101 protein-coding genes and 2 riboswitches (2 of these 103 only partly in view) are annotated in these 115,343 nt (G+C 43.9%); of the genes, 70 read left to right on the forward strand and 31 right to left on the reverse strand.

What is annotated here, in order from left to right:
- Window positions 1-154 carry the final stretch of an alpha/beta fold hydrolase gene (locus MKX35_RS04140; protein WP_076298035.1) on the forward strand. Its footprint begins 641 nt before the window's first position, so the window shows 154 of its 795 coding nt (coding positions 642-795); its start codon lies beyond the left edge, outside the window; it ends in the stop codon at window positions 152-154.
- Between the two features lie 40 nt (window positions 155-194).
- Complete coding sequence (locus MKX35_RS04145; protein ID WP_076284969.1) at window positions 195-1,184, forward strand: sensor domain-containing diguanylate cyclase; 990 nt, start codon at window positions 195-197, stop codon at window positions 1,182-1,184.
- A gap of 15 nt (window positions 1,185-1,199) precedes the next feature.
- Here MKX35_RS04145 and MKX35_RS04150 read toward each other — a convergent pair whose 3' ends face one another.
- Complete coding sequence (locus MKX35_RS04150; protein ID WP_076284968.1) at window positions 1,200-2,051, reverse strand: leucine-rich repeat domain-containing protein; 852 nt, start codon at window positions 2,049-2,051, stop codon at window positions 1,200-1,202.
- Between the two features lie 119 nt (window positions 2,052-2,170).
- Between MKX35_RS04150 and MKX35_RS04155 the strand changes: the two genes are divergently transcribed.
- The 6 genes from MKX35_RS04155 (at window position 2,171) to MKX35_RS04180 (ending at window position 11,978) form a co-directional block, all read left to right on the forward strand.
- Window positions 2,171-2,854, forward strand: coding sequence for a Crp/Fnr family transcriptional regulator (locus tag MKX35_RS04155; RefSeq protein WP_076298034.1), 684 nt, complete (start codon window positions 2,171-2,173; stop codon window positions 2,852-2,854).
- A 151-nt stretch (window positions 2,855-3,005) separates the two neighbouring features.
- On the forward strand, window positions 3,006-3,893 hold the full coding sequence (locus MKX35_RS04160; protein WP_341043829.1) for an EAL domain-containing protein: 888 nt from the start codon (window positions 3,006-3,008) through the stop codon (window positions 3,891-3,893).
- Window positions 3,894-4,002: 109 nt separating this feature from the next.
- The gene (locus MKX35_RS04165; protein ID WP_231573362.1) at window positions 4,003-4,575 is read left to right on the forward strand and encodes a hypothetical protein; all 573 of its coding nucleotides are present in this window, start codon (window positions 4,003-4,005) and stop codon (window positions 4,573-4,575) included.
- 157 nt (window positions 4,576-4,732) lie between these two features.
- Window positions 4,733-4,819: riboswitch (cyclic di-GMP riboswitch) on the forward strand.
- A gap of 154 nt (window positions 4,820-4,973) precedes the next feature.
- Window positions 4,974-10,787: an NPCBM/NEW2 domain-containing protein gene (locus tag MKX35_RS04170; RefSeq protein ID WP_076298032.1), complete on the forward strand. Its 5,814-nt coding sequence runs from the start codon at window positions 4,974-4,976 to the stop codon at window positions 10,785-10,787.
- 215 nt (window positions 10,788-11,002) lie between these two features.
- Entirely contained in the window at window positions 11,003-11,284 is a 282-nt protein-coding gene (locus tag MKX35_RS04175) for a LemA family protein (RefSeq protein WP_179086623.1), read from the forward strand.
- Window positions 11,285-11,339: 55 nt separating this feature from the next.
- Complete coding sequence (locus tag MKX35_RS04180) at window positions 11,340-11,978, forward strand: response regulator (protein ID WP_076298030.1); 639 nt, start codon at window positions 11,340-11,342, stop codon at window positions 11,976-11,978.
- 102 nt (window positions 11,979-12,080) lie between these two features.
- Here MKX35_RS04180 and MKX35_RS04185 read toward each other — a convergent pair whose 3' ends face one another.
- A complete protein-coding gene (locus MKX35_RS04185) occupies window positions 12,081-13,940 on the reverse strand; it encodes a patatin-like phospholipase family protein (protein ID WP_081382676.1) in 1,860 nt (619 codons plus the stop codon).
- A gap of 203 nt (window positions 13,941-14,143) precedes the next feature.
- On the opposite strand from MKX35_RS04185, the gene MKX35_RS04190 reads away from it, so the two are divergent.
- Together MKX35_RS04190 and MKX35_RS04195 are read left to right on the forward strand one after the other, a co-directional pair.
- Window positions 14,144-19,222, forward strand: a complete 5,079-nt coding sequence (locus MKX35_RS04190) for an AAA family ATPase (RefSeq protein WP_076298029.1) — start codon at window positions 14,144-14,146, stop codon at window positions 19,220-19,222.
- A complete protein-coding gene (locus MKX35_RS04195) occupies window positions 19,219-19,872 on the forward strand; it encodes a response regulator (RefSeq protein WP_076298028.1) in 654 nt (217 codons plus the stop codon). The genes MKX35_RS04190 and MKX35_RS04195 overlap by 4 nt, the downstream gene beginning before the upstream one ends.
- Window positions 19,873-19,884: 12 nt before the next feature.
- Here the strand turns inward: MKX35_RS04195 and MKX35_RS04200 are convergent, their stop codons facing one another.
- Together MKX35_RS04200 and MKX35_RS04205 are read right to left on the reverse strand one after the other, a co-directional pair.
- Complete coding sequence (locus MKX35_RS04200) at window positions 19,885-20,295, reverse strand: DUF2752 domain-containing protein (protein WP_076284961.1); 411 nt, start codon at window positions 20,293-20,295, stop codon at window positions 19,885-19,887.
- Complete coding sequence (locus tag MKX35_RS04205; protein WP_052404459.1) at window positions 20,276-20,614, reverse strand: DUF4234 domain-containing protein; 339 nt, start codon at window positions 20,612-20,614, stop codon at window positions 20,276-20,278. The genes MKX35_RS04200 and MKX35_RS04205 overlap by 20 nt, the downstream gene beginning before the upstream one ends.
- Window positions 20,615-20,833: 219 nt before the next feature.
- On the opposite strand from MKX35_RS04205, the gene MKX35_RS04210 reads away from it, so the two are divergent.
- Window positions 20,834-21,175: a zinc ribbon domain-containing protein YjdM gene (locus tag MKX35_RS04210; protein WP_042131582.1), complete on the forward strand. Its 342-nt coding sequence runs from the start codon at window positions 20,834-20,836 to the stop codon at window positions 21,173-21,175.
- Between the two features lie 73 nt (window positions 21,176-21,248).
- Here the strand turns inward: MKX35_RS04210 and MKX35_RS04215 are convergent, their stop codons facing one another.
- A complete protein-coding gene (locus MKX35_RS04215; protein ID WP_081382695.1) occupies window positions 21,249-22,904 on the reverse strand; it encodes a histidine kinase N-terminal 7TM domain-containing diguanylate cyclase in 1,656 nt (551 codons plus the stop codon).
- Between the two features lie 48 nt (window positions 22,905-22,952).
- A complete protein-coding gene (locus tag MKX35_RS04220) occupies window positions 22,953-24,674 on the reverse strand; it encodes a putative bifunctional diguanylate cyclase/phosphodiesterase (RefSeq protein WP_052404458.1) in 1,722 nt (573 codons plus the stop codon).
- A gap of 228 nt (window positions 24,675-24,902) precedes the next feature.
- Here MKX35_RS04220 and MKX35_RS04225 point away from each other — a divergent pair, with 228 nt between their 5' ends.
- From MKX35_RS04225 to hmpA, 10 genes are all read left to right on the forward strand, one after another.
- Window positions 24,903-25,961, forward strand: coding sequence for an LLM class flavin-dependent oxidoreductase (locus MKX35_RS04225; RefSeq protein WP_076298026.1), 1,059 nt, complete (start codon window positions 24,903-24,905; stop codon window positions 25,959-25,961).
- Between the two features lie 76 nt (window positions 25,962-26,037).
- On the forward strand, window positions 26,038-26,493 hold the full coding sequence (locus MKX35_RS04230; RefSeq protein WP_256716184.1) for a RidA family protein: 456 nt from the start codon (window positions 26,038-26,040) through the stop codon (window positions 26,491-26,493).
- A gap of 153 nt (window positions 26,494-26,646) precedes the next feature.
- Window positions 26,647-27,681 carry a C40 family peptidase gene (locus MKX35_RS04235; RefSeq protein WP_076298025.1) on the forward strand — a complete coding sequence of 345 codons (1,035 nt, stop codon included), beginning with the start codon at window positions 26,647-26,649 and terminating at the stop codon, window positions 27,679-27,681.
- Between the two features lie 124 nt (window positions 27,682-27,805).
- Window positions 27,806-28,429: a YdeI/OmpD-associated family protein gene (locus MKX35_RS04240; protein WP_256716192.1), complete on the forward strand. Its 624-nt coding sequence runs from the start codon at window positions 27,806-27,808 to the stop codon at window positions 28,427-28,429.
- A 101-nt stretch (window positions 28,430-28,530) separates the two neighbouring features.
- Window positions 28,531-29,538 carry a sigma-70 family RNA polymerase sigma factor gene (locus MKX35_RS04245; RefSeq protein ID WP_076298024.1) on the forward strand — a complete coding sequence of 336 codons (1,008 nt, stop codon included), beginning with the start codon at window positions 28,531-28,533 and terminating at the stop codon, window positions 29,536-29,538.
- A gap of 126 nt (window positions 29,539-29,664) precedes the next feature.
- The gene (locus MKX35_RS04250) at window positions 29,665-30,360 is read left to right on the forward strand and encodes a response regulator transcription factor (protein WP_042192843.1); all 696 of its coding nucleotides are present in this window, start codon (window positions 29,665-29,667) and stop codon (window positions 30,358-30,360) included.
- 123 nt (window positions 30,361-30,483) lie between these two features.
- A complete protein-coding gene (locus tag MKX35_RS04255; RefSeq protein WP_076298023.1) occupies window positions 30,484-31,338 on the forward strand; it encodes a M15 family metallopeptidase in 855 nt (284 codons plus the stop codon).
- Window positions 31,339-31,367: 29 nt separating this feature from the next.
- A complete protein-coding gene (locus tag MKX35_RS04260) occupies window positions 31,368-31,859 on the forward strand; it encodes a VanZ family protein (protein WP_179085788.1) in 492 nt (163 codons plus the stop codon).
- A 45-nt stretch (window positions 31,860-31,904) separates the two neighbouring features.
- On the forward strand, window positions 31,905-32,741 hold the full coding sequence (locus MKX35_RS04265) for a YitT family protein (RefSeq protein ID WP_076298022.1): 837 nt from the start codon (window positions 31,905-31,907) through the stop codon (window positions 32,739-32,741).
- A 207-nt stretch (window positions 32,742-32,948) separates the two neighbouring features.
- Entirely contained in the window at window positions 32,949-34,154 is a 1,206-nt protein-coding gene (gene hmpA, locus MKX35_RS04270; RefSeq protein WP_076298021.1) for an NO-inducible flavohemoprotein, read from the forward strand.
- A gap of 61 nt (window positions 34,155-34,215) precedes the next feature.
- Here the strand turns inward: hmpA and MKX35_RS04275 are convergent, their stop codons facing one another.
- Together MKX35_RS04275 and MKX35_RS04280 are read right to left on the reverse strand one after the other, a co-directional pair.
- Complete coding sequence (locus tag MKX35_RS04275; protein WP_076284954.1) at window positions 34,216-35,322, reverse strand: PdaC/SigV domain-containing protein; 1,107 nt, start codon at window positions 35,320-35,322, stop codon at window positions 34,216-34,218.
- A gap of 182 nt (window positions 35,323-35,504) precedes the next feature.
- On the reverse strand, window positions 35,505-36,356 hold the full coding sequence (locus MKX35_RS04280) for a metallophosphoesterase (RefSeq protein ID WP_076298020.1): 852 nt from the start codon (window positions 36,354-36,356) through the stop codon (window positions 35,505-35,507).
- A 484-nt stretch (window positions 36,357-36,840) separates the two neighbouring features.
- Between MKX35_RS04280 and MKX35_RS31835 the strand changes: the two genes are divergently transcribed.
- The 3 genes from MKX35_RS31835 (at window position 36,841) to MKX35_RS04295 (ending at window position 38,902) form a co-directional block, all read left to right on the forward strand.
- Window positions 36,841-37,284 carry a methyl-accepting chemotaxis protein gene (locus MKX35_RS31835; RefSeq protein WP_256716191.1) on the forward strand — a complete coding sequence of 148 codons (444 nt, stop codon included), beginning with the start codon at window positions 36,841-36,843 and terminating at the stop codon, window positions 37,282-37,284.
- Window positions 37,285-37,362: 78 nt separating this feature from the next.
- The gene (locus MKX35_RS04290) at window positions 37,363-37,641 is read left to right on the forward strand and encodes a hypothetical protein (RefSeq protein ID WP_076284951.1); all 279 of its coding nucleotides are present in this window, start codon (window positions 37,363-37,365) and stop codon (window positions 37,639-37,641) included.
- Window positions 37,642-37,789: 148 nt separating this feature from the next.
- The gene (locus MKX35_RS04295) at window positions 37,790-38,902 is read left to right on the forward strand and encodes a nitric oxide synthase oxygenase (RefSeq protein WP_076285075.1); all 1,113 of its coding nucleotides are present in this window, start codon (window positions 37,790-37,792) and stop codon (window positions 38,900-38,902) included.
- 58 nt (window positions 38,903-38,960) lie between these two features.
- Here the strand turns inward: MKX35_RS04295 and MKX35_RS04300 are convergent, their stop codons facing one another.
- A complete protein-coding gene (locus MKX35_RS04300) occupies window positions 38,961-39,602 on the reverse strand; it encodes a TetR/AcrR family transcriptional regulator (protein ID WP_081382675.1) in 642 nt (213 codons plus the stop codon).
- 188 nt (window positions 39,603-39,790) lie between these two features.
- On the opposite strand from MKX35_RS04300, the gene MKX35_RS04305 reads away from it, so the two are divergent.
- From MKX35_RS04305 to MKX35_RS04315, 3 genes are all read left to right on the forward strand, one after another.
- Window positions 39,791-40,543 (forward strand): SDR family NAD(P)-dependent oxidoreductase, encoded by a 753-nt coding sequence (locus MKX35_RS04305; RefSeq protein ID WP_076298019.1) that lies wholly within the window; start codon window positions 39,791-39,793, stop codon window positions 40,541-40,543.
- Between the two features lie 181 nt (window positions 40,544-40,724).
- Window positions 40,725-41,411, forward strand: coding sequence for a helix-turn-helix domain-containing protein (locus tag MKX35_RS04310; protein ID WP_256716190.1), 687 nt, complete (start codon window positions 40,725-40,727; stop codon window positions 41,409-41,411).
- A 96-nt stretch (window positions 41,412-41,507) separates the two neighbouring features.
- Window positions 41,508-42,923 (forward strand): hypothetical protein, encoded by a 1,416-nt coding sequence (locus MKX35_RS04315; protein WP_076298017.1) that lies wholly within the window; start codon window positions 41,508-41,510, stop codon window positions 42,921-42,923.
- A gap of 63 nt (window positions 42,924-42,986) precedes the next feature.
- Here MKX35_RS04315 and MKX35_RS04320 read toward each other — a convergent pair whose 3' ends face one another.
- Window positions 42,987-44,477: a peptide MFS transporter gene (locus tag MKX35_RS04320; protein WP_076298016.1), complete on the reverse strand. Its 1,491-nt coding sequence runs from the start codon at window positions 44,475-44,477 to the stop codon at window positions 42,987-42,989.
- 361 nt (window positions 44,478-44,838) lie between these two features.
- On the opposite strand from MKX35_RS04320, the gene MKX35_RS04325 reads away from it, so the two are divergent.
- From MKX35_RS04325 to MKX35_RS04340, 4 genes are all read left to right on the forward strand, one after another.
- Window positions 44,839-45,195 (forward strand): nucleotide excision repair endonuclease, encoded by a 357-nt coding sequence (locus tag MKX35_RS04325; RefSeq protein ID WP_042192814.1) that lies wholly within the window; start codon window positions 44,839-44,841, stop codon window positions 45,193-45,195.
- Window positions 45,196-45,322: 127 nt separating this feature from the next.
- Entirely contained in the window at window positions 45,323-45,985 is a 663-nt protein-coding gene (locus MKX35_RS04330) for a glycosyltransferase (protein WP_143759242.1), read from the forward strand.
- Between the two features lie 177 nt (window positions 45,986-46,162).
- Window positions 46,163-46,885 (forward strand): hypothetical protein, encoded by a 723-nt coding sequence (locus MKX35_RS04335; protein ID WP_042192810.1) that lies wholly within the window; start codon window positions 46,163-46,165, stop codon window positions 46,883-46,885.
- A 5-nt stretch (window positions 46,886-46,890) separates the two neighbouring features.
- A complete protein-coding gene (locus MKX35_RS04340; protein WP_076298015.1) occupies window positions 46,891-48,186 on the forward strand; it encodes a polysaccharide deacetylase family protein in 1,296 nt (431 codons plus the stop codon).
- Window positions 48,187-48,209: 23 nt separating this feature from the next.
- On the opposite strand, the gene MKX35_RS04345 is transcribed toward MKX35_RS04340, so the two are convergent.
- The gene (locus MKX35_RS04345) at window positions 48,210-49,271 is read right to left on the reverse strand and encodes an endonuclease/exonuclease/phosphatase family protein (RefSeq protein WP_076298014.1); all 1,062 of its coding nucleotides are present in this window, start codon (window positions 49,269-49,271) and stop codon (window positions 48,210-48,212) included.
- A 156-nt stretch (window positions 49,272-49,427) separates the two neighbouring features.
- Between MKX35_RS04345 and rlmN the strand changes: the two genes are divergently transcribed.
- The 4 genes from rlmN (at window position 49,428) to MKX35_RS04365 (ending at window position 52,641) form a co-directional block, all read left to right on the forward strand.
- Window positions 49,428-50,498, forward strand: a complete 1,071-nt coding sequence (rlmN, locus tag MKX35_RS04350) for a 23S rRNA (adenine(2503)-C(2))-methyltransferase RlmN (protein WP_076298013.1) — start codon at window positions 49,428-49,430, stop codon at window positions 50,496-50,498.
- A gap of 77 nt (window positions 50,499-50,575) precedes the next feature.
- Window positions 50,576-50,863 carry a DUF6509 family protein gene (locus tag MKX35_RS04355; RefSeq protein WP_042192802.1) on the forward strand — a complete coding sequence of 96 codons (288 nt, stop codon included), beginning with the start codon at window positions 50,576-50,578 and terminating at the stop codon, window positions 50,861-50,863.
- A 217-nt stretch (window positions 50,864-51,080) separates the two neighbouring features.
- Window positions 51,081-51,560, forward strand: a complete 480-nt coding sequence (gene greA / locus MKX35_RS04360; RefSeq protein ID WP_042131553.1) for a transcription elongation factor GreA — start codon at window positions 51,081-51,083, stop codon at window positions 51,558-51,560.
- Window positions 51,561-51,711: 151 nt separating this feature from the next.
- Window positions 51,712-52,641 carry an AEC family transporter gene (locus MKX35_RS04365; RefSeq protein WP_076298012.1) on the forward strand — a complete coding sequence of 310 codons (930 nt, stop codon included), beginning with the start codon at window positions 51,712-51,714 and terminating at the stop codon, window positions 52,639-52,641.
- Between the two features lie 76 nt (window positions 52,642-52,717).
- On the opposite strand, the gene MKX35_RS04370 is transcribed toward MKX35_RS04365, so the two are convergent.
- From MKX35_RS04370 to rpiA, 4 genes are all read right to left on the reverse strand, one after another.
- A complete protein-coding gene (locus MKX35_RS04370; RefSeq protein ID WP_076298011.1) occupies window positions 52,718-53,560 on the reverse strand; it encodes an aldo/keto reductase in 843 nt (280 codons plus the stop codon).
- A gap of 58 nt (window positions 53,561-53,618) precedes the next feature.
- Window positions 53,619-54,827, reverse strand: coding sequence for an MFS transporter (locus MKX35_RS04375; protein ID WP_076284942.1), 1,209 nt, complete (start codon window positions 54,825-54,827; stop codon window positions 53,619-53,621).
- 236 nt (window positions 54,828-55,063) lie between these two features.
- Window positions 55,064-56,032 (reverse strand): Gfo/Idh/MocA family protein, encoded by a 969-nt coding sequence (locus tag MKX35_RS04380; RefSeq protein ID WP_076298010.1) that lies wholly within the window; start codon window positions 56,030-56,032, stop codon window positions 55,064-55,066.
- Window positions 56,033-56,076: 44 nt separating this feature from the next.
- The gene (rpiA, locus tag MKX35_RS04385; RefSeq protein WP_076298130.1) at window positions 56,077-56,745 is read right to left on the reverse strand and encodes a ribose 5-phosphate isomerase A; all 669 of its coding nucleotides are present in this window, start codon (window positions 56,743-56,745) and stop codon (window positions 56,077-56,079) included.
- Window positions 56,746-56,887: 142 nt separating this feature from the next.
- Between rpiA and MKX35_RS04390 the strand changes: the two genes are divergently transcribed.
- The 3 genes from MKX35_RS04390 to MKX35_RS04400 all read left to right on the forward strand — a co-directional run bounded on the left by MKX35_RS04390 (window position 56,888) and on the right by MKX35_RS04400 (window position 60,153).
- Window positions 56,888-57,835 carry a sugar-binding transcriptional regulator gene (locus tag MKX35_RS04390; RefSeq protein WP_076298009.1) on the forward strand — a complete coding sequence of 316 codons (948 nt, stop codon included), beginning with the start codon at window positions 56,888-56,890 and terminating at the stop codon, window positions 57,833-57,835.
- 116 nt (window positions 57,836-57,951) lie between these two features.
- Window positions 57,952-58,055: riboswitch (purine riboswitch) on the forward strand.
- A 170-nt stretch (window positions 58,056-58,225) separates the two neighbouring features.
- Complete coding sequence (locus MKX35_RS04395) at window positions 58,226-58,840, forward strand: xanthine phosphoribosyltransferase (protein ID WP_076284939.1); 615 nt, start codon at window positions 58,226-58,228, stop codon at window positions 58,838-58,840.
- Complete coding sequence (locus tag MKX35_RS04400) at window positions 58,834-60,153, forward strand: nucleobase:cation symporter-2 family protein (RefSeq protein WP_042192787.1); 1,320 nt, start codon at window positions 58,834-58,836, stop codon at window positions 60,151-60,153. The genes MKX35_RS04395 and MKX35_RS04400 overlap by 7 nt, the downstream gene beginning before the upstream one ends.
- A gap of 126 nt (window positions 60,154-60,279) precedes the next feature.
- Here MKX35_RS04400 and MKX35_RS04405 read toward each other — a convergent pair whose 3' ends face one another.
- The 4 genes from MKX35_RS04405 to MKX35_RS04420 all read right to left on the reverse strand — a co-directional run bounded on the left by MKX35_RS04405 (window position 60,280) and on the right by MKX35_RS04420 (window position 64,243).
- Window positions 60,280-61,416 (reverse strand): glycerate kinase, encoded by a 1,137-nt coding sequence (locus MKX35_RS04405; protein WP_076298008.1) that lies wholly within the window; start codon window positions 61,414-61,416, stop codon window positions 60,280-60,282.
- 41 nt (window positions 61,417-61,457) lie between these two features.
- The gene (locus MKX35_RS04410) at window positions 61,458-62,726 is read right to left on the reverse strand and encodes a GntP family permease (RefSeq protein WP_076298007.1); all 1,269 of its coding nucleotides are present in this window, start codon (window positions 62,724-62,726) and stop codon (window positions 61,458-61,460) included.
- Window positions 62,727-62,887: 161 nt separating this feature from the next.
- On the reverse strand, window positions 62,888-64,054 hold the full coding sequence (locus MKX35_RS04415; protein WP_076298006.1) for a sugar diacid recognition domain-containing protein: 1,167 nt from the start codon (window positions 64,052-64,054) through the stop codon (window positions 62,888-62,890).
- Between the two features lie 27 nt (window positions 64,055-64,081).
- Window positions 64,082-64,243, reverse strand: a complete 162-nt coding sequence (locus tag MKX35_RS04420; RefSeq protein ID WP_179086622.1) for a hypothetical protein — start codon at window positions 64,241-64,243, stop codon at window positions 64,082-64,084.
- A gap of 93 nt (window positions 64,244-64,336) precedes the next feature.
- Here MKX35_RS04420 and MKX35_RS04425 point away from each other — a divergent pair, with 93 nt between their 5' ends.
- The 19 genes from MKX35_RS04425 to MKX35_RS04515 all read left to right on the forward strand — a co-directional run bounded on the left by MKX35_RS04425 (window position 64,337) and on the right by MKX35_RS04515 (window position 87,431).
- Complete coding sequence (locus MKX35_RS04425) at window positions 64,337-65,692, forward strand: MFS transporter (protein ID WP_256716183.1); 1,356 nt, start codon at window positions 64,337-64,339, stop codon at window positions 65,690-65,692.
- 67 nt (window positions 65,693-65,759) lie between these two features.
- Entirely contained in the window at window positions 65,760-65,975 is a 216-nt protein-coding gene (locus MKX35_RS04430; RefSeq protein ID WP_042192779.1) for a hypothetical protein, read from the forward strand.
- Window positions 65,976-66,002: 27 nt separating this feature from the next.
- Window positions 66,003-66,689, forward strand: a complete 687-nt coding sequence (locus MKX35_RS04435; protein WP_076298005.1) for a hypothetical protein — start codon at window positions 66,003-66,005, stop codon at window positions 66,687-66,689.
- Window positions 66,686-67,888 carry a glutathionylspermidine synthase family protein gene (locus MKX35_RS04440; protein WP_076284934.1) on the forward strand — a complete coding sequence of 401 codons (1,203 nt, stop codon included), beginning with the start codon at window positions 66,686-66,688 and terminating at the stop codon, window positions 67,886-67,888. The genes MKX35_RS04435 and MKX35_RS04440 overlap by 4 nt, the downstream gene beginning before the upstream one ends.
- Before the next feature lie 39 nt (window positions 67,889-67,927).
- Window positions 67,928-68,521 (forward strand): hypothetical protein, encoded by a 594-nt coding sequence (locus tag MKX35_RS04445; protein ID WP_179085796.1) that lies wholly within the window; start codon window positions 67,928-67,930, stop codon window positions 68,519-68,521.
- Entirely contained in the window at window positions 68,518-68,910 is a 393-nt protein-coding gene (locus MKX35_RS04450; protein ID WP_042192771.1) for a DUF350 domain-containing protein, read from the forward strand. The genes MKX35_RS04445 and MKX35_RS04450 overlap by 4 nt, the downstream gene beginning before the upstream one ends.
- A 123-nt stretch (window positions 68,911-69,033) precedes the next feature.
- Window positions 69,034-70,047, forward strand: coding sequence for a potassium channel family protein (locus tag MKX35_RS04455; RefSeq protein WP_076298004.1), 1,014 nt, complete (start codon window positions 69,034-69,036; stop codon window positions 70,045-70,047).
- Window positions 70,048-70,185: 138 nt separating this feature from the next.
- A complete protein-coding gene (locus MKX35_RS04460; RefSeq protein ID WP_076298003.1) occupies window positions 70,186-72,234 on the forward strand; it encodes a catalase in 2,049 nt (682 codons plus the stop codon).
- Between the two features lie 173 nt (window positions 72,235-72,407).
- Window positions 72,408-73,547, forward strand: coding sequence for a glycosyl hydrolase family 8 (locus MKX35_RS04465; RefSeq protein ID WP_076298002.1), 1,140 nt, complete (start codon window positions 72,408-72,410; stop codon window positions 73,545-73,547).
- A 31-nt stretch (window positions 73,548-73,578) separates the two neighbouring features.
- Entirely contained in the window at window positions 73,579-75,129 is a 1,551-nt protein-coding gene (wsfD, locus tag MKX35_RS04470; protein ID WP_076298001.1) for a glycan biosynthesis hexose transferase WsfD, read from the forward strand.
- On the forward strand, window positions 75,126-76,682 hold the full coding sequence (locus MKX35_RS04475) for a hypothetical protein (protein WP_076298000.1): 1,557 nt from the start codon (window positions 75,126-75,128) through the stop codon (window positions 76,680-76,682). The genes wsfD and MKX35_RS04475 overlap by 4 nt, the downstream gene beginning before the upstream one ends.
- 28 nt (window positions 76,683-76,710) lie before the next feature.
- Window positions 76,711-77,961, forward strand: coding sequence for a glycosyltransferase family 2 protein (locus MKX35_RS04480; RefSeq protein ID WP_076297999.1), 1,251 nt, complete (start codon window positions 76,711-76,713; stop codon window positions 77,959-77,961).
- Window positions 77,962-78,013: 52 nt separating this feature from the next.
- Entirely contained in the window at window positions 78,014-80,110 is a 2,097-nt protein-coding gene (locus MKX35_RS04485) for a cellulose biosynthesis cyclic di-GMP-binding regulatory protein BcsB (protein WP_081382674.1), read from the forward strand.
- Window positions 80,100-80,954, forward strand: a complete 855-nt coding sequence (locus tag MKX35_RS04490; RefSeq protein WP_042192759.1) for a diguanylate cyclase domain-containing protein — start codon at window positions 80,100-80,102, stop codon at window positions 80,952-80,954. Before MKX35_RS04485 ends, MKX35_RS04490 begins: the two co-directional genes overlap by 11 nt.
- 207 nt (window positions 80,955-81,161) lie before the next feature.
- Entirely contained in the window at window positions 81,162-81,410 is a 249-nt protein-coding gene (locus MKX35_RS04495; protein ID WP_042131530.1) for a type B 50S ribosomal protein L31, read from the forward strand.
- Between the two features lie 132 nt (window positions 81,411-81,542).
- Window positions 81,543-82,064, forward strand: coding sequence for a YcxB family protein (locus MKX35_RS04500; protein ID WP_076284927.1), 522 nt, complete (start codon window positions 81,543-81,545; stop codon window positions 82,062-82,064).
- Between the two features lie 100 nt (window positions 82,065-82,164).
- Window positions 82,165-83,739, forward strand: a complete 1,575-nt coding sequence (locus tag MKX35_RS04505; RefSeq protein ID WP_076297998.1) for a sensor domain-containing diguanylate cyclase — start codon at window positions 82,165-82,167, stop codon at window positions 83,737-83,739.
- Window positions 83,740-83,757: 18 nt separating this feature from the next.
- Window positions 83,758-84,465, forward strand: coding sequence for a DNA alkylation repair protein (locus MKX35_RS04510; protein ID WP_081382694.1), 708 nt, complete (start codon window positions 83,758-83,760; stop codon window positions 84,463-84,465).
- A gap of 245 nt (window positions 84,466-84,710) precedes the next feature.
- Window positions 84,711-87,431 carry a CHASE3 domain-containing protein gene (locus MKX35_RS04515; protein ID WP_179086621.1) on the forward strand — a complete coding sequence of 907 codons (2,721 nt, stop codon included), beginning with the start codon at window positions 84,711-84,713 and terminating at the stop codon, window positions 87,429-87,431.
- A 100-nt stretch (window positions 87,432-87,531) separates the two neighbouring features.
- Here the strand turns inward: MKX35_RS04515 and MKX35_RS04520 are convergent, their stop codons facing one another.
- Window positions 87,532-88,572 carry a copper amine oxidase N-terminal domain-containing protein gene (locus tag MKX35_RS04520; protein WP_076297995.1) on the reverse strand — a complete coding sequence of 347 codons (1,041 nt, stop codon included), beginning with the start codon at window positions 88,570-88,572 and terminating at the stop codon, window positions 87,532-87,534.
- A gap of 158 nt (window positions 88,573-88,730) precedes the next feature.
- Between MKX35_RS04520 and MKX35_RS04525 the strand changes: the two genes are divergently transcribed.
- Window positions 88,731-91,298: a DUF2339 domain-containing protein gene (locus tag MKX35_RS04525; protein ID WP_076297994.1), complete on the forward strand. Its 2,568-nt coding sequence runs from the start codon at window positions 88,731-88,733 to the stop codon at window positions 91,296-91,298.
- A gap of 15 nt (window positions 91,299-91,313) precedes the next feature.
- A complete protein-coding gene (locus tag MKX35_RS04530; RefSeq protein WP_341043845.1) occupies window positions 91,314-92,045 on the forward strand; it encodes an HAD family hydrolase in 732 nt (243 codons plus the stop codon).
- An 86-nt stretch (window positions 92,046-92,131) separates the two neighbouring features.
- Here the strand turns inward: MKX35_RS04530 and gdhA are convergent, their stop codons facing one another.
- Window positions 92,132-93,517 carry an NADP-specific glutamate dehydrogenase gene (gene gdhA / locus MKX35_RS04535; protein WP_042192743.1) on the reverse strand — a complete coding sequence of 462 codons (1,386 nt, stop codon included), beginning with the start codon at window positions 93,515-93,517 and terminating at the stop codon, window positions 92,132-92,134.
- Between the two features lie 239 nt (window positions 93,518-93,756).
- Here gdhA and MKX35_RS04540 point away from each other — a divergent pair, with 239 nt between their 5' ends.
- From MKX35_RS04540 to MKX35_RS04550, 3 genes are all read left to right on the forward strand, one after another.
- Window positions 93,757-94,035, forward strand: coding sequence for a hypothetical protein (locus MKX35_RS04540; RefSeq protein WP_076297993.1), 279 nt, complete (start codon window positions 93,757-93,759; stop codon window positions 94,033-94,035).
- A 257-nt stretch (window positions 94,036-94,292) separates the two neighbouring features.
- A complete protein-coding gene (locus tag MKX35_RS04545; RefSeq protein WP_019914790.1) occupies window positions 94,293-94,493 on the forward strand; it encodes a cold-shock protein in 201 nt (66 codons plus the stop codon).
- 118 nt (window positions 94,494-94,611) lie between these two features.
- A complete protein-coding gene (locus tag MKX35_RS04550; protein WP_042131520.1) occupies window positions 94,612-94,842 on the forward strand; it encodes a cold-shock protein in 231 nt (76 codons plus the stop codon).
- 104 nt (window positions 94,843-94,946) lie between these two features.
- Here MKX35_RS04550 and MKX35_RS04555 read toward each other — a convergent pair whose 3' ends face one another.
- The 6 genes from MKX35_RS04555 to MKX35_RS04580 all read right to left on the reverse strand — a co-directional run bounded on the left by MKX35_RS04555 (window position 94,947) and on the right by MKX35_RS04580 (window position 100,555).
- Window positions 94,947-95,408: a VOC family protein gene (locus MKX35_RS04555; RefSeq protein WP_076297992.1), complete on the reverse strand. Its 462-nt coding sequence runs from the start codon at window positions 95,406-95,408 to the stop codon at window positions 94,947-94,949.
- Window positions 95,409-95,452: 44 nt separating this feature from the next.
- Window positions 95,453-95,920 (reverse strand): VOC family protein, encoded by a 468-nt coding sequence (locus tag MKX35_RS04560; protein ID WP_076297991.1) that lies wholly within the window; start codon window positions 95,918-95,920, stop codon window positions 95,453-95,455.
- Window positions 95,917-96,480 carry an NADPH-dependent FMN reductase gene (locus MKX35_RS04565; protein ID WP_076297990.1) on the reverse strand — a complete coding sequence of 188 codons (564 nt, stop codon included), beginning with the start codon at window positions 96,478-96,480 and terminating at the stop codon, window positions 95,917-95,919. The genes MKX35_RS04560 and MKX35_RS04565 overlap by 4 nt, the downstream gene beginning before the upstream one ends.
- Window positions 96,481-96,631: 151 nt before the next feature.
- The gene (locus tag MKX35_RS04570; RefSeq protein WP_076297989.1) at window positions 96,632-97,324 is read right to left on the reverse strand and encodes a response regulator; all 693 of its coding nucleotides are present in this window, start codon (window positions 97,322-97,324) and stop codon (window positions 96,632-96,634) included.
- Between the two features lie 16 nt (window positions 97,325-97,340).
- Complete coding sequence (locus tag MKX35_RS04575) at window positions 97,341-99,017, reverse strand: GAF domain-containing sensor histidine kinase (protein ID WP_076297988.1); 1,677 nt, start codon at window positions 99,015-99,017, stop codon at window positions 97,341-97,343.
- A 146-nt stretch (window positions 99,018-99,163) separates the two neighbouring features.
- Window positions 99,164-100,555, reverse strand: coding sequence for an MATE family efflux transporter (locus MKX35_RS04580; RefSeq protein ID WP_076284917.1), 1,392 nt, complete (start codon window positions 100,553-100,555; stop codon window positions 99,164-99,166).
- Between the two features lie 263 nt (window positions 100,556-100,818).
- On the opposite strand from MKX35_RS04580, the gene hxlA reads away from it, so the two are divergent.
- The 3 genes from hxlA (at window position 100,819) to MKX35_RS04595 (ending at window position 102,479) form a co-directional block, all read left to right on the forward strand.
- A complete protein-coding gene (hxlA, locus tag MKX35_RS04585) occupies window positions 100,819-101,451 on the forward strand; it encodes a 3-hexulose-6-phosphate synthase (RefSeq protein ID WP_076284916.1) in 633 nt (210 codons plus the stop codon).
- Window positions 101,452-101,458: 7 nt separating this feature from the next.
- Window positions 101,459-102,016 carry a 6-phospho-3-hexuloisomerase gene (gene hxlB / locus MKX35_RS04590; protein WP_076297987.1) on the forward strand — a complete coding sequence of 186 codons (558 nt, stop codon included), beginning with the start codon at window positions 101,459-101,461 and terminating at the stop codon, window positions 102,014-102,016.
- A gap of 85 nt (window positions 102,017-102,101) precedes the next feature.
- Window positions 102,102-102,479, forward strand: a complete 378-nt coding sequence (locus MKX35_RS04595) for a winged helix-turn-helix transcriptional regulator (protein WP_076297986.1) — start codon at window positions 102,102-102,104, stop codon at window positions 102,477-102,479.
- A 95-nt stretch (window positions 102,480-102,574) separates the two neighbouring features.
- On the opposite strand, the gene pepT is transcribed toward MKX35_RS04595, so the two are convergent.
- The 4 genes from pepT to MKX35_RS04615 all read right to left on the reverse strand — a co-directional run bounded on the left by pepT (window position 102,575) and on the right by MKX35_RS04615 (window position 107,079).
- Complete coding sequence (pepT, locus tag MKX35_RS04600) at window positions 102,575-103,807, reverse strand: peptidase T (RefSeq protein ID WP_076297985.1); 1,233 nt, start codon at window positions 103,805-103,807, stop codon at window positions 102,575-102,577.
- A gap of 96 nt (window positions 103,808-103,903) precedes the next feature.
- Entirely contained in the window at window positions 103,904-104,557 is a 654-nt protein-coding gene (locus MKX35_RS04605; RefSeq protein WP_076297984.1) for a sortase, read from the reverse strand.
- Window positions 104,558-104,588: 31 nt separating this feature from the next.
- Entirely contained in the window at window positions 104,589-105,590 is a 1,002-nt protein-coding gene (locus MKX35_RS04610; protein WP_076297983.1) for a hypothetical protein, read from the reverse strand.
- Window positions 105,591-106,065: 475 nt separating this feature from the next.
- Entirely contained in the window at window positions 106,066-107,079 is a 1,014-nt protein-coding gene (locus tag MKX35_RS04615) for an LLM class flavin-dependent oxidoreductase (protein ID WP_081382673.1), read from the reverse strand.
- Between the two features lie 254 nt (window positions 107,080-107,333).
- Between MKX35_RS04615 and MKX35_RS04620 the strand changes: the two genes are divergently transcribed.
- The 5 genes from MKX35_RS04620 to pgmB form a co-directional block, all read left to right on the forward strand.
- Entirely contained in the window at window positions 107,334-108,338 is a 1,005-nt protein-coding gene (locus MKX35_RS04620) for a LacI family DNA-binding transcriptional regulator (RefSeq protein WP_076297981.1), read from the forward strand.
- 332 nt (window positions 108,339-108,670) lie between these two features.
- Window positions 108,671-110,095, forward strand: a complete 1,425-nt coding sequence (locus MKX35_RS04625; RefSeq protein ID WP_076298127.1) for an ABC transporter substrate-binding protein — start codon at window positions 108,671-108,673, stop codon at window positions 110,093-110,095.
- Window positions 110,096-110,237: 142 nt separating this feature from the next.
- Window positions 110,238-111,326: a carbohydrate ABC transporter permease gene (locus tag MKX35_RS04630; protein ID WP_042194677.1), complete on the forward strand. Its 1,089-nt coding sequence runs from the start codon at window positions 110,238-110,240 to the stop codon at window positions 111,324-111,326.
- Window positions 111,326-112,417 (forward strand): carbohydrate ABC transporter permease, encoded by a 1,092-nt coding sequence (locus tag MKX35_RS04635; RefSeq protein ID WP_042131499.1) that lies wholly within the window; start codon window positions 111,326-111,328, stop codon window positions 112,415-112,417. Before MKX35_RS04630 ends, MKX35_RS04635 begins: the two co-directional genes overlap by 1 nt.
- Before the next feature lie 74 nt (window positions 112,418-112,491).
- Window positions 112,492-115,343, forward strand: partial view of a beta-phosphoglucomutase gene (pgmB, locus tag MKX35_RS04640; RefSeq protein ID WP_081382672.1) — the 5' portion only. 154 nt of this gene lie beyond the right edge of the window; the window shows 2,852 of its 3,006 coding nt (coding positions 1-2,852); its start codon is at window positions 112,492-112,494; its stop codon lies off the right edge, out of view.

The raw sequence follows: 115,343 nt of genomic DNA on the forward strand, positions 1-115,343 counted from the left end.
CTCGGATGACAGTATCGTACCTATAGCGGCTGGAGAATATCTACATAAACACTTGAATAATAGCACCTTCCGGTTAATGGAGGCTAAAGGGCATTACCCGCATATAAGCCATCCTGAGGAGACCATCACTTTAATTAATGAATATCTTACGTAAGCTAGATGAGATTATGCTGTGTTGAAAGGATATTTAGATCATGGATGACCGATTAAGATATGCGCCTTGTGGCTATGTTTCTATTACCCATGAAGGAATAATCAAGGATGTAAATCAGACGTTCTTGGACCGTATGGGGTATAAGCAGGTTGATTTGGTGCATAAGCATTTTGAATCTATCATGTCTACGGCAAACAAGCTTATTTTTCATTCATACTTCTATCCTTTTATTAATCTAAATGGACATGTAGAAGAGCTATTTATCAATTTGAAGGACAGCAAGGGACAAGCCGTCCCTTACTTGTTAAATGGCAGACGCCTTGAGTGTGAAGGTGTAGAGGTCATTGATTGTATTTTAGTACAGATGGGCAAACGTATTGATTATGAGCTAGAGTTACGATCTGCGAAGAAGCAAATAGAAGAGGCTTATTGGGAAAAAGATCAGGCGCTGGCAAAGCTCAAACAAATTCACCTGGAAATCGAGCAAAAGCAAGCTGAATTGCTGGAGATGAATGCCGTTTTAGTAGAATTATCTAATACAGATAAGCTGACTGGGCTGAAGAATAGAAGGTTTCTTCAAGAGAAGCTGGAAGAGCAGATTGCAGGGTATGGCCAAGTTCAAGCAGCATTTTCGCTGTGTATTATAGATATTGATCATTTTAAAAAAGTGAACGACACCTATGGGCATCAGACAGGTGACTATGTGCTGGAGAAAATTGCGAGTATCTTGAAACTGCAATCTCGTAAAGAGGATATGGCGGTTAGATATGGCGGTGAGGAATTCATACTTCTTTTACCTAATACAGACATCTCGGAGTCAAAGACTATAGCTGAGAATTTACGGCAATCTATCGCGTATTCAACTTGGGAAATGGGCCGGATTACGGTGAGTATTGGTATAGCTACATTTATTCCAGCTGATTCAGAAACCACCCTTCTGCAAAAAGCTGATCAAGCGCTCTATGCCTCTAAAGAACAGGGGAGAAACCGCGTCACGCATAGCATAGATTTGAATGAAAAGCTTCTTTAACAGGGGGCTTTTTTGTTATTTATAAACGATACATCCTCTTTGCTCTAATTCCTCTAAAATGTCTATTTTTTTTAAGTTGTGATTCCATCTTAGATCCAGTTTCTCTAATCGTTCAAGCTGTAAAAGGGAATTCGGGATTTCTTGCAGGTTATTATCTCTTAAATCAAGCTCAACAAGGCTGCTCAATTGACCTATCTCCTCAGGCAGCTTATTCAGTTTATTTTTTCGAAGGTTAAGTCTTCTTAACTTGCTTAGTTTACCGATGGATGAGGGCAGTTCAGTGATTCGATTATCACTCATATCGAGTATCCGCAGTTCTTCTAAAGCACCCAAATGCTCTGGCAATACGACCAGTTGATTACCGTAAAGATGAATCTCTCTTAACCCTTTAATTTGTGTGATCGAATCAGGTAGACGTTCTAGCTGATTATAATACAGCCGCAATTCAATTAGACTGCTCATTTCGCCTATACGGGTAGGTAATTGCTTGAGATGATTATCTGTTACGTTCAGATACTTGAGTTTCTGGAGATTACAAAGCTGCTCCGGCAGCTGTTCGAACTGATTATTACTTAGGTATAGAAAAGAATCCAACCCCCGTAGTCCTCCTATGCTTTCCGGCAACACCTTTAGTCGATTATGGCCTAAATCCAACATTCTTAAGTGAACTAAACGACCGATATTCTCGGATAACCGCTCGATGTCATTACCTGCATAATTTAGTACCTCTAATTCATCATGAAGGAAGAGTTGATCGGGAATCTCTTTAATATGGTTGTTGTACATGCTCAGTTCTAGTAGAGGATTGCTCTCAAACACGATCTCTGGCGTTTCTGTAAGTCCTTTTCCGTCAAAATTATATCTCATGGAAGGTTCTCCTTTGTTATTGGTTTTGGCATCGTTACGATAGAATATAACAGGATGATGATTTATTATCTGTATGTTGGCATACAAAACTATGGTGTGTTTTAGAAAGGAATAATGAGATGGAAGCTTCTTTTTGGACTGGCATTCGCTTCTTTCAGGGTTTACCCTCGAAGGAGATCGAGGCGGTCTCAAGACTGTTCACTTATAGGGCCTATTCCAAAGGTACTCTGGTGTTTGCAGAATCAGATCCGGGAGATCACGCCTATGTTATCTATTCGGGAATTATTAGGGTGTACGCTACTACGAAGGGGAAAGAGCATACCGTAGATCTTTTTGGAAAAGGGGATTTCTTTGGTGATCTGGAAGTGATTCATCCCTCTAATGTAAGAGTGTTATCCGCGGTGGCTATGAACGATACAGTATTATTTGAGATTAATCGTGAGCCTTTTGAGCAGATGCTTGCCGATTATCCATTGATTAAGGAACAATTGATGCTGCTGCAAATGGACCGTTTATTTTTATCGAATCGGTTATTACATGAAATGAAATTTCATGATGCGAGAGCGCGTGCGATATTTACACTAAGAAGACTACACCAAAGATTCGGAGTAGAGGAGCAAGGCAAACAGAGGATTGATCTTCGACTGACCCATCAGCAGTTCGCGGATATGATCGGAACGCTCAGGGAGACGGCTACCCTTGTGCTTAAAGATCTGCAAGAGCAAAAGATTATTGATATTCAACATCAGCAGATCACCGTGTTAGACCCGACGTATTTACTAGAGTATACGGATTTCGATTGAGAAGAGCAGTTCCGGGATCTTTTTCAGAGAATTGATTATTAAAGGGGTTATGAATGTGGCATGTAATCATTGTGTAGTAAGAGAGCTGAATTTTGAAATCAAGGCTCATGGTGAGCTTAATCTAAGGATTTTACCGGAGGTTATTCATCACTTGAGTAGAAGTAATACGATACATAAGGTAGAAGAAAATGTGATTACGATTAAGGAGGCTGGGGTGCGGGATTTTCTAGATTTCTGTAATGACCATATGGAGTCGGAGCAGTTTGAATTCCGTATAGATGACCAAACATGGAGACCTCTATCCGAATTACCCACTGTGCTTGATATGGAGTGGATTGATGAGGTTATAACTAAGGGCTTAGTTACTTGTCACTTCCAACCGATTGTGAACGTACGGGAAGAGATTTTTGCATACGAGCTCCTATCCAGATTTAAAAAAGAAGATGGGTCCCTTATCTATCCTAATGAGGTTTTTGCGGCGGCACGGAATCGTGGGCGTTTATATGCTTTAGACCGGTTATGTAGAATGACTGCTGTAAAATATGCTGCACCCTTAAATAAAAAAACGTTTATTAATTTTATCCCAACGTCGATCTACGCGCCAGAGTTCTGCTTAAGATCAACCGTTGAACTGGCCAATCAATTAGGCGTCGATCCCTCTCTTTTTGTCTTTGAAGTTGTTGAGACGGAGAAAGTGGATGATCTCGCTCATTTGAAAGCTATTTTGACATATTACAAGGATCGGGGATTTGAATACGCTTTAGATGATGTTGGCGAGGGCTTCAGCACGATCGAGATGTTATTGGAGCTTAAACCCCATTACATGAAGCTGGATATGAAATATGTTCAGGGTGTGTCCAGCGATCTGAACAAACAGGAAATAGCTAAACAATTTTTAGAAAAAGCTTTAGAAATCCAATCCGTTCCTTTAGCAGAAGGTGTGGAGTTTAGAGAGGACTTTGAATGGCTTAAGCAGAGTGGTGATCAGTTGTTTCAGGGATATTTATTTGGAAAGCCTGATCCGATTCCCAAACAGTGATCCTAATGAGTATAACTCCGTCTAGAGGATGAGATGAATTTCAGGTCAGAGTCTGAGTACAGCCAACCCCCGGGGTTGTATAATTAAGGTAATTGAGAAGGGGGACGGGATGGATATGAAATGGCATAAGTACATCACACACTGGGCGGATTCTAGAGGGTTAGGTGGACGAGAAATTGATTATCAATGGCCGTCTCCATCATTTCCGGTGGTAAGTATTCGCAGCAATTTGGGTCGATACTCAGGTCAGGGGTATGGTCACGGAAGCAAGCCACAAGTGAAGACAGCTGTTGGATTAATTGCTATTGGAGATGTAGCTGTAGGCTTGATTTCCATAGGTGCGATAAGCGTAGGGGTTCTATCCGTGGGTGCAATATCACTAGGAATGTGGTTAGCCCTTGGAGCGATAGCAATTAGCTGGCTTGGCTTCGCAGCTGGAGCGATTGCCATTGCAGGAGTGGCTGTAGGCGCGATCGCGATAGCCGAAAAAGCGTTGGGAGCTGTCGCCATAGGTGATACGGCATTTGGGGCGGTAGCCATAGGACGGATTGCTGGGGGAGCAGTAGCTATTGGCCAATGGGCATATGGTCTAATCGCAGTTGGCGAGCATGGCTTCGGGTTAATTCCCATCACGGGCGATGTGTGGAATTGGTTCCGGCGTTTGTTTGGTGCGGGGAGTTAAGTAGACCTCCAGTCCTAAAGGTTCCTCTCTCTTCCGGGATAGTCGATAAAGAATATCTATCACGATAGAAAAAGTAATTGCAATTACCTATTCGGATTTCATACCAATTAATCATGCGATCAGATGTAGCGTTATGTTACTCTTTGTAATGTATTCGAAACTTCATAGGCAAACCTATGGAAATGTAGGGACGCAAAGCTATAGGGACTAAGGTTATCATAACTATTGTCAGCCAGCTGCCAAAGAGTGTATTACGCTTTTTGTTAAAGTTTAATAAAAATTAAGTCTTAGTTTTTATGCGACTTTATACGCAATCAAGCTACTCTTTTGGGGTAGTTTTTTTTGTGCCTATTTTTAGACACGGAAGAGATTCATATTACATCTGGGGGGTAGAAAAGATGAAAAAAATGATTGCGATCGCTACATCGGCAGCCATGTTAGCTAGTTTTTCGAGTGAGGCAGGTTATGTTTTAGCAAGTGATGTAAGCAAGGTAAGTGTAGTGAACACTGTAGTACAAAGCAAGGCTGACCTATTCAGCAATGCGTCAGTTATTCCGTTTGATCTGTACGGCAAGGCTATCCTAAGCGCTTATAATGATGTTTTTAGAATGAATCCTGCGAATATTAAATCCATTACCAATAACGGTGGCAACTACTCAGGTTCACCTATAGCTAAGGCTATGGATGGCGATATGAGTACGCATTGGGAAACGGGCAAACCGAACAGTTCAACGTTTACGAATGAGGTTGTCTTTGTTTTCAATGAGTCCACTGAATTAAATAGAATCGTATACGCTGCAAGACAATCCAGTGCAAAGGGGAAGGGGTTTGCTCAGGAATTTGATATTTATGGCTCAACTACGGATGCAGGCGATTATACGCTAGTATCCTCTGGAGAATATAAAGGCGGAGCAGGTGACGTAGTAGAGATCCAGTTTGCACCCACAGCCTTCAAGAGACTTAAATTTGTCTTCAAAAAAGCTAACCAAGATTGGGCGAGTGCAGCTGAGTTTTCTTTTTACAAAGAAGATACCGTATCCGCTAAAATGAAAAATTTATTTACAGATGATACCTTGAGTCAAGTTAGCACAGCATTTAATACGGTGGAGAAATTAACGGCTTTAGAACAAGAAGTACAGACACATCCACTGTACGCGCAGTTTCAAGCAGATATAGAGAATGCAAAAGTACTTCTGGAGAATCATCAAATAGAGGCAACAGCGGCTAAGGTTTCGAAGCTAAAAGGCTATGGTACAGCATACGAAAATGCCTATAGCGAAGCTTATAGAATGCCCAACTCTAATGTATCAAAAGTAACGGTGAACGGTGGGAGCTATCCAGGTACGAAACCGGAATACATGCTCGATGACCAGCCGAATACACACTGGGAAACGAACAAAAACAATGATGACAGCTTCACGAATGAAGTTGTGTTTGAGTTAGCGCAAGCGAAAATACTAGATAGAGTGGCTTTCCTGGCTAGAGATAACCGCAAAGGCTTCCCAGAGGCTTTTGAAATTTATGCATCAGAAACAAGTAAGGGAGAGACCTTCCAGCTCGTATCTAGCGGAACCGCGACTAGTACGAATGACTTTCTGGAGTTTAAATTCGAACCTACGAAGTTTAAAAGATTGAAATTCAAGTTCACAAAGGCCAATATCAACAGACCTTTTGCGGCTGAATTTAGATTTTATACAGAGGATAAAGTAAGCGAAGCTGTAAATGGTATTTTCACAGATGGCACGATGAGTGCGGTTGTTCCTGCTTATAATAGCGTCGAATCAATCAACGAATTAGAAGAAGCGGCAAAAGTACATCCGCTCTATCCAATCCTGAAAGATTCTTTGGATTTAGCTAAGAAGCTAGTGAATGGTGAAGTTCAAACCGAAGGCACCATCATTGAGGCGGAACAACGTGGAGATATGAAAAAGCATGCGCAGGAAAACCTGAGAATTGGTTTCGGTACGAACAACCAGCCTACAGGTCTCGTTGCAATGCCTGGAGATACAATCAACGTTTATGTGGACGCAGCTTCGAGCGATAAACTACCTTCTTTAGTCTTTTCTCAACAAGAGGCGGCTTGGAATGTTTGGGCTAGAGGTGTGCAATTGCGTCCAGGTAAGAATATTATAACCGTTCCTGAATTTGCTACGAATAGTTATTATGCACATGAAGTGACTAAAGGCGGTACAGTGTATATCGTCAATCCATATACAGCAGAGGAACAAGGTAAAGCACCTATGATCCGGTTCGAGGGGCTTACCAAGATCCCTATGATGACCAAGACTACAGATCCTGAACAATTTAAAGCCTTCTTAACCACCTATAAACAAAAATTAGATGAAGATAAGGCAGCGCATCCGAATGTTCAAGATCGCGAGCTCATCGATGTGGTGGAAATGGTCAGCGATCATGTTATTTTCACAGGAACTGCGACAGAAGCTTATAACAAGTTTATTACGCAAGGAAATGATCCGCTGGGTACCGTCACCGGCTATGATACTTGGATGAAGACGATCTTTGACTTCTATGGCTTGGATGGCAGTAGTGTGATTCATGATGCGAAGCTAATTCGTGAGAACATCCGATTGATGCAGCCTTATGGTGCGATGTATGCAGCGGGAGATCATACCGGGATACAAATTGGGACCGTAGGGACGATGTTAGGTGATTTTAACAAAGTCTATCCAGGCTGGGGATTGAATCATGAAATAGGGCATCGCTTGGCGATGGGTGAACGAGAATATGGTGAAGTAACCAATAATATGGTGTCTATGCTGATGTCAGTCTATGCGGACTCGATGGATAATCGTATTCCTTTTGAAAGTGATATTTATAAATATGTAATCGAAGAAAATAAAGTGGTTATGAATCAGCAGGGCTTATTTGCACAGCTCGGTGCCTATTGGCAGTTAGAATTGGCGCATCCGGGTTACTGGACAGAACTGACCAAGCTGTACCGCGAGCGGAAGGTCTCCCTTCCGAACGGCGACAATTCCAAGCAGCAGTATTTGGTGGAGTTCTCCTCTGAAGTGCTGGGGTTAGACTTAAGTAGCTATTTTGCCAGACATGGCTTCACTGTGAATCCTGAAACGAAAGAGAAGTTAGCTAAATACCCAGCACCGAAAAAGCTCTGGTATTTAAACAACTCAGTGGTTCATTATGAGGGAACAGGAATAGCAGATAAGAATGTTGCGATAAAGGTTAATATCACGCCTAACACTACTGCTAAATCGAACACCTTAAGCTTCAGTATGGATAAGGATCTTAAGAAAGATTTCTTAGGTTATGAGGTGTATAGAGACGATAAGTTAGTAGGGTTTACTGGGACTGACCAGTTCGTGGACACGAATGTAGATAGCAGCATCAATTATACGTACAAGATCATTGGTTATGATAAGAAGCTGAGCCCACTGAAGCCGGTACAGGTTAAAGCCTTCAAGCCAGCGTTATCTGTTGAAGATCAAATCACGTTAAAGCTTAATCAAGCTTTTGATCCGATGAGCTATGTAAAAGCGACTAACTATCAAGGAAACGATATTACTGCTAATGTCACCCTGAAAGCAAATACCGTTAATGTAACGCAAAAAGGCGACTACGAAGTGGTATATGAAGTGAAGAACGAAGGGGTTACAGAAACCAAAACTACACTGGTTACGGTAACGAGTGACTATACTTATCTTTCGGATCTTAATGCCAAGTCAGTCGTTGTTGGTTGGGGTGAATTAAAGAAAGACAAAGCCGTTTCTGGTGGAATCATCACCCTTGTTCGACAAGGGTTAGCTGCGACCTATACCAAGGGAATCGGTGTACATGCGAACTCTGAAGTTGTTTATGATATTGAGGGTAAAGGTTATGACTTCTTTGAAAGCTACATCGGGATCGATCAAGCGATGAAAGGAAAGCCATCCTCTGCAACCTTTGAAGTGTATGTAGATGGAGAGAAGAAATTCGGGAGCGATGTTTTCCGGGCAGGGACAGAGCATGAATTTGTGAAAATACCTGTGACAGGCGCGCGCGAAGTGAAGCTGGTTACCACAGATGCTACAGACAGCAATGCTTCAGATCATACGGTATGGGCGGATGCGAAGTTTACGAATACTTCAAGCAAGCCTACTATCACAGTGCCTGAAGAGACAACGTTTATTAAGCTGAACAGTGAATTTGATGTTTTGACTGATGTTACAGCCGTTGATAAGGAAGATGGTAACTTGATTGGTGCCGTTGAGGTAAGTCCGAATGGTTTTACTTCAAGCAAAACGGGCACTTACAACGTCGAACTGTCAGTTACAGACCGGGATGGGAATACAGCTGTGCAGACCAGAACAATCGTTGTGTATAGCGCTAGTAAATACTTGAGTGATACAGCTTGGCAGTCGGCAAGAACGGATTATAATGTTGTTCGTAAGGATAAGGCAAGTTCTAACAATCCGATTAAACTACTTGTAAATGGCGTAACCAAAGAGTTCGCTAAGGGCTTAGGAACGCATGCTAACTCTGAGATTATATATAATCTAGCGGGCGCAAACTATGAATATTTTGAAACGTTTGTAGGGGTTGATAGAAATATCCCGGAGCAAAACAACTCTAGTGTGATCTTCAAAATTTTCGCCGATGGGGTAGAAGTGTATAACAGCGGACTGATGAAATTTGGCACGGAAGCCAAACTAGCTCGAATCCCTGTGAAGGGTGTAAGTGAATTGAAATTGGTATTAGACAATGCAGGCAACGGAAATGCATCAGATCACGGTGATTTCGCTGATGCGAAGTTTATAATTCTGAACAGTACCCCGGAGCTTACCATAGCTAAATCAGTATCTACCAAAGTGGGCCAAGCGATAGCAGTAGGTGCAGACTATTCGGCAACAGATTCAGAAGATGGTGACTTGACGGGACAAGTAAGGGTTACGGGTGAAGATCAAGTTAAATTTAACAGAGCTGGAAAGTATCCGATCACGTACACTGTAACCGATAGTGATGGGAATACGACGACAAAGACTAGAACCATTGCCGTGGTCGATATGACAGACTTTACGTATCTAACGGATTACGACTGGAATTCTACTCAGAACAGCTATACGGCACCTTTGAAGGATAAATCTATTAGTGCCAATACGCTGAGATTAACAGATAAGAGCAATCAAGTAGTGTCCTACGAGAGAGGGATTGGAGCACACTCTAACTCGACGATTGTATACGATCTAAGCGATAAGAACGCGGACTACTTCACTTCCTATGTGGGTGTAGATCGACAAATGTATGGTACGGTCGGTTCGGTGAGCTTTGAAGTGTTTGTTGATGGAGAGAAGAAATTCGATAGTGGGGTTATGGGCTCCAGAGATCCGCAGAAGTTCATCGAATTGGATATTAACGGAGCTAAAGAGCTGAAATTAGTCGTTACAGACGGCGGAAATGGCAACGGATCTGACCATGCTACATGGGGAGGAACCAAACTACATTTTGCGAATGGAGATCACCTATTCACTGGAGATCTGGAGCAAGCCATTGCAGCGGCAAAAGCAATTTCTCTAGAAGGCTTCACGGCTGAGAGTATTGCGGCATTTACGGCAAGCCTTTCGAGTGCAGAAGCGGCTTTGACTAATCCTTCTGTCACACAAAGTGAAATAGATGCAGCCTCGGCAGCGTTACAACAAGCAACAGAAGGTCTGACCGAAATAGACCTTACGCAAGTCATTACCATTGCGGACAAATATTTAAGTGCTTCGATCAAGACTACGTTAGGCGTAACTGGAGAACTAACGCTAGGGGATATGTATAACCTTACAACGTTAACGAGCGAGACCGGAAGAGCTAGATCCTTGGAAGGTCTACAGTATGCTAAGAACCTAGAGACACTTGATATTACTGGAAATGAAATCACTGATTTCTCCCCACTACAAGGGTTAACTAAACTAACGAGCTTATTGGCTGACCCTCAAGTGGTAGAGGTGGGAGGATTAAAGGGACCTGTGATTGAATTGACCAATCCGGTGAAAGGGCTCGATGGCAGTAAAGTGATCCCTAATTCAGCAGGGATCAGAAACACTGGAACATCTAAAGAAATCATGTTTGATATGAATGAATGGGCTGCTAATCCGGATGTGTTCACCATAGACCTTTCGAACGAGGAGAAGGGAACTTACATGCTGGGGTTAACTTACCAAGTCGCAGGTAATCTCGTGCAATTAATTTCTTTTATTGATAACAATTAAATCCCATAGGCAGAAGAAAACAGGCGAATTGTGGTGTATTCAACCATGATTCGCCTGTTTTTATATTGGGCTTACGTCATATGAGACTCGTATTATGTAAAAAACATCCATTTTGTAATATGACAGAAGTGATGACAACGCTCACTATAACCAGACAAGTCTATTAATTATAATGAATCAGATGGTTCAACTCTTCCAGCGTACGAATGTTCAGCATGAGTAATCGTGTGAGAGAATTTTTTGCTAATGTTCAGGCAGACTATTATCCAGAGCTTAAGGCCAGCGATCCATATATCAAATTGCAACAAAGGATTAATATTTTAGAGGAAAATCTATCTGCTAGTAGACGTATCTATAACGAAAATGTGACAAGCTGTAATTCGATGATAAGTACTTTTCCTAATTTTTTATTTGCAGGGGCTATTGGATTTAAGTCGGAATTCCTGCTCAAGATGGAAGGGGCCAAACGGGCAGAAATTAATTGGACGGTAACCTAAGTGGACTTGATATAGAGAATTAAGATTGTCATGAGATTTAGAGGGAGGCGTTTCTATGAAAATCGTTATTGTGGATGATCATCCTTTAGTTAGAAGAGGGCTGGCATCTGTCATTTCAATGCAGCCAGGTGTGCAATTCGCTGGTGAAGCTACGAATGGTCAAGAAGCATTTGAAGTGATTGAAGCGACAAAGCCAGATATTGTTCTCATTGATCTTAAGCTTGTTGATGAATCGGGCTTGGATATCATTAAGACAGCACGTGCTCGCGGCATGGTTAGTAAGTTCATTCTGTTGACTTCCTCTGCGAGCAGAGAGGATTTTTTGAGGGCTGAAGAAGTACTAGTAGATGGATATGTCCTAAAAGAGGCACTGCCGGAGGAGTTACTCTTTGCTATCCAGTTGGTGCATAAAGGGAGAAAGTACTATGATCCTGGTCTAATGGAAGAAAAGATGCGTATTAGCGGTAGCAGTCCGACGGATGAATTAACACCGAAAGAGAAGGAAGTACTGATTGAACTTGGACAAGGTGCTTGTAACAGAACGATTGCTACACGTCTATATATCAGTGAATTTACGGTGAAGAAGCATGTCAGCCAGATTTTAGCGAAGCTGCAGGTTAATGATCGGACACAGGCAGCATTGTACGCAAACGCGATAGGGCTAACGAAATATGAAATGTGTTATGAGTTATGAGTAGAAATATAACATTAGCATTAAATACGAGGAGGTGTCTCAGTAGCAGTTCATAGCTCTTGGGACACCTCCTGAATTTTTCTTTTTTTGTATGCAATGTATTTAGGAAGCGGCTATTTTTTGGCGGATTTGGGCAATCGCTTCTCTTGTTACCACTTCTCCGGCGGCTATGTAGTCGTCCGCATCCTTAAAGCTGATTTGATTGAAGCCAAGATCGGGACGCAAGATTACATCCGCTAATTGCAGCTCTTCCTTTATCAACTTTGCGCTCATGATGTCAATCGTATTCATTAAGGAATCTATTAGATGTCTGGCTGCTCCCTTCGTGAAGGATTCAGGGCAAACGTTAACTGCTATCACAATATCAGCTCCCATGCTCCTTACTAGCGCAGCTGGCACAGGATGAACAATGGCTCCATCGGCTAAGTGCTTTCCTTGATAGTTAACAGGTCGCATGGCTACGGGAACGGCTGTACTTGCGGCAATGGCATGTGCAAGCGAACCCGTCCTCATGATATGAGCCTCACCGGTGGAGACGTCTGAGGCTATCGCGCCAAAGGGTATCGGCAGCTCCTCAATTAGACGCTTACCGACATGCTTTTCGATAAAGCTGATAATGGGCGCGTTATGAACAAGGGACCGCATAGGGAAGGTTGGACGCACCAGTTGTCCCCAACTGATCGTAGAAAGAACCTTCATACATTCTTTTACAGACATTCCGGCTGCATAGGCTCCTCCGACCATAGATCCGACGCTTGTTCCTGCGATCATGTCTATGGGAATGCCCTCCTGCTCCAGAATGTTTAACACCCCAAGGTGAGCCATGCCTCTGGCTGCACCGCTTCCTAACGCCAGACCAATAACGGGGCGGTCTCCTACTTTACGGACTCGGCCGAAGCGGAGATGGTGACTGTAGATCATACGTCCTTCGCTCCGAATATAGGCTTCCCTCACGATATTTCTTAATTCCTCTACATTATTGTCGAGGTAAGGGAACAGGGACAGCATGCTCAGGGCATCTTGAGAGAGGATTTCTTGCGCATTGCCCGCTCCTTCTTTCTCTAGAAAGTATTGCGCAAGCAGCGGTATATCTTCAGTTCGCTCACGAAGAGGAGGCACAGGCAAGACCGCTAAGTGGGAAACAATCTTCAAGGGACAAGTGCTAGTCAGGATGATTCGAATCTGTGCAGCTGCCTCCAGCAGCTGTAGTAGCTTCTCAGAAGGACAGCATTCTGCTTCCTCGATGACAATGGTTCCTCCTTTTGCCGCAATAACCTTGGTCTCCCAATCAACGAGGCTCATGTCTGCTACATTTAACACCAGTAGCGGGTATTGTCCGTTCGTTGCTCGGTAATGAAGTGCTCTTGCTGCATTTACCTTCCCTGTACCGGATTCACCTATCACGACAACATGGACCCGCTCCGTCGACAGATGTTCAATCGACCTGAGAAGTGTGCGCATTTCGGCGCTTTCTCCGATCAGTTCACCATAACGCTCTTGTTCCTCGGATTCATGAAGCTTCATGATGATCTGACTTTTCGAGTGCTCTTCCAGTACACGTTCGTTGGAATTTTGGATTCTCTTGATCATGGATTGGATGATCTGGCTCCGGAACTCGCGATTTTTGTCCATCAACAGCAGCATGCCACTTCTGGATACGGATATTACATGAACGTTATCGATCGCTTCTACATGTGCACTGATGGGGTCTCCGGTAAGACAGGACATTTCCCCGAAGAACTGGCCTTTCGAGAGTATAGCCAATTCTACCTTTATTTCCGTACTAATAAATACTTGTACCTGACCGGATACCAAAATATAAACCCGCTGGCTGACCTCGCCCTTTTGCATGATAAGCTTGCCGGGTTCATAATGCTCTTCTTGCATTTCTGGAGCTAACTGCTGTAATTCTTCAACGGACAGGTGCTCAAGCATAGGGTAGTCTATGTAGGAAAGATGCAATTTGAATCCTCCTTATGTGGAGATGATTGAGTATTTTTTCCTATATTATCACAATGCAATTTTATAGATGTCATATGACAAAATAGATGACAAAGTTAATTACAACATAGGATTCTATGGCGAGATCAGATGATATAATGAGTATAATTGCTTTGCGAGATTGCTTATTCTGTCTACCTAATTGTAACTAGGGAGTGCTGTTCATGTTTGAGTTGCAAGGATACCAAACTTTAGATCTGATAGAGACTACCTCAGATATCAGGCTGTACAGACTCCTACGTCAAGAAGATGGCCTTAGGGTTATTGCCAAGACAACTACAGGCGAGTACCCGGGATCTACTATGGTTGATGCTTTTCGTCATGAGTATGACATGCTTAAGCGACTTAGCGGTCGTGGAGCAATCGAGGCATATAGCCTGGAAATCACGCCGGATCGGCCAGTCCTTCTCCTAAAAGATATAGAGGGGAGTACGCTGGATCAGATACTGCGTACACCTGATTCACTGGAGCTTCCAGTGCTGCTTCGGATCGCCATCGCTGTTGCTGATTGCCTTATGCAAATTCATCGTGAAAAAATAACACTAAATGAACTGACCCCCGCTCATCTAATCGTCAATCCAATTACTTTTGAAGTGAAATTTATTGATATACGAATGTGCTCCGCTGAAAATGATACCAGTCCATTGTCACCTTTAAGCGGGCGGCCGGATGCCTTGCTTCCTTATATATCGCCAGAGCAAACGGGTCGAACTGGGTTGAACCCGGACTATCGTTCTGACTTTTATTCGCTTGGAGTCATTATGTATGAATGTCTCTCAGGCAGTCGCCCCTTTGAGCTTCATGATGTTGTTGATATTGTATATCGTCATCTTGCAGATACACCTGAGCCTTTACATCGCAGGTTTCCCGCTATCCCTCTATCTGTCTCTGACATTGTTGCTAAATGCATGGAGAAAATGCCTGATGCGAGATATGCCAGCGCCTTTGGAATCAAGTCGGATCTTGAGGAATGTCTATCTCACCTACAACAATACGGGTACATCGAGCCCTTCCTATTAGGAAGCTGGGATATTCCGGAACGCTGGATGGTATCGGAACGATTCTACGGAAGACATTTTGAGAAACTAAGCTTACGAGAAGCACTGAAACGAGCATCACAAGGTGCTGTAAAGACGGTCTGGCTTAGTGGTGAGAGTGGTATCGGCAAAACAACCTTTTTAAAAGAAACGCTTAGAAATTCGATTTCTTTGGATGGTTTTTTCGCCAGAGGCAAATTCGAATCTCTACATACCTCACTCCCTTATGGCATCTGGCATCAAGTTATAGAAGAATTGGTCAGTCAACTGCTGATGGAAACGAAGCTGCAGGTGGAGGTTTGGAAGCTGCGTATTTTACAGGCAGTGGACAGTTACGGGCAATTATTGATCGAACTTGTCCCTAAGCTTGAGCTCTTGATTGGCCCCCAACCTTCCGTGCCTCCGTTGCCGCCGCTGGAAGCTCAGCATCGATTTCAATTAATTATGAGCCGATTTATTCAACTCTTTCCCCATGAAGATCATCCTTTGATCTTGATATTGGATAATCTGCAATGGGCGGATGAAACATCGCTGCAATATCTCACTTCACTTATAGAGGACACGGCCACGAGTCATCTGCTAATCGTTCTTTCCTATCGTGATCGGGAAATCACGAGGCTGCACCCACTCAGTAGGCTGGAAAAGCATTTGATAGACCGTAACGTAGTGATGAGTAGAATATCTCTACAAGCGCTTGAACTCACCGATTTAAAACAACTGCTACTGGATGTTATGCGTTACGAGGCTGCTGACTTGGAGGAGTTAGCGCAGGTACTTCTGCATAAGACAGATGGGAATCCACTATTTATTAAGCAATTCCTTCAGGATTTGATTGATGATCAGCGAGTAGAATTTGACGAGGATCTTCGAAGCTGGAAATGGGACCTCCAGCGCATTACTGAATTGAATGTTCCTGATAATGCAGCAGCCTATCTTTCAAGTAAGTTACAGCAATTTCCTGATCAGACGGTGTATGCACTTAGTAGAGCTGCATTACTGGGCAGCATATTTGATGTGGGTACGCTTGCCGAAATTACGGAGATTCCGGTAGAGACATTGACCGAAGCGTTGGAAGTCGCTGTAAATGGACGTGTGCTACAACCTGTTAACGGGGAGGAATATACGCATTTTAAATTCCAGCACAACCGCATTCATCGGGCGGCTTATGCTCTTGTTCCCGAAGAGGTGCGTCCAGAGCTACATTGGAGGATTGGCATGCTATTGCTAGGCCGCAGCTCTCTTAGTGAAGGAACGATTCTATTTGAAGCGGTCCATCATTTCAATCAGGCGCTTACATGGATAGATCGCCCCGAACAGAGGCTTCAACTGGTAGAGCTGAACTTACAGGCAGGGATAAAAGCGAAGCAAACGACTGCACATGAGACAGCCTTACAATATATGCTTCAGGCAACAGCGATACTAGAGGAGCAGAGCTGGGAGGAGCATTATGGGCTAACCTTCCGGGTATTTCGTGAGAGGGCCGAGCTCGAATACTTATGTTCACATTTTGATAAGGCTAATGAATTATTTCATCTGTTAATCCATAAAGCTGCGACAAATACGGATAAGGCTTACATCTACGCGATGAAGGTTCAATTGGAAGCAAGTAATGATAACCATGAAGAGGTTATCTCCTTAGGTCGGCATACATTATCGCTATTGAAAGTGAGCCATCAATTTGATCCTAGCTATGTTCAATTGACGCTTCAATGGTTAAGATTGCGGCGCAGACTACAGAAGGTTTCACTCGAATCGCTTAATCTTTTACCGCCGATGACCGACGAGGCTCGTAGAGTCGCAATGACCACTTTAGATCATACGAGCAATGCCTGCTTCTATGTCAACCGAGATGGGTGGCTCGCTTCTTCCTTCACCATGATTGAATTGACGCTCGATTATGGGATGACTCCGGAGGCTTCCATTGGATTCATAGGCTATGCAATGTTTCAATACTATTACTTCCGTAATGATGAAGAAACATTTAAATGGGCCATGCTGGCGTGCAGCTTATCGGAACCCTATCCGAAAGTGCATATGACAACCCTAGCTGCGTTCGCAATGTGCTACGATAGCTGGCGGCATTATGATCCAACTATGCTCCGTATGTTTACCGAGAAAGCAGGTAAAGTGGGACTGGAATCAGGTGACTTATGGAAAGGCAACCAGAGTGTGCTAATCAACTGTGCCTCCCTTTTGCAATTTGGTCATCCGTTAGGTGATATCTATGATCGGTTAATTGCTCATTCCGGTGATTTGCTGCGCCATAACAACAGTCTTCACTGTAAGCAGGCTATCATAGCTGCAGCTACTCTAGTTCGATTGACAGGTTATCGCTCACTAGATGATCCATTTAACATCGCAGAGATTAGCGAACCTGATTTTGCACAGTCGGTTCATGGAGATACCTTTAATTTTATACAAGAAATGGTCTGGATACACCGATATTTGACAGGTTATGTATTTGGGGAGTACCGCGAAGCCAGTGAGGCATTAGCGAAATCAGCTGCCATTATAAAATCACGTGAAGATGGCTTAGACAGTCCTATGCAGACCGTGTATGAATGTTTAGTCTGGGCTCAGTTGTATGAGGAATATAACGCTGAAGAGCAACGTGTATACCGGGTAAAAATGCACAGTCGGCTGAAGAAAATGAAAAAGTTTGCTAAGCGTTGCCCGGAAAATTATGAGCATAAATATTTGTTGATGAAGGCTGAGCTGACTCGCCTATCGCGAGATCCACGACAAGCTGAAGCCTTGTATGAGCAGTCTATTGAGACTGCTCGTATCAACGGCCATATTCACGATTTAGCGATGGCGGCGGAATGCTACGGCAAATATGGACTTCGTCATGGCAAATTACATCTAGCAAGAATCTATATGACTGAGGCCTACGAGGCTTATCTGCAATGGGGCGCAAAGGCTAAAGCGGCTGACCTTGAGCAGCAGCATAGCCATTTGCTGCATATTAAACGGGAGCCCGGGCTCGATCGAGTCGATTCCCTTTCTGTAGTTATGTCTGCTCAAGCTTTATCGGGCGAGATGGAGATGAGTCGATTATTGGCCACGCTGATGCGGATCATGCTCCACAATGCTGGGGCCGAATATGGGGCAGTTATTTTTGATCATGATGGCAAATGGATGGTTGAAGCTTATGGTACCTCAGAAGCTCAGCATATCGAATCTGTTCCTCTCGGGGAAGAGTCAGATCTTGTTCCGGCAGCGATTATAGCCTATGCAGCAAGAACACAGGAGCAGGTTGTATTACATGATGCGCTCAGTGAGGGGATATTTACGCGTAACGTTTACGTTAGGAAGAATAGACTGAAATCGGTTCTTTGTCTTCCTATCATGAATCAGAATAAATTGGTTTGCTTGCTCTATTTGGAGAATAACCTATCCCCGGGTGTATTTACGCCAAGTAGACTCGATGTGCTCAAGCTGCTTGGTTCACAATGCGCAATCTCAATCGCTAACGCCAAGCTGTATTCGGGAATCCAATATCTTAAAAAAAATCTAGAGGACCAAGTTGTAGAAAGAACTCGTAGTCTGGAGCGTTCGATGCGAGAAACATCTGCGGCTTTAGCCGAAGCTACCGTCTTTGAGGAACGCAATCGTATTGCCCAAGAGATTCATGATATTGTTGGGCATACACTTACATCGACGATTCTGCAGATTGAAGCTGGCAAGCGGCTGCTTCAGAAAAAAGATATAGATAGTGGTTTTCAGCGATTGGTTGAGGCACAGGATCTTGTTCGGCATAGCTTGAATGAAATCCGCGGCTCAGTCCATATGCTGAAGGAGGATAAGTATTCGGACCTCACGGTCATGTTGAAGCAACTGATACGCGATACTGAACGTAATGCGGGCGTTGTCGTCCATGCCATTATTTATGATCTGCCGGAGGCCATGTCAACAGCCTATAAAAAGGCCATCTATCATGCTTTGCAGGAGGGCCTAACGAACGGAATCAGACACGGTAAGAGTACGGAGTTTCATTTTAGTCTGGAGTCTGTCGGAGCAAATTTACAGTTTAGGCTCAAAGATCGTGGGTCAGGAGATAGTCATATAGTGATGGGTTTTGGACTTAGGACGATGAAAGAACGGGTGGAGCAACTGGGAGGTAGCTTATCCATTGATTCAGAAATGAATGAGGGATGTCTACTGGAAATCGATCTGCCAATGCGAAGGGTTGGGAATAGAAAATGAGTAAGATAAAGATTGTAATTGCCGATGATCAATTGTTGACGCGTGAAGGACTTCGTACCATTCTGGATCTGGAGGATGATATGGAGGTGGTCGGCGCTGCCAAGAACGGGGAAGAGGCCTGCGAGATGGTGGAAGCATTCCAACCCGATCTGGTACTGCTTGATGTCCAAATGCCGATCATGAATGGGATCAGTGCACTAAAACGGATCAAGCAGATTCGTCCGGATATATTCATTCTGATTTTAACCACTTTTATAGAGACCGATTATATTGTTGAGGGTATGGCATTTGGAGCAAACGGCTATATGCTGAAGGATATGGATGCTGATAAAATGATTTCTTCGATCCGTGATACGATATCCGGGCAATTTATTCTGCCAGCTCCGGTAGCAGCCAAATTGGCGACCAGGATGAATAGATTGACGGAGGAGTACGAACATTGGCAAAGATCCAATGTAGATCGTATGAGTCTGACAGAACGGGAAGAGGAGCTGGCGCAGCTCATTATCCGGGGACTTAACAATCGCGAAATTGCCGATACACTGCATATTGCGGAGGGGACAGCCCGTAACTATATTAGTAATCTTTATAGCAAATTAGAGGTGGTTGACCGGGCTCAAGCGATTGTGCGACTTCAAGCTATTATGTAACCATAGTTGATGCTAACGAATTACTGTAGGGGCCAAGTAATCAAACATTGGAAAATTTCTCAGTACTCCAAATGTAACGGTTAGGATCAACATCACAGCCATAATTCCATGGCTAAGTGGTTGGATACGTTTCTTTTCAGTAATTAAGTACAACATATACAGAGGCGCTAGAATAAATAGCAACGGGTTAAATCTAAACGCCTGAACGAAGTCGAACTTTAACAAGGATAGAATAACTCTTGTGACTCCACATCCCGGACAATAAAATCCAGTCCATTCATGAAATAGACAAGGTATACCTAGATTGGTTAAAGGCATCCATACAGTGAAATACAGTAAGCCAAGGAGACTTAAGGACACACTCCAAAATAGTTTAGGGTGTGTCCTTCTATGAATCGTAAAATTATACCAATTTGTTAACATCAGATTGCACCAAAGCGTATGTGACAATACCAAAACTAAAGATTGTGAGGATCACGTACAGAGCTGAATTATCGGATACGAGATAGCCGCGTTGTCTTTGAGCTTCTGCAACATGTTTACCGATCTGGTAGGCCCAAACCAGGCTCCATATCCCGCAAGTAATCAATGTTAGAAGAAAATGCTTTCCTCCTGTGAATGTGTAGTCTCCACTTAGCTTTCCAACGTCATTCGTTAGAACAATAAACCAAAATATTCCGTATATTCCACATGTAATTAATGACAGTATAATGGAAAATGCGACACTCCTTTGACTAATCATTGTTCACTCTCCTATGTATTTATATGAAAATTTTACATTATTATCATAGACAATTGTGAAAATATATACAAGATAATATTTAGTAGTTTGTTTTTTTAAGAAACGTGGAACAAGCTTACTATCTGGATATAGTGGATTCCTTCATGAATATGAAATATACTTTTAAAGATTAGCCGCAAGACAGCTAGAATTTGAACTACGATTGGAGAAAATGAAACAATGTCTAATTTACCGAACTGCCCGAAATGTAATTCTGAGTACACTTATGAAGATGGAAGTCTACTAGTCTGCCCGGAATGTGCACACGAGTGGACATTAGAATCAGAGTCTGAGAATAGTGAAGATCAAAAGGTTATCAAAGATGCCAATGGCAATGTATTAAACGACGGCGACTCAGTAACTGTAATCAAAGACCTTAAGGTAAAAGGAAGCTCATCTGTTCTGAAGATAGGTACCAAAGTCAAAAACATCCGTTTAGTGGACGGAGATCATGATATTGATTGCAAAATTGATGGGTTTGGGGCTATGAAATTAAAATCCGAATTTGTTAAAAAGATATAAAAGAAAGAATCAGCTTACCTTCGATAGAAGTAGGGCTGATTCTTTCTTTTTTTAGGTAATATTTAAAGGCGTGTCATCTTATGATTTCAACAATTTGGTTTCGTCCTGCATTTTTGGCTTGATATAAAGCTTTGTCCACAGATTCGAATAAATCATTTAGTTGATTGGTCGGGCTTTCTGCATACTGCTCTGCAAAATTATTAATGGACAGTAGTCCCATGCTTACAGTGATGGATACAGAATGAGCAACCTCATCCACATGTACTTTATTGGCCTCTATCATGAATTTGATATGCTCTGCCCAGAGGTTTGCTTGTGTGTGGTTCGTATTTGGTAAATAGACGATAAACTCTTCCCCGCCATAGCGTGCCAGAATATCCGTCTCCCTTAGCGATTGCTTAATGACCTCTACCGTGCTGCAAATTACAACATCGCCCACTAAATGGCCGTAATTGTCATTCACCGTTTTGAAAAAGTCGATATCCAGTAGAATGATGGCAAAAGGCTGCTTCAATATCATATTTTCTATAATCTCTTGTTCTAAGTACTGTGTTAAGTAATGACGGTTATAACAACCTGTTAAGCTGTCGGTTATGGCCATCTGCTTGAGTTTTTGGTTGGTCTGAGAAAGCTCATTCTGGATTTCAATTAATGCCAGATTACGCTCTTGCAGGATCTCGTTCTGCTGATTAGTCTCAGCAATGAGGCGATGCAGCTCGCTTCTATCCTGAAAGGTGAGAATCCGTCCAACCATGATCTCGCCTACGACAATGGGTTCCGCTGTAATATTGATGTATGCTTGGAGTGAGGTGTAGAATACTTCAACTTCGGTTCTCTCCATGGGCTGTTTAAGATATGTATGTTGAAACAATCGGAAAGCGCTGGCAGTCTGCTCCAGGGGGGTTAGCGCCGATAAGTCGAAGCGATCACCGATCTGTAGGTTGATTTTTGGCAAAAGCGATCGATTGATCTCTACCACAGTCTCGTTATCATCCAGTACAAGAATACCTAGTGTGAGTGTGTCAATGATATCCTGATGAGCGATGGTTACGAGATCAAATATTTTATCGCGATGGATGGCAATGACGAAAAAGATGGCAGAGATTAGTATCCCCAGAGAGGTCATCCCCGGAATCACCGGCTGAGATTTAAACAGTACCACATTAAGAAAGACATCCAGTAATACAAATACAGTCAGCACCAGCACACCTTTGAGTACATGAGTAACCTGTTTTTTGATCCGCTGTGTGGCGTTCGATATAAGCGCTGAATAGATGATATACAGAGAAATAATAATAGTGCAGATCAAGAAGAGAATAAACAGCCAAAAAAGCGGACCATAAGATCTTTCAACATATCCACCATGCATTGGCAGTACAAAGCTTTGCTTTGGATTGACGATCACTCCAATTAAGATCAATGCTGCGACAATGTATAGGATCAGCGTTTTCTTTTTTCGGAGGAGATATGATTTTCCAGTGAGAAATATCGTAAAAAGAAGCCATCCAATCGTTAACAGTATCGAGTCAATAAAAGCGAGCTTCACATAAAACAATTGAACATCGGGATCCGCTGTAGTTTTGAGAGCAAATTGACAGAAGGGCCATAACATCATCGTGAAATGGAAAGTCAAGTAAACCTTATGTAAGTTAGTGATTGTTACAGTAACAAATATGTAGATGAATAGAACGAAAAGAACGAAGAATAATGATAAGTCAATCCATGTCATGACATTCAATTCGGTAACACCTTCTTATATAAAAAAATAGGTTCATCTTTATTCATTTAAGCTCGAAACCTTCTCCCACTCGGTTAGCAGCTCTTTTACGCTCTGTGCGGACTGTGGCTTACTGAACAAGTAACCTTGAATTTTATCGCAGCCTTGCTCCTGTAGGTAATCGAGTTGTACAGTTCGCTCCACACCTTCTGCAATAACACACATATTCATGCGTTTACCAATCATAATAATTTGTTCGACAAGAACGGCTTGATGTGTCCCTGTTCGAATGGAATCAATGAAGGACTTGTCTATTTTTAAAGTCGAGATCGGCATATGAGTAAGATAGCTTAAGGAGGAATAACCGGTACCAAAGTCATCCAAGGCAATTTTGATGTTGTGAGCTCTGAGTTCAGTCAGTTTACTGCTCACATATTCGTAAGATTCAACCAGAACACTCTCTGTAATCTCTAGCTCTAAGTATTCAGGATCTAGTCCGGAGGCTTGCAAGGTGTCTAGAACTAACTCATTGAAGTCGCTTTGCAGTAGCTGAAGCATTGAAATATTAACAGACATCGTCAGATGTGATAATCCTTGCTCATGAAGACTTTTTAAAAAGGCACAGGCTGTTCTGAGCACCCACGCCCCGAGAGGAATAATGAGGTGGGAATCTTCTGCTATTTTGATAAACTTATCCGGAGGGACCATGCCTAGTATGGGGTTGTTCCAGCGCATAAGAGCCTCTAGTCCCGTCACTCTGTTCTGAGTCAGATCAATCTGGGGTTGATAGAATACCTCTAGCTCATTTTTCTCTAAAGCATTATACAACTGCTTCTCAATGTTCATTCGCTCAGTAAAGGTATCATTGAGCGGTTGATCAAAGACAATAATTTGACCCTTGCCAGCGTCTTTGGCTTTATACATAGCGATGTCTGCGCATTTAAGGAGTTCCATAATATTACTTCCATGTTCGGGGTGAGCACTGATTCCGATGCTTAGGCTAACATGTAGCAGACTGTCATCCATCTCAATCGCATCTTTAAAACCGGCAATAATGTGAGAGGCTACACTAGTTATACACTGACTGTTCTCAATAGAATATAAAAGAACGATGAACTCATCCCCGGCGAAACGATACACTTCCCCACTACTCCCAACCAGGGACACCAATCTCTCACTAACCTTAACAATTAGCCGGTCACCAAATTCATGGCCCATCGTATCATTTACATATTTGAAGTAATCAATGTCGATGAACATTAAGGCTGCAATGTTATTCAGTTCCAAAATGTGAGGCCCATTCTCATAAAAAGCTAATTTGTTGGGCAAGCCGGTTAATAGATCATGATACGCCAGGTAATGCATCCTTTCTTCATTCATGGCTAGCTTCTCTTGATTCTCAATGAGCTGATCATATTGCTGTCTGAGTTCTTCTTCCGTAGCTGTGATTTCCTCATAGGCGGCCTCTAGATTTTCGTGGGCGCTCACCCTATCCCTATAGGCAAGATCCAGTTTCTTCTCGATCCTTTTAATCCGTTTCAGAGTACCTAGAATTAATGCAAAGATAAGCAAAGCTGTTATGAGGATAAAGAACCAGCCTTTAATTATATTAATAAGTCTTATCCACTCCGGATCTCGTGTAAAAGTGGAAACGGCCTTATCTGTTAAAGGGATCCATAAGCACCCAACAATAAAATATATTACGGCGATTTTTAAGGAGCCCCGCACAGGATTGAAGGTTTGTTTGGATATGGAATTTTTGTGTTTATTTCTTTGAAGCATATGTCCCTCCTATATCAAGCATGAGATGCATGAGAGCTACTTGTTTTAGATCATTTCAACATATTTCATCAAAATCCTCTATTTGTCAGTGATGTTCTGCAAATTTTAAAAATGAGTTTTTGGACAAGTTAGAGCTAGGCATTAATGCCTAGCTCTGCTTGAACGTAAATTGTGTTATAATCAAACAAACAACTCGAAGAGAAAATTATAGTTAAGGGGGAATCGTAAGTGGAAATAGGTATCAGTACGTTCGTAGAAACAACACCGGATGTTCAATCGGGGGAGTTAATAAGTCATGCACAGCGATTGCGCGAGGTAGTAGAGGAGATTGTTCTTGCAGATAAGGTGGGCTTAGATATATTCGGTGTGGGTGAGCATCATCGAAAGGATTATGCCGCATCTTCTCCAGCAGTTTTGCTGGCTGCGGCTGCCTCACAGACGACACGAATTCGGCTGACCAGTGCGGTAACCGTGCTGTCCTCTGCTGATCCAGTACGTGTATTTCAGGATTTTGCAACACTTGATGGAATCTCAAATGGGCGGGCAGAAATCATGGCAGGCCGGGGTTCTTTTATCGAATCTTTCCCGCTCTTTGGATACGATTTAAATGACTACGATGAGTTATTCGATGAGAAGCTGGACCTGTTGTTAAAAATAACGGCATCTGAAAAAGTAACCTGGAGTGGAAATCACCGACCAGCCATTAATAATCTGGGGATTTATCCGCGCCCCGTTCAGAATCCTTTGCCCGTATGGATTGGCAGTGGAGGCAATACGGAATCTGTGATTCGTGCTGGCCTGCTCGGGCTACCACTTGTGCTCGCGATTATTGGCGGAAGTCCGTTGCAATTTGCTCCACTGGTGAAGCTCTATAAGAAAGCGGCGGCCCAAGCAGGACATGATGTGTCGAAGCTTCCGGTTGCCTCACACTCGCACGGCTTTATTGCAGAGGATAATCAGCTTGCGGCCGATATGTTCTTCCCCTCTACACAGGCTAGCATGAATGTGATTGGTCGTGAGCGTGGCTGGGGTCATTATAGTCGTGCGAGCTTTGATGCGGCACGTAGATTTGAAGGTGCCTTGTATGTAGGAGATCCAGACACTGTTGCTGAGAAGATTATTCACCTACGCAAACACGTAGGAATTACACGCTTTATGCTGCATGTACCGCTAGGTACGATGCCTCATAAGGATGTAATGAGAGCTATTGAGCTATTGGGTACTGAAGTAGCGCCAATTGTTCGAGCTGAGATATCGAGATGGGAAGCAGAGGTCGAACCAAAATAGGATTGACCCTTTCTGGATTAATCAGTATAATCTTACCAATTTATTGAGGTTGTACTGATTGGGGGAGGGAACTGAAGTGGCGGATCGAATCATAGCGGATAGACTTGAGGAATTAGGTATTGTCCTACCTAGTGCTAGTGAACCGGCGGCAAAATATGCTAACTACGTTATTGTTAATGGATTATGTTTTGTATCGGGAAAAGGACCTGCCGGGCATCCCAAAGGCAAGCTGGGACAAGACTTCACCACCGAAGAAGGCTATCATTTTTCACGTCAGACTGGTATAGAGATCCTTGCCGTCCTTGAGTCTGCTTTAGGCTCCTTGGATAAAGTGAAGAGAGTGGTCAAAATTCAAGGATTTGTGAATGCAGATCCCTTATTCGAAGAACATCATAAAGTGCTCAATGGCTGTTCGGATTTAATGCTGGAGGTATTCGGGGACAAGGGCAGTCATGCTCGTTCGGTATTGGGCGCTGTTTCTGTAAGGGATAATCTTCCGATCATTATCGATTCTATTTTTGAAGTGGATTAAAAAGAGGGCTGTGGCACCGAAGGGTGACCGCAGTCCTCTTTTTTATATGGTTTGACCTGTAGCTAGACAGCAACCCCAATAATTGTAACAAAACTAATTACCCTTTTTTTAGTAATAACAATTGAACATATTAATCAACGAGGTGACGACATCATGAGGATTCATAAGAAAGCCACACTACTTGTACTACTTACATCTATACTCTATACAGCTCCAGCCCATGCGGCGGTGATGCCTCAGAATCAGGTTACAGGCGTTTTTCTGGATGATCGGCAGCTTGTATTAGAGGTTCAGCCCTTGCTCATAAACGGTACAACGCTTATTCCCATGCGCAAGCTGTTTGAAGAACAGGGAGCAAAGATTTCATGGAACAACGATACCAAAACAGTGAAGGCCACTAAGGGAACGCTGGTGCTGACTTATCAAATAGGAGATTTAACCGCGAACAAAAATGGACAAGCCTTAAGCTTAACCGTTCCGGGTCAGGTTGTCGGTGGTAATACGATGATGCCGCTGCGTTTTGTCAGCGAGGCTCTAGGCAGCACCGTGAAGTGGGAGGCTAACACTCGGACCGTCCGCATCTATTCAGCGCTGAATTACGATACAACGATTCGTTATGGGGTTAACCTGCGCAGTTCGCCGAATTCATCGGATCAATCAGGTGTCCAGCAAATGTTGTCCGTAGGCGATAAAGTCCATATCGTTAGAGAAGTGGATGCTTTGTGGTTAGAAGTGCGAACGCAAGACAACAAGACGGGGTACATATCTGCTAAACCGAAATATAGCGATTATACTAGTGAGTCGCTCGCTGAGAAGCAGGGAAGCGCGTTGCTTGCTTACGGAGAAAAGTATCTGGGAACCCCTTATGAATTCGGTGCTGCAACGAACCAGACGTCTACCTTTGACTGTTCTTCTTTCGTAGGGCATTTATTTGAAAACGTGTTGTCGGTGGATCTGCCACGCGCCTCTTATAATCAAGCCAAAGAAGGGAAGGAAGTTGGGATCAACGAACTGCGTAAAGGAGATCTACTGTTCTTTAGTGCACGTGGTCTCGACATTGGTCATGTTGCTATGTATGCGGGAAATAATCAGATATTGCATACGTATTCTAAGGAGCAAGGCGTCCATTATGAAGCCCTGAGTGAGAAGTGGAAGAAGCGTTTTGTGACGGCCCGTAGAATGTTTTAGATTGGGTAGCGATTAGGCTATAATGATCACGATGAAGAAGCATCCGAATACATTTGGGGGATGAAGCATAGTGACTAAAACCATCGTAGAAAAGCTGAACTTATAAAAATACAACCAAGTAGCGATATTGAGTAAACCAGAAGGCTCCGATTATTTAGCGGAATTGACGGATTATGATACTTCGCTAAATGGGGCGTATGATCTTATATTTGCCTTTGTACTAGACATGGCGTCGTTACAGGAACTAGTGAACCGTGTGATTGAGCAACAGCATCTTCATAAGAATGGCTATCTCTTTGTGGCGTATCCTAAAAAGGGAAACAAAGTGTATCCGACCTTTATTCATCGTGACGACTTACTAGAGGGTCTGGGCAGTGATGAGAATGGCTACATCGGGACAAGCAATATTAAATTTGCACGCATGGTAGGTTTGGATGATGTCTTTACAGTTGTGGGGTTAAAAGAGGACGCTAAGGGGAAAGGTCAGCTTTCCAATACCCCAAGTCAATCTGTGGATGACTATATTTCTTTCATTCCAAATGTGGAAGAAGATCTGAAAGATACACCGGAGCTTCTAGCCATCTATCAATCGCTTACCCCGGGATACCGCAAAGATTGGGCTCGATATGTCTATAGTGCCAAACAAGAGGCAACAAGAGCTAAGCGTAAAGAGGAAATGAAGAAGATTCTACAGGCTGGTTATAAGAGTCGTGAGCTGTATCGGCAAGCCAGTAGTACTGAACTCTAACTAGACCTTTCTTCATCAAAAAGATTATTTGCAGACATAAAGACGGTTTTTGAACTCCTTTTCCGTCTATGTTATGAACTTGATTGTTAAGGAGGCAGATAGTGACTTGTACGGATGCAGAACTGGTAGATAAGGTGTGTAAAGGGGATATGGATGCATTCAGTGGGCTTATCGGCAAATATTCCAATGCAGTATACGGAGTAGCTTACGGTAAATTGGGTGATTTCCACACCGCGCAAGATATTACACAAGAGGTTTTTGTTAAGACCTATCGTAATTTACCCAACTTAAAAGAGCCAGAGAAACTCGCCAGTTGGTTATATGCAGTTACTTCACGGGAATGTATGGATTGGTTTAGGGCGAATAAGAAGAAAGCTGCATATGAATTCATGGAGCAAATCGAGGTTTCTCAGCTGGAGACCACTGAAGATCAGCTCCTCCGAAAAGAACTCCAGCAAGATGTGTGGAAGGCATTAAACACCTTATCCGAAGCTAACCGTATAGTCACCATTCTATTCTATATCGACAACTACAAGGTTAGGGAGATCGCTGATTTCCTTGATTTATCTATTGAAGCTGTCGAGAGTAGACTCCGCAGATCAAGAACGATCTTAAAAAGGGAGATGTTGAGTACAGTGAATAACAATCTAAGTGAAAACAAATTGCAGGACGAATTTAAAAAGAAAGTTTTTCAGGATGAAAGAATGCCTGAAACCAACTTTCGTCGTGTGGCCATGGGCCAAAGTGAATTCGATGATATTGATATGCCTAAGACGAACTTTTCTAATGTAAATATGGCGGGTACCAAGTTTGACAATATTAATATGAGCAGTACTACTTTTAACGATATCAATATGCATCTTGTTAAGTTTAATGAAGTCGGATTGTGGGAAATCGAGGTTAGCAATAGTGAATTAGGAGAAGCCTATTTCCATGATATTCACTTGTATGGTAAAGGCAATAAGTTTGAACGATGCCAGCTTAACGGCACATCTTTTGTAGAGTGTGATCTTTCGAATGTAGAGATAAAAGATTGCAATCTTTCAGGCGTCACAGTTAATGGCATTTCATTAGAGGCCCTGCTAGAGAGTTATCATAAAAATAAATAATATTACAACAGTTCTATTTATTCATCATAGATTTCATCAAAACCACTTCATCCTAGGAGTGGTTTTTAAGTTTGGGGTATAATGGATGTAGATCATATAGCACAAACCTACAGGGGTGAAATATAGATGAAGCGCATTACGATTTTAATTGCGGATGATGAAGCGGAGATTGCTGATCTGGTGGCTTTGCATTTGCAAAAAGAAGGGTATCATATCATTAAAGTATCCGATGGGCGGGCAGCGGTACAAGCTATTGAGTCACAAACGATAGATTTGGCGATTCTGGATATTATGATGCCAGGGCTGGATGGCTATGAGGTAACCCGTCACATTCGGGAGCAGCATCATCTGCCGATTATTTTTTTAAGCGCGAAGACTTCTGATCTGGATAAGATCACGGGACTTGTCATGGGCGCAGATGATTATATGACCAAACCGTTCAATCCAATGGAATTAGTCGCCCGCGTTAATTCTCAGCTACGGCGCTCTATACAATTCAGTCAGCCCGCAGCCGTTCTTAAGTCGGTCCTCGAAGTTGGTGGATTGACGATTTCACCAGATGAACATACCGTCACTCTTTACGGCGAGGTAATAGACCTAACTCCGAAAGAGTTTGATATTCTTCATTTATTGGCGAGCCATCCTAAGCAGGTGTTTAGCGCGGAGAGTATCTTCCAGCAGGTATGGGGAGAAGCTTATTATGAGAGTGGCAACACGGTCATGGTGCATATCCGTACCTTGCGCAAAAAGCTTGGTGAAGACATCAATAAGAACAAATTTATTAAGACAATCTGGGGTGTAGGATATACCTTTACTGGGTAAGGCCGCTGAGCCCTTATACATTTTAAGAAAAACTTTATAATTGTCCTGCTTTTCTTTAAAGTGTCTTCGTTATTCTATTCCTATCAAGCATAAACGTCTTAAGGAAATGGGAGGACATTACGGATGAAAAAGTGGGTTTTTTTGGTGATCGTTGTGTTATTTCTTGGTTACGCAGCCGCTCGTTATTTACCGGATACGGGTAATTTAGCTGATAAGAATGATAAGATCCAGAAAGGATCGATTAGAAATAGCGATAGTTTAAAGGTGATTACGCAAGATCAGGTATATCAAGGGGATTTATTGCTGGTGAACAAACAATATCCGGTACATGAGGACAGCGTGAAGTCTGATATTGTGACCTTATTTGATCAGAAGGATCTGGTTCAGGGCTATGGATTACTAGATACCTCGATTCGGTTGTCTGAAAGTGTAGCACATAAATTCAATAAAATGATCAAAGCTGCTGAGAAGGATGGCGTGAATCATTTTTTAATTAGCAGTGGGTACAGGGACTTTGAGGAGCAAGAGCAATTGTATGCGGAAAAAGGTTCAGACTATGCTCTTCCAGCGCAATATAGCGAACATAATTTAGGATTATCGCTGGACATCGGATCGTCTCAATCAGAAATGAGCAAAGCACCTGAAGGCAAATGGCTGGAAAAGAATGCGTGGAAATACGGCTTTATTCTACGCTATCCGAAAGACAAAACGGAGATTACGGGGATTAAATATGAACCTTGGCACTTCCGTTATGTCGGCTTGCCGCACAGTGCGATCATTCAGGAGAAGGGGATCGTGCTGGAACAATATTTAGATCTTTTGAAGGAGAATAGTGAAATTTCAACGGTTGTAGACGGCAAAACATATACGGTGAACTATTATCCAGTATCAGGATATACAAGTATTAAGATTCCAAAGGAAGGGCAATATAAAACGTCGGGCGATAATATGGATGGCGTAATTGTCACTACATTTTGATGAGTACGAAGCCTAAGAGCGAGTCTACTATGACATTATTGCTGGCAGCCGTATTTATTGTCTATATGTATTTCTTGATCCGAATTATCGTATTTAAAGGCGCACCTTTTAGCTTGCAATCACTTTGGGAACAGGCAGGGCGTATGCTCGAGCATCCCGACAGAATTTTTAAGCGACAGGGCAACTATGTACCCTTTAAAGAGATCTCGCGGGGGATAGATCATCTGTCACTTTCAGATCCTTTTTCATCACTTAATTTAGTGGGCAATCTTCTTGCGTTTATTCCGTTTGGAGTCTTTGTTCCAATGCTGTTGTCGCAAAAAGTAAGGTTATTTCAAAAGGTCTTCATGCTCTCTTTTGCGCTGAGTCTGAGCTTTGAAGTTACACAATTAGTATTGTATATCGGCACCTTTGACGTGGATGATCTGATCTTAAACACTTGCGGTGGGGTAGTCGGTTACGCCATATATAGAATGCTGGTTTCTTCTGGATTGTTTACAACTATATCGAAGCGGTGTTAGTATTTGTGGATGGTAGATATAGACAGAGGATAGAAGGGGCATGGTATGAAAAAGCGTATTACGGATATTGTTTCCATCATTGTAGGAGCATTGCTGTTTTCCTTGGCCGTTAACTTGTTTGTGATTCCGAACGAGTTCGGTGAAGGCGGGGTAACGGGACTGACTATGATTACATACTATTTGTATCAGTGGTCACCAGGTATTGTTAGCTTAATTCTTAATGCTTTATTATTGATTGTGGGTTATAAATTTCTGGACAAAACGACGACAGTATACACGATTATTGCGGTGTTTTTTAACTCGTTATTCCTGATTCTTACGAAGAATTGGCATATCGCCAGCGATGAGTTGATCATCAATGCAATATTTGGAGGCATCTTGTCTGGTGTGGGTATCGGAATGATCATACGTGTGGGTGGAACGACCGCAGGGTCAACCATTATCGCCAGAATCCTGCATAAATTTTTGGATTGGAACGTTAGCTACGCTCTTCTTCTAGTCGATTTAGTTGTGGTATTTGCTTCGTATTTCATCATTGGTGTTCAAAGTCTGATGTTTACGATTGTGATGCTCTATGTAGCGACTAAGGTGATGGACTTCATTATTGAGGGAGTGAATCCTAAGAAGGCCGTTACGATTGTATCCAAGGAGCAGGACAAAATTGCTGAACAAGTTAATGGAATCATGGATAGAGGGGTCACAGTCATTTATGGCCGAGGGTATTATACTAAAGAACCCAAAGAGCTTCTCTATATTGTCATTAGCAAACAGGAAGTAACCATGCTTAAGAAAATCGTAAGATCGATTGATAAAGAGGCTTTTATCGCCATTCACGATGTAAGAGATGTGTTCGGAGAAGGCTTTGTGGAGCTGGCAAAATAAGAGTGAAAGTGCTGTCCGGTAGCTACCTGAGCTGCTTGGACAGCTTTTTTTTGGATTGGGCATTCGAATGTGATGGATATCATTGCATTTTCTGTTTATTCACATTTTATTAAATTTTAAAGTGATTCAGCGCACACTCGCTCATTTGCAGCTTCTATATGCTTTTTATAGAGGTATTATCTAATTGCAGGAGAGAGGGTTATTCATATGTTAGATCAACAAACGATTGCTATTATAAAATCAACAGTTCCTGTATTACAGGTTCATGGAACAACCATTACTACGACGTTCTATGGCATGTTATTTGAAAACCATCCAGAGCTATTAAATATATTTAATCATGCCAATCAGCGGCAAGGCAGACAGCAGACAGCGCTTGCTAACGCAGTCCTAGCAGCGGCTATGAATATTGATCAACTAGGGAATATCTTACCGGTGGTAAAACAGATTGCAGAGAAGCATCGAGCACTGGGTGTATTACCTGAGCATTATCCGATCGTGGGTGAGACGTTGTTAGCTGCGATTGGACAAGTACTTGGCAATGCGGCAACACCGGAAATTATAGATGCATGGGCCAAAGCCTATGGTGTGATCGCAGATGCTTTCATTGGTGTGGAAGCAGAAAAGTATCGTGAAGCTGCGGAAGCTCCGGGGGGCTGGAGTGGATTCAGAAACTTCGTCGTCACTCGGAAGGTTAGTGAAAGTGAGCATATTACTTCCTTTTACCTGTCTCCAGAGGATGGAGGAGCTATCTCCTCTTATTCCCCGGGCCAGTACATCACGGTTCGTGTTCAGCCCGAGGGGGAAGAATATTCCCATATTCGCCACTACAGTTTGTCCAGTGTTCCGGGACAGGCGTATTACCGTATCACTGTTAAACGGGAAGGTGAAGGGATAGACAGACCAGCGGGCGTCGTATCCACTTATCTGCATGATTTCGTCCAAGTGGGCTCTATATTAGAAGTAGGCTCTCCAGCGGGCGATTTCGTACTGGATCAGCGTAGTGACACTCCGGTGGTTCTAATCAGTGGGGGTGTGGGCTTAACCCCAATGGTAAGTATGCTGGAGACAATAATTGCTGCACAGCCAGAACGCGAGGTAACCTATATCCATGCAGCCATCAATGGAAGTTTGCATGCTATGAAAGATAGGGTGGCAGATTTAGCACAATCTCATTCTTCTCTTCGGTCCTATGTATGTTATGAATCTCCAGGAGAAGGCGACAAGTGCAATAGATTTGGTTATATTGATCTTTCTTGGCTTCAAGAAATAGCAGATGTGAACTCTGAATTCTATTTCTGTGGGCCGACCCCATTTATGAAGGTCATATATAAGGCGCTCAAGGAATGGCGGGTACCTGATGATAGAATTCATTTTGAATTTTTTGGACCTGCCGGCAGTTTAGAAGATTAATATAGATAACAAAAAGCGCCTTAGCCGATTGGCTGAAGCGCTTTTTGTTTTGCGTTAGTGTTTATTTGAAAGAAGCAAATGGATCGGTGCCTTTAGGCAGTATTGAGCTGAAATTAAAGGTGTAGGTAGGAATTCCAGCTGCATAAGGTGCGATTTCATATTGTTGATAGAAGATAGCTAAGCCACTTTCACTGACGTAGAAGGCTGGTTTATCTGTGAGTCCACCAGTTGACTCCGGAAAAGCAATATCCTTGGTGCTTTCCTTCAACATTTTATCTAGTTTTTGTTTGTAGTTTGGTTCTGCCTTTAGCAGGTCTTTAAGCTCTATCTTCTTACCATCCTTCAGCGAGAAGGTATGTCCCTCGCGCATGGTACCGCCGTGTGCTCCACCGCTGTAACCATATTGATCGACTACAATACTAAGTACGCCTTCACGGTTAAAGGTGACAACATAAGTTTGAGAGTAGTCATATTTATTCTCTATTGTACCATCTCTGCGGCTAGCCTCTTTTTCGCTTTCTGATGCGAATAGTTCAGCCTCTTTTTTGAAGGCAGCATTAATCGTGTTTTGTACTTCATCTGTCAGACCGCTGATCTTTGGATATTGTACTTTAATACTAGCATTCTTATTGCTCTTGTCTAAGGAAACAGAGGTGATCTTGATGTCATTCATCACCTTTTTGCTAAGTTCAAGCGATTTCTGGGCTGGATTATATACGCCTTGAACACCTAAATAATCATTCAACAGTTTGAATGGAACATATAAGCGGTCGTTGATCATCTTCACTTCATGATTTCCGGTCATGCTATAAATGTAATATCCGTTCAAATCGGTACTGACGCCATAGTCAGAGACCTCCATGTTAAGCTTCACCGAGTCACTACTTACACTGTAAGTCTTTGTGGTTGAATTGTATTGAATAGCAAGGCCGAAGGCATCACGCAATACGGTTAAAGGGATCATCGTATTTCCGTCTACGATTTTTCCTTGCTGCGTTAAGACTTGGCCTTTATATTTAAGCGCCACAGAAGGCTGCTGAACAGCTTGATTGACGGTTTTTGTACCGGTAGTTGCAGCTTGAACAGAATTCCCTCCGATGAGTCCAGTACCTCCAAATAATACTCCAGTTGCTAATACAGCAGACGTCCATTTCATAGTTTTGTTCATGATTTAATTTCTCCTCTCCAATGATGGGCTTATGTAGTTCATTATGATTTTTGATGTTATCTATCACTCCTACAATTATACCTAGGCCCCAAATAGATTTGATTACAAACACGGTTACAGTGTTGTTGCATAGACGTGCAAAAGGTATATACTTTTTAACCATTTATTAATTTTTGACACAATCATGAGGACTTTAAAGTAATTACGGTAAGCTCGGGACGACAATTAAAACGTACAGGCATACGAGTCACTCCAATTCCGCGTGTGGTGTAGACCTGGAGTCGACTATCTGGGAGCTGGTATAATCCGCTTGAATATTTACTGCCGTGCGGCGGGGTATACAAGGCACCTACAAATGGGAGACGCACCTGTCCTCCGTGACTATGGCCGGACAATTGCAGATCTATGGGAAGATCACTGTATTCATCGGCAAAATCAGGCTCGTGCGCAAGGAGTAGAGTACATGCCTTATCAGGGATATGGCGTAGCGCCTGATGAATATCTGCTTTGCCGACCCACGGATCATCCACTCCAGCTAGATAAAGCGCCTCCGCATCTTTTTTTAAGACAATATGTTCATTATGAAGTACGTGGAATCCAGATTGCGTTAACCCTTTCGTCACAGCTTTCCTAGTGCCAAAAGCATCGTGGTTACCTAACACAGCATATTGTCCAAAGGGTGCCCGCAACTGTGAACAGATGTCCACAGCCTCAGAAATATAATCGACAGAATGATCTAGTAGATCCCCTGTGAAGCAGATCAGATCTGGATTTACATGTTGAATTTGCTGTACTAACTCTGTTAAGGCTTCGGACTTCGTATACACGCCTAAGTGTAAATCACTGAAATGAACGATACGAAATCTATCGAATGCTGGAGGGAGTAGAGGAAGCTTTATATCTATATGTTTAACTTCAAGCCAGTAGGGTTCAACCCAGTGTGAATAAATGCCGGATGCACTTGCGGTTCCAAGCAGCCCGAGCGACACTTGAGCACTTTTCTTCAGAAATTGGCGTCTGCTAATAGTATTCATAAACAAATCATACGTGGGGATTGTTACTCTACTATGACAATATTCATTTAATAACCCATTGTGACGATAAAACTACATATACATTTTTTATATGGGAGATGAAGAGATGAGTATTATCGATGCCTTAGTCCTCGCAGCACCTTATTTCAAAAAGATTCACTCGCAGGATATTATGATTGGAATCACGGACAGGGAGATCTTCCATTATTACGCACCAAGTAAAGTTATTGATCTCGGATTGGTTAAGGGTAACCCTATCCCTCCTGAAGATCTGTCGCTTTCAAATGGACTGAAAGGTATAGCAAGCTCTAACCGAATCCCAGCAGAAATTTATGGAGCTCCTGTAATCTCAACATGTGTACCTATCTACGGAACGGATGATGATGTAATTGGGGTTTTTGCCATTGCCTATACACTAGAGAACGAGAATAAGCTTGAAGGATTCACAGATGAGATTAATGAGATAAGCAGTCATCTAATGGAGATGGTGCAGAGCGTAGCTGCCCAATCTCAGGAATTATCAGCTACTTCGCAGCAAATATTAGATAATACGCGTAGAGCCGTAACGGAATCACAAGAAGTGAATAAGGTCGCCGGCTTCATTCGTGAGATTTCTGAGCAGACGAACCTGCTTGGGCTGAATGCGGCAATCGAAGCCGCGCGTGTAGGAGAGCAAGGGGCAGGTTTTGGGGTGGTTGCTACGGAAGTGCGCAAACTGTCCGTTAACACTAAAGAAGCAACCCATAATATTGAAAAATCACTGAGTGATGTTCAAAAGTCCATTAAGCAAATGGAGCAAGAAATTGAAGCGATCTCTGCTTCTTCACACGCACAAGCAGAATTGGTCACTGAATTCAGCGGGGTAATTGAGCGCTTGAATAAGGCCAGCAAAGAAATGACTACTTTCATGCAATCCATCATCCAGTAGGGTGTATGCATAAAGTTACTTATCCTAAACCATGCTAGAAGAGAACAGGCGCATTTCAGAAGGGAGCGAATTTCATTTATGAAACAACCCGATTCCAGTCTGCAAGCGAACGACAATGTAACTCAAGCCAAAAATGCTTTAGGCAAGCTTCATTTCTCTGTCTCTCAGGCGCTTAGTCATCCAACAGAACAGACTTTGGCACAGGCTGAGAACCGTTTGGCGCATACCGAACAGGCGGTAGAGCAAGCTCGTGCCTCGTTAGGTCCCCAAGGTGTGGAGTTGGCTGAAGAACTGCTGGCCGAGGATAAGAGCAGGCTTGCTGCATTGAAGACGCAAGGGAAACGTTCAGAACGCTAGATGTTCCTGCTACAACCCGTGAAGCGAATAAGCTTCACGGGTTGTTCTCATGTGCTATTCCCCTAAGGATGTAGCTTAGGAGTGTGGGTGGTATACTGGAACGAGAGTTCTAGCATGGCTTAGATGGAGGATAAAGGATATGAATGGCATGCACATCGAAGAGTTAACCCGGCAGGCGGAGGCTTTCATTCGACAATGTTACGCTGAACTTGATAAGACTGAAGCTGAGATGGATCAACGCATCCAAGCCGTACGAGAAGAAATTAATCAATCCGGGAGTTACACACATACAACGGAAGAGCTGGCTCATGGAGCGAGAATGGCTTGGCGAAATAATAGCCGCTGCATTGGCCGCCTCTTTTGGCAATCCATTGAGCTGATGGATGAACGTCTGGCAGAGACCGAGGAGGATATTGCTGAAGCTTTGCTGCGACATCTGGAAAAGGCGAATAATGGAGGACGTATTCGTCCACTTATCACGGTCTTCCGCAGCGGGGAAGCTCCTGATCGGAGAATCCGGATTTGGAACCATCAATTGATTCGTTACGCGGGATATCCTGGTGATGCTGAACATGAACGCGCTGGTGATCCGGCATCGGATGAATTTACGAAAGTGTGCCAACAACTAGGCTGGCAGGGAACAAGGGGCAATTATGATGTATTGCCGCTAGTGATCAGCATAGGTAATGGGCACCCCCATGTATTTCCTATTCCTCAACACCTCATTCAAGAGGTACCGTTAACTCATCCTGAAATTGAACGTTTTGCGGAGCTTCAGCTTCGCTGGTATTCTGTGCCGATCATTTCGGATATGCAGTTGGAGATTGGCGGGATTCTATACCCTGCGGCTCCTTTTAACGGCTGGTACATGGAGACCGAAATTGGCTCACGTAACTTAGGGGATACTGGAAGATATAACACTTTGCCGGCTGTAGCTGATCTGATGGGACTTGACCGCTCCAGTAACACAACGCTTTGGAAGGATCGGGCGCTTCTTGAGTTGAACCGTGCAGTACTGCATTCCTTTAAGCAAGCTGGGGTCAGTATCGTTGATCACCATACAGCAGCTGATCAATTTGTGAGATTTCAAGAGCAGGAGCAGGGACATGGACGTCAGGTTTCAGGACGCTGGTCATGGCTGATCCCCCCTATGTCTCCGTCGTCTACACCGATTTGGCATGACAGTAAGCTGAAAGAATATGATTACAGCCCTCGTTTCCTTTATCAGCGATCACCTGTGGCCACCTGTCCTTTTCACTAGCAATCGAATTTATGATCAAAAAAGCGCCAAGTTCCCCTCATAAGGAAACTGGCGCTTTTTAGGCTTTTAAATGCTCTAGAAAGATTTGTTTAAGAAGCTCAAGCTGCTTGTCGGAGTCTAAATCCGATTCTAGCAGGAGGATGTTCTCTTTCATCGTTAGCTTTCTGGAAAAGAGAGCAAAGCTGTTCATCAGCGTGATTAAGGTCTCTTTCACAGGGAGATCGGCGCGAATAGAACCGTCTTCTACCCCATTTTGAATGATCCTGGAGTACTCATGCCAAATCTTGCGGTTTAATGCATTGAAATCCAGAACGTCCTCAACAGGCTCATTTAAGTGAGAGGCGTAGCTTTCAAAATTGACCATAAAAATAATGCTTAAATGATTTTGATCCTGAATAAAGAAGTCAAATAACATCTCGATCTTTTCGAGACAGGTAAGTGGCAAGTCAGCTACATGCTTAAAGTAATCGAGCATTGGCTCTAGCATCCGGGTGGCCACCGCCACGATGAGCTTTTCTTTTCTAGGAAAATATCGAAACAGCGTCGCAATCCCTATATTTGCTTCGCTTGCGACATCCTGCATCGTCGACTTTTCAATTCCTTTTTGCGAAAATATTCGTTCTGCGGATTCGAGAATCGTATATAATCGCTGCTGTTTACCGTCGGATCGTTCTTTTTCATAGCGTGCTTTAGGATTCATGAGGGATAGACCCTTCCATTTTTTAATTAGGTTCTTTAATTATTAGTATTATATCCACCGTTTATTGGATTAAGCAAGGAGAGGTTGTAGTTATTTCGTAAAAATGATATGATGAATATCACAGTGATAGTGTGACTATCATCACTCGAATTATTATATCACAATACGATTATAGAGGAGACTTAATTATGAATCGTCTAACTAATAAAGTAGCAATTATTACAGGTGCAGGCAGCGGCATGGGTCGTGAAGAAGCCCTTTTATTGTCCAAAGAAGGTGCTACAGTTGTAGCAACTGATATTAACGAAGCTGCTGTACAAGCAGTTGTAAAAGAAATCGAAGCCAATGGTGGACAAGCAGCAGCTTATGCACATAATGTAGCTTCCGAAGAAGACTGGATCAAAGTTGTAGAAAATGTGATTAGCAAATTTGGAAAAATCGACATCCTGGTAAATAACGCAGGGATCTCGTTCCCAGTTCAATTGCTTGAATCCACTGTTGATCAATGGAACAAAGTAATGAACATTAATGTAAGCAGCGTATTCCTTGGGATGAAACATGTTGTTCCTCAAATGAAGAACAATAAAGGTGGTTCCATCGTCAATATCTCCTCCATCGCAGGTTTGACTGGCAGCAGCGGTGCCGGCGCTTATACAGCTTCTAAAGGTGCCGTTCGTATGCTGAGTAAAGCAGCAGCTGTAGACTTTGGTAAAGATAACATTCGCGTGAACTCTGTTCACCCAGGATTTATCGAAACTCCAATGAGTGCTGAATTTGTAAATGATGAAAGAATGCATAGCTTCTTTATGTCCCAGACTGCATTGCCACGCGTTGGACGTGCTTCTGAAGTAGCTGAAGCTGTATTGTTCTTGGCTTCCGATGAAGCTTCTTACATTACAGGTGTTGAGCTGCCAGTTGATGGCGGAGTCGTGGCTAAATAATAAATTTCTAAATAGGCAACACTAAGAAAGCCGTCTCATGCGTAGATGTTATCTATGCGTGGGGCGGCTTTTTGCGTTCTAGGCGTCTCGATAAGCACTCAAGTAACGCTTGATATACAAAATTAATAGTAATAGATACACTGAAACCATCATAAATGAGGAGGAGATTTCAGTGTTCGATATGTTAAAGGTAGGCAAGAATATCGCTGATTTAAGAAAGCAGACAGGGATGACTCAGATGGGGCTTGCCGATCAACTTGGCATTAGTTATCAGGCGGTTAGTAATTGGGAACGAGGAGAGACTATGCCGGATGTTTCTAAGCTTCCCCAGCTGGCCGAAATTTTTAATGTGAGCATTGATGCAATCCTTGAAAAGAGCAAATCGACACAGATAGTAGTAAATGTACTCGAAAATACCACAGAACAATTTTTAAATCAAAATGAGCTTTCAGTAGCCGAAATTTCCGAAGTTGCGCCCATTCTTCTTACGGAACATGTGAACGAGGTATTTGAATATGTGAAGGATCCAGTATCGATACAAGATCTGCTATCCATCGCTCCATTTATAAGCGAAGAAGTACTAGATGAGTGCGCAAAAGTTGCCTTTGAGCGAGAAGGAATTCATGCGCTGTTGTCTATTGCTCCTTTTATAAGTGATGAGATGCTGGATGAGTGTGCAAGAAGTACCTTTGAACGAGAAGGCATTAACGCATTATTGTCTATTGCTCCTTTTATAAGTGACGAGGTACTAGATGAGTGTGCTAGAAGAGCTTTTGAACAAGAAGGGATAAAAGCCCTCGTGTCTATCGCACCATTTATTAGTGACGAGGTGATGGATGGATTAGCAAAAGCGTCTCTTTCTATTTAAATCATAAATATTTAAGCGCCCATTTCTACCGAACATTAGCCTACACCCCTGCATAACATATAGCACTTGTAAGCAGGAGAAGGGTGTGGTTCAGTGATGGGCATCCAATTAACAGCGCTCCATTATGTATATTTGGCATTCATCGTGTTCATTATGGCACTTCTGATTAAGCGGCGGGATACAACGATGATCTGTATTTCAGGCATCTTTGTATTAGGCTGGCTCGCGACAGAAACGATTAGTGGTTCAGTCACAGGCGTATTCAACTCTTTTGTATATGCAACAAAGGAGTTAATGGGTACGATTATGATTATTTCGATCATTGTAGCCATGAGCAGAGTTTTAACACGTACCGGAATAAACGAGACGATGGTTGCCCCGCTTACACGTTTTTTACGTACGCCGTTTATGGCATTTTGGGGCATTGGCTTGATTATGATGGTGACATCATGGTTCTTCTGGCCTTCGCCAGCAGTGGCCCTGATAGGGGTTGTGCTGCTGCCCGTTGCTATTCGCGTAGGATTGCCTGCACTTGGAGCAGCGATTGCGATGAATCTATTCGGTCATGGGATTGCGCTGTCGAGTGATTATATTATTCAAGGTGCACCTAAATTGACGGCAGATGCGGCAGGACTTCCGGTAAGCAGTGTCATGGAAGCGAGTATTCCGCTTGTTATAGTGATGGGTGTAGTCACTACGGTAACAGCTTATTGGATGATGCGACGAGATCAGAAGAACGGTACTTGGCGAGACGGACTTATTTCCGGGAAAAATGCCGCGAATGCGCTAGCTGCAGACAGTGAGGCGGTCGAGGGTCAAGCGGTGATTCCTCCCACACTGAAAAAATGGCTGGCGATCGTTATCCCACTCCTGTTTCTAGCTGATGTAGCAGGCATGTTCCTACTGGATTTACAGGGTGGAGACGCAACGGCCTTAGTTGGCGGGACTGCTGTATTTATCTTGGTTGTAGTAACAATGCTCGCACATCGTAATAAAGGACTTGAGCAAGTCACCACATATCTGATCGATGGGCTTACGTTCGGCTTTAAAGTATTCGGTCCAGTAATTCCAATTGCGGCATTCTTCTATCTGGGAGATTCGGCCTTTGCTGAATTGTTTGGTAAAGTCTTACCTGCTGCATCTCAGGGAATTGTTAATGATCTAGGGGTTGCTCTGGCGCATAATGTACCTCTAAATGGTGCTGTAGGTGCTGTGACCGCTACCATAACAGGGGCCATTACGGGCCTTGATGGTTCAGGGTTCTCGGGAATCTCACTTGCGGGGTCCATCGGAAAATTGTTCGCTGTTGCCACACATTCCGACGCAGCTACTTTAACTGCACTCGGTCAGGTATCTGCCATTTGGGTTGGCGGGGGGACGCTAATCCCATGGGCATTGATTCCAGCCGCCGCCATCTGCGGCGTAAGTCCATTTGAGCTCGCTAGACGCAATGTTAAACCGGTGCTGATTGGGCTGATAGTTACAACAATTGTTGCTATGTTTCTGGTGTAGAACTAGCTTAGAATATTGACTCAAAAAAAGGCTGCCGAGACTAATCTCGACAGCCTTATATGTTTATCGAATACCCTTCATGAAATTCTGAATCTTAGGAGAGAACAGGAAGAGAATTAACGCGAGCACAATGGCTACTCCGCCGATAACTCCGAAGTACAGCATCTCGGTATCCGGGGTATAGAACTTCACAATCTGAGCATTAATAGCTTGCGCAGCAGCATTGGACAAGAACCACATACTCATCATCTGAGCGGTAAAGGCAGCTGGTGCCAGTTTGGTTGTTGCTGATAAGCCAACAGGTGACAAGCATAGTTCCCCAATGACGACGATAAAGTAGCTGAGAACCAGCCATAATGGATTCACCAGTGAATTGGCTCCACCGAAGTAAGCCGGTACCAGAATTACTAGGAAGGACAGACCGGCAAACAATAAACCAAGCGAGAACTTTTGTGGAATCGTTGGTTGGCGGTTACCGAGCTTTAACCAAAGCCATGCAAATGCAGGTGCAAGGGCGATAATAAATAGCGGGTTAAGCGATTGGAACCAAGCTGGAGAAATGTGTATGCCTGCAAAGTCCAATTGGGTACGCTTATCAGCAAAGCTTGCTAGAACTGTTGAAGTTTGTTCCTGAATCGCCCAGAACATAATCGAAGCAATAAATAAAGGGATGTACGCGAGAATCCGTGATCGCTCTACAGCTGTTGTTTTGGGACTGCGGTACATCACAATGAAGTACATTGTAGGAATAAGTAGCCCTAACACCCCTACGATTTTAATGAATGTCTCAAAGGTGAGTATTCCAGTAAGAATGCCGACCGTAACTAATACAGCAAGCACAACTAGTCCAATGCCAATCCAAGTAAATAATTTTTTCTTTTGTTCGGCTGGAATCGGGTTGCGTACAATCGTACCTGCCAGACCTAGATTTTTGGTGCGAGTCACTACGTAAACAACTAATCCAATAAACATGCCCACCGCGGCAATCGAGAAACCGAGATGGAAATTATTCATACCTACAGCGCCTACAATCAGTGGAGAGATGAATCCGCCGAGATTAATACCCATATAAAAAATGCTGAAAGCAGCGTCGCGGCGGTTATCTTGTTCGCTGTAGATTTCGCCTACAATACTTGATACATTGGGCTTAAGAAGTCCGGTTCCAAGCACGATCATAATCATCGAAGAAAAGAATAGCGTGGCATTTCCCGGTATCGCCAGTAAAATATGCCCAAACATAATTAGAACGCCACCGTAAAAGACAGCCTTCGAAGTCCCGAAAATCCGATCCGCAAGCCATCCACCTATAATTCCAGACATATATACGAGTGATCCATAGATAGACATAATCGAAAGGGCCATATCCTCTGGAAATCCGAGCCCGCCTTTGCTTACTTCATAATACATGTAGTAAACAAGGATCGCTCTCATGCCATAATAGGAAAAACGTTCCCAAAATTCAGTAAAGAAGAGTGTGAATAGTCCCTTGGGATGTCCAAAAAATCCGGTTTGTGGGACACTATCTACAATTTTTTGCCTGTCTGTTGCTGACATGAATCAAATCCCCCTTGATGCTAATTGCTCTTTTCATGAAGTTAACACAACTCTACACTACCTTAATATTTATAATACCCTCATGAGGAAAATCACAACCCTTTGGCGAGAAGGTTCTGAATAACGTCATATTTTTTAGTAATATTTCCAGTGGGAATTTATAATTAACTTTTATTGTATTTTTCATCCAGGATGAGACGCTGTATTTAACCAAAGAACCTGTGATCCTAAACGGTGGTAAATACGAGCGTTATTTGGGTTCAATTCCCACTAATCCATTTGAACAAGGGTGTGAAAGATAGAATAAAAGGCAAACTTATGATACTATTTACTCCTATATAGAAAGAGGACGTGAGCTAAAATGATCAACATAACTATGCCCAATGTGGATGTTAGTATTACTAAACAAATCAACCCGCAGCTAAGCAATATCTACGGATTCACTGATTTCCACCTAATTCCAAGAGATTACGGCGGTATCTTTATGTTCTACAATGACCAAGATGAGTTGTTGTTTGTAGGTAAAGCGAGAAAGCTAAGACCTAGAATCAAAAAACATTTCGAAGACACCGTATCTGATATTAAGCTGCATCGGGACGAGGTCACCAGAATTGATGTAAGTTTAATCGAGAGCCCCGTTCATAGAGAGATCTACGAAACGTATATCATTAATGAATTGAAGTCTAAATACAATGTAGATAAAGTGATGTTCAGATAAGTTTAAGGAAGAGGCGCCGTCTAATGACGGTGCTTTTTTTTATGTACAAGAAGATAGGAATGAAATAAGAGTATCGGTACACACTATACAGGATTGTTAATAGATGCTTAAAAGGAGATAGGTCATATTGAAGCCTAAGTTTTTGATTGCGAAGTTAGTTTTTGTGTGTATGTTCCTTGTTGTTAGTGTAATGCCTGTAACTGCCGATGCTGCAGCCAAAGAGAAAAAGAGCTCACACAAGCAATGCTTTACGCCCTCTGTAATAGAGCTTAAGGATAATCTTAGGAAACTATGGAGCGACCATGTGATATGGACGAAAAACTACATAGTTAGTGCCTTTGCGAATTCCGAGGACAAAGAGAAGGTACTGGCAAGGTTGCTACAGAATCAGCAGGAGATAGGGAATGTTTATAAGCCGTATTACGGTGAGGCCGTAGGTGATAAGCTAGCTCAATTATTGCGGGAGCATATCCTTATTGCCGGAAAGGTAGTTGCTGCTGCACTAGCAGGTAATCAGGCGGATTTGGAAAAATACAATAAAGAGTGGTACGACAACGCTGACGACATTGCTAAGTTCCTTAGCGCACAGAATCCCAAATATTCGTATGAACAATTGAAAGAGATGCTTCATGAACATTTGGAGCTAATAACGGATGATGTGACAGCTAGAGCTAAAAAGGATTGGGATGCCGAGATCGTCGCTTTCGATAAAGGGCTCGAGCATATGATTATGTTTGGAGATATACTAACCGAAGGTATTGTTAAACAATTCCCCGATAAATTTAATTAAAACCAGAGCACCCGCAAGGGTGCTTTTTTCTTGTTATTGGCAAGAATTTAGGTCTTTTGATCCAATTCAAAAAGTTAGATATAAAGGCTCACTTACAGACAAGACAAGTAAACTATAATAGACTCGTGGGCACTCGACATTTTTTGACATTTTTTTATAATTGAGGTGATAAGATCAATGATTTCTCCCTTTTTTAAAAAGAAAGATTCAGTGGATAAGCAGTCCAAACCGGGTATGGTTCAAAAGGTGCAATTATCAGAAGAGCAGGGCGAGGAAGTAGAGGAACAGATTGCTGGCGAGACTTTAGCAGGAGTGGTTACTACAGGGAAAGCGCCGCTTGATAAAAAATCACTCGATTTGATCTTCTCCGTGGAGCAGATCATTCAGGCCAGACAGCATGCTGAGACGAATATTAATGAACTTCAGGATCGGTTGACTCATTCCAGCAGCCATGTTGAACGTTTGAACCGGGACATGAAGAATCTCAATAAAGTGATTGAGGAAAGAGAGAAGAACGTTCGAGAGCTTGAGCATAAATTGATTGAGAAGAATCTGAAAGTCGATCAAGTGCTGGAAGATTATCGGGAGCTTCAGACTACCCTCACTGCAGAGATTGAAGAATTAAAGAGTACGATCGATCTGGAGCATCAAAAGTATGTAAATCTGATCCAAAAGCATAACGAAGCTCATGCAGAGAAGCTCAAGAAGATGAATGATCTGGAAGAGAAGCTCGGACGGATTGAAACTGAGAACGCGCATTTAAGACAGAAATACGATACGATCCGCCAAGAAAAAGCATATCTCTCCGGTATGATCAGCGATTTTACAAATCGTATGACCGTTCCTTTTGGGAATGGAAGCACACTGGCGGGACGAAATGACGAAAACGGAGATACATAAGATTCATGGCAATGAATGAACCGAGCACTGTTCTAATGATTGAGTTGCTGTCGCTTGAGCATGAACAGGCCGGTTATCAGATTGAAGTAGGTTTAACCCGTGATATTGGGTATGCCAGACGCATGCTAAACATAGACGAATTTACATATGAACAACTAAACGCGCTGGCTCCCTTTTTCGGGGAAAGAATGAGATTGTCATTGTATCCGAAGTGGGATCCATTTCGTAATAGTTATTACAGCACACTGATTATTATGAACCAAACCTTCAGCGAAACTATGTATTTTGCCTGCTCTGAATATTATGTGTCTCAGCTTCTTCAATTAAAGCAAGTGAACGATCCCCATGTACAGGAAGAGATTACTGTTGAAACTACGTCACCCTCTATACCTCCAGCACGCAGGCTAAGAAAGAAGAGCAAAAAACGGGTTGGAAGATTTAGGCTGCAGAGTATCATGTTCGCTTGTTTAGTAGTTGTATTGTTGTCTCTTCGAATGGGTGGTCATGTTATGGACCGTGCAGAAGGATTGGAAGGTCCCTCACTAGGCGCCAGCGCTGAGGGGATCGAGAAAATAGTCTCTCTACCGTTCATTCCTCCTATTGGTAAAATAGAAACGACCCCTAGCCAGCAAGAGGAGTCTGAGCCTACGCCAGAACCTTCTAAACCTACACCAGAACCTACAGAGCCTCCTCAAGAACAAACACAGCGGTATGAGGAGATTAAATTAACCGGGAATAAATACACCTATAGCCTGCCGAAGGGTTACGTGGCTTTGTCATTTGATGATGGTCCGTCGAAGTATACGAAAGAAATCGTAGATATTCTAGTAGAACATGAGGTGGCAGCCACCTTTTTATTTGTTGGGAATAAGGTCGCTCATAATGTGGAAGCGGTTAAGTATGCGAATGAACATCAGATGTCGATTGGAAGTCATTCGTGGGATCATAGCAAGATGACCGACAATGGGGCTAACCAAAATCAGAATAATTTGGCGAAGGCTAACCAGGCATTGGAGCAAATCATTCAATCGCCGATTACTGTTTTTCGGCCGCCATATGGTGCGATTAATGATAAGTTAGCAGCCAAAGTGACAGAACAGCAGATGAAAGTATTGTTATGGAATCGTGATTCCGAGGATTGGAGACGCAAGACCCCAGAAGACGTCATTCAATTTGTTCATCATACTGATCCGTCCGGTGCTGTATATCTTTTTCACGAAAAGAAGATTACCGTAGAGGCATTGCCTGCTATCATTCAGTATCTAAAAGGGAAAAACATGAAATTCGTCATTTTTAAATAACATCAATGATCCATGATTGGGTCTTATCTTAGAATAAGAGTAGCTGTTACAGGGTTATGATCGCTGTGTTCAAAAGATAGGTCATGGCCCTGTACGCCACTTATTGTGATATTCGGTGAAACTAGGAAGCCATCAATTACAGCCCGGAAATTCACACCTTCTGAATAAGCTACATCAAGTGTCCGGACGGACGGCACTTTAGCATCGACAGCCCATTGAAAGCCCTCCGGTTTGAAATCTTCAGGGAACTGCTGCAGCCATTCTGGCCAAGCTTGTGTAGTCTCAAAGGCCTCAGGGGTTGTGCCCGGTAAAGAATGATTCCAGTCTCCGCCTAAGATGAGGTAATTACCTTTATCATTCTCTCTCTGAATATAAGTAGAAAGATATTCTAATTGCTGCTTGCGAATCGTTCCCCCTTGGTCAAAGGCTGATAAATGAAGGTTGATCAGGATCAGTTCTTTCCCGTTATCGACGGGGAATCTGCTCTCCAAAAAGGCGCGGTCAAGTTCAAACAGTTGACGAGGCCAGCTTTCTTTTCCCGGAAGATCATATCTAACGTTACTTGTGCTACCGAATTTAGATAAGGTTAATAAACCGCTATTTACTGAGCCCATCGGATCAAGAACGGGAATCGGTACCCAAGGCACCTTGTAGTTCGTTGCGAATACGTTGCTGTAATCAGAGAAGGTATTCGATAACAAGGAGACTTCATCTATATGGTTGCTACGAGAAGAATCGATATCTACCTCCTGCAACATAAATAAATCTGAGCCTGAAGTAGTCATCAGAGAGGCTATTGCCTCAAGATTTGTCTTCGTTTGTTCCTCGCTGCTTGAACGTGATTTGGTCCCGCCATCCATAAAGAAATCCTGATCCTTATCCAGACCAGCATAGCCAATATTAAAGGTTGTTATTGCAAAAGGTTCTCCATGCTTCATCATTTGTTCCTGATTATGGTTTACCGTTAGTGGAGTAGTCTCCTTCGGCTTATAATCGGTAATGGTAATATACAGTAAAAAGCCACCAAAGATTAGAACGGCAGCTAGAAGGGCAAAACCGATGATTTTTATTGTGGTTGAGCTCATTTGATTCGATCTCTCCTCAGATGTAATTTCATAGAACGGACTTCTAATGGTGTAAACTTCGACGCTTCGTTACAACTCCCCTTGTTTAAATAAAAAAAATTTGAGACAATGAGTAGTGATGGACTGAACTTTAATGTTTTGAAAAGAGGATAACGAATGAATATGGAATCCATTTATGGATTAACTTTTGATCAACTGGCGGCATGGCTGTTAGAACGTGGACATAAAAAATTTCGAGCTACGCAGGTCTGGGATTGGCTTTATCGGAAGCGGATTACAGAATTCTCAGAAATGCTCGATGTAAATAAAGATTGTGTAGAATTATTGGAGCAGCACTATGTGATCCATACGCTGGAAGAACATGTGAAGCAGGAGTCTGCGGATGGGACGATCAAGTTCCTGTTCCGTTTAAAGGATGGCAACCTGATCGAGACGGTGCTCATGAGACAGAAATACGGTTTGTCCGTATGTGTCACTACTCAGGTTGGATGTAATATCGGCTGCAGCTTTTGCGCTAGTGGACTGTTAGCGAAAAGTCGTGATCTTTCCAGCGGTGAGATTGTAGAGCAGATTATGAAGGTTCAGCAGCATTTGGATGCAGCAAACCTCGAACAAAAGGTTAGTCACGTTGTAGTCATGGGAATTGGCGAACCGTTCGACAACTTCAAGAACCTGCTCAATTTCTTATCGATTATTAAGCACCACAAGGGATTAGCCATCGCAGGAAGAGGTATTACTGTATCGACGAGTGGGCTTGCTAACAAAATCGTTGAATTCGCCGATGCGAATACACAGGTGAACTTGGCAGTATCGCTTCACGCGCCTAATAATGAGCTGCGGACGAAGATTATGAAGATTAACAAGGCCATTCCAATTGAGAAGCTAATGGAGTCCATAGATTATTATTTGGAAAAAACAAATCGCAGAATTACGTTAGAATACATTCTGATGAAGGATGTAAATGACGGCAAGGAGCATGCGCTTGAGCTGACCGAGCTAATCGGCGACCGGCGCCAGCTCGTCAATGTGAACTTGATTCCTTATAATCCAGTCGATGAGCACAGTCAATATCAAAGAAGCGAGCGGGAGACCGTACGAGCCTTTTTTGATACCTTGAAGAAGCAGGGCGTCAGCGTAAGCACTCGTCTGGAGCATGGTGTAGATATTGATGCTGCTTGCGGACAATTGCGAAGCAAGCAGATCAAGAAGTCGAAAGCTATGGCTTGAGGGACGGGCGACCCCTTCATGCAGCTTTTTGTGATACAATGACGTGGCAGGTATTAGGAAAAGAGGTTGATTGAGCAATGTTGACATTTACAAGCTACAACGTGGAGAATGTTAAAGATCCTTTTGGTATACTAACCGGTAAACGGTATGAATTCGTGGTTCAACTGGATGTTCCAGAAGATGATGAGCTCTATGTAGAGAACGGAGTATCCGCTAGAGCGATTATTAAAGTGGATGAAGATCAAGTTAGCATCGTGAGTTATGATCTACAGGAGACAACAACAGGTCAGTTGCTTGACTTTGATATGGAAGAGGACGAGGAAGCAGCATTACTCCTTTTCTGTAAAGAGCATTTGCCAGAATAATGATGCAGCATTGACATCCTTGCCCAATGTTCAATTGTGGCAGGGATTTTTATTTAAATATAAGAAAGTATAGGTTTTGCACCTATACTTTAATTTTTATATTTCTCGCTTAAACGCTTACCGTCCTTACAAGGACGCCGAAGGCGTTTATGCTTGTCGCATGAATGTGAAATATAGGTTAAAATATTAAAAAGCATCCAAAATAGGAGTTGTATACATGTCTAATGAAGAAGTGTTCTTGACCAAAGAAGGATTGGCTCAATTAGAGGAAGAACTGAAGGAATTGAAGGGCCCAGGGCGCAAGGAATTGGCAGCACGGCTCAAATTGGCGATCAGCTATGGAGACTTGAAGGAAAATAGCGAGTACCATTCGGCCAAGGACGACCAATCGTTCATGGAGACTCGTATTATGATTTTGGAGAAAATGCTGACCAAAGCCAAGATCGTAGATGAGAGTCAGATGGATCTGTCAAAGGTTAGTATGGGTTGTATCGTTACCCTGAACGATATCGAATACTCCGAGAAGATTGAATATAGAATTGTAGGGGCTGCTGAAGCAGATGTCCTAAACAACAAGATTTCCTATGAAAGTCCGCTGGGCAAGGAATTGCTGGGTAAAAAAGTCGGGGATATCGTTAGTGTAAACGCACCAATGGGTATCATCAAATATGAATTGCTTGAAATCAAAATGATGTAACACATGATAAAAAGGTCTCAACCTCGTTATAGGGGTTGAGACCTTTTTTAATTATAGGTAATGGCTATTGTGTATATTGATTTCATATCTTAGACGTCTTGCTCTGTTGCGCTTATAGTTTAGAGTAACTTAGAGCAGAGGAGTACTGTTCATGATCCAGAGCGTGTTATCAACGTTGTATCAAGTCATCGTGCCATTATCCATTCCGGTGATCGTCGGTGCACTGCTTGGACGGTTTAAGAATTTGGATACCAAGCCGTTATTGACGCTCTATTTATACTTTTTAACGCCGGCTATTATTCTTAATACACTGGCTACGGCCGAGATTTCTATGGATGATATTTACAAGACGCTCGCTTTTTCGCTGCTAAATCTATGCTTTTTATGGGCGATTGCAAATATCATCGGAAAGTTATTGAAGCTCGGCCCCTCTGAAATATCGGGATTGACTCTGGTCTCGACATTTACGAATAGTGTGAATTATGGACTTCCCTTGGTGTTGCTGGCTTTCGGACAGCTTGGGCTCGATAAGGCTTCTGTGTATGTGATTGGGCAGATGATTATCGTGAATACTGTGGGCGTTTATTTTGCGGCTAGATCGCAGTTCTCGGTGAAAAATGCGGTAAAGTCCGTGTTCTCTCTCCCTGCCATCTATGCAGCTATGCTAGCACTTTTTCTTAGAATATTTGACCTGCATTTACCTTCTGAGCTTGCTACAGGGGTCTCCATGGTTGCCGGAGGTTATTCACCAGTCGTACTGGCGATTCTGGGTGCACAGATGGTCAAAGTACGAACCATGTCATCTGAACGTAAGGGTCGGTCTACTTTTTGGACAGGGATGATCATTCGATTAATCTTAGCTCCATTAGTGGCATACCTCGGATTATCTATTCTGCATATTGATGGTATTTTATTCTCTGTGCTGCTGATTCTGGCCTCCATGCCAGTTGCCGTCAACGCGGTGGTATTAGCGGAACGATTTGAAGCCTCTCCAGAGCTGGTATCCAAATGTATTTTATGGACGACGCTTGCTTCCTTTCTTGTGTTGCCGATCCTTATTGTGCTAGTGCAAGGGGCGTAAAGACAAAAAGGACCCCTCTTTCATTTCTGAAAGATAGGGTCTTTTTTTACTGTTACTTAACCTAGCGGTTAATCTCTTAGAAGTCGAAATTATCAGGGTCAGGACCTACCCGTTGATCTTGGTTCAGAGCGTTGATTAGATTCATATCCTCTTCTGTTAACAGAAAATCAAACACATCTACGTTTTCGATGATCCGGTGCTCTTTAGTAGACTTTGGAATGGTAATAATTCCACGCTGCAGGTCCCAACGGATAATCACTTGAGCTACGGATTTACTGTATTTAGCTGCAATTTGTTTCAGTACAGGCTGATCCAACAATTGCCCTTGCATTAATGGAGACCAAGCCTCCAGTTGAATTCCTTGTTCCTGGCAGAAGCTAAGCAGCGCTTGCTGACTCAAATAAGGATGGAGCTCCACTTGGTTTACCATCGGCTTAATTTCCGCATCCTTCATCACATCTTCAAGATGATGGATCTGGAAATTGCTGACCCCAATCGCTTTTACGCGTCCCTCTTTATACAAGGTTTCAAGTGCTCTCCAAGTCTCTTTATATTTTCCTTTTACAGGCCAGTGGATAAGATATAGATCAAGGTATTCAAGTCCAAGCTTAGCTAGGCTAGCTTCGTAGGCGGCAATGGTTTCTTCGTAGCCCATATCTGCAGTCCAGACCTTTGAAGTTACGAAGAGCTCTTCTCTGGACAGGTTGTTGTCCTGCAAAGCTTCTTTGATCGCTTGACCTACGCCAGTCTCATTCTGATAGATCGCTGCTGTATCGATGCTGCGGTAGCCGTGTGCAATAGCAGATTTGACCGCTTGGATCAGCTCAGAGCCTTCTTCGACTTGAAATACACCAAGTCCAAGCCAAGGCATGTTTACCCCGTTGTGTAATGCAGTTGTATCCTGTAGATGTTGAGCCATAATAAAATTACCTCCTGAGATATTTAAAAGTTTGATTGGTATGTTAAGGCAAGGCTGATTAAGCAGCCTCAGACTGGAGAAGAGTTTCATCTTTCTTCTCCAGCGCACGACTCCAAGCGGTTAGGAATACAGCGGACAGAACCATTATAGCACCCACCCAAGTGGTATGAATCAGTCCCATATGATCCGTGACGATACCGCCAAGATAGGCCCCGATGGCAATGCCAGCGTTAAAAGCAGCAATATTCAGCGCAGATGCCACATCTCGCGCACTCGGAGCATATCGATCTGCAAGTGTAACTACGTGTACTTGTAGACCAGGTACGTTCATGAAGGCTAACAATCCCATAAAGAAGATCGTAAGTAGTGCAGCCACTTTGAAGGGTGCGGTAAAGGTTAAGACGAACAGTACAACAGCTTGTATAGCAAACATGTAGAAGAGGGCATTCATAGGGTTACGGTTGGCTAATTTGCCTCCAATGACGTTGCCGATGGCGATCGCTATGCCATAAACAAGAAGGATGATGGCAACGGTACTCTCTTTGAAACCGCTGATTTCATGGAGAAGTGGAGATAAATAAGTAAAGACTACAAAGGTACCTCCATACCCTAAAGCAGTGATTGCGAAGGCAAGCAGTAACCGTCCGTTCTTCACGAGTTTGACTTGTTCGCGAAGCGGTGTTCGGGTTCCTTTGCGCAGCCCTGTGGCAGGGACCAAGATCAGATTACCGATGAGTGCTATAAGCCCGATGGCAATAATGGCGATGAATGCAGCTCTCCAGCCTAACTGTTGCCCTAGAAAGGTGCCCAGTGGCACACCGGTAACAGTAGCTACGGTTAGCCCTGTGAACATGATCGCAATAGCGCTGGCTTTACGATTCTCAGGCACAAGGTCGGCGGCAATGGTCGAAGCAATCGACATGAACAGACCATGCGAAAGGGCAGATATTACTCTAGCTATTAGCAGAATTGTAATACTGTCCGCAGCCGCGGCAAGGCTATTGCCGATAATAAATACAATCATAATGATAAGCAATAATGTTTTGCGCGATATCGCCGTGGTCAGCGACGTTAAGATTGGGGCGCCAAAGGTTACCCCTAAAGCGTACAAAGTAACAGTTAATCCAGCTGTGGTCAGCGGTATATTCAGGTCATCAGCGATTAAAGGCAGCAACCCTACACTGATAAACTCGGTGGTTCCGATCGCAAAGGCGCTAATGGCTAAAGCCAGGAGTGCCAGGGTACTTCTTTTTTGGTTTAACAACATGTCTCTCACTCCTACACTCTGATAATCACCGGCCGGTAAGTGCAATTATGAAGGCATGAGTCATTTAAGTATAGTACGTACTTTAAAGTGCTATAGGTACTAAAAAGTACCTATAAGAAATCACCTAAGGATATTGTCATCCATTCCTAGAAAATTATCCGCAAAAAAGCGTTGGGCTTCCTTCAGTTGAAGGGAATACCAACGCTTTGATGATTGATCTTATTGTGTTCAGTATGTTATTCGAAGCTGTATTTGATTCCCCATTGTTCTCTAACATTACTCATAATCTCCATGACATCTAAAGAGAGATTAAGGGTTTCCTGGTTGCCGTTTGCCGCGATATAGCGCTGCATATCTTCAATTTCGTATTGCAGCGCTTTGGAAGTATCGCCGGCTTCAATCGTTTCTAGGGTGCCATCTAAATATTGAATCGTGGCTTTGGAGGCCCGTGGGAAATTATCTACGGTAATAAAGCCAAGTTCTCCAGCAACGACGCCGCGTTTAGGCATTTTGGAGCGCATGGTAAGGGAGATGACCGCCATTTCATCCGCATCGTTGTTCAGAATGATTCCGGATTGTTCATCGACGCCTGTCTCAAAACGTTTCACTGTCGTTAGAATTTCCTGTGGCTGTTTGGACAGGAAGAATCTTGTGAAGGACAAGGCATACGTCCCAATATCCAGCAGCGCCCCTCCAGCCAAATCTTTGCTGAAGAAACGGTTGTTCACATCATATTCTTTATGGCTGCCAAAGGAGACTTGCACCATTTTGAGGCGTCCGATCTTACCTTCATCCACGATTTGCCGTAGCTTTTTGTACAGTGGCATATGGTAGATGGTCATAGCCTCTGCGACGACTAAGCTTTTTTGTTTAGCAAGCTCGGCGATTTCCTGCAGTTGTTTGCTATTTACGGTGATCGCCTTTTCACAGAGGACATGTTTGTTATTCTGCAAGCTTTCTATGATGTATTCGTAGTGGTTACTATGTGGTGTTGAGATGTAGACGACATCAATTTCTGGATCTTGCAGCATTTCGCTGTAATTGCCATAAGCCTTCTCCGCTCCATATTGGCTCGCGAACGCCTGGGCTTTCTCTAAGGTCCGTGATCCTACCGCATATAAAGTTCCGCCGATGTCATCTAGAGCAGCCGCAAATTCAGTAGCGATACTTCCCGGGCCGATGATTGCCCACTTCAGATTGTTCATGGTTAGCACCTCGCCTGTTTTGATTGTTTGAGATTACTTAGAGATTACTTAGAGATTACCTTGATTCCACTTGAACCAGCCACAAGTGCTGAGGTAACTTCTTTCGTGAATAGGGAGGTCTCAATGACCCCGTTAATGGCTTTGAGTTCAGTTTGAAGAGCAGTGCTATCCTCTACCTTGTCAAAAAAGACATCCAGCAGCACATTGCCGTGATCACTGACCATATACCCATCCTTACTTGCGCTTGTTCGAATCTCAGGCTTGCCGCCCAGCGATTTCACGGAATGTTGAACATAACTAAGAGCATCCATAAGAATTTCCAATACTACGGGATGTTTGAAGGTTAGCTTGTTCACAAGTTTAGTTTCATCTACCAGCAATATATAATGATCCGCCATACTAGCAATCAGTTTTTCTTTCGTATGAATGCCGCCACCACTCTTAAGCGCATGCAGTTGCTCATCCACCTCATCACAGCCGTCAAAAGCAACAGCTATTCGGTCAACGGACCAAGTGGGTACAACCTGCAGTCCATTTTGGACACAGAGTGAAGCTGTAGTGAAGGAGGGGGTCACTACCTTTACCCGAAGATCTGCTTTTTTAATATTGCCGATTAAATAGGAAATCGTACTACCCCCACCTAAACCAATGGTTGTGTCATTCTCAATATACTTTAGAGCTTCTGCGGCACAACTTTTCTTTCTAAAGTCCATATTCAAAGCCGGTCATCTCCATTAAAAAATTGATAATCTGCACATTTGTGCAATATAATAAAAAATGTGCGAAATAATCGTCTACAGTATAGCTAGGGGTTATGGATTCGTCAAATCCTTGAAAAAAGCGAGGAGTTCTATCATGGATCGAAAAGAAGACAGAAAGCTGCTCATTAAGATTGCACAAATGTATTATGAGCAGAATTTAACGCAAAGTGAAATTTCTAATGAACTTGGCATATATCGCACCACCATAAGTAGGATGCTGAAGAGAGTCCGTGAAGAGGGCATCGTTACAATCACCATCAATTACGATATTGGAGATCATTGTACACTGGAGCAGGAATTGAAAGAACGGTTCGGGCTGAAGGAAGCCATTGTTGTAGAGGTAGACCCAGCCCAGTCCGGGGTGATCAAGCGTAAAGCCATTGGACAGGCTTGTGCAAGATGGCTGGAGCAAGTGGTTCAGCCGAAAGATACGATTGGGTTCTCTTGGGGAAGCAGCTTAGCTGCCGTTGTAGACAATCTGACCCTCGGACAGAGGCCTTTTGTAACCTGTGTTCCTACGGTGGGTGGTCCATCTGGAAAGATGGAGAGCGGATACCATGTCAATAATATCTGCTACCAAGCTGCCTTAAAGTGGGGTGCGCGCTCATTAATGATTGACGTGCCAGCGATCACGGAGCAAAAGGAAACCAGAGATCAACTGATGCGTTCGCAGTATTATCAGACCATTTCCAAGGCATGGGATCGGCTGGATATCGCTATATTCGGCATTGGATCACCGGAAATTAAAGGCGAAGAGGCATGGCGTGGATTTTATGGCGATGCTGTGATTGATGAGCTGGAGGACGGGAAAGTAGCTGGTGATATTTGCTCGCGTTTTTATGATGGCAATGGATTGCCTGTACGCACAGCAATATCGGACCGAACGTTGACCATTGAGCTGGAGCAGATCAGACGAGCGAGGTACGCTATTGGTGTAGCGGAATCGCTGGAGAAGGTTTCGGGGATCTTGGGCGCTCTAAATGGCGGGTATATGAATGTGCTCGTAACGACCGAAGAAACGGCGCAGAAGATCTTGGAGTAACCCCTACTAAATGTAAACAATTGAATTTCATGAAAATAACCTGAAAATGGTATGCAAAACACTAAAAATTTTGCTTGTAAGCACCAGACAGAGCGTGTAAGATATACAAGGTATTCATATCGAACATTAATAAAACTCATATAATCTTGGGGATATGGCCCATAAGTTTCTACCGGATAACCATCGTAATTATCCGACTATGAGTGAAATAGCGCATCTAGGGTTCCGCTTTCTTCTTTGGAGGAAAGGTCTGGACCGAGCGATGCGGACACTATGTAGTGTTACACCACTAAGGGACAAAAGCCCAGAAGGACAGATTCACTTGAGAGAAACGACTCAAGGGATTTGTCCTTTTTTTGTTTTTTAATGAAGAGGAGAGATTAGTTCACGATGAAAGTACTTCAAGAGCGCATTAGACAAGAGGGTCTTATTTTATCAGATACGGTACTGAAGGTAGATTCATTTCTGAATCATCAGGTCGATACGGAGCTAGCGCTGCAAATCGGTCAGGAGTTCAAAAAGTTGTTCGGTCATCAACCGATCACGAAAGTAATTACTATTGAAGCTAGCGGGATTCAGTTTGCCATGGCTACTGCGATTGCATTAGGTGTACCGTTTGTTTATGCGAAGAAAAAGAAAGCAGTAACGCTCTCAGAGGCTGTCTACTCAGCGCCTGTACATTCCTTTACTCGCCAAGAGGATTATCTGGTCAGCGTCTCCCAGAAATATCTTGGACCGGATGACAAAGTGCTTATTGTGGATGATTTCCTCGCTACTGGTGCTGCACTTGTGGGACTGGTTGATATCGTAAAAGAGGCAGGAGCAGAGCTCCTTGGCGTCGGCTGTGTCATTGAAAAGAGCTTCCAAGAAGGCCGGAGCCTTCTGGAGAACAGAGGCATAGAAGTCCATGCCTTGGCCCGTATTGCATCTATGTCACCAGGTGAAATTCACTTCATTGATAATGAAAGCTCATTAGAGAAAATCAAGGAGAGTGCGGGATGTTAAGCAAGCAAAAGGTATTTACGTTAGGTCTTCAGCATGTCCTAGCCATGTATGCAGGAGCAGTAATTGTACCGCTGATTGTTGGGGGTGCCTTGAAGCTAAATGGGACTCAAATGGCTTACCTCATCGCAGCCGATTTGTTCACTTGCGGATTGGCTACACTGCTGCAAATAATGGGCACCAAGTATTTTGGTAGCAGGCTCCCAGTTATTCTTGGATGTACCTTTACAGCCGTTGGCCCGATTATTGCGATTGCCTCGACACATAATCTGGCGACTGCGTACGGTGCGATCATTATTTCCGGTTTGTTCGTTGTTCTTGCGGCCCCGCTTTATGGGAAGCTGCTGAAGTTCTTCCCGACCATTGTAACGGGTTCTGTCGTGACCATTATCGGGTTATCTCTTATTCCAGTAGCCATGAATAACGTTGCTGGCGGAGAAGGCAGCGCTGATTTTGGACAACCCCGCAATTTGCTGCTTGCACTAATTACACTACTTGTCATTTTAGCAGTTAATCGTTTCGCCACTGGATTCCTGCGCTCGATCTCAGTTCTGGTAGGTCTTGTGGTGGGTACAGCGATTGCTTATGGAATGGGTATCGTTAACTTTTCTACGGTAGGTGACGCTTCTTGGGTAAGCATCGCACAACCGTTCTACTTCGGATGGCCTGAGTTCAGTCTTACTGCAATCTTCACTATGATCATCGTTAATATTGTTAGTATGGTGGAGTCTACTGGGGTTTATTTTGCAGTTGGTAAAGTAATTGATCAGAAAGTTGAACAGAAGCAGATCGTAAACGGACTGCGTTCCGAGGGAGTAGCAATTATGCTGGGCGGAATCTTTAATGCTTTCCCATACACTGCTTTTTCTCAAAATGTGGGTTTGATTTCGCTGTCTCGCATTAAGACCCGTAATGTTATTTTTGCCGCTGGCGGGATCATGATTGTACTAGGACTCCTGCCTAAGCTGGCTGCCTTGACGACGATTGTACCGAATGCCGTACTTGGTGGAGCCATGATTGTCATGTTCGGATCGGTTGCCGTTTCCGGGATATCCATTCTATCCGACGTGGATCTCCGTAAGGATGGTAATCTACTGATTGCTGCTTGCAGTATTGCTGTTGGCTTAGGTTCAGCGACACTTCCTGCAATGTTCGCAGAGCTGCCTGAATTTGCTCGGATGCTGCTGCAAAACGGTATCGTATCCGGTTCGCTTACAGCGATTGTGCTGAACATTGTCCTCTCCAAGACAAAGGATGATGTGCAGGTAGAGGATAACACCGTACCTGTTCTTGCTAAGGAATCTCAAGTGTCCTAAACTTAAGCTTAGATTAGCTTGCAAAAACGAAATAAAAGATCTGACTCAGCTTCATGGCCTGAGTCAGATCTTTTTTTTAATATAATAATTAATTCCACGCGACGCAGAAGGCGTCTATACTTGCGATTAACGTTTACTATGTTTGATTAATGTACCTATATTGCGCGCGGTGCGCTCCATGTTGAAGGAAGCATCGGTGAGCGCTTTATCTAACGTACATACTCCAGGCACGATGGAGAAGAACATATCGATACCATGCTCGTACACGGCTTCTACGCCAGTACCGAGGGAACCCGCTAAGGCAATAACAGGTACACCGGCGGCTTGTGCTACTTTGGCAACACCAATCGGTGTTTTACCATAGACGGTTTGGCTATCCATACCCCCTTCGCCTGTGATGACATAATCCGCATCTTTCACTTTATCCGCAAGCTTCATGGCATCGACGACGATGTTCACGCCTCGCTTCAACCTGGCTCCCAGGAAGGCCATTACGCCAGCACCAAGTCCACCTGCTGCACCCGCACCTGCTGTATCATTCACTTCTTTTCCGAGATCGCGCTCAATGATGTTTGCTAAACGTGCAAGATTTGCATCCAATTGCTTCACCATGTCGGGTGTTGCACCTTTTTGCGGACCGAAGATGGCGGATGCCCCGCGCTCACCAGTTAACGGATTGTCTACGTCACATGCGGCTACCACTTGTACACCTTGGAGTCTCGGATCTACATGATCACTATCAATACGGGTAACTTCACTTAGCGATCCTCCACCGTATCCAATCTCCGTTCCATCTTCTCGCAGGAAGCGGAATCCAAGCGCTTGTGCCATGCCTACACCGCCATCGTTGGTTGCACTGCCACCAAGACCCATAATAATAGAACGTACGCCTGCATTCAGCGCATGAACGATAAGCTCTCCTGTACCCTTTGTCGTGGTGATCAACGGATTACGCTCTTCCTTCGGCACAAGTCCAAGTCCAGAAGCAGCTGCCATCTCAATAATCGCGGTCTTTCCATCTCCCATAATGCCATAAAATGTATTCACAGGGTGACCGAGTGGCCCTGTTACGTCACAATGTACAATTCGTCCGCCTGTCGCATCGACGAGTGACTGAACCGTACCTTCGCCGCCATCTGCCATCGGAACTTTAATATATTCTGCATCGGGAAAAGAGGAACGAAGTCCTCGTTCTATGGCCTCACAGGCTTCCATTGCTGTCATACTTTCTTTGAATGAATCTGGTGCCAATACAAACTTCATGCTCTTCACATCCTTTTGTGTTGTTTATGCTTCGACAGTTGTTATAGGAACCATTGGAATACACCGAATACTAATGTCGAAACGATCGCTAGTGTTAGACCAACTGCGGTTTCATAAGGAATCAATTTCAGACGCTCTTTCATCTGCATGTTCACACTGCCACCAGTTGCGTGGAAGAAGCTGCCGTGAGGCATGTGGTCTAATACAGTCGCACCAGAGTGAATCATTGCCCCTGCTCCTAGCGAAGCTACGCCAAGTCCCATGACGGTGGAGCCGAACACAGAGCTTGCTACGGCTGTGCCTGCTGTTGTCGATGCTGTTGCAAGAGACATTAACGCACCACTGATTGGAGCAAGCAAGTATGCCGGTAGGCCAGATGCAGTAAGGCCGTCGATAATAACATCCTTTAATTGCGAATTTGCAATGATACCAGCTAGTGTACCTGTCCCGATTAACATGACGGCTACACCCGTCATTTTACCAAGACCAAATACAGCGAACTCATTTAACTTCTTAAATCTTCCCATTGCAATGGCGCCTACGATACCTCCTACTGGAAGCGCAATAACTGGATCGATTACGATGCCTGCAATTGGACGAAGGGATAACAAGATAATGGCTACAAGTGGAGCTAGAAAGGCTGTAAAGAAGCTTGGAAGCTGCTCATTCGGATTATTCGTTACCTCAGAAGCTTCTACTTTACTGCCTTTATTGTTTAAACGCTTTGCGATGAAGTACGTTACGATAATCCCGAATACAGCTGGGATTATACCTGCTGCCATCAACGAAGTTAATGGAATGTGAAATGCATCTGATGCGGCAATCGCATTCGGGTTTGGTGACATGATGTTACCGGCTTTACCGCCGCCGATCATAGCGATCAGGATTGCCAATTTCGATAGATTCGCACGTTGTGCAATAGCTAATGCAATGGGTGCTACAGTAATAACAGCTACATCCACGAATACACCGACCGCTGTAAGAACCATTGTTGCTAAGGCTAATGCGAGTAATGCCCGTGTCTCGCCGGCCTTCTGAACCAACGTCTCTGCAATCTTTTTCGCCGCGCCTGATTCAATCAATACACCTGCTAACATACCTGCTGCCAAGATGCGAAGCACGGCAGGAATCATCCCTTTGGCACCATCCATCATCAGCGTAATGGTATCCACCATACTCACGCCGCCGATTAAACCACCTACTAACGCACCGATCATCATGCCGTAGGCTGGCGGTACTTTTTTCAATATTAGAACGATTGCCACAACCAATGCAGCTAAAGCACCTAAAACGCTTACACTCACTGTCATGAGTTATTCCTCCCCAGTTTTACACAGAGTTGTATATATCGATATGTGGTTTGAGCTCATACCTATACTTTAGCGAATTTTTGTAAGCGTTTCATTAGGCGGATAAATAAATATTTCGCATCGATTGATGTCTTTTTTTGTGCATATGCACATATATCCTCTTATTCATCACAAGACATAGCAGAATGCTCCAACAAATATAACCAACGCGCACTCATGAGTAGGAACAGCTCCTGATAATTTCTTGGATCTTTCCCTGTGAGCTCGGTTATACGCTGGAGTCGGTAGCGTAACGTATTCCGATGAATGCGCAGTCGTTCAGCGATATGCTGTTGCTCCCCACTTTCGAAGTAAAATAGATCTAATGTCTGCTGAAGCTCACCACTACGATCCTCCTCCACAAAATGCGCCCATAGCTGCAGCAACTCCTCCGACATCCAATTATGTACACTCGGAACGACCATCGTCTCCAGTTGCAGATCCGTTGCATAATAAACCGGCTCATCCGGATATATTGCATAGCCTGCACGCATCGTATCTTCTGCGGATTGAATGGACTTCATCATCCCTTGAATCCCTGTAAAAGCTTTGCCTACCGCGATACGTAGTGGAGAAATCTCCTTTACATCTAACCAACGTCTTATCTGGTGAATTCCTTCACATATATCCGTATGCGGCTTCCGCTCATGGAGATGCTCCTTGACCAGAACAACTTGTCTGGCATTACGAATGGTAATCAATTGAACAGCCGGGCGTCCTTCTAATACATCAGTTACCCGCTTCATTGTTGCCATTAGATCCTCTTCATTACGATTAATTAATTCAATGATGCATGCGATATGAGGCTTATCCACCTGAAAATGAATCTGCTGTGCTTGATGTCGCAATGTTTGTACGTTCCCCTCATCGCCATTCATCACCGCGAGCAGGAAATTCTCCTTCATTCGTTTGTCCCATTGAGCCTGCTCTAACAGCTTCATATGCTCAAGATACATTTCCGCCGTCATCTTCACCAATTCACCATACTTCGTCACTTCCTTTGGATCACCAGTAATCCCAATAACACCAACAATCTCATTCTCAAACTCAATAACAAGGTTCGTGCCGGGCAATACCCCCTGCAATCTAGCGGCGCTCTCCTGATCAATCTCGAATCTGCCACGACGCTCTATAGCGAGTAATGCACCCTCATGTGATTGCCCTAACCGCTTACCATCTCCAGACCCAATAATTCGTCCTCGCTTGTCCATAACATTGACGTTGTACCCAATCACATGCATCGTACGTCGAACAATTTCCATCGCAACTTCTTTTGTCAAACCCCTCATGGCTACTACCTCCTATTTAGAAATTCTCTATGCGAACTCTTGTGAACACTCTTTTCCTAGTTCATGCGCGATATAATATACCTCTAAGATCTTATCATTATCACAAGCCGGGTCTGATTGAAACACTACAAGTATATATTGCGGAGAATGGAGATCATAATCGAACTGGTATGTGGATTGATGTGGCACAAGTAATCCTCCTCTTCTAATTGCCAACCTCTTTTTATAGGCATAAAATTAGTTGAGCATGTATAGATAAATTAGGACAGGGATGGAGTAGGAATGAATGAGAAAGTAGGAATGAATGATAAAATTGTCATGCCATTATGGACGATGTGCCTCTTTATTGTAGTGATGAACACAACGATGTTTAATGTATCGCTTCCAACCATTATTCAGGATCTCCAAATTTCTGCTGACCTAGGCTCATGGGTCATTTCCAGCTATTCGATTGGATATGCGTTGTCGACGGTTATTTATAGCCGGTTATCCGACTTGGTGCCGATTCGCAAGCTCTTGACCATTGGCTTAATTACGCTTGGGACAGCATCAGTGTTTGGATTATTCGCACATGACTTTAATATGCTATTGATTACAAGAATCCTACAATCTGCGGGCGCCGGATCTATGGCTGGATTAGGGCTTGTACTCGCCAGTCGCTATGTTCCGATTGAAAGACGCGGCGCTGCTATTGCGATGATCTCGGCGGGTAGTGCAATGGCCTTTGGTTTGGGCCCTATTGTCGGAGGTGTCATCAGCCAGTACTTTGGCTGGAACGGATTGTTCGGCATAACTTGCCTTGTGCTTATTGTGCTGCCGGTACTGCTGCGGTTATTGCCTAAGGAACAGCCACAGCCTGCAAGCTTTGACATCCTGGGGGCGGCGCTGACCGTTGTAAATGCGGCAAGTTTACTGGTAGCTGTAACTACTCAGTCGCTTGTATGGCTAGCGGTGGGTGTAGTGTCTATTATCGTGCATGCCGTACATCTGAAGAAGGCCAAGGAATCATTCATTAATCCGCAGCTGCTTACCATGCCGGGTTACTTGAAACTGGTTGCCGTAGGCTTTTGTATTCTGGTGCTGAACTTAGGCAACTTGTTCCTGATGCCGCTTGCGCTCGCTAATCTGTTCGATAAATCAGCGCTGATGATTGGTTTGTATATCGCACCGGGAGCGCTATTATCTGCATTTCTGACCCGTTATGTGGGACGTTTTATTGATCGGTACGGTAATATACGCTTCTTAGTGATTGGACATTGTATACTTGCAGCCGTTATGGCTGTGTTTGCCCTGAATCTTTCTGTATCACCTGTAGTACTGCTGCTAGGTTATCTATGCTTCTCTCCCGCTTTCTCAGCTACGATGGCATCCTTAAACAATGAAACTTCTATAGTTCTTCCAAGGACTTGGATTGGTTCTGGTATGGGGCTTTTACAACTGGTTCAATTCTTCGGAGGCTCTGTATCTGTTGCAGTCTGCGGGCTTTTACTGCATGCTCAGCGTGATATCTCCCCTGCAAAAGCATATCAGCATGTATACGGCGTGTTGCTCCTCGTTTGCTTGTGCTCGTTAGGAATTCTTCTTTTATATAGACGTTCTAACGCCAAGAGTAAGGTTGGGCAGTCTATGCACACCTAGAACTGAAACGAAAAGGTAATAAAGACGTATCAGATGCTATAGCAGAACTAAGGAAGGAATGGTAATAATGGACAATGGGATGAATGTAATCTTATTTGAAAAAATGCCGGAAGGCGGGCTGCGAGTCATTGAGGAACGCACGTGGAGCATGAATATGATCGCAGCGTTAGAGCATGTCAATTATATTGTGGTTGGCAGTGTTGAATATGAAACGGTTGAAGGACGGCTGAATGTAGATGAAGGCAAGCTGGAGCTTTTACTTGTTCCGATGCACAACGAATGATTGAGATAAGGGAAGGAGAACCTTACGATGTCTAAAGATGAAAAGGATAAGGAATTAGCGGTATCCAAATTATTCACTTCTGATGGTAAGCCCATTCGAGTATTATCTACTTCGCTAGGCATAGCTTTGTTAGCGAATGCTATGTTTATTCCTGGCGGCGCAGGGGCTAGTGCAAATACTTATGGAGATGAACCACAGCTAGTGTCCTGGTCTACCGAAGAGGTTAAAGCCTATTTTGACAAAAATGTGGATTGGAATATTCCATATCCGGAAGGTACACAAGAGGTAGAACAGGAAGGCCAAGGTGTTGTAACCAATAATGGAACGACGGTAGTGAATAACTATGGTGGATATCATTCAGGTTTTGGTTGGGATGACTTGCTGCTATATCACATGCTGTTTAACAGTGGTGGCAATTACTCTTCCAGAGGATGGTCTAAGGACCGTCCAACTTATTATGGAGGCACGAGAACAACTTATAAGCCGCCTACCTATAACAGTGAGAAATTCCAGAATAAGAAGGTTCCCGGTTCTGTTGTAAAGCCCAAAACATCGACTTCCTCCACAGGCTCTATTACGAGAAGAGGTTCTTCCTCAAAAAATGGAATCGGTGGCACTTCCAGCGGATTAAACTCTTCGAAGAACTCTAAATCTAGCTCAGGCTCGAAGTCCTCTTCGAGATCAGGCTCAAGTAAGAGTGGTTTTGGCGGATGAGTGAGCAGCAGAGTGTATTTGAAATTCTAGATCAGTCTGAGCTTGAAAGAGGTCCACGGGTCAAAGCGTTATATGAACTCGGGTTCACTTGGGCTGATCTTGAGGATGAAGAGTACTGGTTGGATGCAATTGCTCTAATGCACAGGGACACTTATAAGGAGCTTGAAGAAGCCTCATCAAAACTCTGGGCCATTCTCGATAAAGCGGTTCGCTATGTTCATCTAAAGCGCGATTTGTATGAACTGCTTGGGATTCCCCCTGTACTTTGGGAGATGCTTGACGGGTGTCCTATGCCAGAAGAAGGATTCATTAGTCGGTATGCCAGATTTGACTTTGCCATAGCCCATGATGGGACGATTAAGCTGCTCGAACTGAATGCAGATACCCCAACAGGTTATGTGGAAGCCTCGATAGCTACACCATGGATCTGTGAGCAAGCTGGAATGCAGAGTCCAAATCAAGGGATGAAGGCACAAGTTGCGGCAGCTTGGCAGGTAGAACGTCCGGATACCGCAGCTTGTGTGGCTTATGGATCTCATCTTGAAGATTCAGGTACGATAGAAGCATTAGTGAAGCACAGTGGTCTCGATATCCAGTGTGTGGATTGTCTTGATCTATGGGTCGACAACGGAATTCTCAAGGATGGGGAGGACCGTGTGATCGAGCGGATGTTCGCTCTATATCCTAAAGAGTGGATGGCTGTGGATGAAGGCGGCGATGCCCTGGCCTATGCGGTAGAGCAAGGGAATCTTCAGCTCTTTAATGGTCCTCACAGTATATTGCTCCAATCCAAGGGGCTGGTTGCAGCGGTGTGGGGAATGTATGAGCTGGGCCTGCTATTCGACAAGGAAGAGCGAGAGACGATCTCGCGCTATATTTTGCCTACTTATAATAAGCCTGTATTCTCAGGGAACTTTGTGTCCAAATCTGTTTTTGGTCGTGAAGGGGGTTCGGTGCGCATGTTTGATGATAGCGGTGCGCTAGAGCTTGAAGATGAAGACGGTTATGACAGTAGTCAGCTCTTCCCCACTGTGTATCAAAAAAGAGCCGATTTAGCACGGATAACGACATCAGAGGGTGAATTTCATCTACTGACAGGCATGTTCGTGATTAACGGGAAGCCTTGTGGTATGCTCGGCCGAGCGGGCGGATTGATTACAGGCAATGCCAGTCATTTTATTGCGTTGGGAGTGAGATAATTGGATAAGAGCAAGAAAGCCCGAATCGGAGTCTTATGTATGATGCTTTTGACGGTACTGTTGCTAAGCGCATGTTCCAGTAATCAGGGCAGTGTATTTGATTCAGGAACAGCTCAAACTTCAGATAGTGTAGCACGGGTACCGTGGGACTACCGGGTGGTAGAGAGTACCGTAGGGGATTTAATTGGGAGTGACATGACGGTTTTGCCGGATAATGAACTGCTCCCGAATGATGGGAATTATGCTACTGGCGATAAAATTTGGACACTTCAGTTCATGGACGCCGAGTTAATCACGGATGCTGATCAGAAGAATGAAGTTCGCCTGTCTTCATGGAGCACGATTAAGTCTTATGCAGATGAAAAAACGGCAGCAGAGGATCTTACCAATCTTAAAGTATCGGTAACCACTGATGTTGATCTTGTAGGAGTATACAAGACTAAGTATAAGGATAAGACAAGAAACTTTGCGGTGCTTGAGCTCCCTTCAGGTAATCGGATTAAGCAGCCGATTGATGATGAACGCTATACCGCATTAGAGAAAAAGAAAACCGCTTCCGTAGTCCTTGAGGAAGTACATGATTTTGCCGACTATGATTCGGCTTATGCGAAATTTCGGGGGTGGGCGAAGTGACGATGGTGGTTAATTTGGTAGTGAGTGTGTTTGTGATTATTCTTTTGCAAGTGTTAGGCATGGTGATCTTTGGTTTGATGACTCCGTTTAAAGATATGGAGGAGCTGAAGAAAGGCAATGTGGCTGTAGCCTTGGCTTTAGGCGGCAAGTTTCTGGCAACGGCTATTATTATTGGCGTAGCGGCATATACGAATACCTCCATTCTGCACATGATCATTTGGTTTGCGGTAGGTTATGTGTGCTTGATTGCGGCTTATTGGATCTTTGAATTGGCAACCCCAACCTTTAAGATTTCAGAGCATCTGGAGAAGGGAAATGTGGCAGTAGGCACTATGCTTTGCTTGGTGTTTATTGGGACAGCATTTGCGATTAGCAGTTTGATTGTTTAGTTCGAGTATGAAATAGGGTTGAGACAAAGGTTGCCCCGATCCATCCATCGAGTGGCAGCCTTATTGAAAATCTAAGAAAGTATAAGTTTTACTTTTAGCTTGATGTGAAGAAGGGGTGGGCAGATGCATCTGTTTCTGAGAATTTCCACCAAGATGATGCGGTTACGTAAACGGACTATAGGGTTAATTATTCTGATCTTTATAGTTCTTAGTGCGTCGATTGCTTACCTGATTGAGCCGGGTACGTTTCACAGTTGGTTTAATGCATTCTATTGGGTTATGACAACGATGGCGACAGTGGGGTATGGGGATTATTTTGCAGAGACCGTAGTTGGAAAGCTGTTTACCATGTTTCTATATATCTTTGGTATCGGCCTCCTCAGCTTGGTTATTGGTAAGGTCATTGACTCCATTGCGGAGGTGCAGAGAAGGAGAGGAGCGGGAACGTTGAGCTTTCGGGGAAAGGACCATGTGATTCTAATTAATTGGAGTAAGAAAGCACAAGCTGCCGTAGACGAGGTTCTATGCTATTCGCCAAAATGCCACATTGTCATCATTGATGAGACAGGAAGTCATCCTCTGGAGCATATGGATCAAGTTCACTTTATAAGTGGCGATGCCTCCAGTGATGAGATTCTTCTTAAGGCTAACATCCATGAAGCAAGAGCAGCCATTGTGTTCGGGGACACAAGGATTGATGAAGCATCGCTGATCGACGGCAAGTCTTTGTTAATTGCCTCTAGCATTGAGCGCATTGCGCCACAAGTACATACGACTGTAGAAATAATGCAAGAGAAGAATATTCAGAATTTCAGGCATGTCCAAGTAAACGAGTTCGTTCTTTCGCATGATGCCATCTCCAGACTGGCTGTTCGTTCTGCACTGCAAGAGGGCAACTCTGAGGTGATAACGCAGCTGCTGAGCCGTAAATATGGTGATGATATTTATGAGATTCCAGTGAATACTACGTGGAAGACTTATGGGGATGCATTTCAGAGCCTGCTTCTGCAAGGTGCAACCTTATTGGCGGATCGTAGCGATCTAAGTATCAATCGAAAGCTGGATCAGGCTATTCCTAAGGATGCTAGATTGTATGTTGTTTCCGATGAAGCGACGTATCGCAGGATTAAGGGTTAGGTCAGAATTAGATGGAATAGGCGGATTTTCGGGAGCTATGGCTTCGCGGAATTCCGCCTTTTTTTGTTTGCCAAACTTTCCTAAAGGGTAAGAGATACATGATAATATTTACTTTACCTTTGGAAGGAGCCATTGTTAATGAGTGAACATCAAAAAGTGAACGGAAACAGCAAGAATGAGCAACTGGAACAGTTTCGCAGTAAGGATGAAGGTCACACCTTAACAACGAACCAGGGTTTAAAAGTATCAGAGGACGAGTTCTCCTTAAAAGCGGGTGATCGGGGCCCAACCTTACTGGAGGACTTTCATTTCCGGGAAAAAATGACGCATTTCGATCATGAGCGAATCCCTGAACGAATCGTGCATGCACGTGGATTTGCTGCTCACGGTGAGTTTGAAGTATATAAATCACTGAAAGAATATACAAAGGCGAAATTCCTTCAAGATCCCTCCGTGAAGACACCGGTGTTTGTCCGATTCTCGACGGTAGCCGGATCACGGGGATCAGCCGAGACGGTGCGGGATGCCCGCGGATTCTCTACCAAATTCTATACAGAGGAAGGGAATTACGATTTAGTCGGAAATAATATGCCCGTCTTTTTTATCCAGGATGCAATCAAGTTCCCAGATTTAGTACATGCGCTTAAGCCTGAGCCGCACAATGAAATGCCTCAGGCCGCATCGGCTCACGATACCTTTTGGGATTTCATAGCCAATAACCAAGAATCGGCCCATATGGCAATGTGGCTGATGTCGGACCGTGCTATTCCACGTAGCTTCAGAATGATGGAAGGGTTTGGGGTGCATACTTTCAGGTTGATTAATGAGCAAGGAAAAGCCCATTTTGTTAAATTCCACTGGAAACCGGTGCTCGGTGTACACTCTTTGGTGTGGGACGAAGCTCAGAAAATATCAGGTGCGGACCCTGACTTTCATCGCCGTGATTTATGGGAATCGATTGAAGCCGGTAACTTTCCGGAATACGAGTTGGGCATTCAACTTCTAAGTGAAGAAGATGAATTTAAGTTTGATTTTGACGTGCTGGATCCTACAAAGCTATGGCCAGAGGAAGATGTACCTGTACAGATTGTTGGGAAAATGACCTTGAACCGCAACGTGGATAATGTCTTCGCCGAAACGGAGCAGGTAGCTTTCCACCCTGGACATGTGGTTCCAGGCATCGATTTCACCAATGATCCACTGCTTCAGGGCAGATTGTTCTCCTATACGGATACTCAGCTAATTCGGCTTGGCGGTCCTAACTTCCATGAGTTGCCGATCAATAGACCGGTATGTCCTTTCCACAACAATCAGCGTGACGGGTATGGACGGCAGACGATTAATCAGGGTTCAGTGAGCTATCACAATAATTCGCTTGCTAAAAATACGCCTGCACCTGCAACAGAGGCTGAAGGTGGTTATGTACATTATCAGGAGAAGGTTGAGGGCCGTAAGGTGCGTAGCCGGAGCAAAAGCTTTGAAGACCATTTTTCACAAGCCAAGTTGTTCTGGAACAGCATGAGTGCTCCAGAACAAACGCATATTATTGAAGCCTATTCATTCGAGCTCGGGAAGGTAAAGAGTAAGTCTGTCCGGCAGCAGGTTGTAGATATGCTCGCGAACGTTACGTTAGAGCTTGCTGTGCCTGTAGCAGAAGCTATTGGGGCGACGCCACCGAAAACAGGCGGTTCCGAGGTAGCTCAAATCTCCCCGGCACTAAGTCAGGCAAATACGAAGAAGCACCCAAACACACGTAAAATAGGTGTGATTATAGGCGACGGATTTGATGAAGACTTGGTGATGCCTGTTCTGGATACGCTTATGAGAGCCGGGATCCAGCCGGAAATAATCAGTGATAAGCTTGGATTTATTAAAGGCTCGAAGGGGACAGAGCTTGAAGTCATTCATACCTTATCCACGACAGATTCGGTGCTCTTTGATGCAATTTATGCAGCTGGTGGAAATTCGGAACATAAGAAATTCCATAAAGATACAGCGCAATTCCTAAACCAAGCCTATTCTCACTTTAAGCCCATAGCGGTGACTACTGAAAATGCTAAACTACTTGAAACGGCCGAGCATAGAAGCAGTCCGGGTGTAATTATTGGAGATGGCGGAGAGGTGTTCGCTGCCAGCCTTGTCGCGGCAATTACTGCCCATCGTTTTTGGGAACGTATGAATGAATAAATAACTGATACAGAGGGGATATCCCGCTCGCCAAAGGCGTAAGGATATCTCTTTTTTGTCTAAGGATAGATACATAACGCTCACAGTTTGATTTAACATTTTGTTGTATATTACCGTTATAGATAATACTAGGCAGTAAGCAGAATAGGAGAATATTAAAAGGAGGTGATCACTTGAGGAAAATAATTATTGCTGCACTAGCGATATTTGCAGGCATTATAGGGTTAACGGCATGCGAAAAAACGGCAGTACCGAATCCGTCCAATAGTGTTCATACTAATTCTCCAGCTCCAGTAGATTCGAAAAATGATACTAAGGTAATCCAGACGCAGGAAGTAACTAACTTAGAGCAGTTTATTACTTCGAAACTCACAGGTGAGTACGGTGTATATACTAATTTTATTGAAACAGATCAGTCGGCGGAAGCGGCGAGTGGACACGAAGTTCTGAGTGAATCGGCATCTCTCCGGATGCTGGCAGCTGTGCGTAGCGGCCAACAAGAGAGATTTACAGAGCAATGGCAACTAGCTAAGCAAACCTTTGATATCAACAGCGGTTTCAGCTACCGTTACAGTCCTAAACAGCAGAAGCTATACCCCTTGAATGCTGCCGTTGATGATTTGCGTATGATTCAAGCTCTTTATGAGGCAGGGGAGAAGTTCGGCGATAAACGTTATACAGCTGAAGCGGATAAATATGGCGAAAGATTTTATGATTATAATGTAAAAGACGGAAAACTTTATGATTTCTACGATATGGAATATTCTTCAACAAACACATTCGTCACTTTGTGTTATATTAATTTGGGCACTTTGCGAAAAATGTCGTTTCCTAGCCAATTTAGTAAGAAACTGACGAATGATTTGAACGTAATATTGGAAAACGGATATTTATCGGATGAATTCCCCTTTTATGAGACACGGTTTAATTATGAGACCGGAAAATATAGTTCGGAAAACATCAATACAGTAGAGTCGCTTTTATCCATTCTAGCCTTAGCTGAGGTGGGCCAGCAGAAAGCCACCAGCATTGATTTTATCAAGCAACAGGTCGAAGCTGGAACGTTATATGGGCAATATTCGAGAGAAGGTAAGCCGCTGAACGATATCCGCTCCACAGCCATTTATGCCATTACGGCTATGATCGGCGCAGAAATCGGCGATGAATCTCTCCACCATAAAAGCATTGAAAGAATGAACGAGTTCAGAGTAACAGATGTGGATAGCCCACTGTACGGAGGATTCGGTGATGTCGCTAGCGGCCAAGCTTATTCTTTTGACAACCTGATGGCATTACTGGCCTATGTCTATTAACTTAAACTTATTGTATTGAAGGTGAACCTGCATGATGGACAACACGGTGAAAACGCCTCTAAGGCAGGGGATATCACTTGCTAATTTATCGGTTTCTCCTGCATTTCTTGCTGCATTTGGAGTGCTGCTTATTACCATCATCGCGCTGTTCACAGCTCCGTATGTCGGAGTGGCGGATAACGGTGACTTTTTCCGTAGCATTTATAGTAATGGACTCTATTTCAATCTGCCGGATTATGATAGTCAGTACTTTGGTTATTTTGTGAAGCAATATGGGATCTTTCAATATTTTAATGAGAATGGTGCAATGTTATTTTCCTCTCAGTCCTTATTTATCAAGCTGGCTATAGGACTTAACAAGTTGTTCTTCAGTAGTGAGGTATTCGACATCCGCTTTCAAGCGGCGATTTATACGATTCTATATGTAATCGCAATTTACTTATTAATAGAGGCTATTACATGGAAGATGTCCCGAAAACAGGGATTCATCATTACAGGTATTGCTATTTTTATATTCGGAGATACCGGTTATACGGCTTATTTTAACTCCTTTTACGGCGAAAGCGTTGTGATGATCACGATGATCTTCATGTTCGCTTCATGGCTGATGTTATATCGAAAAAGATTCAATGACTACGCGATGCTGGCCTTATTCGTAATTAGCACGCTGATCCTGACTACTTCTAAGCAGCAGAATGCGCCAGTGGGTATGATCATTGCTGTTCTGGCATGTTCACTGCTTTGGATTCGTAGAGACAAGATATTTCGGATCCTGACAATGGCGTCTCTTGCTCTGATGCTGTTAGCAGGTGTGTTCACGTATTTGAATATCTCAAATGAGTTCGTAAACATTAACCAGTTCCATGCCATGACCCGAGGGGTGCTGAAGGAATCACCTGATCCAGAAGCCGCTTTAAAAGCGTTAGGGATGGACGAGCAATTCGCCATTCTGAAGAACAGCATTCACTATGAGAAATACGTGACCATAGACGTGAATTCACCACTTCTCGAGGAGAATTTCTACAGTCGTTATGGATTTGTATCCATCCTTAAATATTATTTAACGAACCCTGACCAGCTTAATTCGATTCTTAATGTAGCTGCTCAAAGTGCATTCTCGATTAAGCCTGCGGCTATGGGGAATTTCGAGCATTCTGTTGGTAAGGAGTTTCGAGCACAGAGTCACTTTTTCACCGGATACAGCCAACTGAAACAAACGCTGGCCCCGCGAACATTTGGGTTCATCTTCCTCTGGATGGTGCTTGTCATCGGTCTCTATATGCCTTCCTTTGTAAAAGCGATCAAGTCCCGTGATTTCAGAGGTATGCAGCGAATGGTATTGATTGTCGCTTCGATTGGCATTGGGCTTTCAGGTATTTTTGTATCGATTATCGGGGCAGGCGATGCCGATATTTCCAAGCATGAGTTCTTATTTACATTATCTTTTGATTTAGTCACTTTTCTGACCCTATCCAGTGTGATTGGGCGTAGAGTTTCTAAAAACAGCAATCGGGTTAAGCAGGTTAGCAAGAGCACCCCTTCTAGCCCGTATACAAAGCCTCAAAAGGATGTGAGTGTGTGAGCATCAGAGGAGTTTTAAACGGTATATTGCTACTGACGTTGACCCTAACAGCCCTTCTGATTCCCGTCACACCTGTCCAATCTGCTGCTTCGCCACAGCAGGTCCTACTACTCTACGACAGCCTCGCTAAGGGGACGACGAAGGAAGGCAACGTGAATGAACTCCAGCGACTGCTGGCGGCCTATTCCATGAAGGTCACACTTAGAAGTCTGGATCAATATGAACAAGGGATGCTGAATCATTACTCTAAAGTGATCATGGTCCGTAATGCAGCGGATATTTTGATTACTAATAAATTTTATGTAGAGGATTGGGAGCATTATCAGGGACAGTATTTGCACATCGGGTACAGTCCTCCAGCCTCGCTGAAAAAGAAACTACAGTTAACCACAGATGTCATGTATGACGCGAATCCAGATCTCCAGATCGGACAGTTCACGGGAATTTCACTTCAGGTACAGGATATGCTCTATATAGCCGGAAGTCAGGGAACCCAGTCCCTTGGAAAGCTGACCTTCCAGGATGATAGCCTGCAAGCACCTTATGCTGTGAGTAAAGAGGATGCTGCTTATGTTCCGTATTTTGAACAAGGGAATGTCAGTGCACTGGCGATGGGGTATGTTCTGAAGGATTGGCTTCATATCAACGCAACGCCTAAAGTGTATCTTGCGATCAAAGAGATCTATCCCTTCTCTGATCTGGGATTGCTGACAGAGACTGCGGAGCGGCTGTATCAAGTGGGGATTCCTTTTCTTGCAAGTGTGCGGCCAGTGTTCAGCAATACCGATTATCCGGCAATGCAGCGTTATTTGGTAGCCATCAAAAGAGTGCAATCGAATAATGGCAGCATTCTGGTCAATGCCCCTATTGCGATGCATTCAACGAGTACTAGTAATATGGATCATTCACTTCAGGTGAAGATGAACGCGTTCATTAATCTGCTGGTGCACAACAAGATTGGGCCGCTTGGAATCGGAGCACAAATGCACTGGGCGTATGACAAGGAATACTCGGAGGCGGGGATGGGGTTTTTCGATTCTGTGATACTGTATCCGGATGAAAATGTTGATTATATGGAGCAGAGCGACACCTCCAGGTCCTTTCCATCCTCTTTATATAGTGTGCCGATTGATTTTTTGCAGGATCTGCAAACATCCAATAATGTGATGCCAGAACTGCCGATGGACACGGTAATCACTGTGGATATGCCTAAGGATAAGGAAGAACTTGAGGAAATGCTGAAGATGCTGGAACAATACTGGGTTTCTTTTGCGGATTATAAACAAGAGAGGCATGAGGTTGTTACAGACGTCAATACGATCACTTCATCAGAAGGAGTGATTTCTATTAATGGACAACCCCTGAGTCTGAATTATACGCCAGAAACAGTGAATAGCGATTATCGGTATACAGAAGAGCAGAAGAAGAGCTTTACGACGCTTTTTAATATACAGAATCAGTTCTTTATAGTTGCGATAATGATTTCTCTGTTGCTATTTGGCGGATTAATGATCATCGGATACCGATTGTATAGGAAAAAGTATTTGAAATGAGACAACTAATCGTGATTTGGAGGATCCTATGACGATTTCAGACATACTGATGGTAATTGCAGTGATCTGTATCTGGTCTCTATTGCTGGTGAATGTGACCCTCATTATCGCAGGCTATTTATATTACATTAAATCTGAAAATGAGGACATACCAGAGATAGAGGGCGAATATCCTTTGGTTTCAATTATGGTTCCTGCTCACAATGAGGGGGTAGTAATCTGTAAGACGGTGGAGTCTCTGCTAGCGCTTGATTATCCGGAAGATCGATATGAGATTATTGTGATTAATGATAATTCCTCTGATAACAGTGCTGAACTGCTGGCCGGTATCCAAAACCGAAATCCGGGGCGGCAGCTGATCGTCATTAATACGGATGCGATTACTGGTGGCAAAGGGAAATCGAATGCGCTGAATATAGGCTTTACCCATTGCAAAGGGCAGTTAATTGCGATTTATGATGCAGACAACACTCCTGAAAAAACGGCTTTACGTTATCTGGTCGCTGAGATCATGAATGATTCTAGCCTAGGCGCAGTAATCGGTAAGTTTAGAACCCGTAACCGTAACGCAAGCCTACTTACCCGGTTTATTAATATTGAGACGTTGTCCTTTCAATGGATGGCGCAAGCGGGACGCTGGAAGCTGTTCAAGTTATGTACCATTCCCGGCACTAATTTTATTATGCGCAGGTCTATCGTAGAAAGTATCGGTGGCTGGGATGTTAAAGCGATAGCCGAAGATACAGAAATCAGCTTCAGAATATATATGATGGGTTATCGGATCAAGTTCCAGCCGAAATCGGTCACATGGGAGCAAGAGCCACAGACTTTAAAAGTCTGGTTCAAGCAGCGAACGCGCTGGGCTAAGGGCAACATTTATGTCATTGTCAAAAATATCCCCCTGCTGTTCGATAAATCCGCCGCAAAAGTCCGATTCGATATTCTTTATTTTTTAGCGATTTACTTCTTATTGTTGATTTCGTTAATTACCTCCGATGTGCTGCTCATTCTGCATGCTTTGGGCTATGTACATACTACTATTGCTGGGCTTAGCAATTTTCTCTGGCTGCTCGCCATCATACTGTTCGTTGTAGGTACTTTCATAACGTTGACGACAGAGAAGGGCGAGATGAGCTTGTCCAATTTATGGATCGTAATGTTAATGTACATCTCTTATTGTCAGCTGTGGATGGTTGTCGCGGCTTACGGATTATATCTTTACGCCAAAGATCTCATCTTCAAAAGAGAAGCAAAGTGGTATAAGACTGAACGCTATTAATAATGAACAAAGAAGTAATATGAGAAATATGTGATCACAGGAGAAACAGAACATGATGATGAAGAAACAAATGGTTATACTGTTAACCTGCCTCTCTCTTTTTCTAATTCAATTGAATGTTGCAGCCGCCGAGGCTCCGCCTCAGGATACTAGATTAACCTACACAACGTCTTTCACAGGAACAGATACTGCGTTAAAGGGTTCGAGTGCTCAGCAGCAATATTTTGAGGTCATGGATTATTGGAATGTGGATGAGATCAGAATTAACCTGCACTTTCAAATTTCGCAAATTACCAAGGAGCAGATTTCTAGCGTTACCTTAACGCTAAATGGCAGCCCATTCTATACATTTAGACCCTCTCTAAAAGATAATGGCGAACAACAGCTGGTCCTTCAGGCACCTAAAGGGTTTCTAAAAAAAGGAACCAATACGCTTGGAATTCAGGGCTATTTGCAGTCGAACTATACAGATGAACAATCTTGTTCTGTCGATTATGATTTTGATAATTGGCTGCATCTGTTTAATACATCCAGTATTAGCGTGATGTATACGCCGAAGCCCTTGACTGGAGGGATTAGTGACTTTAGCGAGCGCTTCTCTGGCGTTGATACCTTAACGAAGAATCATAGTGTGCTGACCGTACCGGATAAAAGCACAGGGGCAGAATTGGAGTCGGCTACTTATGCGCTCTCCGGGCTTGTGAAGGGAAATACATTGGACAATAGAACGATTCCAATGCTTCCCTACCGGTCAGATGCGGTGAAGAATAAAGCTGCGGTTGTACTGGTAGCTATGTATGACCGAGTACCAAGTGGGCTAAAGGCTCAGCTAAGCACCTCTGAAGATTTAAGTACACATGCACTGCTGCAGTTAGTGAATAAGGATACTCAGCCCACACTTGTCATAACCTCGAAGGATGAGAACTTACTGATTAAAGCAGGTCGTTTTGTTGCGAATGAAGAGTTATTGGGTCAAATCAGCAGTGATTTAAAGGTGGTCGATGATGCTACAGAAGTATCTGCACCCCCCCTTTCGATTAGCTCCAATATTACGCTTACAGAAACGGGTGATAAACTCACTGGGGCACGTCATCAGGAGCAGACATACTTTGTTGCACTGCCCTCTAACCGCTCGATTGCAGATTCAGGCAGAATCAGATTGGATTTCCGTTATGCACAGAATTTAGATTTTGACCGTTCATTAGTGACTGTCAGCATCAACAACACACCCATTGGCAGCAAGAAGCTGACCAAAGAGCTGGCGAATGGCGATAAGCTGGATCTTCCAGTTCCCCAAAGCTTGAATATCTCTGGTAATTTCACGGTAACTGTAGCCTTTGATTTGGAGCTGAAGGGAGCCGAATGTACTTTAGATAAGGAACAAATGCCATGGGCGTATATCAGTAAAGATTCTGTAATGCGTCTTAATACTAAGGATCGTACGGATCTTTTGTTTAATAACTATCCGTATCCGTTTATACGTGACGGGCTTTACAATCAAGTAGCAGTTGTTTTGCCGCAAGAAATGGATGATTACTCATATTTGAGTTTAGCTAATGTATTTAATCTACTGGGAAAATACGCTAGCGGAAATATAGGTAACATTCAGTTCTACACGGATAACATTAGCGCTGATCATTTGAAGAATAATAATGTTATCGCCATAGGTACGTATAAGAATAATAAGATCATCCGTGATCATAATGATAAGCTCTACTTTCAATATAACGGGAACGGAACAGCGATTCGCTCCAATGAGAAGATGAGTATTGAAGATCATTACGGATCTCAAATTGGAACACTGCAGCTGATTGAATCACCATTTGAGGCGGGACGGGGATTGCTTGCTGTTACGGGAGCCCACTCTGAAGAGTACTATTTGGCGTCGAAGTTGATCGCAACAGAGCGGGACAAATGGAAGGTGTTTGGCGATGGGGTAATCGTTGATAAGGACGGTAATGTCAATGCGCACCGTTTCAAGATCATTACTGGAGCAGCAGAGGATTCCGTGGTTAAAAAAATAGCGGAACGAACGGACGTGCTGAGTTTCATTATCGTAATTGTGCTGGTGCTGACACTGGTGATTCTATCGCTGATCCTGCTGCTTCGTAAACATATGAAGAAACGTGGTGATAAGCGTGAGACGTAATCGCAGCGGTTTAGTTTCAGATATCGCTCTCTTATCGTTCCTGGTGCTTCTTTTTATTTGTATTGTCTTCATTTCAGGGGCACCCGATGATTATATCCAGAATATTATCATTTTAAATGTGGCTTTTATTCTGGCGATTGTTACGTATTTTACAACGGTGACTGCAGGGTTGGTCTTGAACCTGGTGTTTATATTTGCTTACGGCTTCTACACGATGTATCAGACGATATCTTTGGGAGAGACAATTGGACTGAATACTTACTTCTGGCTAATTATGACCCCATTGTTAACAGTGGTACTGTGGATATTTACACTAAGCAATCGTGAGCTGCAGGCTGAGAATCAGCGTTTGGAGAATAAGACTGCCAATATGGCCATCATCGACGAGAACACAGATTTGCGTAATAGTATTTCTTTTCAGAAGGATGCCGCTTTATTTACAGGCATTTCTACTCGATATCAGATTCCACTCACACTGCTTGTAGTGAAAGTGAAATACTGGAATGAGATTAGACGTATTATTCCCGAAGATAAGCTGGCTGAGGCCATTCACGACGTATCTCAGCTCAGTCAGGCCAGCATTCGTACCAATGATGCACTGTATCTGCTGGACAAAGATGACGCAACATGGGGCCTTCTGCTGTTCACCGACAACGATGGAGCAAAAATCGTGATCGAGCGGATTAAATTGAAGCTTCAAGAGCTTAATGACACTGAATTTGTCAAAAAGTATAAAGTTAGCCTCGGTCTCAAAATAGGTGCTGTAGAATATCAATCCAGCACTATTGAGAACCCGTTAGATTTTATTGTTCAGGCTAAAAAACAACTGGAGTATGATGTATAAGTCAGTTAAACGTAAGGGAATATAAGGAATATCGGATAGTAGTTGACTTTACATGTCGATTTCACGTATGATGGAGTGGTGGTCTAAATCGTAAGATTTACGAATTTTCCTACGTTTATTAGGTTATACTTATAGATAAACCTACAGATCATTTGGTTAATTTACCATAAAGGCTCCACTAATTTGTTCAGAAGGAGGACGATCAGAATGAGAGAAGGCATACATCCAAAGTACAACAAGGTTATTTTCATGGATGCAAGCGTAGGCTTCAAATTCTTGAGTGCATCTACAAAATCATCCAATGAAACAATGGAATGGGAAGATGGTAACACTTATCCTGTTATCCGCGTGGACGCAAGTTCCGCATCCCACCCATTTTACACTGGTAAACAAAGAGATACAGAACAAGGCGGCCGTGTTGACAAGTTCAAACAACGTCTTGCACAAAAGAAATAAGAATCCTTACGGATTAAAAAGGGACAACCCATTTAGAAGCGATCGCTTCAGGGATGTCCCTTTTTTGTGTTCAGGCATGTTAGAATGAAATGGAATTGATAAATTTCGATAGTGGCAGGGGAGCGATCAGTAGTGGAAAATGAAATAAAAGTAGATACCGTCCTTAAGAGTGAGGACGTTCAGGAGTTTAACCTATGGTTCAGCTTGAACAGCCGAATTATACTTAGCTCTTTCAGTGTGGTTGCTTATTTTGTGATTTTGCTGTTAATTACTAAGGATTACAGTACTAAAAATATTTCAATCCTTGCTGTGACTGCTGTGATTCTTGCCGCTGTTTTATGGTATATGACCAAATCAAGTTTGACCAAAAAATCTAAAAAAGCCTTCGCAACAGACAGTTTAGCCCAGCAGCCTCAGAGCTATTCCGTATCAGATGAGGGTATAAAGTACGTATCTGAGGCAGGTTCCGGGCAAGTAAAATGGGAAGAGATACATAAAATAGGTGAAACGATGAACCTGTTCGTGTTTTTTGTGTCTTCTAATCGAGCGCTGATTATCCCTAAACGGTACTTTCAGTCGGTACAAGATAAAGATGCATTTAAGGACTTGGCCAGAAAGTATATGTTCTCCCATCGAGTAAAGTTCAAATCGTAAGATGTACAGATGTAGAGATGTGCTGGTATTTGTTGATTCATTTGTAGGATTGATTAGGATATAATGATAGGAGCGACTTGAAAAATAGGAGAAATATGGCATGCCGTGGATTCAAGGATATCCGTATTACTTATTAATGGGCAGTGTTCTAAGCTTTTACATGGGCATCAGCTCCTATCGACATCGAAAGTCGGCAGGAAGACGCTATTTATGGATCTTAATGCTGCTGGTCAGCCTCATATTTATTGCGACGGCGGGAGAGATCATGTCATCCTCTTTTCAGGCTAAGCTGTGGTGGAAGAATATGCAGCAGGCTCCGCTTTTTTTAAGTGCGTTATTTACTTATGCTGTCGTTAAAGAATATGTGTCTCCTTCCGCGGAACGCCTACCTGTAAAACTTGCTATTTTCTCGATTCCAATTGCTTTGGACGTACTGCTTATTTTTACGGATACCTATCATCATCTAATGCGTAGTGAAGTGGGCATGGCCACTGTTGCGGGTGTTAGTGGAATTACTGTAAAGCCTACGCTTCTTAGCATGGCTTTTATTGCTTATGATCAGCTATTTGGTCTATATGCGGTCTGCTTGCTAGCTGTTTCCTTAATGAATAGACCGAGAGCTTTTTTGCGACGTGCGTTCTTACTATTTGTCGGGTTACTGGTTCCGGTCGTTTCTGTTTTTTTACTTCCCTTGTTGAAGATCACGCTTACAGGCTTTACGGCCTTCACTTATCTACCCGCAATTATAGCGGCTTATTTGTGTTTATTCATTGACTCCAAATCTACGATCTATCCTTTAACTAAAATTAAAATCCTGGAGCATATGAAAGACGGCGTAGTTTTGACAGACCGGAATGATAATATTATTGGTATAAATGAGGCTGCAACCTCCATTTTGTTTGAGATTACCGGGATATCGAATGAGACCTGGATGGGGAAAAATATTGATCTTTTTATGAGGCATCACAAGGACATTGGCGCTCATTATAGTCAAAGGACCGAAGGACAGTTTGAGATTGTATGTACTGGAATAAGAGAGGTTTGTTATGGGGTTTCCTTGATAGCGACTGAACATCAGGCAACAGAGAACAAGGGGATGCTAATTGTTTTTAGTGACCATAGTGAAAAGAAGCGGTATGAACGTGAATTGGTCTATCAAGCAACGATAGATGATTTGACGGGACTTTATAATCGCAGGCACTTTATGCAAATGGTGCAAAATCAAACGATTCCGGACGGGCTAGGACTGGCGCTGTTGTTATTTGATATCGATGATTTTAAGTTAATTAATGATACCTATGGTCATTTAGCAGGAGATCAGGCATTAGTTGATTTCTCGAATAAAATACTTCAGGTGTACCAAAACAAAGGCATTGCCGGAAGAGTCGGGGGCGAGGAGTTTGCTGTATGCTTTTTTGCTGAGGATAAACGTGCAGCCTTGATGGAAGCAGAGGATTTTCGCACTACGATGAGTGATTATAAAATAATTTTGAACGAACACGATAGCATTCAGCTTACCGCTAGCATCGGAATTTCTTTTACAGAGCGCAGAGAGGTGACTTTCGAAGATTTGTATCGGGAAGCGGATGAAGCGTTATATCGTTCCAAGAATTCGGGCAAGAATAGAGTAACGCTGGGTCGTGAGCCCATTTTAAGAGAAGCGATGAAGGGATAAAGAGGTGTTCTAATGAATCTGACAATTAATGAAGTGATGAGTAAGCTTGAGGAAATGGGTACAGAGCAGACGAAGCGTACCTTCATACGACATGGTGCTAAGGAGCCTTTATTTGGAGTAAGGATAGGGGACATGAAGAAGCTGGTAAAGGATATCAAGAAAGACCAAGGTCTAGCTCGCGCTTTGTATCAGACGGGGAATTATGATGCGATGTATTTGGCAGGGCTTACAGTTGACCCCAAGACGCTTACGAAGGAAGAGCTTCAAAGCTGGGTAGTGGCAGCTTACTGCTCTGGAATAGCGGAATATACGGTAGCGTCTGTCGCTGCAGAGAGCCCTTACGCACTAGAACTTGCAAGAGAATGGATTTCTTCATCGGATGAAATGGTGGCCACCTGTGGCTGGAGTACTTATGGGAATTACATTTCAGTTACGCCGGATGATCTGCTAGACATCGCTGAGATCAGAAAGCTACTACAGCAAATACAATCTACCATTCATCAGGAACGGAATCGAGTTCGTTACACGATGAATATGTTTGTAATTATCGCCGCCAGCAGCGTAACCGAACTGCATGATGAGGCAACGCAGATTGCTGCAAGCATTGGAAAGGTCCAGGTACAAATGGGACAAACTGCATGTAAAGTACCGCTGGCAGTAGATTATATTGCTAAGGTTGAACAGGCTGGAAAGCTTGGTGTGAAGAAGAAGACTTGTATTTGTTAATATACCCCGTGTAGTATCGCCTTCAAGTAGTCACTCCATGTCCCCTCATATTCTATTGAGGAGCGAGTGAACTTGGAGGTTTTTTATGGCAAATAAAGAGTGTTTCAACGGTATCCAAAAGTGTTTAATTTACAAGCAGTAAAAATTCTCATAGATGTCTACATAGGGTATTGGAGCAGGAGAAAAAGCTATTAATATAAGGATTTAGGCAAAGAGCTAGTTAGATGACAGGACGGAGGCACTTTGTGAAAAAACATCGATTTACTTTGCAGTATAAAATACTATCCGTTACAGTTTTGATCGTGATCTGTCTATTAGGATTTGTTATGATCATGCATGATAGAATTAATACGCTACAGCGGGAAACCAGCTTTATTTCCCATCAGGACCGAGAGATAACTAGTTTGGCAAACAAGATCGAGAAGAACATTCTTGATATGGAAACAGGACAGAGAGGTTATATTATCACCGGCGATGGAAAATATCTGGAGCCCTATAATTTGGGAAAAGCACAATGGAAGGCAAGCTATGATAAGCTCTCCGTGCTGAATGCTAATGATTCCTTGCAACTTCAGCGTCTGGTGGACATCGAAAATAGTATCCAGCATTGGATCGAGCAATCCGGGGATTATGTAATAGAGTTGAAAAAAGAGGGACAGGAAGCCGAAATCTTACGATATTTCAATTCGGATGATGGCAAGGACCAAATGGACCGGATTCGTAGTCAGTTCAGTACTTACCGCGAGACGATGAATGAGAACACTAATACTCTGATAGCCGAACAGGCAGATCGAAACAAATTGCTGCTAGATTTCCTTTATATTGCTTGGGCAATTATTGCTATTACCTCTGTGGTCGCCTCGTGGATCATTTCACATGCTATCGTTAGTACGATTCGTAAGGTTACCCATACGATTGCTGGTTTAGATTCTTCTGTAGATATGAAGACAAGAGTGGAGATTACCACGAATGATGAAATCAGCGATCTCAGCGTCGCTACGAATCATCTGATAGATACGCAACAAGAGCGGATATGGATTCAGGATCATGCTAACGATTTACTGTCAAGATATCCGGGCATCACACATGTCTCACAACTGGGAGACATCTTTTTAAGTAAAACGGCAGAAGTTATTGATTATCCATACAGTGCCTTATATATACGGACACAAGAACATGATCAGGACTTGTTTAATAGAACCTCCACGTTTGGTGGGAGTAGCAACATTACAGATCATCGGATATTTCATATCGGAGAAGGTTTGGTTGGTCAATGTGCTAAAGAGGCGCGCTTGATGCATATACAGGATCTTCCGGAGCATTATATCAATATTCAGTCTGGGCTGGGCGTTTTTGCGCCGAAAACCCTTTTATTACTTCCAGTTTCTTTTTCAGGTGAAGTAGTTGCTGTGGTGGAAATTGCGACCTTCTCTCCGCTTACGGAGCGGCAGATTGAATTCTTGGATTCTATTTCAGATGCGTTCGGCGCTGCAATTAACAGTACGATCAGCAGTATGAGAATTGAGCAGCTTCTGGAACAATCCCAGCGTTTAAACGAAGAACTTCAGGTGTATACCGAAGAACTACAAACTCAATCTGAGGAGCTGCAAATCCAGACAGAGTCGCTACATGCAACGAATAGAAAGCTGGAGGAGAAGAATCTCTTAGCCGAACGAAAGTCATTTGAGGCTGAACAAGCTCAAATCGAGCTTGCTCAATCTGCGGAGTTATTGCGGCAAAGCTCTCAATATAAATCGGAGTTCTTGGCCAATATGTCTCATGAACTCCGAACCCCGCTTAACGGCATATTGTTACTCTCCGAATTTCTCATGGAGAATCAGTCGGGAGCTTTAAGCGAGGAGGATATTGAATTCTCACAAGCTATACATTCTTCTGGACAAGATCTGCTTAGGCTGATTAACGATATTTTGGATTTGTCCAAGGTTGAAGCAGGGAAGCTGAATATTGAAATTGAAGCAATAAATCTAACGGAGATCCCGGAGGCTATGCTTCAGAGCTTCAATCAGCTTTCTCGAAAAAAAGAGATTCCTTTCCATATACAAATCGGGGAGGACTTACCTCCATTATTTTATTCGGATGCTCAAAGGGTACGGCAAATTATTATAAATCTGCTGTCCAATGCGTTTAAGTTTACAGCTAAAGGCTCAATAACGCTTGAAATACGCTTAGCGACTAAAGACGAGTTAGTGAAATTAGGAAATTTGGAAACAGGGTTATTTATTGCTTTCGCCATCAAAGATACTGGAATTGGGATCCCCTATGAGAAGCAGTCCATTATTTTCGAAGCTTTTCAACAGGCGGATGGAAATACAGAACGTCAATATGGTGGAACTGGGCTTGGGTTATCCATATCCAGAGAACTCGCAACACTGCTCGGCGGTAGAATTACAGTGGAGAGTCAAGAAGGAATGGGTAGTGTCTTTACGGTGTATTTGCCATTGAAGCTTCAGGACCCTAGCCTTGAAGAAACCACTGAGAAAGTAGTAGCTCTTAATCATGAGGAAGAAGGTTCGGTTGCTCTTGCCGCTGCAACCAGTGAGAATATTAGTAGCGATTTCACCTCGCTAAATCATAAGCATGTTCTAATTGTGGATGATGATGAGCGGAATCTGTTCGCGCTGTCTAACATGTTAAGGAAGCGTGGACTGCAAGTGACTACAGCTGCGGATGGAGAGAGAGGCATACATGCGCTGGAGCAATCTGCATCCATAGACATCGTTCTTATGGATATCATGATGCCGGTAATGAACGGCTATGAGGCTATCAATCGAATCAGAGAAATACCAACAAAGAAGCAAATTCCAATTATAGCGCTGACTGCGAAAGCGCTGAAGGAAGATAAGGCGAAAATCTTACAAGCGGGAGCAACAGATTATCTCAGCAAGCCCATTAACTTAGACCGTTTATTAGCTTTAATGCAATTGCTCTTAACTAGTGATTCATAGAGTGCTAGATTCTAGAAAAATCAAACAAGCGCGCGCCAATACTTCATTGGCGCGCGCTTGTTTAGTTTGTGCGATATGTCTATTAATAACGTTATGCTTCTTATTGTTGAGCGGAATCTACTACGACTTTAGCAGCTGTGCCGATTGGTGGCAGGCTCTTAGTCAGCATAGGGCTGTAGAATCCTATAACTTTTGCGCCTTTTACAAGCTCGCTGCTGTTTACAGCTTTGCCATCGGTATTAATTAGCGCGGTATCTTTGCTAATGCGAAGTACTACTTCTTGTTGTGACTGTTCGTTCAGGCCACTGCCTTTAACGGTGATGCTGATGTTTCCTTCATCGTCTTTTTGAACTTCTTCAATGGTACCTGCAGTACCCAAAAGATCATTTTGTTTCTGCTCATCTAGAACAGTGATCTTGTAAGTTGGAGTTTGCGGTGGCAGGCTCATGGTCATGATCATGGAATGCTCTGCTTTTACGGTCATACCGATATGAAGATCTTTTAGAGCAAGCTTAGTACCGTCTGCCATTTCGATAGTCGTATCTTCACCTACATTCAGTACGATGCCATCTGTGCCTACACCCTGGATCTGAACGGATTGGTATTTGCCCTCATTATTGACAGCTGTAATCACGCCAGTCTTGGTCATATGCTCTTCCTGATTAGCAGCAGTGATCACGATGGAATCTCCCTTCACTGTCATGTTGTGGTGGATGATTTCACTTACAAAGGAAGCTGGAACGTACAAAATGGAGTCAACCAATTGTGGTGCAGTTCCAAGCGTAGTATTCATTTTATTAATGCTATAGCGATCTTCTCCGGCTTTCACTGTAGTGAACACAGCACCATTGATAAGATCAACGGATTTAGTTTGTCCATTCCAAGTCAATTCAAAGCCAAGTGCTTCAGTAACCGAACGAAGTGGCACCATAGGCTCTTTGCCATTTGTAGTTTGGAAGCCTGTTTCTTTCAGAGCGGAACCGTTGATTTCAATCGCAAATGTTTTTTGGTTAGCGCTAACGGTAGTTTGAGCAGCATCATTTTTGGCAGAAGTTGTTGTTGGTGCGGCATAGGCTGCTCCTGTTGAAAGTGCTAGGGACAAAGTTAAAAGAACTGTACTTGTTTTTAAAATGTTGTTCATAGTTGTGAGCTCCTTTTTAATTTCATTTGTTAGTGTTGTTATTATCTAGACGGGACATCCCTCAAATATGTTGCAGTTTTTTGCATAAAAAAGAGTAAGAGTTCCTTCCGTTTGTAGTAAAATGGAAATATTAACAATCGCTCACATTAGGAGGCGCTATGGAGTCATTCAAAGATCGACTTAGATTCATGAAGGTCCAGCAGGACGGGCTTATTAAGGAATATGAAGCTCTGATCGCGGAATATGAAAGTCACGATCTGGTCAACGAGAATGAACACTTAAAGAAGCAATATGAGAAACATAAGCTTGCTTTAGTGGAGTTAAAGACTCAGGTAGGGAAGCTTCAAGAAGAGAATACAGAGCTAAAAGTTACGCTAACGGAACAAATTTTAGATGAGAAGCTTGGCATTCTTAGTCTGTCCAGACAGAAGCTGCAGACTTATTTTGCCTCTAAAAGCCTTGCCCATACGGACCGGCTGACGGCTTTTGAGATGGACACAAAGCGTCATATTCAGCAGCTGTACCAAACAGCCGCGAGGCAGCTCGGTGAGGATAAAGCGGAGTTATCCAGTCGACTTGGAGCGTTGTCGGCGGAGTTAAATGAGCGTGTACTAGCGCAGCGACAAAGACTGAGGGAATCCGAAATTGCTCTGAACTCCAGAATGGATAACGGATTACATGATTTTGCCTCAGAAGAGATCAGTGAAGAAGTATTGGAACGTCGAAGAAAACAAAATCAGATCGAAATGAAAATTGGACTAGGCTGGATTAACAAGCTTGGGATCTTGTTGCTGATCTTGGCCGTGGGAGCAGCATTCAGATACTCCTATTCCAATTGGTTCACCGGTTATATGAAGGGAGGCGCCTTTTTCCTACTGGGTTTACTGATGTTAGGGGGCGGGGAGTGGCTATACCGCAAAGGAAAAGGGACGTTCGCTTTAGGGCTACTTGGCGGCGGGATTTCAGTGCTGTACGGCTCTATTTTCTATAGCTATTTTTTACTGGATATTATCAGTATTTATGTAGGGCTGTCCTTATCCGTGCTCGTCACTTTGACTGCGGTACTCCTGTCTTTAAGGTATGAATCACGAAGTATTTGTGCTTTGGGCTTAATCGGAGGGTACCTGCCACTATATTCTTATCTTGGGGCTTTCGGACTTTCAGGCAACGCAGTTTATGTGGCAATGGGCTACTTGTTTCTTCTGAATTTATTCATTCTACTGATCTCCTTCCGCAAACGCTGGAACGTGGTCAATTACATCAGCTACTTATTTAATACACCCTCCATGCTGATATTAATAGCGTTATCGGATAGCAACGGAATGAATATGATTTATGCGATGCTGACTTTTGCGATGTACTTGGGCATTACGTTATGGTACCCGTTCAAGTATCGCTCCAAGTTGTCTTGGTGGGATTTCTCTCTACTGGGATGCAACACGTTTATTAGCTGTCTTACCTTGTATCTTCTATTTCTGGATGCAGGGCTCAAGGATTACAATGGTGCGCTGGCGCTGCTCTTCTGTCTGCTGTATCTAGGGCTTGGACGAGGGCTTGAAAAGCTGATGCCACAAGAAAAAGAAAGCATGTTGCTGTTCTACGCTACTTCGCTGACCTTTGGTATTCTGATGATTCCGTTCCAATTCGGAGCGGCTTGGTGGTCCATTGGCTGGTTGGTTGAAGGCGTTGTGCTTACCTTGTTTGGTAATCTGAATCGGTTTAAAGGGATGGAAAGGGCAGGCTGGGGTATTTTAACGCTTTGCCTTGCGGTGTTCTTCGGATTAAATGTACCAATGCAGCTCAGTATAGCCAATGAATGGTTGAATTCCGCAGACGTCTATTTTCCGCTAAAATATGTCTTCATTACTGCAGGCATGCTGATCATTGCCGTATGGTACGCCGTTCAGCATAATCGAAAGGATGTCCTACAGCGCAGTGAGCCTTACGAAATCACCTTAGCCCTGTGGTTTAAATACGCGGCATTATTGAATTTCTGGATCTATGGTTTGTATGAATCGAGAAGACTGTATCGTCTGGCTGTACCGGAGGATTTCTCGCATAGAACCTTCTATAATTTGCTGCTGTCCGCTCTGTTAACTATTGTTCTGGCCTATGTATTGCCAAAGGTGAAGGTGCTTTATGACACGATTGTTAAGTATTTTGTGAGACTTCTCTTTGGGATCGGCTACGCTATTTGTTTGGTGATTACAGTAGGCTTGCCAAGCCTGCAGAATGATCTTTCACGTAATACTGGTGCTGATTATATCGCGCTGAGTGTACTTATCATCTTCAATATCTTCGTGTGGTTTAGTGGACGTGATCTGCTGATCACCTTGCTTAAACGTGAGTATAAAAGTATGGAAATCTATCCTGTCTTCATGGGAGTGTATCTACTCGGAATCATCACCGCTTTTCTAGGGGTACAGCTGCAATTAAGCGATGCGGGATTAATATTTAGTCTTGTGTATCTGTTGATAGCAGTTCTGTTCATCATGTACGGCTTCCGCAAAAGATATGTGTATATCCGGCGCTTCGGCCTTGGATTAACGCTTCTGGCGACAGGCAAGCTGCTGCTATACGATCTGGGACTACTGAATACCGGAAGTAAAATTATCGCTTATGCCAGCTTTGGGATTTGCCTGCTCGGGATCTCCTATCTCTATCAAAAGGTGTCAAACAAAATGGAGGAGGGGCAGGCAGCGACGGAGAATGTGACTAAGGGGTAATTTACAATGTGAATCATGGGAAGGAAGACAGGGATGTATCAGACTTATATTTTCGATCTGTACGGTACACTGATTGATATTGAGACCGATGAGGAGCAATCTGAGGTATGGGAAAGGTTGGCTCTCCATTTCGGATATCAGGGACTCTCTATATCAGGTGGTGAACTGCAAGAACGGTTTTTGCGGGAGCGGGATCTTCAACTTGGTGAAGCCGCACGGAGCTGCGAGTATCCGGATTTCGTAATGGAGGAAGTGTTTCGGTCTGTGGCCCGTCAATTAGGTGGAGAACCGGATCAAGCGTGGTTATATGAAACCGTGAGGTGGCTACGGACGTTATCGATGCTTCATATCTCTCTATATGAGGGTGTGACTGAAATTCTACAAACGTTAAGAGAACGTGGCAAAAAAGTATTCTTGCTCTCCAACGGGCAGAAGACATTTATTGAGGCAGAGTTAACTATGCTCGGAATCATACATCTATTTGATGGCATTGCGATCTCTTCGGAAGCAGGGGTGAGCAAGCCTGATCCGCTATTTTATCGCTATTTAGTTGAAAGGTACGGAGCGGATTTGAGCTCAGCCATTATGATTGGAAATGATCCTCGTACGGATATTGAGGGGGCTCTGAAGGCAGGGATTGATTCCTGTTACATTCACACGGCTTCTTCACCGTCCGATATGGTTGTGAAGAGTACGTATTCTATATGGGATGGTGGTTTGCGGCAAATCCCAGGTTGGAACTCATAGTTGACTTAAAAAGTCCCCGTCCCCGGCTTCTTACTCACCGGTTACGGGGACTTCGTATGATCACAACGCCGTTTGTTTGTTATTGATTAAATTACGCCTTCAGCCAACATAGCATCGGCTACTTTCTTGAATCCAGCGATGTTCGCTCCTGCAACGAGGTTACCGGACTGTCCATACTGCTCGGATGCATCTACAGACTGTTGATAGATGGAAACCATGATCTCATGCAGTTTCGTATCAACTTCTTCAAAGCTCCAGGACATACGCATGCTGTTTTGGGCCATTTCAAGCGCAGATACAGCTACGCCGCCAGCATTAGCAGCTTTGGCAGGTGCGAATAGCACGCCAGCTTGTTGGAACTGGTGAATAGCTTCAAGGGTGGATGGCATGTTAGCACCTTCGCCTACTGCTTTAACACCATTCTCAATCAGTTTCAATGCCATGGCTTCATCAATCTCATTCTGAGTAGCACTCGGAAGGGCGATATCACAAGGAATAGTCCAAATTTGCGTGGAATCTTCGGTATACACAGCGTTAGGGTGTTCATTCACATATTCACTTATCCGTTTTCTTTCGACTTCTTTCAGGCGGCGGACAGTTTCGAGGTTAATGCCGTTTTCGTCATAGATATATCCAGCGGAGTCACTACAAGCTACGACTGTTGCACCTAGCTGTACAGCTTTTTCAATCGCATAGATCGCTACGTTACCAGAACCGGAAACAACAACGCGACTTCCTTCAAAGGAAAGGCCTTTTGCTTTCAGCATCTCGTTTACGAAATAAACTGTACCGTAACCAGTAGCTTCTGTCCGAGCCTGACTTCCGCCGTAACCAATACCTTTACCAGTCAATACGCCAGCCGGATATCCTCCGCGGATCCGCTTGTATTGTCCGTACATGTAACCAATCTCACGACCACCTACACCGATATCTCCTGCAGGAACGTCTTGGTCAGGACCGATGTAATTTTGCAATTCAGTCATGAAGCTTTGTGCAAAACGCATGATTTCGCCTTCGGATTTTCCTTTAGGATCAAAGTCGGATCCGCCTTTACCTCCGCCGATGTGTTGGCCGGTAAGAGCGTTTTTGAAGATTTGCTCGAAGCCGAGGAATTTGATAATACTAGCATTAACGGAAGGGTGAAAGCGAAGTCCACCTTTGTAAGGTCCAATGGCACTGCTGAACTGTACACGATATCCACGGTTAACTCTGACCTTGCCTTGATCATCTGTCCAAGGAACACGGAACATAATCAAACGTTCTGGCTCAACCAATCTTTCCAGAATGGCATTTTCCTGATACTTAGGTTCAGCAGCCAGGATTGGAAGCAAAGATTCAAGGATTTCCTTTACAGCCTGATGGAATTCGGGCTCGAAAGGATTACGCGCAACAACCTGTGCGTATACGTCTTCGATATAACGATGTGCCTTGTTGCTGTTTGTGTCTAATTGCTGGGAAGATACAGAGCTCATGAATTCAACCGCCTTTTCTAGTATTCAATTTGGTCCAACACTTTTTTTATATTTTGGCACAAGTCAATGTTCCTCACAACTGTTTTTATTAAATAACTTACCTGAAGTGGAATGTTGTAGAGCCTGTGATAGCAAGAAAAGTGTGAACAAACCGCGGTATACTTCGCGTAATGACGCGTTAAAGCGCGAAATATGCTACAATGGATTTGTAATAATTGTAGGGAGATGAAATATTAAAAATGAGTGACAAATTAAACGAGCAGGAATTAGTAACCGTATTATCTGTCAAAACCAAAGTAGATCCTAAATTAATTCGTTTAGTATTGAAGCATGAACAGACCTTTATCAATAACGCCAAGGCCAATGCCAAAGGCGAGGTAGACATCGACAATGATGATCTGGTTGACTATGTTGTTGCCCAGCGTGATGTGAAGCTGGATGAAATCACAGTGGAGACGATTCTTGATGCGGAGATGGATTACTTAATGGATAAAGGGTTGGCAGGATACATCGATTAACCCTTGCACATTTCCGGCTCTAAAGCCTTTAATATAGAGGATATTGAGCCGGAATGAAAAAAGTAGGTATTTACATTGCATTCAATGATTTAGTGTGGTACAATGAAGTTAATCATAAATTTAACCCTTAATTCACATATTGTAAAAGGTTATCATTTGTGCGTATGAGTCCTTTTCCAATGTGTGAATTTTTATTTGTTCGTACACTACGTAGGAATAAAAGGACATGTGTTAAATAAAATATTGGAGGTAATATCATGCAAACAGGTACAGTTAAATGGTTTAATGCAGACAAAGGATTTGGTTTTATCGAGGTTGAAGGTGGAAGCGACGTATTCGTACACTTCTCCGCAATCACAGGCGACGGATTTAAATCTTTGGACGAAGGCCAACGCGTTGAGTTCAACGTAACTCAAGGCGCTCGTGGACCACAAGCCGAAAACGTTGTAAAACTGTAATTCGAAAATTAGGCTGCCCTTAACACAAGTTGAGGGCAGCTTTTTTATTTTTCATCTTATGAATCTGCCCCTAATAGGGTGGCGAAATCGTCTCGATTCGATCCAAGGAGGGGTACTTATGTATTTTCGTAAAAAAGCACTGGAGGATCTTCCGCAGGAAGACACAGCCATTTGGTCTTGTACCAAGGAAGGTTGCACCGGTTGGATGCGCGATAACTTTGCATTTCAGTACGTACCTACCTGCTGGCAATGTAACTCTCCCATGACGAGAAGTATGAAGATACTGCCAATGCTTGTGAACACGAATTCAGATATGAAGGCTATGAAGAAAGGCATCACGATTAAGTAACAGCCTTTACTAAAACCATGCTAGAGATGGTTAAATAGAAGCAGCTAACATACTCAAACAGCTGGACCCTTGATGGTGGGCAGCTGTTTTTTTGTTGGAGTATTTTATTTCTGTTCGAGCAATTTCTCCCACTCGGTTAAGATGATGTTCTCTGAGAGATGCTTCAAATGTTCAGGAACCTCTACATGGCACATCAATTCCAGGCTGTTGCCGTCCGGGTCGTTGAAGTACACAGAAGCGTTCCCTTGATAAGCTCGAATAAAAGGCTCAACGGAAGTTCGATTACGGAACGGAACAGCGTCTACCCCAATGGATTCCAGCCATTGCAGTGATTGCTTTAGATCCTCATAAGTTACGCGGAAGGCAATATGCCGTAAAGATGGGTGGTATGGCGTTTCTACTTCCTTTCCTTCCCAAATGCCGATCCAACTCCGACCTTCCTCAATCCAGAAGAATGCAGTTTCCTCATCCCGCCAGGCCATTTTTAATCCCAATTTCTCATAAAATTCGATAGATACCTCAAGATTGCTTACTGGTAAATGTGCTTCGTATAGTCCTTTTATCATATTCTCGTCTCCTCGTGCAGGCTTAGCCTGAATTTTATCAATAACTACCAGGTTCTTCCATGTATTAGTTCCCATTCTTTCCAGGGTACCATTCCTAGCTCAGGTCTGGGTGAATCAGACAGTACAGCTAGGAACTCTAAGGAATGACCATCTGGATCACTGAAATACACGGATACGGCTGGCATCCAGCCAAATACATACAATTGTCCCTTATCATCATCGAGGAAGTTGGAGGCTTCAATCCCCTTGGCCTTCAGGTAGGATACTGACTGCTTCAAATCCTCAAGCGTTACTTGGAAAGCAAAGTGCTGACGCACAACCTCGGAAGGTGCCTTCTCCCAAATCCCCAGCATGGCCTGATTACGTTCTTCTCCAATCCAGTAAAAGCGCCGCTTGCGGCCTTCAGTATTCTCCGAATGTGCTAAGGGTAGTCCCAGAACATGTTCATAGAAATGAGCAGATTGTTCAAGGTTAGTCACGTTCAGATGGGTTTCAAACAGTCCTTTGATCATAGGGCGGCACCTGCCGGGCTATTGATTTTGCGGGCTAAATTTAGGAATGATTCTAAGACTAGGCGAATGCGATCTTCAATTTCTTGACCGCCCTCGTACCCGTCGTATTCAATCTCGAACCGCTTGCGCTGCATCCCGCCGATGGAGATCCAGTCTGGCGTATTAATCCCATGTAGATTGCGTACAACCGCCTGCAATTGAAGCAATGAGCTTACACCTACAGCTCCACCTGCAGAGCTAGCAGACAATACCACTTTGCCGTTGAAGTGCGTCTGGCCTAGATGGTCGAGAGCATTTTTCATCACGCCGCTCATGGAACCGTGGTATTCCGGGGTAATCAGGATGATTGCGTTCGCAGTTAGCATCTCTTGATGGAGGGCGCTTAGATGCTCATGCTCCGCGTAAGACTCATCTGGTGAATAAAAGGGCAGTGGGCGTTTATGGAGATTAAACAGGGTGACTTGTTCGCCTTGCTGATTAATAAAATGTGCGGCATGCTCTGCCATCTTTGTGCTGGTCGCTTCTTTTCGATTGCTGCCTGTCAGGATCATGACTTTCATCTGTATCCACTCCTATAAGGTCGATTGCTATAAACCAATGATAGCTGAATCGACATTTGTTGACGTCAGCACATGGAATGAACCTGCATAATAAAAACGCTCAGCCATTGTGCTGAGCGTCTAAGACTATAGTTGTAGATGAGCTGTGGCGCTATGAGTTGTAGCCGCTTTTCAATGCAAAAATGGCAGCTTGAGTCCGATCCGATAAGTTCAGCTTTCCCAGTACATGACTGACATGTGTCTTAACAGTCTTCTCGGTGATGACCAGCTTACTGGCAATCTCTTTGTTGCTCATACCTAGTGCAATGAGGTCTAACACTTCCTGCTCTCGTGGAGTAAGAAGCTCAGATCCGGTGATTGTAACCGATGTAGTACTGGATCCATTCAGATCTGAGTTGCTAACATTCAGTTGTTCTGGTGTAGAAGCTGCCATTAGATTCATCAGTTGACTGGCAGCTGCGGAATGCAGCTCAACTTGACCACTGTGTACCTTGCGGATGGCGACTACCAGCGCTTCTGGTTCTATGTCTTTTAGCAAATATCCTTTGATCCCTACGCGGATAGCAGGGAGTACATGATCCTGATCTGAAAAGGAGGTCAACACAATGATTTTGACCTGTGGATGGGAGATCCGCAGCTGTTTAGCCGTCTCGATGCCATCCATAACGGGCATGTGCAAATCCATTAATATGATATCCGGATGGAGCTCGGCCGTTCTCTCTAGTGCCTCGCAGCCGTTCGATGCTTCTCCGATAACCTTGATGTCCGGTTGTGTCGAGAGAAACACTTGTAGCCCTCGACGAACCATTGCATGATCGTCAACCAGTAATAAACCTATTGTCATTTGTGATCACCCGACTTCATGTGGATTGGAGGGGCAAAGGGATGGTTACCTCAATCGTTGTGCCTTGGTGCTCCTCACTGTAAATATGAATATGGCCGTAGAGCGCCTCAGCTCTTTCCTTCATAATATGCAGGCCGAGAGATTCATTGGTGTCTGTGTTACAGCGCCGTTTGGCACCGCCCTTGCCCTGATCGGCAATGCTCAGTATCACCTCGGTAGCGTTTAAATGTAGAGATACTTCAGCTTTAGAAGCTCCGGAGTGCTTACGTACATTATTAAGTGCTTCTTGACCAATGCGCAGCAGTCCTTCTTCCACATTGCGGGGAAGTTCGAGTACACCGCTGCGTTGAGTCTGTATTAACAGCCCTAGTTGCTGACCATGAGCCTGCAGCGCGGTCAATAACCCGGCTTCCAGTCCTGCAGGACGAAGCTGCATGATTAAAGCACGCATTTCTTTGAGTGCAGATTGAGAGAGCTCTTGAATATCGCGGACAGCCTCAGCAGCCGGATGGGAGGTGTGCTCTTGCTGCAGCATGCTTTCCACACCTTTGGCCGTCATCGAGAGGGAGAATAGAATCTGGTTCACCGAGTCGTGGAGATCACGGGCCAGTCGATTCCGCTCGTCCAGACGCGCGATTTCGCGGCGCTTCTCTCCGAGCTGTATACTTTCCAGTGTAGCTGAAATGTGCTCGGCAATCGCTTCGAGTACTTCTCCATCTGCGGTTGCGGAGGCGAGTGCTTTAGGCGAGGTGATGAGTAGAATGGCTGAACCATGTGCAGTAATCTGCCGAAAGGGGACGGCAAGCATTACAACTCGCTCTGTAACAGGCTGTTCGGAACAGCATGAGTGCGTAATTTCCTGTTCTTCGTCAGAGGTTAATGTTGCGAAGCGCTGTCCTTTCGCAATATCCCTTAGACGATTCTTAAAGGAATCCGAGAGCTCAAAAGGAGCTAATTCAGGTGTTATATTAGCTGCATGAGCGGCTGCATGTACTTCGAATTTGCCCGCGTGTTGTCCAATGATCGCTGCAAAAGGCCAATCGAAATATTGGCCAATCAGGGTGGTGGTTTTCTCCACCAGAATGCTTGGGGAGATGCATTCACTAGCCGTTATATTCAAAGCAGCGCTGAACTCCCCTAATTTGGCGTACAGATTGGCACGGCGCTGCTCGGTGCTATATAACTGCATGCGTTCAATGGCACTGCCAATTTGCAGGGCCACGGATTGTAGCAGAGCCAGCTCACTGTCGGGGTAATGTGCTTTGCCCGGTGCAGCTACATTCATAAGTCCTAGGTAGCGATCGCCTGAATGCAGTGGGATAGTGGCGTGGTGGGTGATCCCTAATGTATCGCCCCAGTTATTTTGCCTGGCATTACTCAGCCGCTTGCAGTTTAGAATGTTAACAGCATGCTCTAGCCGTCCGTCCCATAGGCGGTCTAAGCACCAGCAGCTTCCACACTGCATCGGCTGTTTATTGTCCCGCTGCAGCGCTGGCGGTAAACCCCGATCTGCGGCGAATTCATACTCCATATTCTCTTCGCTCAGGAAGATCCAGCCTGCCGTATTTCCTGTTAGATCTAACAGCTTGCCCATAACTGTATCGAGCATCGGTTTGAGCTCATTGGAACTGTTTAAGGTCTCCGCAATCGTCTTGAGCGTCAATAACTCGTGGATCCCGGTTTCTTCCGACATGAGGTTCTCCCCTTTAGATTAATTACGTTCTATCTATTGTAACGTAGAATGCTTCATTCATTCTAAAATTTTGTAATCATGAAGCGACAAAAAAGGTGGACCCTTAAGATCTGGTATGACCTTAGAGAACCACCTAAATAAATTCGTTAATTTACAGCTGCAGGGGTAGTTGAAGGCGCGCTGTGTTCTACATCATCGTGCTGAATCAGTCCATGTTTCTCCCAAGCTCGACTCTTCCAGCGGAAATACATAATGACAGCTCTTGTCCACTCATCAGCCGCAGTGGCAATCCACACACCGGCTAATCCTAGGTTAAGCTGGAATACCAGAAAATAGCCAAGGGGTAAGCTCATACAGACCATGGAGATCAGTCCCATATATACTGGGAACTTCGCATCGCCCGAGGCGCGTAGTGAGTTAATGATGACCAAATTAGTTGTACGCCCGGTCTCTAGGAAGAAACTAAGCAGTATAACCTGAGCCCCCATAAGAATAATGTTCTCGTTGTCTGTGAAGAGGCCGAATAGCGGTACCCGGAAGACGATCACAAGCACATCTATTACTACTGTGACCAGAAGTGCCCACTTCACACTGGTGAATACACGCTTATAGGCCTCCTTGGGACGTCTAGCTCCCACCAGATGTCCTACGATAATGGAGGTTCCCATAGAGACGGCTACACTGAATAAATAAATATAATTGGAAATGTTGAGCGCATATTGACGAGTGGCCATAGCCTCGGCGCCCAGATAGGTAATATACAGCGTGAATACGAGCTGACAAGATTGATAAATAATCGATTCAAACGCGGACGGGATGCCGATTTTGAGAATTTGCTGCACATATTTTTTGGAAAGATGAATGTAGTAGGTTAACTTTACCCGTACCTCCATCACTCTGTAGAGCAATAAGAAGAAAATAATAAGACAGATAAACCGACTGACAACCGTTGAGATAGCTGCACCTTCGACACCTAACGCTGGAAGTCCAAAATGACCATAGATGAGTAAGTAGTTACCCACCACGTGAATGATGTTCATCAGCAAGGATACGACCATCGTCTGTTTAGTGAAACCGTGCGTACGGATTGTGGTCGCCAGAGCATTGATTAATGCTTGGAGAAAAATACCGCCCCCGACAATATGTATATAGGATTTAGCGTAAACGAGAATATCCCCTTTTACATTCAGGGCAGTTAGTAGAGTCCCTCCGAATATCAGCAAAAACGTACTTAGGAGAATTCCTACTAACAGGTTTAGGGTAATGGCATTGCCGGTCACTTGAGCGGCTTCCAGAGGTTTTTTGGAACCGAGGTATTGGGAGACCACAATCGCTGCGCCGTTACCAATTACACTGAGAACTAAAATAGCCATCGCGATAATCTGATTCGCTGCGCCAACACCCGATACGGCATCGTCCGATACGGAGCTGATCATAAAAGTATCCACACTGCCCATGAGCATAAATAGGAACAGTTCCAGGAATATCGGCCAAGTTAGTTTTACAAGGTTAAATTCTTGGTGATTATTGTGCTTCATTGTACACCTTCTTACATCATGATTAAATTGCTGTTATTCCATAAACAAACTGTAATGTTAGCACAGCTTTCATGAAAATGCAGTACTTTTACAAAAATATGACAAAAGGTTGTTAATGTCTGCAAAGATAAAGCTGGCAGCAGCACATTAGTATCCTCCAGGTAACTACATCACAATAAAGTGCCTACTTCCCTTAAAGGATGTAAGGATCTACAATTTGTACATTACTTACTAAAATATATTAACAAGGAGTGCAAATAAATATGAAATTGCAATTAGCATTGGATCTAGTGGATATTGCGGGAGCGAAAGAGATTGTCTCAGAGGTTGCTGAATATATAGATATCGTTGAAATTGGAACACCTATCGTTATTAATGAAGGCTTGCATGCGGTGAAAGCAATAAAGGAAGCTTTTCCTGCTTTGACAGTATTGGCTGATTTGAAAATAATGGATGCTGGTGGATATGAAGTGATGAAGGCGGCAGAAGCTGGTGCTGATATCGTTACTGTGCTTGGTGTATCTGATGATGCTACCATTCGGGGTGCGGTGGAGGAAGCTAAGAAGACGAATAGAGAGATTCTGGTTGACCTGATCAATGTAAAAGATATTAAGTCAAGAGCGGCTGAAGTAGACGCACTTGGCGTAGACTATGTCTGCGTACACTCTGGATATGACCATCAGGCGGAAGGGAAAAATTCTTTTGCAGATTTGAATGCAATTAAAAGTGTGGTTAAACAGGCTAAAACCGCTATCGCTGGGGGTATCAAGCTAAGTACGCTTCCGGAAGTTATTGCAGCGAATCCTGATCTTGTTATCGTTGGCGGAGGCATTACGGGTGAGGCTGATCAAAAGGCCGCAGCGGCAGAGATGAAACGTCTAGTTAACCAGGCTTAAGATTACAATGGACACATTGAAATATGCGCAGCAAATTATAGAGGAGCTTCAGCGCTCCATTTCTCAGCTTGATCATCAAGAGGCTGAACGAATGGCTGAACTGCTTCTTCAGTCGAATAAGGTATTTGTGGCCGGGGCTGGTAGATCAGGATTGATGGGACGTGCTTTTGCAATGCGACTCATGCATGTCGGTAAAGAAGCGTACGTCGTGGGAGAAACGGTAACCCCGGGTATTGAGCCTGATGATGTGCTTGTGCTCGGTTCGGGTTCAGGAGAGACGAAGGGGCTGATCTCTATGGCAGAGAAGGCCAAAGGAGTAGGTGCAGAGGTTATTGCCGTTACGATTGCGCCGGACTCGACCGTCGGACGTTTAGCGAGCTATGTAGTGAAGCTGCCGGGATCTACAAAAGATCAGACCAGCGGAGGCTACAGCACGATTCAGCCAATGGCTTCTTTATTCGAACAGACGATGTTAGTCTTTTACGATGCAGTGATTCTGCGGATGATGGAGAAGACGGGGCAGACGACTAAGCAGATGTTCGGCAAGCATGCTAATTTAGAGTGAGAGTACAGAAACGAATGCCTTCCTAGTAAGGAGGTTATTCGTTTTTGTGTTAGTATGACAACAGGAGAGAGGAGGCGCTTTAGTTATGGCAACCGAGATTAAAGATCGCATCAACTTGAAGGAAATTAACTGCGAGAAGGAACTGACGCTTGCGGTGATTGGAGGCAAATGGAAGCTGATAATCCTGTGGCATCTTGGGCTTGAAGGGACAAAGCGGTTCAGTGAGCTGAAGAAGCTAATTCCTCATATCACGCAAAAAATGTTGACCAATCAGCTTCGAGAGCTTGAAGAAGATCAGTTGGTTCTTCGGAAAGTGTATGCCGAGGTTCCTCCAAAAGTAGAGTATTCTCTGACTTCATATGGACAGAGTCTGCTTCCCGTCCTTCGATTGATGTATGATTGGGGTAAGAATTACGGGGAAACCGTGATCTGGAAAGACACACCGCCGGAAGAAAGATGCTGATCGAATAGATTTCGAACATTAATAATCCCTGAGAGGTCTGAATCGACCTTTTCAGGGATTTTTTGTGTTCAATATGGAGTGACGTGAATTACGATTTAGGCTTTTTGTTCGAACAGCTTGGCGATCTCGACGATTACGTTCACCGCTTTTTCCATGTTGTCAGCAGAGGCGTATTCGAATTTGCCGTGGAAATTTTCGCCCCCCGTGAAAATATTAGGTGTAGGTAACCCCATGTAGGAAAGCTGTGAGCCATCTGTTCCCCCGCGAATCGGACGGATGATCGGCGTGATGTTCAGATTCTCCATCGCCTCATGGGCAATATCGACAATATGACGCACCGGTTCGATTTTTTCGCGCATGTTGTAATATTGGTCTTTCATTTCAAGCACGATGTTCTCTTCACCATGGATGCTCTTGAATTCATCTACGATGGCAGAAAGAAATGCTTTACGTGCCTCGAATTTCTCGCGGTCGAAGTCACGAATGATATATTGAAGCTTGCTGAATTCCGGTGTGCCTTCTATGGAGCTAAGGTGGTAGAAGCCATCATAACCGTCTGTGAATTCTGGAGCTTCCTCAGCAGGGAGTCTAAGGTGGAGCGCCATAGCGATTTTTGCGGAATGAATCATTTTTCCTTTGGCAGTACCAGGATGTACATTGACGCCGTAAACCGAGATTTTGGCTGATGCAGCATTAAAGCTTTCATACTCTAGTTCACCGAGTGGGCCTCCGTCCACAGTGTAAGCATAGGAAGCATTAAAAGCAGCTACGTCAAATTTATGAGGTCCGCGGCCAATTTCTTCATCCGGTGTGAAGGCGACTCTAATCTTGCCATGTTTGATTTCAGGATGCTGAAGAAGGTAATTCATAGCTGTCATAATCTCGGCAATACCGGCTTTATTGTCTGCGCCTAGCAGGGTAGTGCCATCGGTTGTAATTAATGTGTGGCCTTTATATTCTGTCAGCTCTGGGAAGCTTGCTGTAGACAATACAACATTCAACTCTTTGTTCAAAATAATATCTTTGCCATCGTAGTTCTCCACGATCTGTGGCTTTACATTTGTTCCTGTGAAATCAGTTGCTGTATCGAGATGCGCCAAAAAACCAATGGTCGGAACATCCTTCTCCGTATTGGCTGGGAGTGTAGCCATGACATACCCATGCTCGTCCACCTGCACTTCATCCATGCCGATCTCCTTGAGCTCTTCGACCAGCTTGTGGGCCAGCACCATCTGCCCCGGAGTGGACGGACAAGTTTCATTATCCTCGTTCGATTGGGTATCCATTTGGGCATACGAAATAAACCGTTCTATAACCTCTTTTTTCACTGTGGGTCATCTCCTCATTACTGTTGTATCTATATAGTATCACTTTCCATATCCGGTCTCATCCCTGAGGAGAAAGATTAAGAGTTAAGATTAGCTTTAATGAGGCGATATTTCTTGCTTCACTAGCTTCGCTGTAAGTAAATATCGGTCCGGTGCTGATCCCACGTATGAAAAAGGATAACAGGTGATCAAGGTAAGAATAGCCTTATCGCTTAGTTTTATTGCGCCGCGTTCATTCCCATCTACAATCGTGCTGCCTGTCACTTCATAGGTGAACGTACCGTCCATGCTTTCCAGTTCGATCAGATCTCCTGCGACAAGTTCTCCTAGATTGCGGAATACGGTATCACGGTGTCCAGCAAGCACGCTATTACCGATGGCGCCGATGGCTGCGCTACCTATATAGTGTCCAGCTCCTTTTTTTAATTCAGGGCTTTCCGTACCCTCCAGAATAGCCACCTTCTTATTTAAGGTGGGGAAGCGGATTTCTCCAATCACTTCACCCTCTTTATAGGAAGGAGATGAAGCTGGTTGTTCTTTTGGAGAACTGACCATTCCCTTGGGGAGAGGGTTCTCTTCATTTGAAAGGGGGCGGGCGATGGCTTCCTCCCTCTTTTTTGCCCAATCATTTAGGGCCTGCTTGGCCTCGATGGGTGCTTTGACGACTTGAACGATCGAATAAATCAGCACAACTAAAGAGAGTATGAAGATTAGCTTCACGGTTAATAAGACACCATTACGCTTCTTCATACTCTCTCCTCCAGACTTAAATTACTAAACGTTATTCTTTCTTCGATTTCAATCTGCGCATGATGATCACGCTGAGTACCGCAATAGCTAAGCTGGCCAGAATTAAGTTATACCAAGGCTCGGCGGTATTTGGAAGCTCGTTGCCTGCCTCTGGTGCTCCCAAAGGAATGTCGCCGTCAGGTAAGGCTACCTCATCGCTTGGCTGAGGTGTTGCACTGGTGGCTTGACTACCAGCACCTGGTGACGCTGCAGGTGTAGGCTCATTACTGCTTCCGCCCATTGGAATCGGTTCTTCAGTAACGCTTATTTCATCGACTGCAGGCGGTGAAGCCGTAGGTGTAGGCGATGGTGTTGCAGTTGCTGTTGGAGGCACTGACTGACCTGGTGTTACGACAGCTGTAGGTGAGGCAGTAGTCGTTGGTGAATCCGTAGGTGTTTCAGTAGGTGTTGTAGTAGGTTCAGTTGTTGCTGTTGCCGTTGCTGTAGGTGATGGATCAGGTGTAGGTGCAACCGTCGCTGTTGGCGTTGGCGTTGGCGTTGAAGTAGGCTCGGTGGTTGGACCTGGTTCTCCGGAAGCGGAGAATTCAAAAGCTACGGTCGTGGCCTTCCCTTGATATTCGTTGCCGGCTTCCCATGGGAAGGTTACATCCATTTGAATTACACTCTTCTCTCCTCCAGCAAGTGAACCGATGGTTACTCTGCCAGCAGCCTCACTCATCACTCCCGAATAGATGATTACTCCCTCTTTTTCGAGTGTCATTTGGAGAATATTGTACAATTCTACGTCTCCAGAGATGAATTTAAAGTCCACAAAGTAATCAAAGCCTTCTGTGCCATCATTAATAATCGTGTACTCTGAGCTCATTTCGTCACCGGGCTTCATATTGTTCATGGTGGCTGTGCTCGTGGTATGAGAATTCACAGTAAGCTTAATGGTATCCTGAGCGCTTACCCCTCCAGCGTGCCATATTACTCCTACCAGAATAATCAGAACGTAAGCAGCTATGAAGACCGAATGGTATTTCTTCTTCACTTTCTTTGCTCCTTTCTCCTGAGCCCATTGTAGCTGTTGAAAAACAAAATCTGCGGGCTTCCGGCAAAATTCTCCGTTTTAAACGATTATTCCATTCTACATTGTCGAAATAAGTGGTATTGTAAAGTACCACTCTTTCATTTGTGGGCGGAATCTTTCTGAATGAACGGAGAAAGAGGGCATAGCCAAAATACAAATCGTTCGTTATAGCGAATATATAAAGTATAATCAAAATGATATCCAAAGAAAAATGATGTATTACAACTAATTAGATCATATTTGCTTAAATAATAAGTATATGGTCTGTTTATCTGTTGATTTCTCTCTATATCTCTTTATTTTTATGTTTTTTAATATCTTATTAGTGTTTTATTAAGAACGGTTTCGAAAACAAAACAAAAAAGGCAAGACGAATATCTGAAACGGGAGAATTCCCGATACTCAGATAACGTCCTGCCTTGTTAAGACTGCAATCTTACAGTTCTTTCATAGCCTCAGCTACAATTTCATAGGAACGAAGACGAGCTTCATGATCATAAATCCCTGCGGAGATAATCAATTCATCTGCTTGTGTCTCTTTCAGAATGTCTTGAAGTCTTTCTTTAATCACTGCTTTATCGCCAGAGAAAGAATAACGCTGCTTATCGAGCATGATTGCTTTTTCTTGTACCGTCCATAGCCCATCCATACTCTCAACGGGTGGTTGTAGCTTGCCTGTACGCCCGCGGATGATATTGAGGAACTGCTGCTGCTGCGAGGTAGCTAGCTTTCTTGCCTCATCTACGGTATCGGCTGCTGTAACCCCTAGTCCGACCATAACATAAGGTTTGTCTAGTACTTCTGATGGACGGAAATTACTGTGGTATATGTGCAGCGCCTGAAGTAAATACTCAGGTGCAAAATGGCTGGCAAAGGCAAAAGGCAACCCTAGCTTGGCTGCTAGCTCAGCACTAAAGCCGCTGGAGCCTAAGAGCCAGATGGGAACATTTAAGCCTTCCCCAGGAACCGCGCGTACTCCAGCTGGGCGCGATCCTGCTCCTGCAGGGTCGAAGTAAGCTCTTAGCTCACTTAGCTGCTCAGGGAATTCACTGCCATCGCTTCCGAGCCCGCGACGCAGCGCACGGGAAGCTGGTTGATCAGATCCGGGTGCTCTGCCCAGTCCAAGATCGATCCGTCCCGGATATAGAGATTCGAGAGTCCCGAACTGTTCGGCAATAACAAGTGGTGCGTGGTTGGATAGCATAATGCCACCAGAGCCAACACGTATACTTTGGGTGCCACCAGCAATATGTCCGATCAAGAGTGAGGTAGCAGAGCTGGCAACTCCGATCATATTATGATGTTCAGCGAACCAATACCGATGATAGCCCCACTTCTCAGCGTTCCGAGCTAAATCTAGAGAGTTATGAAAAGAGTCTGCCGCGGTCCCTCCTTCCACAATAGAAGCTAGGTCCAGTACGGAGAATCGAATGTCACGAGGTTGTTTCAATGTTATCCCTCCTATAATAAATGCTCTATGCTCATAGAGCAGTATTTGTAGCTACGAATATCGCTACTCGGATAGTATACCATGTAATAAAACTATATACACACTTTAAGTAAGTTGTTTATCTTCCGAGTGAAGAAAGAGGAGGAAAGATGAATTTTTAAAATTATGTAAGCGCTTCAAAAATTCTATTGTTATTTCCAATCGGGCTTGCTATAATCACATCGAAAAGTTCCCTAAAAAAGGAAGTTATCATTATGAAGCCAACCATAAGAGATGTTGCCAGAATGGCCGAGGTGTCGATTAGCACAGTGTCACGTGTTATGAATGCACCGAATTCGGTAGTGGAGAGCAAACGGAATCGAGTGATGGAGGCTGTAGAACGATTGCGGTATCAACCTAATTCATTTGCACGTGGTTTGATTTACAAGAAGTCCTTTACACTGGGCCTGCTTATTCCGGATATTGAGAACCTGTATTTCGCAGGGGTGATTCGGGGGATGCAGGATGCTTGTATCAAGCTTGGGTATAGTCTAATGATCTGCAATACGGACCGCGACAAAGAACGACTACTGTCCTATATTGATAACTTCCATGAGAAGCAGGTGGATGGAATTGTATTCGCCAGTGATTTTCTTTACCCTGAGTATCATGACAAATTGGTCGGTTGTAGAATTCCATTTGTGCTAGTGTCCTCGCATTCCGATGAGTTCGACATTCCAAGTGTGGAGGTGGATGATGAAGCGGCTGCCTATGATGCGGTAAAGTTCCTGATTGATTTAGGTCATAAAGACATTGGTATGATTGGTTTTAACCATGATAATTCCGTATCAGGACCACCACGCTATGAGGGATTTGTAAGAGCGCTAACAGAGTCAGGGCTACAGCAGAATATTGTGAAGAGCAAATATGCCAGTCACCGGTTTGAACATGCTTATCAAGCTGCGCACGAACTATTTACGGATTACCCTGAGCTAACTGCTGTTTTCTGTGTTGCTGATGAATTCGCGATGGGGACGATTTCTTATCTGAAGGATCGTAATATTCTTGTTCCGGGTCAGGTATCCGTGATTGGGTTTGATAATCTAAGGATGTCGGGTATGTTCATCCCGAAGCTAACTACGATTGCACAGCCAATTTACGAGTTAGGGTATCGTGCGGCCGAGAAGCTGCATGAATTGCTTACAACAGGTGAAGTGCAGGTATTGAATGAGAAGATGGAGCATAAGCTGATTGTGCGGGAATCTACACGAGAAAAATAGGGGTAGTTCACTTTTGTACCACCCTCTGAAAAGCTTTTCAGAATTCAGCGCTCGTCTTAAGCAACATTTGAATATTTGCTTAGACAATAAAAATAATTTTTACCAAAACATTTCAAATACAGATTGGAAACGCTTACTTTATGTGATACTATAACAAATGTAAGCGCTACAATTAATTGGAATTTATGATTGGATTCTTTTTTAGTATAGATCCTTAGATTCTGAAAAGCTTTGCAAGGAGGTGATCTGCTACAAGCTGCTTATACATGCCAGGGTACCGGATGATTGAGTCAGAAGCAATCTCTAAAACCATTAAAGGGGATGTACAAAAGATGAAGAAAACCTCAGGACGTAAAAAGTCATTGGCTTTAGTACTGTGTTTATCCTTCACTATGATGCTGAGCGCATGCGGCGGAGGCAATAACAACAATGCAGCGCCTACAGATCCACCTGCGGCGACTACCAGCCCAACAGCAGATAACACTGAGAAAGCTACAACTGCTCCTAGCACCGAGCCATCGGGATCTCCGCTAGAGCTAGCCATGAAGGGCGACTATAAAGGAACTAAAGTAACGATGTTCGGCCCCTTCGTAGATGCTGACCAAGTGAAATTTGAGAATAGTATTAAAGAGTTTGAAGAGAAGACAGGAATTGATATTCAATACGAGGGCTCAAAAGAGTTCGAAGCTACGATAAACATTCGAGTAGACGGTGGAAATGCTCCGGATATCGCTGATTTCCCGCAGCCGGGACTGCTAGCCTCCATTGCTAAGACTGGCAAGGTTATCGATTTAACTAACGTGCTGGATCAAGCCAAATTGACGGCTAATTACAACAAGAGCTGGCTTGATATGTCTAATATGGACGGGAAAGACGGCAAGATCATGGCGGGGATCTGGAACCGCAGTAACGTAAAGAGCTTGGTCTGGTATCCAAAAAAGCAATTTGATGAAGCAGGCTACAAGGTTCCTGAGACATGGGATGAGATGATGGCTCTGACGGAACAAATTGCGAAAGACGGTGATCCTGCTTGGGCTATTGGAATCGAGAGTGGTGCTGCAACAGGCTGGCCGGCAACAGACTGGGTAGAAAATATAATGCTGCGCACAACTACACCTGAGAACTACGATAAATGGGTAAAAGGTGAGCTGCCATTTACCTCTCCAGAAGTGAAGAATGCAGTTGAAACCATGTCCAAAATTTGGCTCAACAAGGATTATGTCTATGGTGGTGCAAAATCCATCGTGACGACATCGTTCGGGGATGCCCCAGCACCAATGTTCAATAATCCTCCTAAAGCATGGTTTAATATGCTCGGCAACTTTATTACAAGCTTCTTCCCTGAAACCGCAAAGGTTGATGTAGATTATGATTGGTTTTACATGCCGCCTATTGACCCTCAATATGGTAAACCAGTACTAGTTGCTGGCGATATTTACGCGATGTTCAACGATCGTCCTGAAGTTCGTGCAGTTATGGAATTCTTTACTACAGGAGAATCCATTAAGAGCTGGGTGCAATCGGGCGGCGTAATTGCTCCAATGAATGATGCTTCCCTGGACTGGTATACCTCAGAATCCGATCGCCGGATGGCGAAGCTGGTTCAGGATGCTTCCACGCTGCGCTTTGATGGCTCTGACCTGATGCCGGGCAAAGTGGGCGCAGGTACCTTCTGGAAGGGCATGACCGACTACGTAAGTGGTACTGCGACGCTGGATCAGGCGTTGGAACAAATCCAGTCTGGCTGGAACAACTAACCTAATATTGAAAGCACACAGTTAAAAGAGGGGCAGCGAGATTTGAAGGTTCTCTGCCCCTCTTTTTGTTTTCCAAAGCGCGAGTATAGGAGGAGCTGGAGCTAATATGGGTGGACAATCACAACTACAACCACAACCACAAATGAAGCCACAATTAAAAGCCAAGCAGACGGTAAGCCTTAGGGCGGTATTGCTGTCTCTTTTAGTATTAATAGCCAATGTTGTTGTTAATGGCTCGATCTTTTTGTTCTTTCGGGATTCAACACTAAATCCGCTACTAACGGCGGTTCTGGCTGTTCTATGGGGGGTTCTGGGTGTTTATCTGATCTATTACACACTTACCTGGGCAGTCGAGCAATATCCTGATTACGTACGCCGAAAGGTATTGCCTTATATTTTTATTGGTCCGGCAGTGATTATATTGGGGTGGCTATTGGTGCTGCCTGCGCTGCGGACGCTGTATTTAAGCTTTTTCAATGCTTCTTCAGAGAAATTTGTGGGTCTCAGCAACTATGCAGCGATCTTTAGCGACCATCTAATGGCGACGGCACTGCGTAACAATTTACTTTGGGTATTCGTTGGTACACTGGCATGTGTAGCTTTTGGGCTCTTGATTGCAATTCTTGCCGACAGAAGCAGCTATGAGAAGCTAGCCAAATCGATCATTTTTATGCCGATGGCTATTTCTTTTGTAGCCGCAGGCGTTATTTGGAAGTTTGTATATTACTATCAACCCGGCGATGAACAAATTGGACTTTTGAACGCCATCGTTACTTATTTTGGGGGAGAACCACAGGCATGGACGAGTATGCTTCAGCCGTGGAATAACTTTTTCCTCATCATCATTCTGATCTGGATGCAGACCGGATTTGCAATGGTGATATTCTCGGCAGCTATTAAGGGAGTTCCTGATGACATATTGGAAGCTGCACGAGTGGATGGTGCTAATGAGGTGAAGATCTTCTTTGGAATCATGATCCCCTACATTTCAGCAACCATTCTGACTGTGACAACGACCATTATCGTCTTTACGTTGAAAATATTTGACGTCGTCATGGTGATGACAGGAGGTCAATACGATACAGAGGTAGTGGCTACACAGTTTTACCGCCAATTCTTTATGTACCGGAATTTCGGTTACGGCTCCACGCTGGCTATTGTTCTGCTGATCGCGGTGTTGCCTGTGATCATAATCAATCTACGTCAGTTCCGTAAGCAAGGGGGATTCTAATGGCCGGGAAAAAGAAGAGAAAAGGCAGCAAGACGATTGTTAATATCGTGCTGGGTGTGATTTGTTTCATTTGGCTGCTTCCGACCCTTGGGCTGTTCATTTCCTCCTTCCGTCCGGCTGCCGATATTTTGCAGACTGGATGGTGGAAAGCTTTTCCTCATCAGGAGTGGAAGGCTGGAGAGACCCTTCAGCTATCTAAAGATGTGGATCTGCGGGAGCCGATCGAGGTGAATGGCAAAACCTATACAGATGATCAGCTGAAGGCAGGCGTTAAGGCCGATGGCAGTCGTTTGATGTGGGAGAACCGCAGAGCGCGTACCATAAATCAACAGGAACAAGGCTGGAAAATGACACCGGATCTCACATTGGATAACTACAATAACGTGCTCTCGGGCAAGGAATACAAGCTCAAGCAAGCCGATGGCAGTGAAACGGTGCAAAAGGGTACCGGATTGTCGCAAGCCTTCTGGAATACACTGACGATTGCTGTTCCGGCGACGGTCATTCCGGTGTTGATCGCTTCTTTTGCCGCCTATGCTTTTGCTTGGCTACGTTTTCCTGGACGCCGCACGCTTTTTGTCATCATTATCGCAATGCTCGTTATTCCAATACAAGTGGCACTTATTCCAGTGCTCAAAGATTATACGGCTCTTGGACTGAACGGAAGTTACTTGGGCATTTGGCTGGCGCATACGGCCTTTGGATTACCGCTGGTTACCTACTTTATGTATAACTTTATCAGTCAGCTTCCTAAGGATTTGTTTGAGTCAGCTTTTATGGATGGGGCGAGCCATTTCACTATTTTCAGTAGGCTGATTCTACCGTTATCTGTGCCCGCACTGGCTTCTATCGGAATCTTTCAATTCCTATGGGTGTGGAATGACTATTTAGTCTCGCTGATTTTTATCGGCAATCAACCGTCAGTGCAGGTCATGTCGATGAAGATCGCCGACTTAGTAGGCTCACGAGGCAACGACTGGCATTTACTCACCTCGGCTGCATTTATCTCTATGCTGATGCCGCTTGCGATTTTTTTCCTGCTGCAAAAGTATTTCGTCAGAGGGCTTATGGGTGGATCAATAAAAGGTTGATTTGAACATTTCAGGAATTATAAGGATGAAGTATAGCTAATTGAACAAAACTGTGTCAGGAGGAGCATTGAGAGATGAAGATGAAACCATACGTACATCCGGCTGCGGTGTATCCTTACCGGGAGTGGAGTCTTGATGAGGAGACTTATGATGAAGAGAACAATCAAAGAAGCGAAAGTGTATTTGCTCTGGGTAATGGATACATTGGTATGCGCGGTAATTTCGAGGAAGGCTACCATGGCCACTCGGGCTCATCTGTAACAGGGAACTATTTGAATGGATTTTTTGATTCCGAGCCTATTGTGTATCCAGAGGGAGCTTATGGGTATCCTTCCCGCAACCAAGCTATGCTGAACGTGACGGATGCCAAGATTATTGAACTCAGCATTGAGGGTCATACCTTTCAGTTGAACAGTGGGCAAGTGCACCGTTATGAACGGAAGCTGGATATGCGAAATGGGATCTTGCATCGGCAGGTAGAATGGGAATCTCCTGCCGGACACAGGGTACAGCTGAACATTCGTCGGATGGTGGCCATGCAGCATAAACATTTAGCGGCCATAGATTACGAGGTCAAGGCATTGAATTTTGAGGGAACCCTAACGTTTACTTCATCGATTGATGGTGAGATCCAAAGGCCGGAGGTCACGGATGACCCCCGGCTGGGATCAGGGAGTAAGGAACCCAATTTGCTGCTAGTCGAAACCGGGCATGAGCTCGAGCAGTCCTTTTTGTGGATGAAGCAGAGGACGCGGCATACCGGGTTTTCTCTTTTAACAGGGATAAGCCACAGTCTGAAATGTAGCGCTGGATATGAAAGGCTCGTGCAGCTAGAAGATCAGCGATTGTCCATGCAATGGGTTGTTCCAGTGATAATGGGGGAAAGGATCTCCCTGACCAAGTACATTTCGTATCACACTTCTAAGGATTATGCAGAAGACGAGCTGTTAGGCAGGTGCTTAGAAGTGCAACACTTGGCGGAGAACTGTGGGTTTGAAGCGCTAGTTCATGAACAACGGGCTTTTCTGGATCAATTCTGGGCACATACCGATGTGGAGATTCAGGGCGATCTTGCGCTTCAACAGGGTATCCGTTTTAATGCTTTTCAATTGCTGCAATCCGTAGGACGTGACGGGGTTACGAACATCGGGGCCAAGGGCCTGACGGGTGAAGGATACGAAGGTCACTATTTCTGGGATACTGAGATGTATATGATACCCTTCTTTACATTTACACAGCCGGAGATTAGCCGGAAGCTACTCGAGTTTCGTTATGCTACGTTAGATAAGGCACGGGAACGGGCAGCAGTGATGTCTCAGAAGGGAGCACTGTATCCTTGGCGCACCATAGACGGGGCTGAGAACTCTTCCTATTTTCCGGCAGGAACAGCACAAATGCATATTAACGCGGATATTGCCTATGCCATTAAACAGTATGTGCGGGCAACTGACGATTATGAGTTTCTGGTTCTGGAGGGGGCGGAAATGATTTTCGAGACCTCCCGCTTTTGGGTGGATCTGGGTCATTTTAATCCAGCCAGGGAGGGTGCGTTCTGTATTGACGCAGTAACGGGTCCAGATGAGTATACAGCTATCGTTAACAATAATGCATACACTAATCTTATGGTACGGGATCAACTCTATTATGCATATGAGATAGCCAGACTGTTAGGAAAGCAGTATCCGGAGCATTTTGAACGTCTGAAGGGCAAGATTGGTCTGACTGAGGAAGAGCCTGGTGATTGGCTGGTCGCCGCAGAAAAAATGTATGTCCCTTTTGATGAGGAGCTTGGCATCTATGCTCAGGATGATACGTTTCTGACTAAGAAAAAGTGGGACTTTGAACATACGCCAGCGGATAAATATCCACTTCTGCTTCATTACCATCCGTTGGTGATTTACCGTCATCAGGTGCTCAAACAGGCAGATCTGGTGATGGCCATGTTTCTGTTAGGTGATCAGTTCAGCTTGGCGGACAAGATCCGCAATTACAATTATTATGAGCCGCTAACGACACATGATTCTTCTTTGTCACCGTGCATTCACAGTATTATTTCTGCTGAGATTGGTGATTTAGCGGGGGCGTACGCCTATTTTGACCGCACGGTACGGATGGATTTAGATGATATTAACCGCAATGTGAAGGACGGGCTGCATACTGCTGCTATGGCAGGATCTTGGCTGTCGATTGTGAATGGGTTTGGTAGGATGCGCTTATGTGGCGGTATGCTGTCCTTTAATCCTGCCTTGCCAGCACAATGGGACAGCTATCGGTTTAAAATAACAAGCGGTGGGCACTTATTGGATATTTATGTTGATAGTAAGGTAGTGATTTATACACTACTGACAGGTGAAGAGATTGAAATTCTACATAAAGGGAGCCTTGTGCAGTTAACTGTAAAGAAGCCGGTGTCTCTTTCAAATGTGAAGCAGCTTGAAGCTGTTATTTTCGAGCTGGACGGGATTATTACCGATTCTAGTGAGTATCATTATCTGGCCTGGAAAGCCTTAGCCGATGAGCTGGCGATTTCTTTTGATAGAGAGAAGCATGTACGTCTGAAGGGCCATAGTCGAATGGAATGTTTAGAGATTCTACTGGAGGGAAGCGGTCTGAATTTACCCCAACCGGTAAAAGGAATGCTCTGCAACAAAAAGAACGAAAAGTATAAACAGCTGATTCAACAAATGACACCGGATGATTTGCACCCGGGTATCCATAGTCTTCTGACCGATTTGAAGAAAAGGCGAATCCCTGTCGGGCTGGCTTCCGTTAATGAGAATGCGATGCTGATTCTTGAACGATTGAAGATCGGGCGCTTGTTTCAGGCGATTGCTGACCCTAAAAACATCCGTATGGGCAAGCCAGATCCGGAAATTTATTTACAGGTTACCGAGATGCTGGGCATATCACCTGACTGCTGCGTAGC

The sequence above is a fragment of the Paenibacillus sp. FSL R5-0923 genome (genome assembly GCF_038009145.1).
In the GTDB taxonomy this organism is placed as follows: Bacteria; Bacillota; Bacilli; order Paenibacillales; family Paenibacillaceae; genus Paenibacillus_AQ.

Coding starts and splice junctions, on each gene's coding strand:
- hxlB (WP_076297987.1), top strand. CDS start 101,459: ATGGACACATTGAAATATGCGCAGCAAATTATAGAGGAGCTTCAGCGC.
- MKX35_RS04405 (WP_076298008.1), bottom strand. CDS start 61,416: ATGAAGTTTGTATTGGCACCAGATTCATTCAAAGAAAGTATGACAGCA.
- hmpA (WP_076298021.1), top strand. CDS start 32,949: ATGTTAGATCAACAAACGATTGCTATTATAAAATCAACAGTTCCTGTA.
- MKX35_RS04375 (WP_076284942.1), bottom strand. CDS start 54,827: ATGTTGTTAAACCAAAAAAGAAGTACCCTGGCACTCCTGGCTTTAGCC.
- MKX35_RS04430 (WP_042192779.1), top strand. CDS start 65,760: ATGGACAATGGGATGAATGTAATCTTATTTGAAAAAATGCCGGAAGGC.
- MKX35_RS04145 (WP_076284969.1), top strand. CDS start 195: ATGGATGACCGATTAAGATATGCGCCTTGTGGCTATGTTTCTATTACC.
- gdhA (WP_042192743.1), bottom strand. CDS start 93,517: ATGAGCTCTGTATCTTCCCAGCAATTAGACACAAACAGCAACAAGGCA.
- MKX35_RS04220 (WP_052404458.1), bottom strand. CDS start 24,674: ATGCTTCAAAGAAATAAACACAAAAATTCCATATCCAAACAAACCTTC.
- MKX35_RS04200 (WP_076284961.1), bottom strand. CDS start 20,295: ATGTTAACAAATTGGTATAATTTTACGATTCATAGAAGGACACACCCT.
- MKX35_RS04455 (WP_076298004.1), top strand. CDS start 69,034: ATGCATCTGTTTCTGAGAATTTCCACCAAGATGATGCGGTTACGTAAA.
- MKX35_RS04295 (WP_076285075.1), top strand. CDS start 37,790: ATGCACATCGAAGAGTTAACCCGGCAGGCGGAGGCTTTCATTCGACAA.
- MKX35_RS04575 (WP_076297988.1), bottom strand. CDS start 99,017: ATGTCGGAAGAAACCGGGATCCACGAGTTATTGACGCTCAAGACGATT.
- MKX35_RS04410 (WP_076298007.1), bottom strand. CDS start 62,726: ATGACAGTGAGTGTAAGCGTTTTAGGTGCTTTAGCTGCATTGGTTGTG.
- MKX35_RS04235 (WP_076298025.1), top strand. CDS start 26,647: ATGAGGATTCATAAGAAAGCCACACTACTTGTACTACTTACATCTATA.
- rlmN (WP_076298013.1), top strand. CDS start 49,428: ATGAATATGGAATCCATTTATGGATTAACTTTTGATCAACTGGCGGCA.
- MKX35_RS04190 (WP_076298029.1), top strand. CDS start 14,144: ATGTTTGAGTTGCAAGGATACCAAACTTTAGATCTGATAGAGACTACC.
- MKX35_RS04415 (WP_076298006.1), bottom strand. CDS start 64,054: ATGAGGGGTTTGACAAAAGAAGTTGCGATGGAAATTGTTCGACGTACG.
- MKX35_RS04370 (WP_076298011.1), bottom strand. CDS start 53,560: ATGGCTCAACATCTACAGGATACAACTGCATTACACAACGGGGTAAAC.
- MKX35_RS04345 (WP_076298014.1), bottom strand. CDS start 49,271: ATGAGCTCAACCACAATAAAAATCATCGGTTTTGCCCTTCTAGCTGCC.
- MKX35_RS04550 (WP_042131520.1), top strand. CDS start 94,612: ATGTATTTTCGTAAAAAAGCACTGGAGGATCTTCCGCAGGAAGACACA.
- MKX35_RS04325 (WP_042192814.1), top strand. CDS start 44,839: ATGATCAACATAACTATGCCCAATGTGGATGTTAGTATTACTAAACAA.
- MKX35_RS04195 (WP_076298028.1), top strand. CDS start 19,219: ATGAGTAAGATAAAGATTGTAATTGCCGATGATCAATTGTTGACGCGT.
- MKX35_RS04170 (WP_076298032.1), top strand. CDS start 4,974: ATGAAAAAAATGATTGCGATCGCTACATCGGCAGCCATGTTAGCTAGT.
- MKX35_RS04495 (WP_042131530.1), top strand. CDS start 81,162: ATGAGAGAAGGCATACATCCAAAGTACAACAAGGTTATTTTCATGGAT.
- MKX35_RS04580 (WP_076284917.1), bottom strand. CDS start 100,555: ATGAAGCACAATAATCACCAAGAATTTAACCTTGTAAAACTAACTTGG.
- MKX35_RS04425 (WP_256716183.1), top strand. CDS start 64,337: ATGAATGAGAAAGTAGGAATGAATGATAAAATTGTCATGCCATTATGG.
- MKX35_RS04540 (WP_076297993.1), top strand. CDS start 93,757: ATGAGTGACAAATTAAACGAGCAGGAATTAGTAACCGTATTATCTGTC.
- MKX35_RS04290 (WP_076284951.1), top strand. CDS start 37,363: ATGAAACAACCCGATTCCAGTCTGCAAGCGAACGACAATGTAACTCAA.
- MKX35_RS04480 (WP_076297999.1), top strand. CDS start 76,711: ATGACGATTTCAGACATACTGATGGTAATTGCAGTGATCTGTATCTGG.
- MKX35_RS04340 (WP_076298015.1), top strand. CDS start 46,891: ATGGCAATGAATGAACCGAGCACTGTTCTAATGATTGAGTTGCTGTCG.
- MKX35_RS04525 (WP_076297994.1), top strand. CDS start 88,731: ATGGAGTCATTCAAAGATCGACTTAGATTCATGAAGGTCCAGCAGGAC.
- MKX35_RS04440 (WP_076284934.1), top strand. CDS start 66,686: ATGAGTGAGCAGCAGAGTGTATTTGAAATTCTAGATCAGTCTGAGCTT.
- rpiA (WP_076298130.1), bottom strand. CDS start 56,745: ATGGACTTTAGAAAGAAAAGTTGTGCCGCAGAAGCTCTAAAGTATATT.
- greA (WP_042131553.1), top strand. CDS start 51,081: ATGTCTAATGAAGAAGTGTTCTTGACCAAAGAAGGATTGGCTCAATTA.
- MKX35_RS04400 (WP_042192787.1), top strand. CDS start 58,834: ATGTTAAGCAAGCAAAAGGTATTTACGTTAGGTCTTCAGCATGTCCTA.
- MKX35_RS04175 (WP_179086623.1), top strand. CDS start 11,003: ATGAGTAATCGTGTGAGAGAATTTTTTGCTAATGTTCAGGCAGACTAT.
- MKX35_RS04180 (WP_076298030.1), top strand. CDS start 11,340: ATGAAAATCGTTATTGTGGATGATCATCCTTTAGTTAGAAGAGGGCTG.
- MKX35_RS04335 (WP_042192810.1), top strand. CDS start 46,163: ATGATTTCTCCCTTTTTTAAAAAGAAAGATTCAGTGGATAAGCAGTCC.
- MKX35_RS04215 (WP_081382695.1), bottom strand. CDS start 22,904: ATGACATGGATTGACTTATCATTATTCTTCGTTCTTTTCGTTCTATTC.
- MKX35_RS04250 (WP_042192843.1), top strand. CDS start 29,665: ATGAAGCGCATTACGATTTTAATTGCGGATGATGAAGCGGAGATTGCT.
- MKX35_RS04565 (WP_076297990.1), bottom strand. CDS start 96,480: ATGAAAGTCATGATCCTGACAGGCAGCAATCGAAAAGAAGCGACCAGC.
- MKX35_RS04380 (WP_076298010.1), bottom strand. CDS start 56,032: ATGAACAATCTGAAGTGGGCAATCATCGGCCCGGGAAGTATCGCTACT.
- MKX35_RS04255 (WP_076298023.1), top strand. CDS start 30,484: ATGAAAAAGTGGGTTTTTTTGGTGATCGTTGTGTTATTTCTTGGTTAC.
- MKX35_RS04520 (WP_076297995.1), bottom strand. CDS start 88,572: ATGAACAACATTTTAAAAACAAGTACAGTTCTTTTAACTTTGTCCCTA.
- MKX35_RS04260 (WP_179085788.1), top strand. CDS start 31,368: ATGACATTATTGCTGGCAGCCGTATTTATTGTCTATATGTATTTCTTG.
- MKX35_RS04560 (WP_076297991.1), bottom strand. CDS start 95,920: ATGATCAAAGGACTGTTTGAAACCCATCTGAACGTGACTAACCTTGAA.
- MKX35_RS04165 (WP_231573362.1), top strand. CDS start 4,003: ATGGATATGAAATGGCATAAGTACATCACACACTGGGCGGATTCTAGA.
- MKX35_RS04570 (WP_076297989.1), bottom strand. CDS start 97,324: ATGACAATAGGTTTATTACTGGTTGACGATCATGCAATGGTTCGTCGA.
- MKX35_RS04275 (WP_076284954.1), bottom strand. CDS start 35,322: ATGAACAAAACTATGAAATGGACGTCTGCTGTATTAGCAACTGGAGTA.
- MKX35_RS04355 (WP_042192802.1), top strand. CDS start 50,576: ATGTTGACATTTACAAGCTACAACGTGGAGAATGTTAAAGATCCTTTT.
- MKX35_RS04555 (WP_076297992.1), bottom strand. CDS start 95,408: ATGATAAAAGGACTATACGAAGCACATTTACCAGTAAGCAATCTTGAG.
- MKX35_RS04365 (WP_076298012.1), top strand. CDS start 51,712: ATGATCCAGAGCGTGTTATCAACGTTGTATCAAGTCATCGTGCCATTA.
- MKX35_RS04460 (WP_076298003.1), top strand. CDS start 70,186: ATGAGTGAACATCAAAAAGTGAACGGAAACAGCAAGAATGAGCAACTG.
- MKX35_RS04300 (WP_081382675.1), bottom strand. CDS start 39,602: ATGAATCCTAAAGCACGCTATGAAAAAGAACGATCCGACGGTAAACAG.
- MKX35_RS04205 (WP_052404459.1), bottom strand. CDS start 20,614: ATGATTAGTCAAAGGAGTGTCGCATTTTCCATTATACTGTCATTAATT.
- MKX35_RS04390 (WP_076298009.1), top strand. CDS start 56,888: ATGGATCGAAAAGAAGACAGAAAGCTGCTCATTAAGATTGCACAAATG.
- MKX35_RS04155 (WP_076298034.1), top strand. CDS start 2,171: ATGGAAGCTTCTTTTTGGACTGGCATTCGCTTCTTTCAGGGTTTACCC.
- MKX35_RS04445 (WP_179085796.1), top strand. CDS start 67,928: ATGATGCTTTTGACGGTACTGTTGCTAAGCGCATGTTCCAGTAATCAG.
- MKX35_RS04635 (WP_042131499.1), top strand. CDS start 111,326: ATGGCCGGGAAAAAGAAGAGAAAAGGCAGCAAGACGATTGTTAATATC.
- MKX35_RS04315 (WP_076298017.1), top strand. CDS start 41,508: ATGGGCATCCAATTAACAGCGCTCCATTATGTATATTTGGCATTCATC.
- MKX35_RS04265 (WP_076298022.1), top strand. CDS start 31,905: ATGAAAAAGCGTATTACGGATATTGTTTCCATCATTGTAGGAGCATTG.
- MKX35_RS04605 (WP_076297984.1), bottom strand. CDS start 104,557: ATGAAGAAGCGTAATGGTGTCTTATTAACCGTGAAGCTAATCTTCATA.
- MKX35_RS04280 (WP_076298020.1), bottom strand. CDS start 36,356: ATGAATACTATTAGCAGACGCCAATTTCTGAAGAAAAGTGCTCAAGTG.
- MKX35_RS04530 (WP_341043845.1), top strand. CDS start 91,314: ATGGGAAGGAAGACAGGGATGTATCAGACTTATATTTTCGATCTGTAC.
- MKX35_RS04435 (WP_076298005.1), top strand. CDS start 66,003: ATGTCTAAAGATGAAAAGGATAAGGAATTAGCGGTATCCAAATTATTC.
- MKX35_RS04620 (WP_076297981.1), top strand. CDS start 107,334: ATGAAGCCAACCATAAGAGATGTTGCCAGAATGGCCGAGGTGTCGATT.
- MKX35_RS04595 (WP_076297986.1), top strand. CDS start 102,102: ATGGCAACCGAGATTAAAGATCGCATCAACTTGAAGGAAATTAACTGC.
- MKX35_RS04310 (WP_256716190.1), top strand. CDS start 40,725: ATGTTAAAGGTAGGCAAGAATATCGCTGATTTAAGAAAGCAGACAGGG.
- MKX35_RS04305 (WP_076298019.1), top strand. CDS start 39,791: ATGAATCGTCTAACTAATAAAGTAGCAATTATTACAGGTGCAGGCAGC.
- hxlA (WP_076284916.1), top strand. CDS start 100,819: ATGAAATTGCAATTAGCATTGGATCTAGTGGATATTGCGGGAGCGAAA.
- MKX35_RS04150 (WP_076284968.1), bottom strand. CDS start 2,051: ATGAGATATAATTTTGACGGAAAAGGACTTACAGAAACGCCAGAGATC.
- MKX35_RS04545 (WP_019914790.1), top strand. CDS start 94,293: ATGCAAACAGGTACAGTTAAATGGTTTAATGCAGACAAAGGATTTGGT.
- MKX35_RS04630 (WP_042194677.1), top strand. CDS start 110,238: ATGAAGCCACAATTAAAAGCCAAGCAGACGGTAAGCCTTAGGGCGGTA.
- MKX35_RS04320 (WP_076298016.1), bottom strand. CDS start 44,477: ATGTCAGCAACAGACAGGCAAAAAATTGTAGATAGTGTCCCACAAACC.
- MKX35_RS04395 (WP_076284939.1), top strand. CDS start 58,226: ATGAAAGTACTTCAAGAGCGCATTAGACAAGAGGGTCTTATTTTATCA.
- MKX35_RS04210 (WP_042131582.1), top strand. CDS start 20,834: ATGTCTAATTTACCGAACTGCCCGAAATGTAATTCTGAGTACACTTAT.
- MKX35_RS04625 (WP_076298127.1), top strand. CDS start 108,671: ATGAAGAAAACCTCAGGACGTAAAAAGTCATTGGCTTTAGTACTGTGT.
- MKX35_RS04505 (WP_076297998.1), top strand. CDS start 82,165: ATGCCGTGGATTCAAGGATATCCGTATTACTTATTAATGGGCAGTGTT.
- MKX35_RS31835 (WP_256716191.1), top strand. CDS start 36,841: ATGGTGCAGAGCGTAGCTGCCCAATCTCAGGAATTATCAGCTACTTCG.
- MKX35_RS04485 (WP_081382674.1), top strand. CDS start 78,014: ATGATGATGAAGAAACAAATGGTTATACTGTTAACCTGCCTCTCTCTT.
- wsfD (WP_076298001.1), top strand. CDS start 73,579: ATGATGGACAACACGGTGAAAACGCCTCTAAGGCAGGGGATATCACTT.